The 115,343-nt window shown below is 33.3% G+C and carries 90 protein-coding genes and 1 pseudogene (1 of these 91 running past the window's edge); 54 read left to right on the top strand and 37 right to left on the bottom strand.

Features of this window, described 5'->3' with window-relative positions; translation table 11 throughout:
* Positions 1 to 3,068, top strand: partial view of a nitrate reductase gene (locus J8M14_RS13435; protein ID WP_211075259.1) — the 3' portion only. 454 nt of this gene lie to the left of the window's left edge; 3,068 of the gene's 3,522 nt are visible here — the last part of the coding sequence; its start codon lies off the left edge, out of view; it ends in the stop codon at positions 3,066 to 3,068.
* A complete protein-coding gene (locus tag J8M14_RS13430; protein ID WP_348772847.1) occupies positions 3,069 to 4,511 on the top strand; it encodes a rubredoxin in 1,443 nt (480 codons plus the stop codon).
* Between the two features lie 50 nt (positions 4,512 to 4,561).
* Here J8M14_RS13430 and J8M14_RS23300 read toward each other — a convergent pair whose 3' ends face one another.
* Positions 4,562 to 4,690, bottom strand: a complete 129-nt coding sequence (locus J8M14_RS23300) for a hypothetical protein (RefSeq protein WP_282100260.1) — start codon at positions 4,688 to 4,690, stop codon at positions 4,562 to 4,564.
* A 515-nt stretch (positions 4,691 to 5,205) separates the two neighbouring features.
* Here J8M14_RS23300 and J8M14_RS13425 point away from each other — a divergent pair.
* On the top strand, positions 5,206 to 5,529 hold the full coding sequence (locus J8M14_RS13425) for a hypothetical protein (protein ID WP_211075258.1): 324 nt from the start codon (positions 5,206 to 5,208) through the stop codon (positions 5,527 to 5,529).
* A gap of 338 nt (positions 5,530 to 5,867) precedes the next feature.
* On the opposite strand, the gene J8M14_RS13420 is transcribed toward J8M14_RS13425, so the two are convergent.
* Positions 5,868 to 6,383 (bottom strand): lipocalin family protein, encoded by a 516-nt coding sequence (locus J8M14_RS13420; protein WP_211075257.1) that lies wholly within the window; start codon positions 6,381 to 6,383, stop codon positions 5,868 to 5,870.
* Positions 6,384 to 6,563: 180 nt separating this feature from the next.
* Between J8M14_RS13420 and J8M14_RS13415 the strand changes: the two genes are divergently transcribed.
* Both J8M14_RS13415 and J8M14_RS13410 read left to right on the top strand, forming a co-directional pair.
* Positions 6,564 to 6,758 carry a hypothetical protein gene (locus J8M14_RS13415; protein WP_211075256.1) on the top strand — a complete coding sequence of 65 codons (195 nt, stop codon included), beginning with the start codon at positions 6,564 to 6,566 and terminating at the stop codon, positions 6,756 to 6,758.
* Between the two features lie 27 nt (positions 6,759 to 6,785).
* Positions 6,786 to 7,226 carry a hypothetical protein gene (locus tag J8M14_RS13410; RefSeq protein WP_211075255.1) on the top strand — a complete coding sequence of 147 codons (441 nt, stop codon included), beginning with the start codon at positions 6,786 to 6,788 and terminating at the stop codon, positions 7,224 to 7,226.
* Between the two features lie 67 nt (positions 7,227 to 7,293).
* On the opposite strand, the gene J8M14_RS13405 is transcribed toward J8M14_RS13410, so the two are convergent.
* From J8M14_RS13405 to J8M14_RS13350, 12 genes are all read right to left on the bottom strand, one after another.
* The gene (locus J8M14_RS13405; RefSeq protein ID WP_211075254.1) at positions 7,294 to 8,775 is read right to left on the bottom strand and encodes a S41 family peptidase; all 1,482 of its coding nucleotides are present in this window, start codon (positions 8,773 to 8,775) and stop codon (positions 7,294 to 7,296) included.
* 176 nt (positions 8,776 to 8,951) lie between these two features.
* Positions 8,952 to 10,232 (bottom strand): carboxypeptidase-like regulatory domain-containing protein, encoded by a 1,281-nt coding sequence (locus J8M14_RS13400; protein ID WP_211075253.1) that lies wholly within the window; start codon positions 10,230 to 10,232, stop codon positions 8,952 to 8,954.
* A gap of 138 nt (positions 10,233 to 10,370) precedes the next feature.
* Positions 10,371 to 11,771, bottom strand: a complete 1,401-nt coding sequence (locus tag J8M14_RS13395; RefSeq protein ID WP_211075251.1) for a response regulator — start codon at positions 11,769 to 11,771, stop codon at positions 10,371 to 10,373.
* A 120-nt stretch (positions 11,772 to 11,891) separates the two neighbouring features.
* The gene (gene moaA, locus J8M14_RS13390) at positions 11,892 to 12,896 is read right to left on the bottom strand and encodes a GTP 3',8-cyclase MoaA (RefSeq protein WP_211075248.1); all 1,005 of its coding nucleotides are present in this window, start codon (positions 12,894 to 12,896) and stop codon (positions 11,892 to 11,894) included.
* Positions 12,897 to 12,911: 15 nt separating this feature from the next.
* On the bottom strand, positions 12,912 to 13,826 hold the full coding sequence (gene moaCB / locus J8M14_RS13385) for a bifunctional molybdenum cofactor biosynthesis protein MoaC/MoaB (RefSeq protein WP_211075247.1): 915 nt from the start codon (positions 13,824 to 13,826) through the stop codon (positions 12,912 to 12,914).
* Positions 13,827 to 13,865: 39 nt separating this feature from the next.
* The gene (locus J8M14_RS13380) at positions 13,866 to 14,228 is read right to left on the bottom strand and encodes a four helix bundle protein (RefSeq protein ID WP_211075245.1); all 363 of its coding nucleotides are present in this window, start codon (positions 14,226 to 14,228) and stop codon (positions 13,866 to 13,868) included.
* A gap of 48 nt (positions 14,229 to 14,276) precedes the next feature.
* Positions 14,277 to 14,720, bottom strand: coding sequence for a molybdenum cofactor biosynthesis protein MoaE (locus J8M14_RS13375; RefSeq protein WP_211075244.1), 444 nt, complete (start codon positions 14,718 to 14,720; stop codon positions 14,277 to 14,279).
* 16 nt (positions 14,721 to 14,736) lie between these two features.
* Positions 14,737 to 14,976: a MoaD/ThiS family protein gene (locus tag J8M14_RS13370; protein ID WP_211075243.1), complete on the bottom strand. Its 240-nt coding sequence runs from the start codon at positions 14,974 to 14,976 to the stop codon at positions 14,737 to 14,739.
* Positions 14,967 to 15,539 (bottom strand): molybdenum cofactor guanylyltransferase, encoded by a 573-nt coding sequence (locus tag J8M14_RS13365; protein ID WP_211075242.1) that lies wholly within the window; start codon positions 15,537 to 15,539, stop codon positions 14,967 to 14,969. Before J8M14_RS13365 ends, J8M14_RS13370 begins: the two co-directional genes overlap by 10 nt.
* Before the next feature lie 15 nt (positions 15,540 to 15,554).
* Positions 15,555 to 15,887 (bottom strand): LysR family transcriptional regulator, encoded by a 333-nt coding sequence (locus tag J8M14_RS13360; RefSeq protein WP_211075241.1) that lies wholly within the window; start codon positions 15,885 to 15,887, stop codon positions 15,555 to 15,557.
* 140 nt (positions 15,888 to 16,027) lie between these two features.
* Positions 16,028 to 17,203 (bottom strand): gephyrin-like molybdotransferase Glp, encoded by a 1,176-nt coding sequence (glp, locus tag J8M14_RS13355; protein WP_211075240.1) that lies wholly within the window; start codon positions 17,201 to 17,203, stop codon positions 16,028 to 16,030.
* Between the two features lie 91 nt (positions 17,204 to 17,294).
* Entirely contained in the window at positions 17,295 to 17,828 is a 534-nt protein-coding gene (locus tag J8M14_RS13350; protein WP_211075233.1) for a hypothetical protein, read from the bottom strand.
* A gap of 361 nt (positions 17,829 to 18,189) precedes the next feature.
* Here J8M14_RS13350 and J8M14_RS13345 point away from each other — a divergent pair, with 361 nt between their 5' ends.
* The 5 genes from J8M14_RS13345 (at position 18,190) to J8M14_RS13325 (ending at position 30,820) form a co-directional block, all read left to right on the top strand.
* On the top strand, positions 18,190 to 20,505 hold the full coding sequence (locus J8M14_RS13345) for a hypothetical protein (RefSeq protein WP_211075232.1): 2,316 nt from the start codon (positions 18,190 to 18,192) through the stop codon (positions 20,503 to 20,505).
* 55 nt (positions 20,506 to 20,560) lie between these two features.
* Positions 20,561 to 21,013, top strand: a complete 453-nt coding sequence (locus J8M14_RS13340; protein ID WP_211075230.1) for an antitoxin Xre/MbcA/ParS toxin-binding domain-containing protein — start codon at positions 20,561 to 20,563, stop codon at positions 21,011 to 21,013.
* Positions 21,010 to 21,468: an RES family NAD+ phosphorylase gene (locus J8M14_RS13335; RefSeq protein WP_211075228.1), complete on the top strand. Its 459-nt coding sequence runs from the start codon at positions 21,010 to 21,012 to the stop codon at positions 21,466 to 21,468. Before J8M14_RS13340 ends, J8M14_RS13335 begins: the two co-directional genes overlap by 4 nt.
* A 211-nt stretch (positions 21,469 to 21,679) precedes the next feature.
* The gene (locus J8M14_RS13330) at positions 21,680 to 23,758 is read left to right on the top strand and encodes a M13 family metallopeptidase (protein WP_211075226.1); all 2,079 of its coding nucleotides are present in this window, start codon (positions 21,680 to 21,682) and stop codon (positions 23,756 to 23,758) included.
* A gap of 327 nt (positions 23,759 to 24,085) precedes the next feature.
* Positions 24,086 to 30,820 (top strand): reprolysin-like metallopeptidase, encoded by a 6,735-nt coding sequence (locus tag J8M14_RS13325; protein WP_211075225.1) that lies wholly within the window; start codon positions 24,086 to 24,088, stop codon positions 30,818 to 30,820.
* A 56-nt stretch (positions 30,821 to 30,876) separates the two neighbouring features.
* Here the strand turns inward: J8M14_RS13325 and J8M14_RS13320 are convergent, their stop codons facing one another.
* The gene (locus J8M14_RS13320; RefSeq protein ID WP_211075224.1) at positions 30,877 to 31,521 is read right to left on the bottom strand and encodes a hypothetical protein; all 645 of its coding nucleotides are present in this window, start codon (positions 31,519 to 31,521) and stop codon (positions 30,877 to 30,879) included.
* Between the two features lie 102 nt (positions 31,522 to 31,623).
* Between J8M14_RS13320 and J8M14_RS13315 the strand changes: the two genes are divergently transcribed.
* The 6 genes from J8M14_RS13315 to J8M14_RS13290 all read left to right on the top strand — a co-directional run bounded on the left by J8M14_RS13315 (position 31,624) and on the right by J8M14_RS13290 (position 41,518).
* Positions 31,624 to 32,958 (top strand): aspartate kinase, encoded by a 1,335-nt coding sequence (locus J8M14_RS13315; protein ID WP_211075222.1) that lies wholly within the window; start codon positions 31,624 to 31,626, stop codon positions 32,956 to 32,958.
* A 354-nt stretch (positions 32,959 to 33,312) separates the two neighbouring features.
* Positions 33,313 to 34,089 (top strand): hypothetical protein, encoded by a 777-nt coding sequence (locus tag J8M14_RS13310; RefSeq protein ID WP_211075220.1) that lies wholly within the window; start codon positions 33,313 to 33,315, stop codon positions 34,087 to 34,089.
* A gap of 6 nt (positions 34,090 to 34,095) precedes the next feature.
* Positions 34,096 to 36,858, top strand: coding sequence for a carboxypeptidase-like regulatory domain-containing protein (locus tag J8M14_RS13305; RefSeq protein ID WP_211075219.1), 2,763 nt, complete (start codon positions 34,096 to 34,098; stop codon positions 36,856 to 36,858).
* A gap of 30 nt (positions 36,859 to 36,888) precedes the next feature.
* Complete coding sequence (locus J8M14_RS13300; protein WP_211075218.1) at positions 36,889 to 38,076, top strand: DUF4249 domain-containing protein; 1,188 nt, start codon at positions 36,889 to 36,891, stop codon at positions 38,074 to 38,076.
* Positions 38,077 to 38,086: 10 nt separating this feature from the next.
* Positions 38,087 to 39,874: a hypothetical protein gene (locus J8M14_RS13295; protein ID WP_211075217.1), complete on the top strand. Its 1,788-nt coding sequence runs from the start codon at positions 38,087 to 38,089 to the stop codon at positions 39,872 to 39,874.
* Positions 39,875 to 39,979: 105 nt separating this feature from the next.
* Positions 39,980 to 41,518 (top strand): YifB family Mg chelatase-like AAA ATPase, encoded by a 1,539-nt coding sequence (locus J8M14_RS13290; protein ID WP_211075216.1) that lies wholly within the window; start codon positions 39,980 to 39,982, stop codon positions 41,516 to 41,518.
* A gap of 16 nt (positions 41,519 to 41,534) precedes the next feature.
* On the opposite strand, the gene J8M14_RS13285 is transcribed toward J8M14_RS13290, so the two are convergent.
* Together J8M14_RS13285 and J8M14_RS13280 are read right to left on the bottom strand one after the other, a co-directional pair.
* The gene (locus J8M14_RS13285) at positions 41,535 to 42,740 is read right to left on the bottom strand and encodes a succinylglutamate desuccinylase/aspartoacylase family protein (RefSeq protein ID WP_211075215.1); all 1,206 of its coding nucleotides are present in this window, start codon (positions 42,738 to 42,740) and stop codon (positions 41,535 to 41,537) included.
* Entirely contained in the window at positions 42,724 to 44,601 is a 1,878-nt protein-coding gene (locus tag J8M14_RS13280) for a CBS domain-containing protein (protein ID WP_211075214.1), read from the bottom strand. The genes J8M14_RS13285 and J8M14_RS13280 overlap by 17 nt, the downstream gene beginning before the upstream one ends.
* 235 nt (positions 44,602 to 44,836) lie before the next feature.
* On the opposite strand from J8M14_RS13280, the gene J8M14_RS13275 reads away from it, so the two are divergent.
* The 6 genes from J8M14_RS13275 to J8M14_RS13250 all read left to right on the top strand — a co-directional run bounded on the left by J8M14_RS13275 (position 44,837) and on the right by J8M14_RS13250 (position 52,354).
* Positions 44,837 to 47,710 carry a pitrilysin family protein gene (locus J8M14_RS13275; protein ID WP_211075212.1) on the top strand — a complete coding sequence of 958 codons (2,874 nt, stop codon included), beginning with the start codon at positions 44,837 to 44,839 and terminating at the stop codon, positions 47,708 to 47,710.
* Between the two features lie 152 nt (positions 47,711 to 47,862).
* Positions 47,863 to 48,681 carry a peptidoglycan-binding domain-containing protein gene (locus J8M14_RS13270; RefSeq protein ID WP_211075210.1) on the top strand — a complete coding sequence of 273 codons (819 nt, stop codon included), beginning with the start codon at positions 47,863 to 47,865 and terminating at the stop codon, positions 48,679 to 48,681.
* 112 nt (positions 48,682 to 48,793) lie between these two features.
* A complete protein-coding gene (locus tag J8M14_RS13265; RefSeq protein WP_211075207.1) occupies positions 48,794 to 50,014 on the top strand; it encodes an Nramp family divalent metal transporter in 1,221 nt (406 codons plus the stop codon).
* 26 nt (positions 50,015 to 50,040) lie between these two features.
* Positions 50,041 to 50,769: a 5-oxoprolinase subunit PxpA gene (pxpA, locus tag J8M14_RS13260; protein WP_211075205.1), complete on the top strand. Its 729-nt coding sequence runs from the start codon at positions 50,041 to 50,043 to the stop codon at positions 50,767 to 50,769.
* Between the two features lie 5 nt (positions 50,770 to 50,774).
* Positions 50,775 to 51,497, top strand: coding sequence for a 5-oxoprolinase subunit PxpB (gene pxpB, locus J8M14_RS13255; RefSeq protein ID WP_211075203.1), 723 nt, complete (start codon positions 50,775 to 50,777; stop codon positions 51,495 to 51,497).
* Between the two features lie 8 nt (positions 51,498 to 51,505).
* Positions 51,506 to 52,354, top strand: coding sequence for a biotin-dependent carboxyltransferase family protein (locus J8M14_RS13250; RefSeq protein WP_211075200.1), 849 nt, complete (start codon positions 51,506 to 51,508; stop codon positions 52,352 to 52,354).
* A gap of 37 nt (positions 52,355 to 52,391) precedes the next feature.
* On the opposite strand, the gene J8M14_RS13245 is transcribed toward J8M14_RS13250, so the two are convergent.
* Positions 52,392 to 53,213, bottom strand: coding sequence for an N-acetylmuramidase family protein (locus tag J8M14_RS13245; protein ID WP_211075198.1), 822 nt, complete (start codon positions 53,211 to 53,213; stop codon positions 52,392 to 52,394).
* Positions 53,214 to 53,493: 280 nt separating this feature from the next.
* Between J8M14_RS13245 and J8M14_RS13240 the strand changes: the two genes are divergently transcribed.
* The 8 genes from J8M14_RS13240 (at position 53,494) to ilvA (ending at position 63,786) form a co-directional block, all read left to right on the top strand.
* Positions 53,494 to 53,892 (top strand): hypothetical protein, encoded by a 399-nt coding sequence (locus tag J8M14_RS13240; RefSeq protein ID WP_211075196.1) that lies wholly within the window; start codon positions 53,494 to 53,496, stop codon positions 53,890 to 53,892.
* A gap of 681 nt (positions 53,893 to 54,573) precedes the next feature.
* Positions 54,574 to 55,359, top strand: coding sequence for a sensor histidine kinase (locus tag J8M14_RS13235; protein WP_211075194.1), 786 nt, complete (start codon positions 54,574 to 54,576; stop codon positions 55,357 to 55,359).
* A 17-nt stretch (positions 55,360 to 55,376) separates the two neighbouring features.
* Positions 55,377 to 56,033, top strand: a complete 657-nt coding sequence (locus tag J8M14_RS13230) for a response regulator transcription factor (protein ID WP_211075192.1) — start codon at positions 55,377 to 55,379, stop codon at positions 56,031 to 56,033.
* Between the two features lie 640 nt (positions 56,034 to 56,673).
* Complete coding sequence (gene ilvD / locus J8M14_RS13225; RefSeq protein WP_211075189.1) at positions 56,674 to 58,350, top strand: dihydroxy-acid dehydratase; 1,677 nt, start codon at positions 56,674 to 56,676, stop codon at positions 58,348 to 58,350.
* Between the two features lie 78 nt (positions 58,351 to 58,428).
* Positions 58,429 to 60,162, top strand: coding sequence for a biosynthetic-type acetolactate synthase large subunit (ilvB, locus tag J8M14_RS13220; protein ID WP_211075187.1), 1,734 nt, complete (start codon positions 58,429 to 58,431; stop codon positions 60,160 to 60,162).
* Between the two features lie 50 nt (positions 60,163 to 60,212).
* On the top strand, positions 60,213 to 60,746 hold the full coding sequence (gene ilvN / locus J8M14_RS13215; protein ID WP_211075186.1) for an acetolactate synthase small subunit: 534 nt from the start codon (positions 60,213 to 60,215) through the stop codon (positions 60,744 to 60,746).
* 206 nt (positions 60,747 to 60,952) lie between these two features.
* The gene (gene ilvC / locus J8M14_RS13210; RefSeq protein ID WP_211075185.1) at positions 60,953 to 62,425 is read left to right on the top strand and encodes a ketol-acid reductoisomerase; all 1,473 of its coding nucleotides are present in this window, start codon (positions 60,953 to 60,955) and stop codon (positions 62,423 to 62,425) included.
* Between the two features lie 95 nt (positions 62,426 to 62,520).
* Positions 62,521 to 63,786, top strand: coding sequence for a threonine ammonia-lyase (gene ilvA, locus J8M14_RS13205; RefSeq protein WP_211075183.1), 1,266 nt, complete (start codon positions 62,521 to 62,523; stop codon positions 63,784 to 63,786).
* 8 nt (positions 63,787 to 63,794) lie between these two features.
* Here the strand turns inward: ilvA and J8M14_RS13200 are convergent, their stop codons facing one another.
* Both J8M14_RS13200 and J8M14_RS13195 read right to left on the bottom strand, forming a co-directional pair.
* Entirely contained in the window at positions 63,795 to 64,880 is a 1,086-nt protein-coding gene (locus J8M14_RS13200; protein WP_211075182.1) for a T9SS type A sorting domain-containing protein, read from the bottom strand.
* 432 nt (positions 64,881 to 65,312) lie between these two features.
* Positions 65,313 to 66,284: a lamin tail domain-containing protein gene (locus J8M14_RS13195; RefSeq protein WP_211075179.1), complete on the bottom strand. Its 972-nt coding sequence runs from the start codon at positions 66,282 to 66,284 to the stop codon at positions 65,313 to 65,315.
* A 402-nt stretch (positions 66,285 to 66,686) separates the two neighbouring features.
* On the opposite strand from J8M14_RS13195, the gene J8M14_RS13190 reads away from it, so the two are divergent.
* Entirely contained in the window at positions 66,687 to 67,250 is a 564-nt protein-coding gene (locus J8M14_RS13190) for a DUF3575 domain-containing protein (RefSeq protein ID WP_211075176.1), read from the top strand.
* 219 nt (positions 67,251 to 67,469) lie between these two features.
* Here J8M14_RS13190 and J8M14_RS13185 read toward each other — a convergent pair whose 3' ends face one another.
* The 13 genes from J8M14_RS13185 to J8M14_RS13125 all read right to left on the bottom strand — a co-directional run bounded on the left by J8M14_RS13185 (position 67,470) and on the right by J8M14_RS13125 (position 85,181).
* Complete coding sequence (locus J8M14_RS13185) at positions 67,470 to 68,153, bottom strand: bifunctional 4-hydroxy-2-oxoglutarate aldolase/2-dehydro-3-deoxy-phosphogluconate aldolase (RefSeq protein ID WP_211075174.1); 684 nt, start codon at positions 68,151 to 68,153, stop codon at positions 67,470 to 67,472.
* A 1-nt stretch (position 68,154) separates the two neighbouring features.
* A complete protein-coding gene (locus J8M14_RS13180; RefSeq protein ID WP_211075173.1) occupies positions 68,155 to 69,159 on the bottom strand; it encodes a sugar kinase in 1,005 nt (334 codons plus the stop codon).
* Between the two features lie 150 nt (positions 69,160 to 69,309).
* Positions 69,310 to 70,071: an SDR family NAD(P)-dependent oxidoreductase gene (locus tag J8M14_RS13175; RefSeq protein WP_211075171.1), complete on the bottom strand. Its 762-nt coding sequence runs from the start codon at positions 70,069 to 70,071 to the stop codon at positions 69,310 to 69,312.
* Between the two features lie 27 nt (positions 70,072 to 70,098).
* Positions 70,099 to 71,400: an MFS transporter gene (locus J8M14_RS13170; RefSeq protein WP_211075169.1), complete on the bottom strand. Its 1,302-nt coding sequence runs from the start codon at positions 71,398 to 71,400 to the stop codon at positions 70,099 to 70,101.
* A 185-nt stretch (positions 71,401 to 71,585) separates the two neighbouring features.
* Positions 71,586 to 72,293, bottom strand: a complete 708-nt coding sequence (locus J8M14_RS13165) for a FadR/GntR family transcriptional regulator (protein WP_211075167.1) — start codon at positions 72,291 to 72,293, stop codon at positions 71,586 to 71,588.
* A 126-nt stretch (positions 72,294 to 72,419) separates the two neighbouring features.
* Entirely contained in the window at positions 72,420 to 73,313 is an 894-nt protein-coding gene (locus J8M14_RS13160; RefSeq protein ID WP_211075165.1) for a polysaccharide lyase family 7 protein, read from the bottom strand.
* Positions 73,314 to 73,320: 7 nt separating this feature from the next.
* Entirely contained in the window at positions 73,321 to 74,325 is a 1,005-nt protein-coding gene (locus J8M14_RS13155; protein WP_211075163.1) for a PKD domain-containing protein, read from the bottom strand.
* Positions 74,326 to 74,344: 19 nt separating this feature from the next.
* The gene (locus J8M14_RS13150; RefSeq protein ID WP_211075161.1) at positions 74,345 to 75,751 is read right to left on the bottom strand and encodes a RagB/SusD family nutrient uptake outer membrane protein; all 1,407 of its coding nucleotides are present in this window, start codon (positions 75,749 to 75,751) and stop codon (positions 74,345 to 74,347) included.
* 22 nt (positions 75,752 to 75,773) lie between these two features.
* Positions 75,774 to 78,836, bottom strand: coding sequence for a TonB-dependent receptor (locus tag J8M14_RS13145; RefSeq protein WP_211075159.1), 3,063 nt, complete (start codon positions 78,834 to 78,836; stop codon positions 75,774 to 75,776).
* A gap of 475 nt (positions 78,837 to 79,311) precedes the next feature.
* Positions 79,312 to 79,659 (bottom strand): cupin domain-containing protein, encoded by a 348-nt coding sequence (locus J8M14_RS13140; RefSeq protein WP_211075157.1) that lies wholly within the window; start codon positions 79,657 to 79,659, stop codon positions 79,312 to 79,314.
* 17 nt (positions 79,660 to 79,676) lie between these two features.
* The gene (locus J8M14_RS13135) at positions 79,677 to 81,959 is read right to left on the bottom strand and encodes an alginate lyase family protein (protein WP_211075155.1); all 2,283 of its coding nucleotides are present in this window, start codon (positions 81,957 to 81,959) and stop codon (positions 79,677 to 79,679) included.
* A gap of 2 nt (positions 81,960 to 81,961) precedes the next feature.
* A complete protein-coding gene (locus tag J8M14_RS13130) occupies positions 81,962 to 84,301 on the bottom strand; it encodes a chondroitinase-B domain-containing protein (RefSeq protein ID WP_211075154.1) in 2,340 nt (779 codons plus the stop codon).
* Between the two features lie 181 nt (positions 84,302 to 84,482).
* Positions 84,483 to 85,181 (bottom strand): FadR/GntR family transcriptional regulator, encoded by a 699-nt coding sequence (locus tag J8M14_RS13125; protein WP_211075153.1) that lies wholly within the window; start codon positions 85,179 to 85,181, stop codon positions 84,483 to 84,485.
* Positions 85,182 to 85,587: 406 nt separating this feature from the next.
* On the opposite strand from J8M14_RS13125, the gene J8M14_RS13120 reads away from it, so the two are divergent.
* The 13 genes from J8M14_RS13120 (at position 85,588) to J8M14_RS13060 (ending at position 99,639) form a co-directional block, all read left to right on the top strand.
* A complete protein-coding gene (locus J8M14_RS13120) occupies positions 85,588 to 86,901 on the top strand; it encodes a polysaccharide lyase family 7 protein (protein ID WP_211075152.1) in 1,314 nt (437 codons plus the stop codon).
* Between the two features lie 526 nt (positions 86,902 to 87,427).
* The gene (locus tag J8M14_RS13115; RefSeq protein ID WP_211075149.1) at positions 87,428 to 88,069 is read left to right on the top strand and encodes a GNAT family N-acetyltransferase; all 642 of its coding nucleotides are present in this window, start codon (positions 87,428 to 87,430) and stop codon (positions 88,067 to 88,069) included.
* On the top strand, positions 88,057 to 89,247 hold the full coding sequence (locus J8M14_RS13110; RefSeq protein WP_211075147.1) for an argininosuccinate synthase domain-containing protein: 1,191 nt from the start codon (positions 88,057 to 88,059) through the stop codon (positions 89,245 to 89,247). The genes J8M14_RS13115 and J8M14_RS13110 overlap by 13 nt, the downstream gene beginning before the upstream one ends.
* Positions 89,244 to 90,221 (top strand): N-acetyl-gamma-glutamyl-phosphate reductase, encoded by a 978-nt coding sequence (gene argC / locus J8M14_RS13105; RefSeq protein WP_211075145.1) that lies wholly within the window; start codon positions 89,244 to 89,246, stop codon positions 90,219 to 90,221. Before J8M14_RS13110 ends, argC begins: the two co-directional genes overlap by 4 nt.
* A 1-nt stretch (position 90,222) precedes the next feature.
* Positions 90,223 to 91,017: a pyrroline-5-carboxylate reductase gene (gene proC / locus J8M14_RS13100; protein WP_211075144.1), complete on the top strand. Its 795-nt coding sequence runs from the start codon at positions 90,223 to 90,225 to the stop codon at positions 91,015 to 91,017.
* A gap of 71 nt (positions 91,018 to 91,088) precedes the next feature.
* Complete coding sequence (locus tag J8M14_RS13095) at positions 91,089 to 92,228, top strand: aminotransferase class III-fold pyridoxal phosphate-dependent enzyme (RefSeq protein ID WP_211075142.1); 1,140 nt, start codon at positions 91,089 to 91,091, stop codon at positions 92,226 to 92,228.
* A 2-nt stretch (positions 92,229 to 92,230) separates the two neighbouring features.
* The gene (locus J8M14_RS13090) at positions 92,231 to 93,427 is read left to right on the top strand and encodes a glutamate-5-semialdehyde dehydrogenase (protein WP_211075140.1); all 1,197 of its coding nucleotides are present in this window, start codon (positions 92,231 to 92,233) and stop codon (positions 93,425 to 93,427) included.
* Positions 93,405 to 94,211, top strand: a complete 807-nt coding sequence (proB, locus tag J8M14_RS13085) for a glutamate 5-kinase (RefSeq protein WP_211075138.1) — start codon at positions 93,405 to 93,407, stop codon at positions 94,209 to 94,211. The genes J8M14_RS13090 and proB overlap by 23 nt, the downstream gene beginning before the upstream one ends.
* A gap of 40 nt (positions 94,212 to 94,251) precedes the next feature.
* Entirely contained in the window at positions 94,252 to 95,196 is a 945-nt protein-coding gene (locus tag J8M14_RS13080) for an N-acetylornithine carbamoyltransferase (RefSeq protein ID WP_211075136.1), read from the top strand.
* A gap of 54 nt (positions 95,197 to 95,250) precedes the next feature.
* Complete coding sequence (gene argB / locus J8M14_RS13075; RefSeq protein WP_211075127.1) at positions 95,251 to 96,033, top strand: acetylglutamate kinase; 783 nt, start codon at positions 95,251 to 95,253, stop codon at positions 96,031 to 96,033.
* A 38-nt stretch (positions 96,034 to 96,071) separates the two neighbouring features.
* The gene (locus J8M14_RS13070; RefSeq protein ID WP_211075118.1) at positions 96,072 to 97,175 is read left to right on the top strand and encodes a M20 family metallo-hydrolase; all 1,104 of its coding nucleotides are present in this window, start codon (positions 96,072 to 96,074) and stop codon (positions 97,173 to 97,175) included.
* An 80-nt stretch (positions 97,176 to 97,255) separates the two neighbouring features.
* The gene (argH, locus tag J8M14_RS13065; RefSeq protein ID WP_211075111.1) at positions 97,256 to 98,533 is read left to right on the top strand and encodes an argininosuccinate lyase; all 1,278 of its coding nucleotides are present in this window, start codon (positions 97,256 to 97,258) and stop codon (positions 98,531 to 98,533) included.
* Positions 98,534 to 98,754: 221 nt separating this feature from the next.
* Positions 98,755 to 99,639 carry a carbohydrate kinase gene (locus J8M14_RS13060; protein WP_211075109.1) on the top strand — a complete coding sequence of 295 codons (885 nt, stop codon included), beginning with the start codon at positions 98,755 to 98,757 and terminating at the stop codon, positions 99,637 to 99,639.
* Here J8M14_RS13060 and J8M14_RS13055 read toward each other — a convergent pair.
* On the bottom strand, positions 99,634 to 99,996 hold the full coding sequence (locus J8M14_RS13055) for a hypothetical protein (RefSeq protein ID WP_211075108.1): 363 nt from the start codon (positions 99,994 to 99,996) through the stop codon (positions 99,634 to 99,636). The two genes, J8M14_RS13060 and J8M14_RS13055, sit on opposite strands and share 6 nt — an antisense overlap.
* Positions 99,997 to 100,182: 186 nt before the next feature.
* Between J8M14_RS13055 and J8M14_RS13050 the strand changes: the two genes are divergently transcribed.
* The 9 genes from J8M14_RS13050 (at position 100,183) to acs (ending at position 109,712) form a co-directional block, all read left to right on the top strand.
* Complete coding sequence (locus tag J8M14_RS13050; protein WP_211075107.1) at positions 100,183 to 100,602, top strand: helix-turn-helix domain-containing protein; 420 nt, start codon at positions 100,183 to 100,185, stop codon at positions 100,600 to 100,602.
* Positions 100,603 to 100,713: 111 nt separating this feature from the next.
* Positions 100,714 to 101,946 (top strand): hypothetical protein, encoded by a 1,233-nt coding sequence (locus tag J8M14_RS13045; protein WP_211075106.1) that lies wholly within the window; start codon positions 100,714 to 100,716, stop codon positions 101,944 to 101,946.
* Between the two features lie 13 nt (positions 101,947 to 101,959).
* Positions 101,960 to 102,217: a DUF4212 domain-containing protein gene (locus J8M14_RS13040; RefSeq protein ID WP_211075105.1), complete on the top strand. Its 258-nt coding sequence runs from the start codon at positions 101,960 to 101,962 to the stop codon at positions 102,215 to 102,217.
* 30 nt (positions 102,218 to 102,247) lie between these two features.
* Positions 102,248 to 104,020, top strand: coding sequence for a sodium:solute symporter family protein (locus tag J8M14_RS13035; RefSeq protein WP_211075103.1), 1,773 nt, complete (start codon positions 102,248 to 102,250; stop codon positions 104,018 to 104,020).
* Positions 104,021 to 104,185: 165 nt separating this feature from the next.
* Entirely contained in the window at positions 104,186 to 104,380 is a 195-nt protein-coding gene (locus J8M14_RS13030; RefSeq protein WP_211075102.1) for a hypothetical protein, read from the top strand.
* Complete coding sequence (locus J8M14_RS13025; protein WP_211075100.1) at positions 104,373 to 107,063, top strand: sensor histidine kinase; 2,691 nt, start codon at positions 104,373 to 104,375, stop codon at positions 107,061 to 107,063. The genes J8M14_RS13030 and J8M14_RS13025 overlap by 8 nt, the downstream gene beginning before the upstream one ends.
* A gap of 30 nt (positions 107,064 to 107,093) precedes the next feature.
* A complete protein-coding gene (locus J8M14_RS13020) occupies positions 107,094 to 107,456 on the top strand; it encodes a response regulator (RefSeq protein WP_211075092.1) in 363 nt (120 codons plus the stop codon).
* A gap of 54 nt (positions 107,457 to 107,510) precedes the next feature.
* Entirely contained in the window at positions 107,511 to 107,735 is a 225-nt protein-coding gene (locus J8M14_RS13015; RefSeq protein ID WP_211075090.1) for a hypothetical protein, read from the top strand.
* A gap of 69 nt (positions 107,736 to 107,804) precedes the next feature.
* Positions 107,805 to 109,712 (top strand): acetate--CoA ligase, encoded by a 1,908-nt coding sequence (gene acs / locus J8M14_RS13010; protein ID WP_211075088.1) that lies wholly within the window; start codon positions 107,805 to 107,807, stop codon positions 109,710 to 109,712.
* 68 nt (positions 109,713 to 109,780) lie between these two features.
* Here acs and J8M14_RS13005 read toward each other — a convergent pair whose 3' ends face one another.
* From J8M14_RS13005 to J8M14_RS12995, 3 genes are all read right to left on the bottom strand, one after another.
* Positions 109,781 to 111,322: an acyl-CoA carboxylase subunit beta gene (locus J8M14_RS13005; RefSeq protein ID WP_211075086.1), complete on the bottom strand. Its 1,542-nt coding sequence runs from the start codon at positions 111,320 to 111,322 to the stop codon at positions 109,781 to 109,783.
* A gap of 76 nt (positions 111,323 to 111,398) precedes the next feature.
* Complete coding sequence (gene accC, locus J8M14_RS13000; RefSeq protein ID WP_211075084.1) at positions 111,399 to 112,841, bottom strand: acetyl-CoA carboxylase biotin carboxylase subunit; 1,443 nt, start codon at positions 112,839 to 112,841, stop codon at positions 111,399 to 111,401.
* Between the two features lie 8 nt (positions 112,842 to 112,849).
* A complete protein-coding gene (locus tag J8M14_RS12995; protein WP_211075082.1) occupies positions 112,850 to 113,335 on the bottom strand; it encodes an acetyl-CoA carboxylase biotin carboxyl carrier protein subunit in 486 nt (161 codons plus the stop codon).
* A gap of 400 nt (positions 113,336 to 113,735) precedes the next feature.
* Here J8M14_RS12995 and J8M14_RS12990 point away from each other — a divergent pair.
* Positions 113,736 to 115,343, top strand: a pseudogene (locus J8M14_RS12990) (hypothetical protein); the annotation flags it as partial.

Genomic DNA, 115,343 nt, shown 5'->3' with positions numbered 1-115,343 from the left:
TGGGTGAAGATAGCGTTCCTATTGCTTATGAAGATATTGAGCTTGCTGATTGCTTTATGATAGCGGGTGCAAATCCAGCCTGGTGTCACCCTATCTTGTTCAGAAGGATTGAAGCACATAAAGAGAAAAACCCTAATACTAAAATTATAGTTGTAGATCCTCGCAGAACACAATCTTGTGATATTGCAGATTTGCATCTGCAAATTATTCCCGGGACAGATGTGATATTATATAATGCGATTGCAAAAAGACTAATTGATCGAAAGAAAATAGATAAGAGTTTTATTGCTAAACATACTGATAATTTTGAATCACTTAAAGAATCATTGAAGTCTACTTCTATAACTGATGCGGCTAAGATTTGTGGAGTTACAGTTGCTGAGATAAAAAAAGCAGCATCATATATAGCAGATGCCAAAGGGTTTATTACACTTTGGGCAATGGGGTTAAATCAAAGCTCTATCGGTGTTAATAAGAATAATGCTTTACTAAACCTTTCATTACTTACAGGGCATATTGGTAAGCCAGGGTCTGGACCATTTTCCTTAACAGGGCAGCCTAATGCTATGGGAGGTAGAGAAGTAGGAGGTATGGCTAATCTTTTAGCAGTACATAAAGATTTATCGAATGATGAACATAGAAGAGAAGTTGCAAATTTTTGGGGAGGAAAAGAGATTTCTCCAAAACCCGGCCTTACGGCTACGGAGATGTTCGATGCACTGGAAAGTGGGAAACTAAAAGCCGTTTGGATTATATGTACCAACCCATTGGTTAGTCTACCTAATGCTAATAAAGTTGAGAAAGCATTGCAAAATGCCAAGTTTGTGGTAGTTCAGGATATATCACATAATTCCGAGACCACAGAATATGCAGATTTATTGTTGCCAGCAGCAGGATGGGCAGAAAAAGAAGGTACGATGACTAATAGTGAACGTCGTATAACATATCTAAATAAAGTGATTGATCCTCCTGGAGAAGCTTTGCCGGATGCAGAGATTCTATGGACATTTGCAAGAAAAATGGGCTATAGGGGGTTTGATTATAACGACACCGAAGAAGTTTATAAAGAACATTGCAGACTAACTAAAGGAACCAGTATAGATATTTCCGGACTCAGTTATGATCGCCTCAAAGAAGAAGGAAGTTTTCAATGGCCGGTTCCAGAGAATAATCACATTGGGACTCCTCGCTTATTCGAGGATAAAAAATTCTATACAGATACCGGAAACGCCAAATTTGTAGTACCAAGGTTTACTAAACCAACTTCAGAATTGATTACAGAGCAACATCCTTTTATTTTAACCACAGGTAGAGTTCGTGATCAATGGCATACAAGAACAAAAACGGGTAAAGTGAATAGATTGCTAACGCATATTCCTCATCCCTTTTTAGAAATAAATCAAGTAGATGCCTATTTACGTAAGTTGAAGGATGGAGATGTTGCGGTGGTAAAAAGTAAGCGAGGTAAAGTTCAGGTAAAAATAAAGGTTAGCGACACTATAGGAAAAGGAGTGGTTTTTTTACCTATGCACTGGGGAAAAGTATTAGGTAATGATTATGGAAGGGCTAATAACCTAACCACAAGTATCGTTGATCCAATATCAAAAGAACCGGATTTTAAGTTTTCTGCAGTACAGGTTTCTAAGTTTGTAAAGCCAAAACAAAAGATTTGTATCATTGGGGCTGGAACCGCTGCTTATCGTTTTATACAAACGTATCGTGAGTATAATCAAGAGGATGAGATAGTAGTATTTTCAAAAGAGCCATATCCGTTTTATAATCGAGTGTTATTACCAGAATATGTAAGTGAAGAATTAAAATGGGAACAGTTGCAGAAGATGCGTGAGGGTAGTATGGAATCTCTAAATGTTACATTGTCTACAAGTAACCCTATTGTAGAAATTGATAGAGAGGACCAATTAATAATTGATAGCAAAGGAGAAAAGCATACTTATGATGTGATATTAATGGCTACCGGAAGTCGTGCTTTTGTACCAAAAGAAGTTCCTGTTCACCTTCCAGGGAGGTTTACTATGCGTGACAGAGGAGATGCAGATAAGCTAAAAACGTACTTAGATGAAACAGGGTTACCAGAAAATGAACAACACGTAACTATAGTAGGAGGAGGGTTATTAGGACTTGAATTAGCTGCTGCACTTCGTAAAAAAGGAGTAAAAATTACTATTGTTCAACGTGGCAATAGACTAATGGAACGACAGCTTGATATTATAGCGAGCCGTTTATTAGCTGAAGATGTTCAGGAAAAAGGAATCCAGATTCATTTTGATAATGAGGTAGATACTGTGTTTAATCAAGAATCAGGAGATTTATTGGTTAATCTGAAATCAGGAAAATCGTTTAATTGTAATGCAGTAGTATATTCCATTGGGACTATTCCTAATATAGATTTGGCTAAAAAAAATGAATTAGATTGTCGTCGTGGAATTCTAGTGAATCAATATCTGCAATCCAGCGACCCTAAGATTTTTGCAGTAGGAGAAATTGCAGAATTCGAAGGTAGTTTGTATGGTATTACTGCAGCTGCAGAACAACAGGCAGATATCGTTGCAAAATATTTGTTAGGAGACTACAGTGCAATATATAAAGGGTCTGTTTTTATGAATATTCTTAAGTTTGAGGATTTAGATCTTTGTAGTGTGGGTAATATTGATATCCCTAAAAATGATTCTTCTTTTGAGGAAGTAATATTCATGGATGTTAGAAAGCGCTTTTATAAGAAGTGTATTGTAAAAGATGATCGATTAGTTGGAGCAATTCTGATGGGCGACAAGAATGAATTTGCGGATTTTAAGCGGCTGATTGAAGAAAAAATTGAATTATCAGATAAGAGAGAGGAGCTTCTTAGGTCATCTCAACCAGATGAACCAATTATCGGAAAATTAATTTGTTCGTGTAGTCAGGTTGGCGAAGGAAACCTGGAAAAAGCTATTAAGTCCGGATGCGAAGATTTCTCAGATCTTTGTACTAAAACAGGGGCTGGTTTAGGCTGTGGTAGCTGTAAACCTGAAGTAAAAGAAGTACTGAATAACATGTTACAATTAGCTTAAATGATGAACGAAGAGCAGTTTTTACACAGAATTGATGTCAAAGGAGGTATATTATCACCTGTTGAACTACAGCGGATTATTGAATATGCTCAGGAGTTAGGACTAGAGTATTTTCATTTTGGATCAAGACAAGATATTGTTTTTCCAATTAAAAATAATCAAGGTGGTTTACTTACTGAATTGGACGCTTTTGATTCCTCCTTTTTTACTTCTGAAAAGCAACAAAACATTAGTTGTTCCTACGTTTCAATAGATATCTTTGATTCTACGGTGTGGCTAAGAGGAACGACATACTTATATATTCTTGAAGAATTTAGATATCAGCCTAAACTAAAGATTAATATTACTGACCCAAAACAGCAGATAGTTCCTTTGTTTTCAGGTGATCTAAATTTTATTGCCTCTTCTCATGAGGACTATTGGTATTTGTTTTTAAAGCTACCAGGATGGAGTGAGGTTTATTATCCTGTGTTAATTCATACTTGGGATATTGCTAAAGTCGCTGAAGCTATAGAGGGTATTTATGAAAAGGTACTTGATGTAGAGGAGCTTTTTCAATTTTTGAATGAAAAAATAGATACTAACAATAGAACGATAGAAAAACCTTTAAGAGTATCTTTTAAGCCATTTCCTTATTACGAAGGAATGAATAAAATGGGAGGTAACCAATATTGGTTAGGTTTGTATTGGAGAAATAACCAGTATGATCTTAGTTTTCTTAAAGTACTATGTGAATTCTGTATAGAACATCGTATTGGTAAAATATGTTTAACCGCATGGAAATCGTTTATCATAAAAGGGATTCCTAAAGAAAGCAAATTAGCTTTAGAAAAATTATTAGGCCAATTTGGTATTAACGTTCGCCATTCTGCTTTAGAGTTAAACTGGCATTTGCCGGTCAATAATAAACGAGCGTTAGATCTTAAGAAGTTTTTGGTAATGAACTTTGATCAGAATGATATCAGTACCTATGGTCTTACATTCGGAATTACCTCAAGTCGAAACCTAAAAAGATATTTCACTTCGATTGTAATAGAAGAAAATCAAACTCCTAAAGCTATAGAGGATTTTGTAGTAAGACCTACATATAATATTTTACATGCTAATAATTTTAATCCTAGTTCGCGAAATTATATAGTGTATGCACAAGATGTTGATCAAATGGACTTACCTGGTTTGTTGTTAGAATTAACAAAAACATACTTTCTGAACTTGGGGAAAGAAGAAGACTACTCTTCCAGTTTTAAAGCTAAAAAAGAAGTCATAGAGATCGAGGTATATCAGTGTAATGATTGTCAGACTGTTTATGATCCTTCTGTTGGAGATGTGGTCTCTAATATTCCTTTTGGTACTGAGTTTAGAGAATTACCTGAAGACTACAACTGTTCTTTATGTGAAGCTCCTAAAAGTAATTTCGAAAAAATTGTCCTGGAGATAATTTAAACACTTCAAAAGACGTGTTATTCATGGTTTATTCTTCTATTAAATCTTGATTAAGTTTTAATTCTAAAAATAACATTGGCAATTTTGGTAAAAGATTTGAATACTAAAGTACCATTCATAGAAATGCTGTAGACAGGAGTATTATCATCCTCGTCTTTTTTAATATCTTCAAGTAACATATCTAATGGTTGACAATAGTATCAAAAATTACCTTCGCCAAATTTACTTCCTTCTTTAACAAAAGAAAGATAAAGCATTTGTTATAGTTGCTATGTTAGGTTTTTCAAATAATGATTATTATGAAGGCAATTAATACATATTGTAATTAACTACTTATTCTGTGAGTATTGAAGGAATAAATACTATAAAATTTTAATATATGACCTTATTCTTATTAAGGTTTACTGGAGTTGTATTTGGTATTATCTCAGATTCCTCGTTTTAAAAAAGTAGATTATTTAGCATTGAATTATTAAATAATCAATTTAAGGAATCATTTTTTTTGGGAATTATAAATATTCGTTGTTACTATGGTTTTTTTAGGGGTGTAAAGTACTTTTTTAATATTTTTGAAATTCAAACACTATATTTTATAGGGTATAATTTTTTTAATTGTGTTATTTTTTGATTTTAACCCTATTTTTTTGACGGTGTATTTTATATTAAGGAAAATTGTAACCAAAAACTTATGCGTATGAATTTAGAAGAGATTATTATGGCCTCAATTGCAGAATTTCTGGATGTAGAAGTACATAGAGATACTGAAAGCTTAGATCTTGGATCTAAGGTAGAGATTGTTCAAAAAAGGATAACTGATAAACTTAAAAATGGTAGAAATCGGTCTCATAATAGTTTGGGAGATTATGAGTATGAAATGTTTTTTAGTAGTAATCCTAATGATATGATCAAGATTGATGGATGGGTACCTATACAAACTGATAAAATAGGTACAATGGATAAAATATCTGAATATATTGAGATTGGACTATTAAGAAAAATAGAGCCAGTTTATAGCTAACAAACATTAGTTCTTAAATTTTTGCTAAAAAAAATATTCTTTATACCGGAAGGTATAAAGAATATTGGTATATTTATTTAGTAAACTTTTTGGGGCTTATCTACAATCTATAAAACCTACTAGAATCTACTAGTAATTATTTTTTTTGGTTTTAAAATAATAGAATCATTCCCCATACGTTTATTAATTTCTTAAAAGAGGTTTTTAATAATTAGTTATTAGTTCTAATTGTTAGAATTTATATACAATTTAGTGTTGAAACCTTAAAGAACTAAAGTAGCTTTAAGTGTTTCTTGTGTTGCCGGTTACAACTTGTTGTAACCGGTTTTTTTATGTCTTTACCAATGAAAATCTCTGTCTTTAACTTCTATATCCTCGGATACATAGGTGTCCACGATAGTAGTTTTTGTATTATTAAACTGTTTATGTCTAAACTGTAGTTTTAGAGTATCTTTATTTAATTGAAGTATTTTAAGGTATTTATAGTTTCGATCCATATTCATAAGTTCTGGAATTTGATCACTTATAATTTTAATGTAAGAGTTCATTTCTTTGTCCTTTATAATTTCCCAACTCCCAATCATTGAAACTCCACAGTTTTCATATTCTCCATTATTATCTCTGAATTTGGTATCAGGATTATAAGTGATTCTGTAGGATAAGAAACAATCTCCCATATTCATTCTCGTGCCATTATTATATCTTTTGGCAATTTTCCAGGTTTTTCCTGTTATACCTGATATAAGTTCTTTTGAGTTTTCTGGTATGCGATATTGATCTTTATCGGCTTTTGTGCAAGAAATATTGCTTATTAGTATAAAAACCAATAGAATGTGTAGAGCTTGTTGTTTCATAATTTTCTAGTTGAGCGTATTTATCATCAAAAAATATACCTTAAAATGTTTCATGAAATTGTTAATACTTCTGTGAAAAAGTATTAGGTTTTTCATATTATTGAATAGGTTTAATCATCTATTTTTACTTTGAAATTTATTAGAGCTTTTGATTTGTAAAAGCTTAAATATCTCTATTATATGACTGAAACTGAATATGTGCTTTTAACGGACGATCAGAACTACTTTGTGGAATATCTTATTGGTGAGCTAGTATTATCTAATAGTATTAGCGAAGCAATGAAGTTTAATGATGAAACTTTAGCTTTGAGGTTTAAGCAAATGTTGCACAATTCTTGCCAACTCATTACCAGTGTAAACACTTATATAGGTTAGTTTCTCATATACTTCTAAATAAATTATATGTTTAAAAAAGTTGATAAAGTCCTAGCTGCTTTAGGTAATATTAAGGCAATGGAACGGCTGCATGTAGATACATTCACCGAAAATAAAATTAGTGATATAGATGGAGATAAAATAGCTGAATCCAAGGAAGGTCAACTTTATGTAGTTGTGGAAGAATTAAATGGGTATCTATTTTTAGAAACTGTTATTCTAAGCAGAATTAATATTAAAACTTTTAAAGGGACCACCTTGACTTTTTATGGAGTTGAAGATGATTTTATTCTCAATTCTGATACTAAAGAAATTGAATCCGATTACTCAAATGTTTCGAATAGATTTATGACAAGAATAACTTTTGACATAACTAAAGAAGAGATTGATCGAATTAAGAATAGAGATTATAAACAAGTTCGGTTTAGTTTTAAGAAAAAGTCGTTAACCTTAAATAAAGTGTCATAAATAAAATGAGGAAATCAATTAATTGATTCTATCGTATTTGTTTTGTTCCAATTCTAAGCGAATAAATTTATTTCCTGCTTATTAATCTTAAAACATAATCCAGTTGCGGATCTTTGCCTTCAATTAAGTCCTTTTGGGATAGTACAATATGTTTATCCGGAGGTATACCTGACCCTTTTGGGATTGATTTTTCTTTTACATAATGTGTGACTTTTACCATGGACATTACCATTTGAGTCTTAGAATTTGGAAATTCATAGTATACCGGGAATTCTCCAGTATGAAAATAGTAGCCACCACCAGTATCTTCACCTATAATAGTTATATCAGGATCATTTTTTGCATTTAATACAAACGTGGCACCGGCAGAAAAAGTAGTACCTCCTGCCAAAATATATACACTGCCATTATATCTGTTTTGATCCGGAACCATTAAGGGTTCCTGATCATCAAAAGGTAGTCTCCAGCCATCAAATACAGCATGGTTTTTGAATTTATCTTTTAGGAACTCTTTTTCGCTTAAAAACGTTTGAGTTTTATATTTTCGTTCCAGAACTGAAAGTGAAATAACAAATTCATTGACCGTTTGTTTAAAAGCTTTTTTGGTTATAAAAGAGTATAGATTTACAGCATTTGATCTAAAACCACCATCATTATTGCGTACATCGATTATAAGGTGTGCTATCTTTTTCTTATTAATTTCTTTAAAAATTTTTGTCAGGTTAGACTTAAAAATCCTAATATCTCCTGCAAAAGAATTAATCACTAAGACGGCGGCATTTAATTCTTCTTTATAATAAACAAAAGGTTCTCTGTTACTGATGTATTTGTCAAAGAAGTTGGGATTATTTTTTTGGTAATGATATTTTGAAAAGTAAGAGCTTCTTTTGGTATTTCTCAGTTTTACCTTTACAAAAGATTCCGCAGGTAAAGAAATGGTCTTTTCTAATCCATCGGGTTCTATGTATTCTATAGTATATTGCTTAACTATTCCGTATTCATAAGCAAAGAACAAACCGAATTTCAGTTCAATGTCCCTATATTTACGGGTTAGATTATAACCATCCGTAGGAGAGTACTTTTTTAATTTTTCTAAGACTCTAGGCATTCTTTCTCCATTGATGCTATTAATTTTTGACCCGATTGGAATCCCAAAATCATCGGTATCAGTATAAAATTCGGTATTAATTATTTTTAGAATTAAAGGAAAATAATATTGGTCAGTTTTAATTGTATTTGGAGCAAATAATAAGAGATGCCCATCTTTAATTGCATCGGTAATTTTTAGCATGTTTTTGTATAACTCTATATCAGTAAGTCCATCTCTAGAAGATGCTTCTATATTATCAAAAAGATAATCCAAAGAATCCTTTGAGATATATTCATAAAGACTAGGGTGTCCTTGTTGAAGAATATTTTTAAAAATCTTTAAATCCTCTATTAAGCCAACTGAATCTATGTCTTTTTGTGCAGAAAGGCTATATGTAAAAATGCAAAAAACAACAATGAATAATTTATAATTCATTCTATAATCATATATTTTTTTCAAAAATGAGGTTTGATACTAGTAAGACATATATTGATTGCTTAATGTTACAATCTTTTTGTTTTCTAATCAGGTAAAAATAATCAAATTGAGTTTTGAATAATAATGAAACCCAAAATTTTATGAATAAAAAAAGAGTACATTGCTTATGTACTCTTTTATAAAATGACTTTACATCTTTAATTTAACTTTCGTAGTTGTTTTTGTATTTTTTTAATTGCAGATTCTATCGATTTTTCGGGTTCAATTACGTTGTATTCACCCCAGAATTTAGGGTCTGAAAACCCAGATGCTTCATCACTAATTACAACTGAGGATTTTAATCGGTCTCTAAATTTTATAGACTCGTTATCAATATTTTTTCTCCAATCGGTAACAGCCATTTCTACATTAAGTTTGTATTTAGAGTTAAATAGCTTTCTCTTCCAATTGACTTTTACCTCAAGATCAATTCTTCCATAACTGTAATACCATCTTCCATCCTTTTGTCTGTAGTCAATATCATAACTAGCTTCATTGATATGTACTTTTGCATTGCCAGGTTTTTTTCTTACAAACATTTTGCTCACTTTGTTTTTATCCTCGACATTAAGGCTAAAAACAGCTTTATTTAGAGCTAGTGTTTTAGCATCAATATAAAGCTTACCATGATATAAAGGATCTAAAACTGAAGGCTTTTGCTTAAAATTTAATACATATATATATCTGTCACCAATTTTGGTAGATTTATCAAAACTAAAGTTATAGAATTCTAACATTTCTTGTGTTAAAATATTATCCGGGTTTTTCATTAAGTCGATATACAAAGTACTGGTCGGACCACCTTGGAGTTTAACGGCTACAGTGTCCAGTTTTTTATAATCGGCACTTTTTCTTGCTTTATAAAGTTTTATAATATCTGCCTTGTTCGATAGGTATGGGTTTTTATATACATCCACTACAGCTTCAGAAAGAGAAACATAAGATCTTCGTTTTTTAATAGTTTCTCTGTAAAATGCAGTCATTATAGTGTGATCATTTAGATAATTATCACCTTTTTTCTTCATAACTGCTCTAATTAGAGCTTCCGGATCCCTGGGATCTATATTCACTTCTGATAATTCGGTAACAGATAGAGTAAGTCCTATTTTTAATTCATCATTATCAAATTCCGAAAGATTAAGAGTTTTGTCCTTATAACCTAAATAGGTAACGGTTATTCTACCATCAGACATAGTCTTAGGAACTTTAAGTAAAAACTCTCCTTCATCATTAGTAACTGTGGAAATATTTGTTCCGTTTACAGAAATTGAAGAAGATACAAGAGGTTTATTGTTTTCACTATTAACAATTTTCCCTTTGTATTCGTTATAACTAGTGTCGTCTTGCGCCTGCGAATTGATTGAATATCCAATAATCAAAAAAAACAGCAGTAATGAGGTCAGGTGGTTTTTGTAAAAGAATATACTTTTTTTGTCCATGGCTCAAATTTTTTAGTTTTATTCTCAAAAATAACAGAGAAATCACATTATACAAGATAGTAAATTTTACTGAAGTAAATAATTATGAATTCGTTAAAACATTAGTGTTTCCGGGTATATTTATCAATAAACAAGAAGTTAATGATACCCAAGATGATCTCCAAACCAGTTTTTTAGCTTAATATTTAGAATTTCTGTGGTAAATGGTTTGGTTATATAATCGTCAAGTCCTTTGGCGATGAATCGTTCTGCATCTCCCGGTAGTGCATTAGAAGTTAGTGCGATGACCGGAGGGACTTTTTTATTGTTTTTACGAATCAGGTCACAAGTTTGTACTCCATCCAGCTCTGGTAAATTGATATCCATCAAAATTAAATCGTATCGATCTTCTTCAAACATATCCAAAGCTTTTCTACCATTTTTTGCCACATCTGCAGTACATCCTAGATATTTTAGAATTTGCTTTGATACTAAAATATTGGTTTCGGAATCTTCTACTAATAATACGTGTAGGTTATATTTGTGATCTTTAGTATTAGTGGTTTTAACTTTTTGAACAGTAGTAACATTAGAGGTTTTTGCTTCAAATGTAAACCAAAAATTACTACCTTTTCCTACCTCGCTTTTTACTCCAAATTTTCCATCCATAAGATTTACGAGTTTTTTGCAAATGGTAAGTCCTAATCCGCTCCCTTCTCCAGCCATAATACTTTCATCATGAAATTGACTAAACCGGTTGAATAATTCTTCCTGATCTTTTTTGCTAATACCTATTCCCGAATCGATTACCTCAATTTTTATGGATAACAAATCTTTTTTTTGTGAAACCAACGAAGTTTTTAAAGTAATTATTCCTTGATTAGTAAACTTGATGGCATTAGCAATAAGATTAGAAATAATCTGAGTAAGACGATGACCATCGGCAATTATGTTTTCTGCTAAAGCTTCATCATATTCTGATTGAATTTGGATACCCTTAGATTTTGCAATGGCTAAGAATAAATCGGTATTTTGATTTATAAGCTCTTTTATATTAATATCTGTAGGAGATAATTCAAATTTTCCTGCCTCTATTTTAGATAAATCCAAAATTTGATTTAGAATGTCTAGTAAATTATATGAAGATTGGTGAATGGTAGAGACATACTCTTTTTGTAAGTCGTCGAGTTTTGTATTCTTAAAAAGTAAATCTATCATTCCTATAACTCCAACCATAGGGGTTCTGATTTCATGACTCATATTTGCCAAAAAATCATGCTTAAACTTAGAGGCTTTAAGAATTTGTTTGTTCTTTTCCCTAAGTTTATCTAGGTTACGGCCACCGAAGAATGCAAATAACCCCAAAAAAAACGGAGCTGTATCTATAATATAGTGGATTGGATAATTTTTTTGTACAAATCGAATGGACTCCCATGAATATTCCAGCCCTAGTTTATTTATATCCATACTAGTTGCCAAAATAGGAAAGATACATCCGAACAAAACTCCGTACGTAGCGTATTTTGCAGCTTCAGTTCTAAACCATGATATTTTACTCATAGTTAAGGTTTTTCATTGATAAATTGTAATCTGTGCACAGATTTCTAGGGGTATATTGGGAATATTTTTATTAAATATAAGGTTTTTTTGGAAATGAAAAAATGTATAAAGCTGTTGAAACTAACCACCAATAGTAATCATGCTTCGATTTTGTGAATGTAATTCGGGGTTTTCTAATTTTTCTGAAGTGTCCATTCCACCTCTAGTTGCAAATTTGTTTTTCATTGCTTTTTCTACCATAGGAAGTATGGATTGATTTGTTCTAAGAGGTTGTAATAAGGAAACTTCATCCTGAGAAAATAAACAATTTTTTAGTTTACCATCTGCTGTAAGACGAATACGATTACAAGTGTCGCAAAACGGATTGGTTACTGAGCTTATGATAGCAAAACTACCTTTATAACCTTTAATAGCATAGTTTCTGGCCGTATCATTAGGAGCATCCTTTAATCGCTTAAGTTGCAAAGGGAAAGTATAGTGTACCTGGTCAATAATTTCCTGATGACATACAAGTTTGTCTTTATTCCATTGATTACCATCAAAAGGCATGAATTCAATAAATCTAATAATCAGGTTTTGACTTTTGGTCAAATTAATGAAATCAATAATTTCATTATCATTAAAACCCTTGATCAAAACTATGTTCAGTTTTACTTTAATTCCTTCCGAAATCAATAATTGAATAGTTTTCCATACTTTTTCATATTCATCACGACGTGTTATCTTATGGAATTTTTCTTTTTCTAAAGAATCTAGACTTATTGTGATAACTTTTATACCATGTTTTTTTAGTAAAGGTAGAAAGCGTTTAACCAAAACTCCGTTGGTGGTTATAGAAATTTCTACGGGAAGACTAGCTAGTTTTTCTAGTATTATCGGGAAATCTTTTCTGACTAAAGGTTCTCCACCAGTTAATCTGATTTTAGTAACTCCTAATCGAACAAATTCACTGGCAATTACAAATATCTCATCTGCCGTCATCAGGTGTTCTTTTGGACTCAAAGAGATTCCGTCTGCCGGCATACAATATGTACAACGAAGATTACACCTTTCGGTTAAGGAAATCCGAAGATAGGTATGTTTACGTCCAAAGGTGTCAGTCAATATATTATGGTTATTCTTCAAAATACTAGTTTGGTTTTAATTACCATCGTGTTTTGCTCCTTTTAGAATCCTAAAAACGTGCAATACTGAAGGGAAAATAGCTTCCATAGATTCCTTAGCACCATTTGTTGATCCAGGTAATGCTAATACAACAGATTCACCAATTACTCCTGCAATGCTTCTGGATAACATAGCGTATGGCATACGATCTTGCCCATAACTTCTAATAGCTTCTTCAATCCCAGGAATTTGTCTGTCTAAAAGTGGCTTTAATGCCTCTGGGGTAACATCTCTGGGTGATAAACCAGTTCCGCCTGTAAAAATAATAAGATCACTGCCTGCTTGCTGAGCTTGTTTTACCTGTTCTTGAATTTGATCTTTTTCATCAGGGATAATTATATAGTTATCTACATTTACCTTACATTCTTCTAGTTTAGTAATGATTGCTTTACCTGCTCTATCTTCTTTATGTCCGGCAGAAATAGAATCGGAGCATACAATAACAGTTGCAGAATATAATTTTCCATTATCTCTGTAGCTTGATTTTCCGCCTTTTTTATTGAGAAGTTTAATGTTATTGATTTCTATATTTTTATCAACTGGCTTTAGCATATCATACATAGTCAATGCTACAACAGAAACTCCATGCATTGCTTCAACTTCTACACCCGTTTTATAAATTGTTTTCACTGTCATTTCGATAGTAATATCCAGATTATTGATCTTATAATCCACAGCAGTATATTCAATTGGAAGAGGATGACAATCCGGAATCATATCACTTGTTCGTTTAACAGCAAATAGCCCGGCAGTTTTAGCCATCTCAAAAACATCACCTTTTGGAATTTTTTTTGCAATAATAGCTTCTATAGTTTCTATAGTTCCCAGTTTTACCACGGCCTGAGCAGTAGCAGTACGAAGCGTGTTGTTTTTATGTGTAATATCAACCATTTATTGTAAGTATAATTGTTTTTTTGTTTAATCGTGTATTTAGTCTTTTAATTGAAAGTTTCTTAATGCATTTAACATGTTTGAAAGTTTTTCAATTTGTTTTCTTATTTCTAAGTATTTAGCTTTATCAATAAAATCTAATTCTTTAGCAATTATGACTTGATTTAAAACTTCCATTAATGATGAATAGGCAATAGTTGTAAAATGGGCTTTATCTTTGTTTGTTGACCTTGAAGTTCCTTCGGCAAGATTAGAAGAAATAGAAATTGAAGCCCTTCTTAATTGACTTACCAAACCAAACTTCTCTTCTGAAGGAAAATCATCACTAACCTTATATATTAACTTTACCAACATTATTGATTCTTTACAACTATTGAGTTTTTCAAATGAGAATAGGTGCATTTTTTATTTTTCGATTTAACAACTTAAACAAATCACCTTTTAAACAACTCAAGGTTGGTTTACTTTCCACTGATGAGTTTGATTATCAAATATTTCTTTGCCAAAAACCGGAGCATCTTTTTTTATTCTTTCTACAAGATATTCTAATGCTTCAAAAGTTACTCTACGATGTGGAGCAGAAACAAAAACAAACAAACAGATTTCTCCGGATTTAACCGTTCCTATGCTATGATAGATATGCATACAGGTAAGGTCAAACTTACTAAATGTCTCCTCTCTTATCTGATGAAAAGTGTTTTCTGCCATCTCCTCATAAGCAGAATATTCTATAGCGCTAACAATTTTTCCATCAATCTGATCAGCTCTGACTTGTCCTAAAAAGATGTCATGAGCTCCTATACTTGTTTTGGTCTGATGTTTTTCTATAGAATTAGCTATAAACGAAGGACTAATAGGGCCTTCTACAAAAACTGTTTTTTTCTTTTTTGTCATTTTAATTTTATTTTATTCACCCACCCGAAAAAGGAGGTAATAATGCAATTTCGTTATCTTGTTTTAGTTTGATGTTTGTATCGGCAATGATTTGATTAATAGCTATTTTAAATGAGATATCTTTTAATCGTCGGTACTTTTCCTCCAATAAAGCTTCAAGTTGAGTAGTATTACAATCTTTAAACACAGAAATCACTTCTTCACTGCAATTAGTTATTTCTGCAATCATCCCAAAATATAAAATTTTTAACTCCATTGTATAGCTTCTTTATATTGTTGGTGCGTATTAATATTTTGAATAAAAGGCATCAGATGTGTTTCGATTGGAATATGCTTTACCTTTAATAATGAAAGCGTTTTTCTTAGGCTCAATCTTTTTTCCTCTATACTGTTAAGGAATTGTTTTATAACAGATCTGTGATACATAGTCACTAAAGGAGTAGATTCGTAAGTTGTAACATCATAATTAGCATCGTATTGATTAATTAGATTCACTAATACTTCAGCTGTAATAAAAGGAATATCACAGCTCAAAACTATATTGTTTTTGGTTTCAGAATGTGATAATCCAGTATAAATACCACCAACGGGGCCTTGATCAGGTATGATATCAGAAAAGCAAGGGTAACCAAATTTTTGATACTCCTTTTGACTAGTCACAATCAAGATGTTTTTCGTGATTGAGCTAAGTGCATCGATGATATGTTGCATAAAAGGCTTGTTTTGATGAAGTTTTAACCCTTTATCTTGTCCCATTCTACTGCTTTTTCCTCCTGCAAGTATAATTCCCGTGATATGTTTATTTTTTGAGATATTCATAAACCTATTGCACTATTATAATTGATGTTCTTTTAGCTGTTGATCAAGAAAATTCCAACAATTCTTATTGATTTCTTCAAACTTTAGAATCATTTCTTTACCATAAGGTGTAATAATGGCACCACCACCACCGCTACCTCCGGTATTAGTAATAACAATAGGTTCTGAAGCATTTTTATTAATAGAATCAATTAGGTTCCAGGCTTTTTTATATGACATGCCCAGGAATTTAGCTGCTTTGGATAATGAACCTTCTTTTATGATAGCTTTGAGGATTTTGATCCTTCCTTCACCGAGAAAAACACCATCCTCACCTTCAATCCAAATTCTACTTTTTATTGCATACATTTTTTCGTTATTTCCTGAAAGATATAACGAAAAAATGAAAAGAGAATTAAACGAAGTGTTTTTTATGATTTATTTAGAATATATAGGCGTTAGAATTTTAAAATGATAATTGAAAGCCGTTTTATTGAGATTCTTCTATATTAAACTGGGAGTAAAATAGTTTCCACAGTATTACCTTTCGAAATTTCATTTTGATCTTCTGAAAGATAAACTAAAGCATTTGCAATAGCAAAAGTATGTAACATTGCGGAACTCTGTCCTTCTAGAATTTCAACTTGTTCTCCGTCAATTTTTGCTTTAAGGAATTGAGCTCGATTTCCTTTTTTATTAAAATTCGAAGAACACTTTTTTTGAGTCCTGATTAAACCGGAATTAGCTATACCCATCATTTTCTGAATGATCGGTAAGACGTAAATATAAAAACAGGTTAGGGAAGAGGCAGGGTTACCTGGTAAAGCAAAAACTAAAGTCTGATCATTTTTGCCATAGAATAGTGGTTTTCCTGGTTTTTGTTTAATCTTATAAAATAATTCTTCAGTTTTAAGTTCAGATAATGCTTCTTTTACAAAATCATAATCCCCAACTGATATTCCACCACTAATAAGAACCAAATCATTATTTTGCAAAGCATTAGCAATTGTATTGAGAGTATTTTGATATTCATCTTCAACAACATATTTTGTAATCTCTTTTACTCCTTGTTGATTCAATACTGCTTCTAACTGTATGGAGTTACTTTCATAAATTTTTCCTTCGGTCAATTTTTTTCCGGGTTGCACTAATTCGTTTCCGGTAACTATGATTCCAACTTTTGGGGTTGAATATACATCTACACGATCGATTCCTAAACCTGCCAGAAAACCAATTGCCGCCGGAGTAAGTTTTGTGCCTTTTTTTAGAGCAATATCTCCTTTTTTTATTTGCTCACCAGCGAGTCGGATATTTTGTCCTTTTTGTACAGTAGTTTCTATGGTAATGTTATTATTAATTCTGGTCACATTTTCTTGGATAATAATGGTGTCTGCAAAATCTGGTACTCTAGCGCCAGTAAAAATTCGGATAGCTTGCCCTGGTTTTAATCGATAATCATCGGAATCACCAGCTTTTACCTCTCCAATCACTTTATAATTTAGATCTTTATGAGTTAATAATGCATAACCATCCATAGCAGACTGCCTGAAAGGAGGCATGTGAATTGAAGAAACAACATCTGAAGCCAATGTTAACTCATAAGCATTTTGTAATGCTACTGTTTTGGAAAGTGGAGTGTAAGATGTATTGTTAATTATTGATAAAGCATCGGATACCGAAATCATATGATAGATATTTTCTTTCAAAAATAAACAAAAAAATCCGCGGTAAACGAATACCGCGGACTACTAAATGACCTTACTTTTTAGTATTTAATTAATTTTTAAAAACTATTTTCTTTAATTTGTATCCATCTACTTTTATCAAATATGTTTTTGGATCCATATAGTTGTGAATATAGTCATCTACTTGTCCTTTATCCAGAAGTCTTCCTTGTAAGGTATACAGGCTGTAATTAAGACCTTTAGGAACTTCTCTTATGTGTTTAAATATTTTTTGATCTGTATTTTGCTGGCAAGTTGCATCTGCAAGGAATCTATTAGGAAAAGTTATTCTTCCTGATTCTTCACCTTCCAAAGTAATAGTAGCTGATTCATCTATATCGAGAATACCATTTCCTGTTAGGTCTCCAAGGATAATTAAACAGGCGTTCCTTATCTTTATTCGTACACCATTTTCTATATGTAGGCTTTCTGTAATGAAAATAACACCTTCTTCAGTATTTTCATCTAAACCATCAACAACAGTATTTTCTGTAACAGACATTAATTTACTGGAAATGTCAATTTTTACATTAGCAAACGCCATACTTGTAAAAATTAATAATAGTAGGGGTAGAAATTTTTTCATAAGCTCAGATTTAGGGTTAAACCGTAATTAAAAAAGTAAGAAATAACTTACTTAAAATGAGTTTTTATCGTTGTAAAACACATATATAACGACAAGATACATAAAAATTATCAAAAAACCATATTTATATAAAGTGAAATACTGATTTTACATTTAGTTTTATTAATAAATACTTGGCTTTGCCTTTTATTACTAGGCTTTTCAGAAATGTTAAAATTTATAATTTCATTAACAAAAAAAGATTAATTTATTGATTTATAGTGTTCAAGGGATAAATCGATAGTAATAGGAGGGGGTAGATTCTTTATTTTCCTTAATTTATTATAATTTCAACATTTAAAACCTATTAATTTGACTAAGAATGTTTAAAATCTTGTTGTTTTTTCAGCGATTTAGTGTTTGGTTTAAAGTTCTACTTAGAGAATTGTTTAATAATGTTATTAGTCTTTTTTTTATTCTAGCTTTATATCTTTCGTTGTGGCATTTTCCTCAGACCATAGACCTTTTATTGATTCTTAACCAGGCAGATGCATTTTTATTAGAGGTTCCTTTATATTTTAGTCTTCTTGTAGCCTCTGCTTTCTTAATATGGAATATCCCCAAGTATTTTTATTATCATAACTATAAAGATATCACTCTCTCTAATTTTATTGGTTTTGAACCCAATCAACATTATAAATTCCAGAAGAAGAAAGAGGATGTGGCATATGTTTATTTGGCACAGATTCATATGCGTAAAACTGTTCCGAGAATGTTGGCTACTTTGATACTTATGATTTCGGCGCTGGGAATTCTTAATGCCATGGAGTTATTTGAGTTAAGTAACATATATACAGATTGGCTAGATCCTGATAATACTCTGATTGCTTGTATTATTTTTTTATTGTTATTATGTGAGCCAAAGTTATATGGAACTTTACAACTTGTGTTTTATAGAACTCCTAAAATCAGAGCTTTGGTTTTATTAGTGTCTATAGGGTTAATCATATTTATTATTTCTCTGGGAACATTAAACACCCAGACTGAGAAAGATCTTGGAAATCTTTTTCTAGCCAATTGTGCTTTAGGGTTATTATTTCTCACATTGGCATTTAATAGTTATAGCTTTTTGAAGAAGGTTTCCAGAAAATGGTTTTATGGCACTATATTGATATCCGGTTTTACAATTTTAGTTTCATTTTTGATTCTCAATTTGGCCCCAAAATTATCAAGTAAGATCAATCCGCTTTCAATATTAGTTTTGTCATTGCTTAGCCTTTTTATGATAAGTTTTATACTTATTCTTCTAGGTAAAAAAATTAAACTACCCTTATTTTCTATTTTTTTTATAATTGGTTTTTTTTCTACCCGGTTTTTTTCTGTGAATTCAGAGCATTATCATCTAGATTTAAAAAATACTGAAGTATCCAGGTTAACAATGGATAGTTATTTATACAATTGGATAAAAAACAGAGAATCTCTTATAGAAAATAGACAAAGTACTTTTCCTGTGATATTAGTATCGGCAGAAGGAGGTGGTTCTAGGGCAGGATTATGGTCGTTCTTGGTTCATAGTTATTTATATGAAAAATCTGAAGGAAGGTATTTTGAAGAAAATTTATTATCTCTCACAGGTGCATCTGGTGGTAGTGTTGGAAATGCAATGTTTTTTGCAGAGGTTCAGGATGCTTTTATAAAAAGCCGAAAAACAGATTTTAAACTGGGATCATATTCTAAATTTCAAGGTTTAAAATACAAAGCCAGTGCAATATATAAAGAGAATTATCTATCTGAAGCTATATTATCATTATTAGGGCGTGATCTATTTAAAGACATAACGAATTTATTTGATTTTAAAAATAGAGGTCAATTGCTAGAAGAACAGTGGAGTAGTGCTCATAAAAGGTATTTCTCTAAAAGAGAAGAAGAAAATCTTCTTGGTAGAGAATTTTTGTCATTCTATAAAAATGTTTCTAATATGCCGAGTATTACGGATGATAGTTTTGTTCCTCCTTTATTATTAATAAATACTACACATACTCAAACCGGACATTATAATATTATTAGTCCCGTAAGTTATGCTAATGTGTCAGAATTGGATGGTATAGATGATTTCTTAGGAGGTTTACGATCTCGTCATCCTGATAAATCGATAGCTTTATCAACCGCTATGAGAATCAATGCTAGTTTTCCATATATCACACCAGTTGGAGAGATAAAAAACATTGATAATTCAGGAGAAATAAGATCAGATCAATATGCAGATGCGGGGTATTATGATAATATAGGAGGAAGGGTGTCCAAAGGTGTGGAAGAAGAATTCTTAAGAGTATTAAAAAAACATTTTCCATCATTAGTGGATAAAGTGACTATAAGGCATTTGATTATTGCAAATGCCAAAGAACAGGAGATTTCTAAAACCCAAACTCAACTAGCAGCACCTTTGGCTACATTGCAGAACGTGCGGTATGGTCATACTCAAGAAATTGTCGAAAAATTGGGAGAACAATATGCTGTTAAATTGAAGCCTACCGCAATTAATCCACCATCTTCTTCGTTATCTTCTAAGAAGTCTGACAAAGAATTACTTATTAAACCTATTTTGCCATTAGGTAGATACCTTTCTACTGTGGCGATTATGTCTACAGAGGCAAGATTAGAAGAAATAAGTGTTAAATTGGATTTAATTTTAAAATAGGGTAAGACAATTGTCGTTATTTTTTGTATTTTTGTCGTATTAAATAGTCAGTGTTATGAGTGCAGTATCTCCGTTAGATTTTGATGGGTTAGAAAACAAAGGATTGTTACGATACCTAAATATAGATATTCCATTGAGGAATATGTATGATTTTATTGAGCTTTCGCGAAATGGAATAAATAAAAAAGCGTTATTACATCTTGCTAAAACTATAGATTTCGATCTTAAAGAATTAGCACATGTGCTTCACATGTCAGAGCGTACGATACAACGATACAATTTAAATAAAAAACTAGGAGTCGAACCAAGTGCTAAGGCATTGCAATTAGCTAAATTATATGCAAAAGGGGAAAATATTTTTGGTGATCTTACTCGTTTTAAACGGTGGATGGAACATCCTAATGTTGCATTAGCTATGAAAAAGCCTAAAGAACTTTTGGACACTACTTTTGGTTTTCAATTACTTAATGAAGAGTTAATTCGTATAGAGCACGGAGTTTTTGCATGATACAAGTATATAGAATAGCCAAACAAAAATATATTGAAGATCTTACAGGCATTGGGGCCAAAACCGTTGGTGGTAGATGGAATCCAAAAGGAGTAGCAGTATTATATACAAGCACTAGTGCAGCCCTCTCCGCACTAGAGGTATTGGCTCATTTACCAGCTGCATATTTTCCTGATGATATGTCAATTGCTACGATCGAACTCCCAGAAGAACCTGTCTCAGAAATCCCTTTTGATAAACTACCAGATAACTGGAATAAAACACCACCACCCAATGATATTCAAAATTTTGCAATGCGTTGGATATCAGAAAATAAATATCTAGGACTTAAAGTTCCAAGCATTATAATACCTAAAGAAAGAAATTTACTAATAAACCCGTTACATCCAGAGTTTGATAGTGTGAAGTTGGTAAATGTAGAACCCTTTAGTTTTGATACCAGATTATTTAAATAAACAATTTTTATTTTTTTTGAAAAACTTTGATTGTCAAAAAAAGTGTAAATTACTTTTTTGGTAAAGTGTAATAAAGTCTTATACTTTTGTTAAATTATTATAAAATCTAAGACAGATACACCTTTTTATATAAATTACTTCGCTTATATGAGTAACGAATTCATAATTTTTACGTCATATTTCAAATAACTAATCTTAACATTTTAATAAAATGAATAAAAAAGTGAGAAATGTGTATTTTTTAGCTGCACTCACCATCGCTTTTGTAAGTTGTAAAAACGATACAAAAAAAGACAGTGGTGAAGATGCAGTAGCACAGGTTAAAAAGATCCCCGGAATTGTATTGGAAAACATGGATACTACTATCAGCCCCAAGGAGGATTTTTATAATTATGTAAATGGTAGTTGGATGAAGAATACTGAAATCCCTGAAGATAGGACAACTTGGGGAGGTTTTGGAGTACTTCGTAAGTCTACAGATAATGATGTACTGGAGATTCTTGCAAAAGCAAAAGAAAGTGGTAAGTATAGTGCTGATACAGATCAGGCAAAAGCACTGGCTATTTTTGACACTAAGTTAGACACAGTGACTAGAAACAAGGCAGGTATTGAACCATTAAAACCTGCTCTTGATGATATTGCATCCATCAAAAATTTAGCAGATTTACAAACAGTACTTGCTAAGAACCCTTCGGTTTCATCTCCATTTATAGGAATTGGTGTACAAGCAGATTTGAGCAATAGTGCTATGAATGCAGTGTATTTAGGTCAAAACGGATTAGGTTTACCTGAACGTGATTATTATTTAGAGCAAGATGCTAAATCAAAGGAAATTCGCGAAGAGTATAAAAAGTATATTGTAAAAATGTTACAAATGCTTGGCGATTCTGAAGACGATGCAACTACAGCAGCAAATAAAATATTAGAACTAGAAACTCAACTTGCAGAACCTAGGCTTAATAAAGTTGAAAGAAGAGATGCTCGTAACTATAATAATCCAAGAACGATAAGTGAGGCTGATGAAATGTTAGCTTCAGTTGATTTAAGAAAAATGATTTCCGATCTTGGAGTAACTAAAGAATTTGATACTATTATAGTAGCTCATTTACGTTATACTGAGAAGTTAAGTAGCTTTCTCCAGAACACCTCAATAGATGATCTTAAAACATTGGTTAGATGGGATACTTTTAATAATGCTACAGGTAGATTGACTACAGATACAGAAAGAGCTAGCTGGGAGTTTTATAGCAAGTATTTAAGAGGTCAAAAAGAACAACGTCCAGCTGATGAAAGGGCTCTTGCTACTGTCAATGGAACAGTAGGAGAAGCTTTAGGACAATTATATGTGGATGAAAAATTTCCTCCTGAAGCTAAGGAAAAGGCTGAAAAAATGATTGCTAATGTGATCAGTGCGTATAAAAAGCGTATCCAAAACTTAGATTGGATGAGTGATGAAACAAAAAATAAAGCTATTGAGAAATTAGATAAATTTACCGTTAAAATTGGTTATCCTGATAAATGGGAAGATTATTCAAAAATGGAGGTATCCGCAGATAAAACTTATTTTGAAAATATGGCAGCGGTAGATAAATGGGCTAGAGATAAGAATTATGAAGATATAGGAGAACCTGTAGATAAAACCAAATGGGGTATGTCACCACAAACGGTTAATGCATATTTCAACCCTCTTAATAATGAGATCGTATTTCCAGCGGCTATTTTACAACCACCTTTTTACAATTATACAGCTGATGAAGCAGTGAATTATGGAGGAATTGGAGCAGTAATAGGTCACGAGATCTCACACGCTTTTGATGACTCCGGAGCTCGTTTTGATGCTGATGGTAATCTGAACAACTGGTGGACAGATGAGGACCTTAAACAATTTACAGCCAGAGGAGAGGCTTTAGCAGAACAGTATAGTGCTATTGAGGTCTTAGATAGTGTGTTTATTAATGGAAAATTTACTTTAGGAGAAAATATAGGAGACTTAGGAGGTGTATTAGGCGCTTATGATGGTTTACAAATGCATTTAGCAGAAAATGGAAGACCTGAGGATATAGATGGATTTAATCCAGAGCAAAGATTTTTTATGTCTTGGGCTACCGTATGGAGAACAAAATCGCGTGAAGATGCATTGAGAACTCAGATTAAGACTGATCCTCATTCGCCTGGACAAACTAGAGCGATCCAACCTTTATTAAATGTAGATGCTTTTTATGATGCTTTTGATATCAAACAAGGAGATCAAATGTATTTAGAACCAGAAAAGAGAGTTAAAATTTGGTAGAAGAAACATAACACTTGAATACTTAGAAACCCTGTTTGTTTATTGAACAGGGTTTTTTTATTATCTCGAAGCAATTTGTCTATTGTTAATGTTAAAATTTTAAGGAATTTATAAAAATTGATTCATAAGTATTTTTTTTGATGCGCTAAGAAAAAAAACCAGTAGTTTTGTTACGCCTTACCCCTATAAAAATAATCATAATAATCATTTAGCTGAAATTCATTTTTTTGATAGTCTAGTAAATAATTCAATTTACGTGGATAAATCAATTGCAATGGATTTTGTCAATTAACATTTTATTGGTTTTAAACCAACAATATCTTATTTATGGGAAAAATTACTACTATTAAGTTTTTTTTATTATTATTTTGTTTACCTATTATTACAATGGGGCAATCAGTTTGGTGGAGTTCTGAGTCTTATGACGCTTCAGTCTCATTATATCAAAAAAAGGAAACGTCTGATTTTTCGTTTTCTATAAATTCTACGAAATTGTATGAAGAATTGCAAAGAATTCCTTCACGTTTCAAAAATGAACAGTCTGTTCTTTTAAGGTTTCCATCTCAAAATGGAGGCGTTAATTATTATAAAATTTACAAGGCAGAAGTTTTACATCCGGAGCTTCAAAAAAAATATCCCAAATTACAAAGTTTTGTTGGGCAATCAACTTATAATCCTTTAGAAAAAATTAGGTTTACATATCATCCGTTATATGGTTTAAATGGAATATTGACAACCAAGGATTCAGAAGTTTTACATATTAAAAGAATAAATAAGTCTTCAAGTAAAATAATTGCTTCTAAAAGTGAAGAGTTTTCCAATTTTGATTGTGAAACAGACGCTTTAATAAAAAAGTTAAAACCAACAAGCAAGTCTTTTTCTAAGAATGCAAATGATGGTAATTTAAGAAGATATCGACTAGCATTAGCTGCGAGTGGTCAATACTCCCAGTTTTTTCTGGATGGAACCGAAGTTGACGATACTGAGAGAAAAGTAAAAGTACTGGCCGCAATGGTATCTTCAATTAATAGAGTTAATGGTATTTTTGAAAGAGATTTTTCTGTTACTATGCAAATCATACCAGATAATGATAGTTTAATTTATTTAGATGGTAATACAGATCCTTTTTCTACAAATTTAAATAGTGAGTTACAAAACGCTATTGATTCTAATTCTCTCATTGGTAGCTCTGGATATGATGTGGGACATCTTTTTCATGTTGAAGGATCGATATATGGTAATGCTGGTTGTATAGCCTGTGTATGTACAGACGGTTCAAAAGGAAGTGCATTTACTGTACATAATGATCCTTCTTCAGACAACTTTAATTTAATTGTAGCACATGAATTTGGCCATCAATTTGGGGGATATCACGTGCAAAGTAGCAGTAATTGCAGAAGTGGCTTTAACAGTGAAGTAGAACCAGGAAGTGGGAGTACTATTATGGGGTATGCAGGTATTTGCTCTCCTGATGTACAGGAGGGGCCTGATGATTACTTTAATTATGTAGATATCCGTGATGTAGCTGTATGGACTATTAGTAATAGTAATTGTGCAGAAATAATCGATATTTCTAATACAGCTCCTATGGTAAATGCTGGGTCAGACCATACTATTCCTAGATCAACACCATTTGTATTAGAAGGAGATGCATCGGATATTAATAATGGAGATTTGTTAACTTACTGTTGGGAACAAAACAATCCCGAAGACCCTTTCTCATCAAATACTCCTCAATCAAATTGGGTAAATGGACCTTTATTCAGATCTTGGCTTCCTAGTGAGTCAAATAAAAGATATTTTCCCAGATTGGATGATCTGATATCGGGAAACCTTTCTCCAACATGGGAGGTATTGCCGTCTGTTGCTCGTACAATGCGTTTTGAATTGACAGTGAGAGATAATGTATTAGGTGGAGGTCAAACCAATACAGATGGATTAACTCTAACAGTTGATGATACTTCTGGTCCCTTTCTGGTGACATCTCAATCTATTGCAGAAACTTGGAATGTTGGAGATCAGGTTACCATAACCTGGGATGTTGCTAATACTAATATTCAGCCGGTTAATGCGGCAAACGTTGATATTTATTTATCTGTCGATGGAGGTAATACATACCCTTATTTATTACAAAATAATATAGCTAATGATGGTTCTGAAACTTTTATTTTGCCAAATGTTGAGAGTACTTCTCAAGCAAGAGTTATGGTAAAAGCTTCAGAAAATGTGTTTTTTGCAATTAATAATACTGACATTACTGTTCAAGCCTCTGAATTTATAGTTACCTCAGATAATAATTCAGTTTCAATCTGCCAATCAGAAAATGCAGTTTTCGATTTTCAATATCGTACTTTTCTAGATTTTGATGAAGAAACCACTTTTTCTACAGAAAATTTGCCTTTAGGTATTACTTCAAATTTTACACCCTTAATGATTTCAGGGCAACAGGTTAATGGTGCGTTTATAGGTCTTACCATTTCAAATACAGCAACAACCCCTGTTGGATCTTATCCTTTTAACATAATTGGTACTAGTACTTCTGGGATAGTAAAAACTTTAGAAGCGACCCTGAATATTTATGAGACGGGAATTGCCCCGGTTAATCTCTTGAGCCCTGAAAATAATTCTGTTGCTGTAAATATTGAAAATGATTTTGAATGGGATGGAAATGAAAATATAGAGGAATATGAGTTACAAATTGCTACGGATGATCAATTTCTTTCTATTATAGAAACAACAAATACTTCAGAAGTAATATATCGCCCTCAATCGTTATCCTATGATAATACATATTATTGGCGAGTTATTTCTAGAAATCCTTGTGGAGATGATGTGTCTTCTTCTGTTAATACTTTTACCACCCAATGTGCTAATCCTGAAAATTTTACCTATAATGGTGTAGGAGCAACTTATGTGAATTTAATATGGGAAGATTTAAATTCTACTAATTGGGACGTACAATATGGTACCTCAGGTTTTATAATAGAAAACGGGACTATTGTAAATTCTGATGTTAATTCTATTGAAATAAATAATTTAGAATCATTAACATCCTACGACTTTTATTTGCGTTCTACTTGTTCTGTTGGTGGATTAGCTCCTTGGATAGGACCAATAACAATAAGTACTACAGCTAATTATTGTGCGGGAGATCGTTTTTATGATTCTGGAGGGCCTAATGGCACATACCAAAATGGAGAGTTTGAAACAACTGTAATTTCTCCTGAATCTAACAATGATCGTGTAAGAGTAAAATTTGATGCTTTTGAATTAGAAAGTTGCTGTGATTTTTTAACAATTTACGATGGTCCTAATACATCAGCTTCGTTAATTGGTTCTTATAGTGGAATTAGTTCTCCAGGGGTATTGATTTCCAGCCATGAGACTGGCTCATTAACATTTGTGTTCTCATCAGATGGAAGTGTAACCGCCTCTGGTTGGGATGTAGAGGTAATTTGCGAACCTAAACCTAACTGTAGTCAACCTACCAACTTTACTATTGATTCAGTTACTGCTAAGAATGCTACACTAGTTTGGGAGACAGATGGCAATTCATCATCGTGGGATGTAGAATATGGATTTTCAGGATTTCAAGAAGGTACAGGTACGATTATAAATACTTCGCAAACAACATATGTTTTAGATGGACTAGATCCTATCACTCAGTATGATGTTTATATAAGAGGAAATTGTTCGGTAGGAGGAGTAAGTGATGTCGTCGGGCCCATTTCTTTTGAAACATTATGTGATGTTGTTAGTGCACCATTTGTAGAAAGTTTTGAGTTATTTAATTTACCTCAATGCTGGAATCAATTTGGGTCAGAAACCTGGATGTTTAATAGAAATGCAAGTTATGATGCTGCTAACGCCGGCGATAGAAATACTTCAGGAAATACGAACTATGCCTGGGTAGATGGTTCTTCTCCTAGTGGGAGTAATCAAATTTCAACAATGACGTTGCCTTTAGTAGATATTTCAGGTTTATTAATACCTTCAATTCAATTTTCGGTTTTTAGTAAAAACACTATAGATAACACTTATAATACATTTCGAGCAGAGTTTTATGATGGATCGGTCTGGAATGATATCATAGAACTTCAGGAAAATACGAATGGTTGGAGAGATGTTGCTTTTGATTTAAGCTCATATACTATAACTGGGCCAATTCAATTAAGATTTACAGTTATTAAAAATAGTCCGGGTAACTCAGAGTATAATGATATATTGGTAGATGAGATCAAAATTGATGAATTGCCAAGTTGTTTAAACCCTCACAGCTTGTTAGTTTCAAATCAGAGGTCTAGATCCGTTGATGTTTCTTGGTCAACGTCAGGATTAGAATCTAATTGGGAATTGTTATACGGGCCAAGAGGCTTTTCTCCATCTAATGCAACAAATCAGGTGGTTAATACCAATCCTTATGAAATTACTACGCTAGAACCTCAAACAGAATATGAGCTTTATATAAGGTCCATATGTGCTATAGGAGATACTAGTGAATACATTGGGCCGATCTTTTTTACAACTCCATGTGATGCATATAGTGCTCCATTTGAGGAAGTATTTGCTAACTACAGCAGACCGTCTTGTTGGAGTGAAGAGGGTAATAGTAATTGGTCCTTTGGTAGATACTACGACTCCCAATTGGGAAGAGAAGTTGAAGATAGAACCGAAGGTAACCAGACAAACTATACCTGGAAGAATAACAATTCTTCTGATCCTACAGTTCCTTCTTATCTAATTACACCCTTTATAGATGTTTCATCTTTAGTTACACCATCAGTTGAGTTTTCTATTAATAGCAACGAGATATTTAATAATGAGTATAATACATTGACGGTTGAGTTTTATGATGGTGCTAGTTGGAATACTCTTCAAAATGTTCAAGGTTCTACTAATGGTTGGAGAGATTTTTATCTGGATTTATCATCTTATAATATAACCGATGATGTCCAAATTAGATTTAGTATCATTCAGAATACAAACTCTTCAGAATACAATTATATATTAATAGATGATGTTCGAATAGGAGAGCTCCCTTCTTGTTTTAATCCATATTCACTAGATGTGTCCTCTGTATCGTTTAACTCTGCTACAGTTAACTGGGTAGATGATACAAATACAAATTGGCAGATTGAATACGGGGTAAGCGGCTTTGCATTAGGAACAGGGGCAGTAATAGATGCTAATACAAACGAGGGTGTTATTGAGAATCTTACTAGTGGTACAGATCATCAGTTTTATATACGTGCTAATTGTGGTGCAGGAGATTTTAGTGAATGGATTGGACCAGCTGATTTTAAAACTCTTTCAAATTTTTGTCAAGGGGATCGTTTTTATGATTCTGGAGGCCCTACCGGTAATTACCAAAATGGAGAATTAGAAACAACCCATATTGCTCCTGAGTCTAGTGATGACCGTGTTAGAGTAAGTTTTGATGCTTTTCTGTTAGAAGGATGTTGTGATTATTTAAGAATTTATGACGGTCCTGATACATCGGCTCCTTTAATAGGATCTTATAACGGATCTAATTCGCCAGGAGAAATTGTGTCTAGTCATGATACAGGATCGTTAACATTTGTGTTCGCATCAGATGGAAGTGTAACTTATTTGGGTTGGGATGCAGAAGTAATTTGTGAACCAAAACCTAATTGTAGTATTCCATCTAATTTTATGTTGGTAGATGCACTCGCTCATGAAGCTTTACTTTCTTGGGATAGTTCTACAGAAAGTAATAGTTGGGAAATTGAATATGGATTAAATGGTTTTATACTTGGCAATGGGACTATAGTTACCGCAGATACAAATTCAATTCTTATTACTGAACTTTCTGCAAATACTTCATATGAGGTTTATTTAAAAGCTTCTTGTGTAGCAGGAGGTTTTAGTGATTCTACCAAAATTTCGTTTACAACAGAAGTAGGATGCCCTGATCCATCAGGAGTTATTTTATCAAATGCACAGTCAAATAGTTTATCATTAAACTGGGATATCAATAGTGGAAATGAGCAAACTTGGGATTTAGAATATGGTGAGTCTGGTTTTTTATTAGGTTCAGGTATTTCGGAACAAACTAATACTAATAATATTGAACTTAATAGTTTGATTGCTAATACATTTTATGATGTTTATTTACGAGCAAATTGTAATAACAACGATCAAAGCGCTTGGTCTGGACCTTACACGTTTAGAACTAGTTGTGAATCTGCCCCTAATAACCCTAATGAATTTATTAGCAATGGTAGTTTTGAGTGTGGAGACTTTGGTTCCTGGAGATCTTTTGGTCCAGGAAGTAGTTCCGGATGTAGAATGAACTTTACCGTTTTAGAAAATTCACTAAATGTTTGTGTAATTGTACCAGAGATCTATCCAGTGGATGGGCAATTCGCAGCTTTTACTTCATTTGATGGAGAGGCAGGAGATACCTATGTACTAGAACAAACAATATCTTTGCCTAATGATCTTACTTCTGCTTCAACAGCTATATTATCTTATAATTTTTTAGCAGAGTATGATGTTAGCTATGCTACTCCATCAGGAGAAAGAAGATTGACCGTATCTTTTCATGATCAAAATAATAATTTGATTTTTGATGTAAATCAAATAACTTTTGGAGTAAATCCATTAACCGGAAGTATAGATAGAACGATGGAGGAGCAAGTTCTAGATCAATTGGTTGCATATGAAGGTCAGAATGTTATACTTAGATTTAGTGCATATATTCCTGATTCTAATTCAGGTCCGGCAAAAGCTATGATTGATGATGTTTCTTTACAAATTGAGTCACCTCTTTCGGTTGAAGAAGAGGTAGCTGAAGACAATTTATTACGATTATTACCTAACCCCTCAAATGGAATCTTTAATATTTATTATTCTGGAATAAACATTTTGGAACAAATACAAGTATTCAATCTAGTAGGTAAGTTGATTTATGACCAAAAAATCAATAATTTTAAAGTTAACAAAGAAATACAATTACCAATTGTGGAATCAGGAGTTTATTTAGTTAGGATAGTCTCAAATAAAACTACAATAACAAAAAGAATAGTAGTCAAAAAGTAATTAGGTTTTTTTATATTTTATAACCCAGCTTTATATTAAAAAGCTGGGTTATTTTATTACCCATCCTTTATTTCGTTTAAAAGTAAAAAAGCATCATTTACAAATTCCTTTTCTAAAAATAGAGTAAAGTAGTTAGAGGTAGATATAATTTCGAAAATAGGAATTCCTTCATATGCTAATAACTTAAAAATATAAAAATATAAACCTATGGTCTTGGAGCTATCATCTGGTAAAGCTATAGACATTGAAGAAAGGTTATCGGTAACCGATATGCATGTTTCATTCTTGAAATGTAATTCTACGACCTCTTTTAAAGAAGAAGAAACTAATATATTACTTTCTTGAAAATTACTTGAATATGTAAAATAAGTTTTGCTTTTATCTTTTACACTATTAAGTAAGTTTGATTGACTGGTAAGAATAGAATTAGAATTTAAAAAAGCATATTCTGTTATTCCAGATCGCACAACAATATCTCCTAAACTACGTAGATTATCTGTATGTTTTATTCGTTTGGGATTATACCTTCTTAAGGCCATTATAATTGAACCTGGCTTTATAGGTTTTCTCATTATTTTTTCTACCTGCGGCCTCATATCGAGAGCCAAAGAACTAAAGTTTATGATATCTCTTGATAACGCATCTTCCAGAAATGGTTGATGCCTTAGTATATCGTGTACACAATCTGTTATGGTTTTCATTGTTATATATTTAACATATTGTACAAATATATATAATTTATATCAAAATATTTATTTTTTGTGCTAGGTTAATTAATTATGCATTATAAAATGTATGAATAGATGAAAGTTTTAAAGTTTGGAGGTACTTCTGTAGGATCAGTCGAAAATTTACAAAAAGTAAAAAATATACTTATTAGTGATGATGAGCAAAAGATTGTTGTGTGTTCAGCTATGTCAGGAGTTACTGATCAATTGGTTCGTTTGGTAGAAAATATTAGATTCGGGGATACAGAAGCTATTACAAGGAATTTACATAGATTAGAGACTAAGCATTGCGATGTAATTGATCAACTGATTGAGGATAAAGAATTAAGAAGCGAATTGAAAGATAGTATTTCATTCTTAATTACTGAGATGTTTGAGTTGACGAGTCAAAAATATTCAGAAGCTATCAACTCTAAAGTTATTACCTATGGTGAAACATTACTAACATTTATATTCTCCAAGTTTTTAAACTCTATAGGTGTTAACAATGTTTTGCTGGATGCTAAGGATTTCATGTTCGTGGATTCAGTAGAAAACCCAAATATAGATAAGGTTTCTAAAAAACTTCATAAAGTATTAGAAGCAGAAATTAAATCACAGATATATATTACTCAAGGTTTTGTCTGTAAAGATGAAAACGGAGAGATAAATCACTTAAAAAGAGGCGGAAGTGATTATACCGCTACTATAATTGGAGCAGCATTGCAAGCCAATGAGGTACAGATATGGACTGATATTGATGGCTTGCATAATAATGATCCACGATATGTAGAAGAAACACATCCTATTTCACATCTAACCTATAATGAAGCTGCTGAGTTAGCTTATTTTGGAGCTAAAATTTTACATCCTCAAACGGTTTCACCAGTGGTGGATAAGGATATTCCGGTTTTATTAAAAAACACTTTTGATCCTCAGGCGGCTGGTACTATTATCTCTAATAGAACCTATAAAAAAGGATTGAAGGCTATCTCTGCAAAAGATGATATTACAGCGATTAAGATTAAGTCTAACCGAATGCTTATGGCACATGGGTACTTAAGAAGAATTTTTGAAGTTTTTGATAACTTTCATACTTCGATTGATATGATAACAACTTCTGAGATTGCAATTTCTCTTACTATTGATGATACAAGTAACCTTGATGAAATTGTAAAGGAAATCGAAAATTACGCAGAAGTTACAATTGAACAAAATCATAGTATTATATGTATTGTTGGAGAATCAGTTATTAATGACAGAAATTCATACAAACTTTTTGAGGTTTTAAATTATATTCCTGTAAGGATGATTTCTTATGGGGGAAGTAATAATAACATTTCGATTTTAGTAGACACCAAGGATAAAATACCAACTTTGAGATTCTTAAATGAGAAACTATTTAATACTCATCATGAAGCATTAGTATAAGCCAATTTGTTATGTTGTTAAGATGAGCAGAAAGTAGGGTTGTATTTAATTGATCTTTATAGATTAACCACCACTTAAGTACAAACCCTACTTTTGATGTTATGGGTTTTACAGCCTAACAAAACTGGGGTAGATTTATTTTTGAATTCTAAAAATGACCTACTTTTCTTCACCTATTCTCAGACCATTGAAAAAGTTAAGTTTATGTTATTTAACAATAGAATGTTTCATGGTTGTTTTTAAAAAGGTCTATATTTAAAATGTCTGTAGAGTAACACAGTCAAGGGAAACACTAATTTCATTTTCATTCTTAAACGATTTTTGATTCTTTTTACGAGGGTCAAACTATAAATATTGAAGGAATATTATAATAATTTTATGGTTATAAATTACAAAAAGGTATTGTTTGTATTCTTACCCTTTTTGCTATCTAAATTCTTCTTAAATGCTCAGATAGGAAAAAGTGATCAATCTAGTATATATTATAATTGGTTTGATAGTTCTGTGAATTTTGAAAATACAAGTTTGTTTAATGGTGTCTTTTTTAATGATAGATATTTAACAATTAATGAAAAACATAGGTTTTTTGAGGTTCCTGATTTTTTGAGAGGTTCAATAGATTATGATGGACAAGAATATTTTGATTTATCAATGAAATATGATGTGCATGGTGACGAAGTTTTGGTAAAATTAAAAAGAGGATATGGAGAAATTACTTTACAACTTATAAAAAGTAATGTTCATTCTTTTACTATTGATAATCATAGGTTTATTAATATAAATAAAAAGGATGATAATAATACCAGTAGTATACATGGATTTCACGAATCACTACTTGAGACTTCCATTTTTATACTTCTAAAGAAACATAAGAAGAATGTTAAAAGAAGAGAAAGAAATAAAGTAGTGTACTATGAGTTTTTAAGCAAAAATGAATATGTACTTTATTATAATGATTCGTATCATTATGTAAACAATAAAAGTGATTTTATAAAGGTGTTTCCTAAATTCAAAAAAGATATTGATTCTTATTATAATGCTTCAAGAGCATTAAAAAGATCAAATAAAGATTTATTCAATCAAACATTATTAAGACGAATATTTACACTGCTTTCTAAAGAAGATAATTGATTTTATATGCGGAAAATTTTAATAATTAGTTTTTTGTTCAATATCAGTTTAATGGTTTCTCAGGATGATAAATCTAAAATATCCATAACATTTGATGATTTTAATATTCAGGAAGCTATAAATAGTATTGAAAAGATTACGGATTATCATTTTTACTATAATCAAAATTGGTTTACAGATAAGATAATTTCTAAGTCATATCAAAATGTAGATTTGGAAATAATATTAGATGATATTTTTAAAGATACTGTAATCAATTATTATCTTCTTAATGAAAATGAAGTTGTTCTCATACAAAACAATATTATTTACGATAATCTTCCTAAAGGTTTTTTTGGAAAGAAAAATGAAACGAATACAGAAAAATTAAAAAACAAAGGAACCGAGGTAAAACCAATTTTTTATAGAAATAATAAGCCTTCTAAAAAAAGTGAAATTATTCGAATAGGAAAAGAAAGTAAAGGCAATCCAGAGAAAAATGTTGTACTTAGTGGTTATGCTATAAACATTAGAACAGGAGAACCAATTGCCAATTTAGCTATTAAAATAAAGGAAAATGATATCACTATACAGAGTGATCAAAACGGGTATTATCAAGTAGAGTTGCCTATAGGTAAGTATACTATTGAAACCAGGTCTTTAGGTATAGAAGACTCAAGGAAAATAGTAGTTTTATATAATAGTGGAGAATTAAATTTTAATTTAAACGAAAGTCTAGAGTTATTAGATGAAGTAATTTTAGAAGCTGAGATAGATAAAAATGTAACAGAAACTATTACAGGTACTGAACAGATAGATGTAGAAGAATCAAAAAACATACCTTTAGTTTTGGGAGAAAGAGATGTTCTTAAAGTAGCTACTACATTACCAGGTATTACTACTGCTGGTGAAGGATCTGCAGGGTTTAATGTCAGAGGAGGTAAATCTGATCAGAATTTAATACTTCTGGATGATGGGGTTGTATATAACCCACAGCATTTTTTTGGTATTTTTTCAGCATTAAATCCATTTGCTTTGGGTGAGGTAAATATTTATAAAGGAACTATACCTGCAGAATATGGAGGAAGATTGTCCTCAGTATTCGATCTAAAAACAAAAGAAGGAAATGTATCAAAATTTGGAGGTGAAGCTTCAATTGGACCTGTAACCGGTAATTTGGTTTTAGAAACGCCAATTGTAAAAGAAAAGTCATCACTTTTGGTCGGAGGAAGAGGGGCTTATGCAAATTGGATATTAAGATCTTTGGATGATGAATCTTTAAATAATAGTGAAGCATCATTCTATGATGTAATAGGAAATTATAGTCATAAGATTAATGAAAATAATAATATAAAAACTACCGCATATCTTAGCAGAGATGATTTTAGTATAACTTCTGATTCCCTTTATATCTATAGTAATAGGTTATTATCTTTAAAATGGGACCATAGATTTGATGATAAAAATAATGGAAGTTTACTATTAGCTAATAGCCAATATAAATTTAATATTGAATTTGATGGAGATTCTAGTAATGACTTTGACTTAGGTTATAGTATTGAAGAAACAGAAGTGAAATTAAAAATGAACTATTTATATAGTCAAAAATATAAATTTAGTTATGGCATTAATAGTAAATTATACACAGTAAGGCCAGGTAGTATAGAACCCTTAGAATCTGGTTCTATAATTAAACCACTCAGAATACCTAAAGAAAGAGGTTTAGAATCTGCTGCATTCATATCAGGAAAATTAGATTTAACAGAAAAGTTTTCGATAAACGCCGGATTAAGATACTCCATATATAATGCTTTGGGGGAAAGAACACAAAGAATATTTGAAAATGGTCGACCTAGAAACGAAACAACAGTGATAGATACATTGAGCTTTGGTAAAAATGAGGTTATAAAAAAGTATGGAGGTCCTGAAGTTCGAGTGTCGGCTAGGTATTTGTTGGGTGATGATTTTTCTATAAAAGGAAGTTATAATAATACGTTTCAATACATTCATAGATTATCTAATAATACCACAGTATCTCCTGTGGATATATGGAAGCTTTCAGATTTAAATATTGAACCACAAAGAGCAAATCAATATTCATTAGGGCTTTATAAGAATTTAAAAAATAACTCTTATGAGATTAGCTTAGAAGGTTTTTATAAAAGGTCAAAGAATATATTGGATTTCAAAACAGGAGCTCAAATATTACTTAATGAAAGTATTGAAACAGAAGTTTTGCAAGGAGAAGGTAAAGCTTATGGTATTGAGTTTTTGTTAAGAAAGAATAAAGGTAAATTCAATGGTTGGTTAGGATATACATATTCTCGTTCGTTAATAAAATTAGATAGTGATTTTCCTGAAGAAAGAGTAAATAACGGAGATTTTTTTCCTTCAAATTTTGATAAACCACATGATATAAGTTTGGTTACTAATTATAAGTTAACTAATCGTTTTAGTCTTTCAACTAATTTTGTTTATCAAACAGGAAGACCAGTGACCTTCCCTGTTGGTAGGTTTAATTTTAATGGTTCTGATTTTGTTGTATTTAGTGATCGTAATAAATTTAGAATTCCGGATTTTTATAGGTTGGATATTGGTTTTAATATTGAAGGAAATCATAAAATCAAAAAATTTGCGCATAGTTTTTGGACGATATCGATATATAATGTCTTAGGACGTAATAATCCTTTTTCAGTGTTTTTTGTTACAGATAATGGAGAGATAAAAGCTTTAAAAAGTTCAATTTTTTCAGTTCCAATCCCTTCAATTACATATAATTTTAGATTTTAATTTAATATAACATGTTTAGATTTTAAAAGTATGGCATTTAGGAAACCATATATGATCTTTTTGTACGTTATTATCAATTTTTGTACAATTGGTTGTACAGAACCATTTGATATAGGTACTGAGACTTTTGAAGATATTTTAGTAATAGAAGCTGTTTTAACCGATGAATTAAAACAACACGAAATTCAATTATCAAGAACATTTCGTTTAGAAGAAGAAAGTTTTTTTGGAGAAAGTAATGCAGATGTTAGGGTGATTGATAATTTACAAAATGAATATGTTTTTGAGGAAGCTGATATGGGTAAATATGTTTCTGTTTCTCCTTTTATGATACAATCAGATAGAAATTATCAACTTACAATTAGAACTGAAAATGGAGAAACATATGTTTCTGAATCTGTTACATTACCTCAAAAAACACAAATAGATGATTTATATGCAGAGAAAACTGTAAATGAATCGGGAGATGAAGGTATTGCAGTTTTTGTTGATAGTTTTGATGCCACTGGAAATGCAATATTTTATCGTTATGAATATGAGGAGACATATCAAATAATAGCTCCTTTTTGGTCAGAGTTTGAGGTAGAGATTTTGTCAAGAAACCCTCCTTCATTTTCTGTTGTTCCCAGAACAACAGAAGAAAGAATATGTTATAAGACTGATTTATCTAATACTATAAATATTACGAATACTGTTAATTTAAGTGAAAATAGAATTACTAAATTTCCGGTTTTGTTTATCGATAAGAATAACACAGTATTAAGAAATCGATATAGTATTTTGGTTCGTCAATTTATTCAATCCAGAAAGGCTCAAACATTTTATGAAACACTTAAAGAGTTTTCTGATCCTGAAAGTTTGTTTTCACAAGTACAACCGGGGTTTATAAATGGTAATATCTCTTCAATAAGTAATGATCAAGAAAAAGTATTAGGCTTTTTTGATGTGTCTTCAGTATCTTCAAGAAGAATATTTTTTGAGTTTAAGGACTTTTTCCCAAATGAAACTCGACCACCTTTTTTTATTGACTGTGAAGTATTAGATTTTTCTCCGTCTACTCCTCAAGGAGCATCTAATTTATTAAATTTCATAAGTATAGGTTATGATAATTTATCTGGTTATGATTCATTTACTGATACATATTTTATGACTTTGACAGGTTGTGGTGATTGTAATGAGTTTGGTAGTAATGTAACTCCTGATTTTTGGGAAAACTAATTATATGGTTATGAATACAAAGATCTATTTAGCTATTATTAATTTTCTTCTTTTAGGTGGAATTCATAATCAATCTTTTAGTCAAACCAATAATAGTATTGTAAACAAAGTAGGAGTTGAGATCCCTTCTGAAAGTGTTTTTGTACATTATAATACATCATTACTATTTTCAGGAGAATATCTATACTATAAAATATACTGCATTAATGATGAGAATGAAAATTTAAGCGAATTAAGTAAGATAGCTTATTTAGAGTTAGTAGGAGAAGATAAAAAGACCATTGCCAAACAAAAGATAAAACTAGAAGAAGGACAAGGACAGGGAGACTTTTTTGTTTCAGTTTCATTACCCTCTGGTAATTATAAGATAATAGCATATACACAATGGATGAAGAATAAAGGGAGTGATAATTTTTTTCAAGGTGATCTTGCAATAATTAATCCATATCAAGGGAATCAAACAAAGCTTTTAGAAAAATCAAATGGGGACAATAATAATTTCGGTGTAAAGGAGCAAACTCAGATGTCCAAAAGTGGTGGAGTTAAACTGAGTAATGCAAAAAATATTTCTCTGCTTTTAAATAAAGATAATTTCAAAAAAAGGGATGAGGTTTCTCTTAAAATAAAAAGCTCATTAGAATCTTATAGACAAGGAGATTATTCCATTTCTGTTAGAAAAATAGACACCATAGATATTCCTTTAAAGGAGACAGCTATTAAATTTAAATCTTTAAATAAAAAGAACATATCTAAAAAAATAAATTCGATTGAAGAATTGGCAGTACTTCCTGAGTTTAGAGGAGAATTAGTATCTGGGAAATTAATTTCTAATTCTTCAGACATAGATCTTCTAAATAAAAAAGTAGCTCTTTCTATTCCAGGAAAAGAATATGAAGTAAAAATTGCTACAACAGATAAAAATGGTGATTTCTACTTTAATTTGGATAAAGAATATCAAGAAGATAATGCTTATTTACAAGTTCTAGGTTATAAGGACAGGTTTAAAATTGAACTACAGGAAAAAACCTCATTGAGTTATAAAAGCTTGTTATTCAATCAATTTGAAATAACACAAGAAATGGAAAAAATGATTCTAGATAGAAGTGTCTATAATCAGATAAGGAATGGATATTTTAGTTTAAAGCCTGATACATTAGTTTCAGCTGATAGGATAAAACCTTTTTATGGAGATCAAGTTGAGATTTATGATTTAGATAATTACACAAGATTCTCGACGGTAAAAGAAACGTTAGTAGAGGTCATTGACAATGCTTGGATTAAGAAAACACAAAATGGAAGCTCTGTTTTTCAGGTTAGGTATAAACATCCACCATATAATGAACCTGATTACTTGCCTCTTGTTATTGTTGATGGACTTATTATTCAAGATCACGATGATTTAGTTGAGTATGATTCAAGAAAAATCAAAAGAATAACCCTGTCAAGAGATAAACATTATCTGGGATCACATGTTTTTCAAGGAATTTTAGATATAGAAACTAAGGAAGGTGATTATTATTCTACAATAAATAAGAATTATATTAATAAGGTTGAATTATTAAAGCCGGTACCTCATAAAAAATATTTTCATCAATCCTATAATGGTAATGGTAATAAAAATCGAATTCCGGATTTTCGTAATCAATTGTTATGGAACCCAAACATTAAAATAGAAAAAGAGGAAATTCAAATAAGCTTTTTCACTTCTGATAATATCGGGAGTTATGAGATTTGTTTGGAGGGGTTTGCAAAGAACGGAGCGCCAGTTTCTTTAAGAAAAATTATAACTGTAGAATAAACACTTCTTTAACTTTGCTATAAGTTACAGTATGACTAATACTTTTTCTTCAATATTAGATTCCAATTTTAACATATTTTTTTACATTTAGGGAAAATATAGAATATGCTCATTAAAGTCTTCGGAAGCGCCGTTTTTGGTGTTGAGGCTACTACCATCACTGTAGAGGTTAATATTGATAAAGGAATAGGGTATCATTTAGTTGGATTACCAGATAATGCTATAAAAGAAAGTAGTTTTCGTATAGCTGCAGCATTACAGAATAATGGGTATAAATTACCAGGGAAAAAGATCACTATCAACATGGCTCCTGCAGATCTTAGAAAAGAGGGGTCTGCATATGATCTAACCTTAGCTTTAGGGATATTAGCGGCAAGTTCCCAGATAAAAGGAGAGAATATAGGTGATTATTTAATTATGGGTGAGCTTTCACTTGATGGGAGTTTACAACCTATAAAAGGAGCTTTGCCAATTGCTATCAAAGCTAGGGAGGAAGGCTTTAAAGGTTTTATTCTACCTAAACAAAATGCCAAAGAAGCGGCAATTGTAGATAATCTCGAAGTTTATGGAGTAGAAAACATTAAGGAAGTTATCGATTTCTTTGATGGAAAAGGAGACTTAGAAAGAACAATTGTAAATACCAGAGAGGAGTTCTATAAGGAATTAGATAATCCTGAGTTTGATTTCGCAGATGTAAAAGGTCAGGAGAGTATCAAAAGGTGTATGGAGATAGCTGCAGCTGGTGGTCACAATATTATACTAGTAGGTCCTCCAGGAAGTGGTAAAACGATGTTGAGTAAAAGATTACCAAGTATTCTTCCTCCAATGTCTTTACAAGAAGCTTTAGAAACTACAAAAATTCATAGCGTAGTAGGGCGTATAAAAGAAAATGTTGGATTAATGGCTCAACGGCCATTTCGAAGTCCACATCATACTATATCAGATGTGGCATTAGTAGGAGGAGGAGCATATCCGCAACCAGGTGAAATCTCATTGTCTCATAATGGAGTGTTGTTTTTAGATGAGCTTCCGGAGTTTAAAAGAAGTGTTCTGGAAGTCATGCGGCAGCCATTAGAGGATAGAGAGGTAACAATTTCCAGAGCAAAATTCACTGTAACTTACCCTTCTAGTTTTATGTTGGTTGCAAGTATGAACCCAAGTCCTGGTGGATATTTTAATGATCCCGATGCACCGGTAACTTCTTCTCCGGCAGAAATGCAGCGATATCTTAGTAAGATTTCGGGACCTTTATTGGATCGTATTGATATTCATATAGAAGTAACTCCTGTTCCATTTGATAAATTAAGTGAGGAAAGAAGAGGAGAATCAAGTGTGGATATCAGAAATCGTGTTATTAAAGCAAGAGACATACAAACTAAAAGATTTTCAGAATTACAAAACATCCATTATAATGCTCAAATGGGTGTAAAACAAATTCGTGAATATTGCCAATTAGATGATGCTTCAAAAGAATTGCTAAAAACGGCAATGGAGCGGTTAAATTTGTCTGCCAGAGCATATGACAGAATTTTGAAGGTTTCAAGAACGATTGCGGATCTTGAAGGATCAGAACACATTCAAGGCAATCACATTTCTGAAGCGATACAATATCGCAGTTTAGATCGTGATGGGTGGTTGGGGTAATGAAGTGTTGATAAACTTATTTTACATTCCAAACTGCATTTTTATATTCTTTTTTTCTTGATGCAGTTTCCCTGTTTTTTACTATAAGATGGGTTTTGTCAATTTGTTTACTTCTATAACCTATCAAATGAAAGAACTGTTTTGTGAAAAACCTTGCAACTTTTAGGTTTACTCTTAAAGCATCTTTTTTATTTGAAATCCATCGTATACCTGGGAATATTGGAAGAATATGATCGAATCGGATTTTTCGTAATAAAGAAGATAAGTGCAGGAATAACGGTAGAACTTCCTTTATAACAAAAAATCCATCATCTCCTTGATTTTGATATAGAGGCATGAATACCCTTCCGGATTTAGGAGCAAAAATTGTTTGAGCGTTGTGCGTTGCTAATTTCTGATTCTTATTCACCTTTTGAAAATTAATAAAGCCAGGTTCCATGCTGAAGTTTTCTTCGGATTGGACATTATGTCTGTAAAAGATCTCGAAGATTTGATTGGGGTTTTCGCAGGAATTGGCCAGTTGTTTATAATAATAATGGTAGTTAATCTGACTTTTATCAATACATCCGGTAAAAATCATAGAGAGATAGATAAAAGCTACGTGATTTTTAATAGATAAAGGATCATTGTGTTGTCCACCCTCAAAACCAAAAGAAATGTATCCCAACTCATTGATATAACTAAGTAGAGGACCATTCAAATATTCTTCGATACCTAGTATCATAGGAACGGGATATTGCATAGTAAACTTTCTGTTTAGTAAACTATCATTTACAGTAAGAAAGGGAGTCGTTTTACTCGAAGTAGTATGAAGGTCAAAAAAATAAAAAGGACCCTTTTCTGTTTCAAGAATTTTAATAATGGTTTTGTAAATACCAATCTGTTCATAAACGTCCTCATTAATAGCCTGTATAGTTCCAGAGCATAATCCATTCATTCGATCCGAAGTCCACACTCGATTCAAGTCCTCTTTATAATAACGTTTTCCGCTCTCCAGCGCTTGGAGATTGCCACTTATAGCATAAATATTTCCAATACATGATAATTCTTGTTTTTCTAATTCTTTAAGCACTTGATCTAATGCAAAGACTCCAGCTGGTTCATTTCCATGAATACCACCTATAAAAATAAGAGTAGGCCCTTGTATACTTCCTTTAAAACTCCCAATTATACGATCGATCTTTATAGATTCTTTTAGCGCCTTACTATACACTTTTACCATTATCAAATTCAATTACATCTTTAATTGTTATGATTCCTACCAAGTCATCACTTTGAGTCACAGGAAGACAACCTATTTCATGTTTTTTCATAATGCTTATGGCAGCTTTTATTGTAGTTCCTGGTTGAACAGTGATTACCTCTTTTACCATAATATCCGCTACAATTTTTTCGTTACCGTTATGTGATAGTTTTTGTTGCCTTTCTACATGTGTCCAAGTCAACAATCCACATAGCTCTCCCGAATTATTCTCCACAGGTACGTGATGTATATTTTTCCATTTCATAATACTTGTAGCAAGATTGGCAATATCATTTTTGTTTACGGTAAATAACCTAGTAGACATTATGTGACCTACTAGGTGCGAAGCTTCATTAATTTCAGGTTTTGTTTTTAAGTCTGGCCATTCAGGTATAGTGAACTCATTTTGCTGATTTTGATACATGGCTTTTGTTAACGCTCGTAGAGCATCATCTTGCTTCATAGTGTTACGAAGCCATCGATAATTTTTTATTTGCCATTGGGAACCCGAAGTGCCTTTAGTCCTATTTTCTATAATTTTTAGTAGACGCTCTATATCTTCTTTGTCAATTTGCATTCTTTTTAATCCAGAATAAGCTATAGGTAATAGTTCTTTAATTATCAAATCCTGAACAGAAATATGGTTACCCATCCAGCTTAAGATAGTATCCTTTCCCATTCGTGCGGTCTTAACAAAATTGGATTTGGCATCCTTAAAATCCATACAAATTGATAAGTCGTCATATTTTGAAGGGCGTCCCATCATTATTCCTGCCCATAATGCAAAGTTGGCTATTTCGTCTTGTATAGTGGGTCCTGAAGGTATGTATCGGTTTTCTATTCTAATGTGTGGTTTTCCTCCTCCAACTCCATAACACGGACGATTCCATCTATATATAGTTCCATTATGAAGAGCAAGTGCAGAAAGTTTTGGAATAACTCCTTCTTTTAGTTCGTCTAATGAGTTGGCTTTAATGTCCTTGGCAATGATTATTTTATGATTTACTATATCATTTTTATAAACATCTACTATAGACTCAGAGGACCAATTATCCCCAAAAGATACCCTTGCCTGTTGATCTTTTAGCGCATAGGAAGAACTTCGTGTATCCAAACTTTGACGAAATAATGCAATACGGGTTTCATTCCAAAGTTCTCTACCGAGAAGTAATGGAGAATTTGTACTAATTCCTAAAATGGGTGCAGAAATAGCTTGCGCCCAGTTATAGCTGGAAATAAAATCTTTCGGGGGGACCTGCAGATGCATTTGAAAACTGGTGTTACATCCTTCAAAAAGTACGGAGTCATGATATATGGTTAGTTCGTCAACTCCTCGAAGATGAAGTTTGAAATCAGTACCTCTAATTTCTTTGAGTTTTTCATTAAGTGCCCAATATCTTGGACTTGGAGTCATGTACTCAAAACTCAATTCATTCTTGGTAATGGTTGGTAGAATGCCTGTTAGTAATACTTTGGTATCATATTTATCCGCTGTAATTGCAGCTTTTTTAAGCAAAGTTTTTAATTGGGATTCAACTTCCGTAAAACAGTTACCTTCTAATTTTAAAGGATCCAGGTTAATCTCTAAATTATATTTGGCTAGTTCTGTGGTGAAATGTGGATCATTAATAGCATTAAGGATTTTCTCTGCATTTTTGGCAGGGCGCCAACTATCCGTAATCAGACAAAACTCTTGCTCAGCACCAATCCTAATGATATCATCTTCGATTAAATTTTGTTTAAGCATAAGCTCTAGCGCTTTTACATCGTCTAGTAAATGCTTAATAAATTCAGCTCTATTTTCCTTATTATTAATTTTTTTAACTAAGTGTTCGCCCATTTTTTCGAAATAAGAATTATTCGAAGTTCGGTAAATATGAAGAGATAAAAAGTGATTTTTATCAGCTCTACCTTTATATTTCTTACACTTTTGTTTGAGTAAGTGATAATTATTTCCTTAATTAAGTGGTGTTTGTGAGGAAATCCTAATGATTTTAACGTTTTTTTAGTAATCTTTCAATCTACATACTCAATAGCTTGTCATATTTTTAGGCTTTTAATCAAAAAAACAAAATATGAAAACTCGAGTTTCCCGGATGCTAGTGATTATGGTATCCTTTTTATTTTTAGGGTTTGTTTCTTGCAAAAAGGAGGCGGCTTCCGATTCACAGACTGAAGAGGTCGGAAAACTATCTATAGATTTCGAAAAGTACGAATTAGAAAATGGCCTTGAAGTAGTATTACATCAGGATAAATCAGACCCTATAGTTTCTTTAGCGATTCAGTATGGGGTAGGTTCTAATAGAGAAAAAACAGGAAGAACAGGATTTGCTCACCTATTTGAACACATGTTGTTTCAAGAATCCGAAAATGTAGGACAAGATCAGTTTTTCAAGAAGATTCAGGATGCTGGAGGTACATTAAATGGTGGAACCTGGCAAGATGGAACAATTTACTACGAAGTAGTTCCTAAAAATGCTATGGAAACTGTTATGTGGTTAGAGTCTGATAGAATGGGGTTCTTAATTAATACAGTTACCAAAAGTGCTTTTAAAAATCAACAGGAAGTTGTTCAGAATGAAAAAAGACAACGTGTAGATAATAATCCTTACGGACATACAAATTGGGTAATAGATAAAAATATCTTTCCTGAAGGGCATCCTTATAATTGGCAAGTGATTGGAGAACTAGTGGACCTTCAGAATGCAACTGTAGAGGATGTAAAAGAGTTTTATGATAAGTTCTATGGTCCAAATAATGCAACATTAGTTTTAGCAGGAGATTTTGAAACAAATGAGGCTAAAGCAATGATTGAAAAATACTTTGGAGAAATAAAAAAGCGTCAGGAAGTAGAAAAAATGCCAATTCAAAATGTAACTTTATCAGAAACCAAAAGGTTTTTTCATGAAGATAACTTTGCTACAACAGCTCAGTTAAATATGGTTTGGCCAACAGTAGAACAATACACCAAAGACGCTTATGCTTTAGATTTTTTAGCAGAATTGCTTTCCGAAGGAAAAAAAGCACCACTATATAAGGTATTGGTAAAGGATAAAGAGCTTACTTCTGATACTAATGCTTGGAATCGATCTATGGAGTTGGCAGGTAAATTTAGAATTAATATTACTGCGAATGATGGGAAGAGCTTAGCCGATATTGAAGCCGCAGTTTTTGAAGCATTCAAGAAATTTGAAGAAGAAGGAATTACAGATACTGACATCGAACGTATCAAAGCTGGTCTAGAGACTAATTTTTACAATGGAATTAGTAGTGTGTTAGGAAAATCATTTCAGCTTGCACAATACAATGTGTTTGCAGGCGATCCAGGATTTATTACTCAGGATATAGAGAATATTAAAGCAGTAACCAAGGACGATGTGCTTAGAGTGTACAATACGTATGTTAAAGATAAGCCATATGTAATTACTAGTTTTGTTCCAAAGGGTAAAGTAGATTTAGTTGCTAAAGATTCACAGTTAGCAGCAGTTGTAGAAGAAGAGATTAAAGAAAATGTTGAGTCAGCGGTTGCCGATGCAGGAGAGGAAATTGAGAAAACACCTTCTGCTTTTGATCGTTCTATTGAACCTGCTCAAGGAGAATCCCCTAAGTTAAATATTCCAAAATCTTGGAATGCTACACTTGCTAATGGTATCAAAGTATATGGTATTCAGCAAAGTGAACTTCCATTGGTAAACTTTAGTTTAGTGATTTCTGGAGGTCATCTGTTAGATTCTTTTGATAAAGTAGGAGTAGCTAACCTAATGACAGATATTATGATGGAAGGTACAGCAACTAAAACTCCAGAACAGTTAGAAGAAGAAATAGAACTATTAGGAGCTAATATTAATATGTTTACCACGAGAGAATCAATTATTATTCGCGGTAACACTCTAGTCCGTAATTTTGACAAGACAATGGATATTGTAGAAGAAATTCTTATGGAGCCTCGTTGGGATGAAGAAGAGTTTGGTAGAATTAAGACTAAAACTATCAATGATATCAAAAGATCTAATGCAAATCCCAATGTAGTAGCCAGAAATGTGTATAATAAAGTTTTGTATGGTGAAAACCATATGTTCGCTTACCCAACTTCAGGAACTGTAGCATCGGTAGAGTCAATAACGATTGATGATTTAAAGAAGTTTTATCAAGATAATTTTTCACCTTCAGTGAGTAAATTCCAAATCGTAGGCGATATTGATCAAAGTAAAACTATTGAGGTTTTAAGTGATTTAGAAAGTAAATGGGCTGGTAAAGAAGTTACTATTCCAGAATATGAAATTGTGAATAATAGGGATAAGTCTTCATTGTATTTTGTAGATATTCCTAATGCTAAACAATCGGTGATTAATATTGGTTACCTTTCTATGGCTCGTACTGATGAAGATTATTATCCAGCAACAGTTATGAATTATAAACTTGGAGGTTCTTTTTCTGGTAATGTGAATTTAATTCTAAGAGAGGAAAAAGGATATACCTATGGGGCAAGGTCAAGATTTAGTGGTAGTAAAATACCTGGTACTTTTACCGCCTCATCCAGTGTGCGTACCAATACTACTTTTGAATCAGTAAAAATCTTCAAGGATGAAATTACAAAGTATAAAGAAGGTGTATTAGAAGAAGATTTGGCGTTTACTAAGAATGCAATGATAAAGTCGAATGCTCGTAGATTCGAAACGCAAAGAGCGCTGCTGGGTATGTTACAGGAAATAGGCAGATATGACTTAGAACCGGATTATATTGCAAAAGAGGAAGATGTAATCCGTAACATGACTTTGGAGCAACATAAAGAATTAGCTAATAAATATCTTGATGAGACCAAAATGGCTTATTTGGTAGTTGGTGATGCAGCAACGCAGTTTAAGCAATTCAGAAATGCAGGTTTTGATGAAGTACTTTTATTGGATAAAGAAGCAAAAGAGGTTAAGCTTTCTGAAGTAAAACCATAAAAAAATAAATTTAGTTTTTAAGGGATATGGCTTGTTCATATCCCTTTTTTTATGCCTATGCGAAAAAAACCTATACTAATAAAGGGTTTTTACCTATTTGAAAATCAGTTTAATAAAGGTACATTGAAGATGTCAAAATTAAACACTAAATCATGAAAAAAACAGCTTATCAAAAAGAACTCACAATAAAAGCGATTCAAAAGAAAAAAGGGAGTTCTAATAACCGAAAAAATGTAATGAAAATTCAATCCTGGTTGTCATTATTTTCTATTTGGAATCCTAGTAGTGGTACGGCTACAAGTATAGATGGAGATTTTGGTTCAGCAACAGAAAGGGCAGTGAAGAACTTTCAAAGAATTAATGGGATGACTGAAAATGGAACTGTCGACCAAAATGTTTTTGATAAACTTTGTAAAAACCTAAAAGACGCTTTCGAGGGGCCTCTACATAGCAGTAACTTAAGAGATTTAGTGGTTGAAGTTGCCGAAAATCACCTCAAGAATCATCCTTTTGAGTTAGATATCAAAGGACAATCAAATAGCGGCCCGTGGGTCCGTAGTTATATGGATGGAAATGACGGATCACCTTGGTTTTGGTGCATGGGTTTTGTGCAAGCTATCCTTGATCAGGCTGCCAGTCAAATGGGTGAAAACTTTAAAACCTTAATGCCTCTTTCGTATAGCTGCGATACGATAGGTAATAAGGGGTTAGAAAAAGGATTACTGATCAGAAATCAAAAGATAAGGACAGATCCTTCTTTAGTAAAGCTAGGAGATGTATTTCTTATCAGAAAATCTACCTTTGATTGGACACATACGGGTATTATAACTGCAATTTCAGGTAATGTTATAGAAACTATAGAAGGCAATACTAATTTTCAAGGTTCCAGAAATGGTATTGCAGTTATGAAGAGAACTCGAAACTTAAGAAAATCCAAGATAGATGTCTTCTCCATAGCACCATTAGTATAATTGATTGGAAAATTTGTATTTCAAGAGTTTATGAACTTTTGAGATGTGTTATTAACAATCTCATGGATATCCATGCTGAATTCAATATTTTTAAAAGTATTGAATTCAACTTATGAAAAAATGGTTATCTAACATCGGTCCAGGAACCTTAGTAACAGCTGCTTTTATTGGCCCGGGAACGGTTACTGTCTGTACATTGGCAGGAGTGAAGTTCGGATATACGCTGTTATGGGCTTTGGTACTGTCTATCATTGCATGTGTTGTTCTGCAAGAAATGGCAGCAAGATTAGGGGTTGTCACTCAAAATGGTCTTAGTGAAGTATTAAAATCTCAGTTTGAAAATAGATTTGTTAAATGGATGTTGATTATCATTATCCTATCCGCTATCTTCATAGGAAATGCTGCTTACGAGGCTGGGAACATAAGTGGAGGAGTACTTGGGTTGGCTACAATAGTTGGATCTCCAAATATTGAAATCAATGATATTTCCATAAATTATATTAGCATCCTGATTGGGGTTATAGCATTCATACTTCTATATATAGGTAATTATAAGGTGTTGGAACGTAGTTTAATCGCTTTAGTACTTTTTATGAGCTTATCCTTTATACTAGCTGCTATAGTCACCAAACCAGACATTTCATTGCTGTTTAAAGGCTTCGTGCCAAATGTTAATTCAGAGAAATTACTAACTATTATTGGATTGATTGGGACTACAGTGGTTCCTTATAATTTGTTTCTTCATGCTTCTTTGGTAAAGGAAAAATGGAAATCTCCGGAGGAACTACCATTAGTGCGAAAAGATACAATAATAGCTATTGTACTTGGTGGATTAGTATCCATGGCTATTGTTATTGCAGGAGCGTCTATTCGAGGTACAGAGGTTAGCAATGCCGCAGACCTAGCAAAGAGTTTAGAACCTGTTTTTGGTATTTCTGCAAAATATGTGTTGTCATTAGGTCTTTTTGCAGCGGGAATTACTTCAGCAATTACTGCGCCTTTAGCAGCTGCATATGTAGTAAAAGGTTGCTTAGGGTGGGATAGTGATTTAAAAAGTAGAAGGTTCAGAGCAGTATGGATATTCATTTTGGGACTAGGGGTTCTGTTTTCTTCAATAGGATTAAAGTCAATCGAGATCATACAATTTGCCCAAGTGGCTAACGGGATATTATTACCTATTATAGCAGGCTTTTTATTATGGGTGATGAATAGGGGAATTTTACTAGGAAAATATACCAATTCAAGAAAGCAAAACATAATTGGTTTTCTCATTCTTGGAGTTACTGTTTTTCTTGGGTTAAGAAGTGCTTGGAAAGTGCTATCTAATTTGTAGGTAAAAATTATACATTTTGTAAGAAAATGAAACGAATTATTTTAAATGCAGATGTTGGAGAAGAGATAGGTTTTGATGCTGAAATCATGCCATTTATCTCATGGTGTAATATTGCTTGTGGGAGCCATGCTGGTAATGAAGAAGTAATTCAGAAAACTATCAACCTGGCAATCGAAAACAATGTAAAAATCGGAGCACACCCTTCGTATCCGGATAGAGAGAATTTTGGTAGAAAGGTTATGTCTATAAGTTATGAAGATTTGGTTCAAAGTATTACAGGGCAGATTCGACTAGTAAAGTTTTATGTAGAACAAAAAGGAGAAACGTTACATCATGTAAAACCTCATGGAGCATTATATAACCACGCTGTTAAAAACAGGGAGGTAGCAAAAGCAATAATTGAATCTGTAAAAAATATCGATAAAGATTTGTATCTTATTACTCCAAAAGATTCAGAAATATCGTATCTTTCAAAAGGTGTTTTGAATATTAAATTTGAAGCTTTTGCAGATCGAAATTATAATGAAGATTTAACTCTGGTTTCTCGCTCAGAAAATGAATCAGTAATAACTGATCCAGAGCATGTTTTTGATCATGTGTTTAAGATGGTTTCTCAAGGTAAAATTAAAACTAAAAGAGGAGAGGAGCTTCCGATTTTTTTCGATACAATTTGTATACATGGAGATACTCAAAACGTGGTTGAAATTTTAAAGTTTTTACGTGCTGAATTTACTAATAGAAATTTTATGATTTGATTAGTATGAGGTATGATTTACAATATAAAAGATATGCTGAGAATGCAATTTTAATCGAGTGGCCTTCAGAAATTGACGAGATTCTACTTCAGGATTTGCTTTTTTACAAAAAATCGATTGAAAAATATTGTGATGAAGTAATTCTTGAGGTAATTTCATCATATAACTCATTATTAATTTTATATGTATCTACTATAGAGGATTTCTATGGTGAGGTTTTTATGCTAAAATCGTTATATGTTACCAACAACTCTAAAGAGAATAAAAATAAGCTTTGGAGGTTACCTGTTTGTTACGACAAAAAATTTGCTCCGGACTTAGAAGATTTTGCTATGAGTAAATCTCTTTCTGTTGAGGATGTGATTGTTTTGCATACCTCTCCTATTTATACAGTTTATTTTATAGGTTTTTTACCGGGATTTTTATACTTAGGCGGATTGAATGATAAGTTGATTTTACCTCGTAAATCTACACCTGCAAGAATGGTTAAAAGAGGATCCGTTGCTTTAGGTGGAAATCAAACCGGAGTATATCCTATGGATAGCCCTGGCGGTTGGCATGTTATTGGTAATTGCCCTTTGAGTTTTTTCGATATTAAAAGCGCGGTACCTTGTTTTGTGTCACCAGGTGATAAAATTCAGTTTATATCGATAGAAGAAAAAGAATATAACGAGATAAGTACTTCAGTTTCAAAAGGATTTTTTCTTCCAGATAGCATTGCAATATGATAGGGAATGTGAAAGTTATACATCCAGGTTTGTTTACTACTATTCAAGATAAGGGGAGGGTAGGTTTTTCTAAGTTTGGAATTTCTCAAAGTGGAGCTATGGATCAAAAATCATTTAAATTAGCAAATGCTCTTTTAGGAAACGAAGAAAATTGTGCTGTTATAGAATGGGTGTTGCAACCTCCCAAATTGCAATTTACTGAACCAGCAATTATTTGTTTAACAGGAGCAAATATTGATGCATGTATTAATGAGAAATCTGTTAGGTTAAATCATCAAATTCAAGTTTGTAAAGGAGATATTTTAAGTTTTAATATTTGTAAGAATAAGGTTTATGGGTATGTAGGAATAAAGAATGGGTTTTTATCTGAAGTTGTTTTCAAAAGTAGATCTTTTTTTAAGGGAATAACTAAAAGGGAATGTTTTCATAAAGATGATCTAATTCTATATAAAAGTTATACTAATTTTGAAGATCATTTTTCGTCAATTTCTAAAACAGTTTTGAATACAAATTATGACGTATTACATGTATTTCTTGGACCTGAATTTGAAAGGTTATCTTTATCTCAAAAAGAATTATTATTAGGTTCAGAATTTACAGTTTCTAACATAAGAAGTAGGATGGCAATCCAATTAGAAGAAAATTTGAATAATGATTTACCTTCTATGTTAACTTCACCTGTTCTGCCGGGAACGATTCAATTGACACCATCAGGAAAACTTATGGTGTTAATGAGAGATTGTCAAGTTACTGGTGGATATCCAAGAGTATTGCAATTAAGATTGGAAGATATTGATATTTTAGCCCAGATGCGAACTGGAGCTAAGTTAAGATTTCACTTTTTGCAGTTTACTTAGAACAATTGGTGATTGAACTTTTTATTGGTTTTATTAGCTATTTATATTTTTTATAGGCTTTCTCTAGTTTTTCATCATATTTATTCTGTTTATACCCTGGGCCATTATATCCCTTGGCAAAAGCCGCCCAGTTTTTAGATTTCAAATGTCTGATAAGATTATTTTTTTCTAGAAATAGTCCGAATGCTTCCAAGTGTTTTCCTTCGTTTTCATACATTTTGGATACGAATGAATCGATGGAGGAGTATCCCAGGTTTTTAAAGTGATATCCCATAATCTGAAATGCTCCCCAGGATGCAGATGAATAAGCTGCATCGTGTACTCCTTGCAGATCGCTCATACCTGCAGCCTTTTCTAGTCTGGAATACTCCCCAGAACCTCCACTGTAGTGTTTCTTGGTCCATTTCTTATATAACACATTATCGGTAAAATCATTTACAAAGTCTACTGGATTAATCTTTCTTTTTTCTAATTCTCTCCAAAAGACATGTCCTTCAAACAAAATTCTTGGCCTTCCATCAATAAGAAACCCTTTTCCATTACTTTCTACCTCATTTACTGCTTTGACTACTGCCAATTCCAAGTCATATTGTTTAGCAAAGTCTACAAGATCTTTTTCAGAAAGTAGTTTGTCTAGATAATCTAAAGTCGCTTTTTCGGCATTAATTAGTTTTGTCCAGGTTTTGAGACCAACAACTCCATCAACTACTAAGTTGTTTTTTCTTTGGAAATCTTTGACGGCCAGATCTGTATCTTTGCCAAAGAAGTTAGATACAAATACATTGTAACCTAGTTTGTTTAATATTTGTTCCAGGAAATTAACTTCTTCTCCTCTTGATCGATATCGTATTGTTTTCATATGTTATTAAGTTGGTCTTATAAATGTACAAATAAAAAGATGTACCTAAAAAGTGTGTGTGGATATTATTTTCGGGGTGATTCACCCATAGGTTGTAGGGGGAAAACACCCTAAGACTAAAAAATTATAGTTTTTTTATGATTATTTAATATTCTGTAAATCAGCTATTTATGTTTACGGTTTTGCCGTAAAAAAGATGTGAAAAGGGAGGGAGTTCTTGTGAAATAAGATGTTTTTCAGGTATATTAGCATAAGTTTAACCTAAAAGAGTATTTGTGTTATGGGAAAGAAAAAACCTAAAAAATGTATTAGTATTGAAGAAGCTAAAGAGTTACAAAAATCATGGTGTGATACCAGAACTCCGGAAATTGATAAATGTATAGGGTTTGAAGATACTAGGGAATTCTGGTGGAGTGTAGAAGATTTACAAGATTATCTTAAATATGTAAAGAAGATGTCTAGAAAACAAGGGATAGAAAATCCTGGGATTAGAATGTATTATGGAGCGTATCCTAAAGAAAAATGCAAAATGAATAGAGGGTATGCAACACTATTTTTGGCACCTACGGGAGCACCGGTTGGAGGAGTTGGTAAAGATGGAATTGATGATGCTCCAAATAACTATGATATTGAACCCTTAAATTTTGGAACTAGTGGGCGACCACCAAGAAACTATTGATAATTTGGATTATAGCATATTACTTGATTATTCAGAAATTATCTTTTTGTTTGAGTTTTTAGCAGCTTTAACAGGAATATTATCATTAAAAAAATGCCGAGAAAAACCTACTCGGTATTTTGTGTTTTTTTTATGTTTAATTTTTGCAGTAGAATTAGTTGGGCATTATAGTCTATTTTTAGATCACCAAGCTTTTGCTTTTTTGAAAGAAACACGTTTTGTTAAAAATCATTGGTTGTTTAACCCTTATATAATTATCAATTTCTTTTTTTACACCTTGTTTTTTGTCTTTTATATTAGATCAAAAAGAATAAAAAAGTTAATTAAAAGTTTGCTGATATTTTATTTGGTTTCATCTATTGCTAATATCTTTATTGCAGATATTCTTTTTAGTAAGTTGTCAACTTACTCTTTTGTTTCAGGGTCTATTTTGTTGTTGTTTACTGTGTTGTATTACTTCTATGAGATTATTCAGGACGATCAAATCTTAACATTTAAAACATCATTTACTTTTTATGTGGCAATAGGAGCGTTAGTTTTTCATCTCTGTGTTACTCCCCTTTTTATTTATAGTATTTATTTTGATGAGAAACATAATCCTCTATTTGTAAAGATTTATTTGACTACGTTGACCTTGACCAATATTTTTATGTATACTTGCTATATATTTGGTTTTATAGTATGCTTGAAAAAGAACAAATCTTACTCATAATATACTTCACCGTTATTATTTTATTCTTTATAATATTTGGTATTATCTTTTTTGTAGCTTTTCAACGTCGAAAAAATAAGTTACTTTTTGAAAAATTAAAAGCACAGCAACGGTTTGATGAAGAGTTGCAAAACTCTAAAATAGAAATTCAGGAACAAACCCTTAAACATGTAAGTTGGGAGCTTCACGATAATATAGGTCAGCTACTTTCAACAGCTGTGATGCAGATTAATATTCTTAGTACATCAATAGATGATAAAACATCAGAATCTTTACAAGATGTAAGGAGTTTGGTTGGAGATAGTCTTCAAGAGATTAGAAACCTTTCTAAGACTTTAAATCACGAAGTAATTGAAAACATTGGATTAGAGAAATCTATTAATGTAGAATTAACTAGATTTGAAAAATTAAATTTCCTAAAAACTAAACTAGAAGTTACTGGAGAGACGGTTTATATTAACCCCAAAGATGAAATTATTATCTATAGAATTATTCAAGAATTTTTTTCCAATACCATAAAACATGCTGAGGCTTCAAATCTTTTTGTAAATTTAGACTATAAAGATCAGTATCTAAATATTGTGATTAAAGACGATGGACTGGGGTATGATATGGATTCTGTTCAGGCAAATTCCGGATTGTTAAATATGAAAAGTAGAGCAGCTCTGGTTAATGCAACTTTAGATGTAGAAACAGCTCCCGGGAAAGGGGTTTTGCTTAAATTACAATACCCTTTTAAAAATGATAGTGAATAAAGAAACAAGTTTTTAATATGAAGAAAAAAACTGTTGTTATTGTCGATGATCATTTGCTCTTTGCGCAATCTCTAGAGAGTTTGATAACCAAACTAGAGGGGTATGAAGTGTTGGCAATATTAAAGAACGGAAAAGAACTTACCCAGTATTACCTTCATAAAAGAAAAAAACCTGAGCTCGTATTATTGGATGTAAAGATGCCTGTAATGGATGGTGTGCAAACTATGGAATGGCTTAAGGATAATAGGCCTGAGCAAAAGGTGTTAGCATTAACCATGGAAGATGATGAAGAAACCATTATTAAAATGCTTAGGGCAGGTGCAAGAGGATATTTGCTTAAGGATATTCATCCGGAAAATTTCGAATTCGCAATGAAGATGGTTATTGAACAAGGTTTTTATTACTCTTCTAAAATAGAAAATGCCCTTAAAAACTCCGGACAAGTTGAGTTTGAAGATGCTAGTAGTCTAGTGGATAAATTGACCGATAGAGAGTGGGCTTTTCTTAAGCATGCATGCTCAGAATTGACTTATAAGGATATTGCTCAGGAAATGGAACTGAGCCCTAAGACTATTGAAAACTATAGAGAGTCTGTTTTTAAAAAATTGCAAGTAAAAACTAGAGTAGGTGTAGTAATCTATTGTATGAAAAATAATCTTTTTAAGGTTGAGTAGTTTGATTTTAATCAAATAATTCTTTTATTTAATCATTGAAATGCGAAATAAAGATATCAATATTAACAGTGTCATTATAGTCAATGTAATTATTTCACCTTGATAAAGGGATGCTTATTTGATATATTAAAATATTTTAAAGATCCCTTTGCGCAAGTAGAGGGATCTTTTTTAATTAAAAATATTATTTTGGAAATTTAAGAGTGATTAAAGTATAAGTAAAATTAATCTTGTTGTGAATTAGGATATTAACCAGGTAAATTTGCATAAAATGAAAAAAATTAACAATATAATTGTCAATATTTTTATTATTAAGGTGATCTGTTCACCTTAGTGAGGGATATTGATTTGATAAATAAATGATATAATCCCTTCAAGTTTTTGAAGGGATTTTTTTATAAAAAATAATGTTTAATAAAAATTAACACATAGTGATTGTAAATAAAATGTTTGTAAGTATCTGTAAATCAATAATTAGCATTGTTTTAGCCTCTCTTGGATGTTGTAAGGGAGATGAATAAAGTATAATGGTTTAAGCTCAACAAAATAATTTTATACCGTAGATTATTTATGTTGTATTGATGTCTCAAAAATTTTGTTAAAATTTTATATAATTCTTAAAAAGTAACATTCAGAAAGAATGAGTTTGAATAAATATAGTAAACAAGTTACCCAAGATGACACACAACCAGCTGCACAGGCTATGCTTCATGCAATTGGTTTAACTGATGAAGATTTTAATAAACCATTGGTTGGTATAGCAAGTACAGGTTATGAAGGTAACCCTTGTAATATGCACCTTAATGATCTGGCCAAGTTGGTAAAAGAAGGAACACAGCAAGAAGATGTGGTCGGGTTAATATTTAATACAATTGGGGTAAGTGATGGAATTTCTATGGGTACTCCGGGAATGCGTTTTTCACTACCATCCAGAGATGTTATAGCAGATTCTATGGAAACTGTTGTGCAGGCTATGTCCTATGATGGAATGGTAACTGTAGTTGGGTGTGATAAAAATATGCCCGGTGCTTTGATGGCGATGCTTCGATTAAATCGCCCTTCAATTTTGGTATATGGAGGAACAATTGCTTCTGGATATCATGCAGGAAAAAAGTTGGATGTAGTTTCGGCTTTTGAGGCTTGGGGAGAAAAAGTAGCCGGTACTATTAATCAAACTGAGTACAAAAGTGTTATTGAAAAAGCTTGCCCGGGAGCTGGAGCTTGTGGTGGAATGTATACCGCAAATACTATGGCTTCTGCAATTGAAGCTTTAGGTATGTCTCTACCTTATAATTCTTCTAACCCTGCAATAAGTAATAATAAGGAAGAGGAAAGTATTGCAGCAGGTCGTGCGATGCGTTTACTTCTAGAAAAAGATATTAAACCTAAAGATATAGTTACCAAAAAATCTTTAGAAAATGCAATACGTTTAGTTACTGTGCTTGGTGGTTCTACCAATGCAGTGCTGCACTTCTTAGCAATTGCAAGAGCAGCAGATGTAGAATTTACTTTAGCAGATTTTCAAAGAATTAGTGATGAAACCCCATTCTTGGCGGATCTTAAGCCAAGTGGGAAATACCTCATGGAAGATGTACATGAGGTGGGTGGAATTCCTGCTGTATTAAAGTATTTGCTTAAGAAAGGGTTGCTACATGGAGATTGCTTAACTGTAACAGGGAGAACACTAGCAGAGAACTTATTAGATATTCCTGATCTATCAGAAGGTCAAGATGTAATTAAACCTTTAGAAAATCCAATTAAGCAAACTGGACATTTGAGAATCATGTTTGGTAACCTGTCAGAAGAAGGTTGTGTAGCTAAGATAACTGGTAAAGAAGGATTACGCTTTCGCGGAAAAGCAAAAGTTTTTGATAGCGAATATGATGCTAATGATGGAATCCGAGATGGAAAAGTAGAAAAAGGAGATGTGGTCGTCATTAGGTATGAAGGTCCAAAAGGAGGTCCTGGAATGCCTGAAATGCTAAAACCAACTGCTGCTATAATGGGAGCGGGATTAGGTAAGGATGTTGCTTTAATTACAGATGGAAGATTTTCTGGAGGAACACACGGGTTTGTTGTCGGACATATCACTCCTGAAGCTCAGGAAGGTGGTACGATTGCATTGGTCGAGGACGGTGATATTATCACCATTGATGCAGAGACCAATTCGATCACTGTGGATATTGATAAAGCCGAGCTCGAAAAAAGAAAAGCATCCTGGGTACAACCCCCTTTAAAATTCGAGAAAGGAGTATTGTATAAGTATGCACATACAGTATCATCGGCATCCCAAGGATGTGTAACGGATGAATTTTAACAGAATACTAATGCTAATAGCATTGGTTTGAATTGAATAGTCATTCCTATGAAGATAGGAGTCCAAATAAGATAGCGTATGGAAATACAAACGCAAACCATAAAAAAAGAAACTAAAGTGGCAACAAAACGTATGACCGGAGCTGAAGCCGTAATTAGATGCTTATTAGCTGAAGGTGTAGACTTGATCTATGGATATCCAGGAGGAGCGATTATGCCGGTTTATGATGAGTTATATAAGTTTCAGGATCAATTACATCATGTATTGACTCGTCATGAACAAGGAGCAACTCATGCAGCTCAGGGGTATGCCCGAGCTAGCGGAAAAGTAGGGGTTGCAGTAGCAACATCGGGTCCTGGAGCAACAAATTTTGTCACAGGGATTGCGGATGCACAGATCGATTCCACTCCAATGGTATGCATAACAGGTCAAGTAGGATCTCATCTATTGGGATCTGATGCTTTTCAGGAAACAGATATCATAGGTATTTCGACTCCAATTACAAAATGGAATCATCAAGTTACTAAAGCAGAGGATATTCCAACCGTTTTGGCAAAAGCGTTTTATATTGCCAAATCTGGTCGTCCGGGACCGGTATTAATTGATATCACCAAAGATGCTCAGTTTGGCGAATTGGATTTTGCTTATGAAAAGTGTAAAGGAATAAGAAGTTACTTACCAGTACCGGAAACAAATCCAGAAAGCATAAAAGAAGCTGCTGAGCTAATTAATAATGCAAAAAAACCTATGATCGTTTTTGGTCAAGGTGTAATACTTGGTGAGGCGGAAGAAGAGTTAAAAAGCTTTATTGAAAAGTCAGGAATTCCTTCGGCCTGGACAATTTTAGGACTTTCAGCATTACCAACAGCGCATCCTTTAAACGTGGGGATGGTGGGGATGCATGGTAATTATGGTCCAAACAAATTAACTAATGAATGTGACGTACTTCTTGCGATAGGAATGCGTTTTGATGATCGTGTTACCGGTAACCTTGAAACCTATGCAAAACAGGCAAAGGTGGTTCATTTTGAGATTGACCCTGCAGAAGTCGATAAAAATGTAAAAGCTGATGTAGCTGTAATGGGTAATGTGAAAAATACACTTGCTCAGATGCTTCCTTTGATTCAACCAAATTCATATGATGCTTGGTTACAAGAGTTCAAAGATTATGACAAAATCGAATTCGAAAAGGTAATCAAGGAAGAATTGTATCCTTCTAAAGAGGGACTTTCTATGGGGGAAGTACTCAGAGGAATTAATGAAGAGACTAAGGGTGATGCTATCATTGTATCTGATGTAGGGCAGCACCAAATGATTGCTTGCCGATATGCGGAGTTTAACAAAACTAAAAGTAATGTGACTTCTGGTGGATTAGGGACTATGGGATTTGCTTTACCAGCTGCGATTGGAGCCAAAATGGGAGCTCCTGAAAGAGAAGTTGTCACAATTATTGGTGATGGTGGATATCAAATGACCATACAGGAATTAGGGACTATTTTTCAAACCAGAGTACCGGTTAAGATTGTTGTGCTGAATAATGATTTCTTAGGAATGGTGCGTCAATGGCAACAGTTGTTTTTTGATAAAAGATATGCTTCTACAGAAATGGTGAATCCTGATTTTATAACTATTGCAAAAGGATATCATATTAAAGCTAAAAGAGTAACTAAAAGAGAGGATTTACAAGAGGCTATTTCAGAAATGATTGCTAGTGATCAGCCATACTTTTTAGAAGTATGTGTAGAAAAGGAGAATAATGTATTTCCAATGATCCCTACGGGAGCTTCGGTTTCAGATATCAGACTTGAATAATATGATTTTGTGATTCCTGAGAGAGTTGGAATCTACATAATAATATAATTATGGAAAAAGAAAATTTTACAATATCGGTATATACCGAAAATAATATAGGATTGCTGAATAGAATATCGGCTATCTTCCTGAAGCGTCATATCAATTTAGATAGTATGACAGCTTCTCAATCTGAGATTAAAGATGTATTTCGGTTTACAATTGCTGTAAAGGTTACTGAAGAACAAGTAAAAAAGATTGTTGGGCAAATAGAGAAGCAAATCGAGGTAATTAAAGCGTTTTACCATAAGGAAGAAGATATTATTTATCAAGAAACAGCTTTGTTCAAAGTGGATTCAAAATTGTTATTCGAAGAACGTCAAATTCAAAATGTTATCAAGAATAGTAATGCTAATATTGTTACTGTTACTCCAGAATTTTTTGTAATTGAGAAAACAGGAAGAAGAAGAGAAGTAGAGGCATTATATTGTAAGTTAGAACCTTATGGGTTGATGCAATTTGTACGTTCTGGAAGAATTGCAGTTACCAAAGATAAAATGGATATATCTAAAATATTAGAAAGTTTTGGAGAAGAAGCTGTGTAAGGGATAGTAGCGATATACTTTTTGGCAGCCATCTTCAATTGTTACATTGAGCTTGTCGAAGTGTTATGAAAGGAGGCAGATCAAAAAGTATATCGCGAATAGCCCGGTTTCGAATTTATTTCGGGATACACCCCAAGAAAATAAAACAACTATAATTAAAATTAAATCAATATTCCGAAAGGAAAAGACAACAAATTAATAAGGAAATGGCAAATTATTTCAATACGCTATCATTAAGAGATCAATTAACACAATTAGGGAAATGTAGATTTATGGATGCCTCTGAATTTTCAGAAGGTGTTGATGCATTAAAGGGAAAAAAAATTGTGATTATAGGTTGTGGTGCCCAGGGATTGAACCAAGGGTTAAATATGAGAGATTCAGGCTTGGATATCTCATACGCACTTCGTGAAGCTGCAATCAAAGAGAAAAGACAATCTTTTTATAATGCTTCTGATAATGGGTTCAATGTTGGGACATATGAAGAGTTAATACCTAACGCTGACGTAGTAATTAACCTTACACCAGATAAACAGCATACCCAAGTTGTTAATACTGTAATGCCCTTGATGAAAAAAGGAGCTACGCTTTCTTATTCTCATGGTTTTAATATCGTAGAAGAAGGCATGCAGATTCGTAAAGACCTTACTGTAATTATGGTAGCACCAAAATGTCCGGGATCGGAGGTTAGAGAAGAGTATAAGAGAGGGTTTGGTGTACCTACATTAATAGCAGTACACCCTGAGAATGATCCTCAAGGTCATGGATTGGCGCAAGCTAAAGCTTATGCAGTAGGAACTGGTGGAGATAGAGCAGGTGTTCTAGAGTCGTCTTTTGTGGCAGAAGTAAAATCAGACCTTATGGGAGAGCAAACCATACTTTGTGGATTGCTACAGACAGGATCTATCTTGTGTTTTGATAAAATGATTGAGAAAGGGATTGATGCTGGATACGCTTCTAAATTAATCCAATATGGATGGGAGACCATTACTGAAGGGATGAAGTATGGTGGAATTACCAATATGATGGATAGACTGTCTAATGTATCTAAAATCAAAGCTTTTGAATTATCAGAGGAATTAAAAGATATCATGCGTCCATTATTCCAAAAACATATGGACGACATTATGACTGGTCATTTTTCTAAAACGATGATGGAAGATTGGGCAAATGATGATAAAAACCTATTGTCCTGGAGAGCAACAACTGGTGAAACAGCTTTTGAAAAAACACCTGCAGGAAGTGATGAAATATCCGAACAAGAATTTTATGATCACGGAGTGCTCATGGTTGCTATGGTGAGAGCTGGTGTTGAATTAGCATTCGAAGCAATGACAGAATCTGGTATTATTGAGGAATCAGCTTACTATGAATCATTACATGAGACACCACTTATAGCAAATACTATTGCTCGTAAGAAGTTGTTCGAAATGAACCGAGTGATTTCTGATACTGCAGAGTATGGATGTTATTTATTTGATCATGCTTGTAAGCCTTTGCTAACAGATTTTATGAAAGGAATTGATACGAATGTGATTGGTAAAGAATACCTGAATGGTAGTACCGGAGTTGATAATGCAAAACTAATTGAGGTAAATGCAGCGATAAGAAATCATCCTATAGAAACTGTTGGGGCTAGATTAAGAGCATCAATGACTGCTATGAAGCCAATAGTGTAAAATATTTTGTTTAGCCTGGTCCGTTGAAGTTTTTGAGATGTGTATTGTGTAATCTTTGGCGGACTTAGGTTGACAAATTGTGAGAATTAGTATTTATGGATCTAGTAACCACGACATATTTTCCAGAATTAGAGGATATCCAAAAAGCAGCTTCTATAATCAAAGAAGTTTCAATGGTTACTCCTTTGATGAATAGTATTCGCTATTCTAGAAAGTATGATGCTAATATCTTGCTAAAACGAGAAGATCTTCAGCGTGTTCGTTCTTATAAGATTAGGGGTGCATTTAACAAAATTAGTTCTCTTACCGAAGAAGAACTTAAACGAGGAGTGGTTTGTGCCAGTGCAGGTAATCATGCACAAGGTGTAGCCTTTGCATGTGATCATTTAGGCATAGAAGGAACAATCTATATGCCTTCTGTAACGCCAAAGCAAAAAGTAGAACAAACACAAATGTTTGGAGGAGATCATGTGAAAATTATTCTCGAAGGGGATACATTTGATGACTCGTCAAAAGCAGCAATGCAAGCCTGTAGATCTGAAGGAAAAACTTTTGTACATCCTTTTGAAGATCCTAAAACAATTGAAGGTCAAGGTACTATTGGTCTTGAGATATTCAAGCAAGCTGATGTGCCTATTGATTATATTTTTGTAGCGATTGGTGGCGGAGGCTTAGCTTCAGGATTATGTGGGGCAATGAAAGCCTTATCTCCTAAAACTAAGATTATTGGAATTGAACCAAAAGGAGCTCCTTCTATGTTAACTTCAATTCAGAATAATAAGAATACTGAGATTTTTAATATTGATAAATTTATTGACGGAGCTGCGGTGCAAAAAGTTGGAGATATAAACTTTAATATTTGTAAGGAATATCTTTCTGATATTTATACAGTACCTGAAGGATTGGTGTGCCAAACGATTTTAGATCTATATAATAGAGATGCTATTGTGGTAGAACCTGCAGGAGCTTTAACTTTGGCTGCTTTAGAAGCATATAAGGATAAAATCAAAGATAAGAATGTGGTTTGTATTGTTAGCGGAAGTAATAATGATATTACACGTACTGCTGAAATAAAAGAAAGAGCGTTGCTTTATGCAGATCTAAAACATTATTTTATTGTTCGATTTCCACAGAGAGCAGGGGCCTTGAAACAATTTGTGGGCGAAGTTCTAGGGCCTAACGATGATATTACCCATTTTGAATATTCTAAAAAATCAAGTAGAGAAAATGGCCCTGCTGTTGTCGGAATTGAGCTAAAAGATCAAAATGATTTACAACCTTTGATTGGTAGAATGAAACGACTTAACTTCTTTGGAGATTACTTAAATAATAAACCTGATTTGTTTCAGTTTTTGGTTTAATATACTTTTTACTTATCGATTTTCACTACTTTTTTTGTGACTAATTTATTTGATTGAGTGGTGTTAAAAGTGAATAGGTATAATCCATTGGGTAATTCTGAAATATCAATGTTTTTAGTTGAAGTTTGGATGTTTTTGATCACTTTACCTAATCTGTCTTGAATTCTTAGATTATAATGTTTGTGGCTATTAGGAAAATCAATTCGAATAGTTCCTCTTGAAGGATTAGGATATACATTTACTTCTGCTTCGTTAATTGTTCGCGAAAGTATTGATAATGTAGAGTTTTCCGTAATAGAAAAATCAGCGAATAAGACCTCTTCATCTCTTAATTGAGATGAATTATTGAGACTTCGATATATTCCCCATTTTGGTCTGATAAAATCAGCTTGAGTTTTCCACATTCTGATATTATTGTCGCTATAGTTAAGTATTTGATTTCCTGTATTGACATTGTTTATAATGATTTGATATTTTCCATTTTCACCGTAGGTTACAGTCTCGATAACCTCTACCCAGTTTCCTTTTAATAAAGATAGTTCTATGGTGGTTAGTGTAGTCTGAGAAGTGCTTTCTGCATATCTTAGTTCTAATCGATCTGGAGAAGCTTTTCTGGCTGTAAGTGTAATAAGAGGCATACTATCTTCAGTTCCGCCTACCGCTTTTAATTGATGAAGATGAGTGAAACTAGTTGAAGACTGAAAATTATTATCAATTTTAAATTTCCATTTATATTCAACTATTTCATCAGTAACTCCTAGAAGATTGTCTGGCGATTGATCATAGGTTTTTATTTCGTTTCGTTGTCTATCAAAATTTTTACATCGATCATTATCATTTGATATGTGTATACTAAACTTGAATACATTATCATTAAGATCTGCATCAAAAACTTCAGAAATATGCTCCCCAAAGGATGAATGATTATCACAACTACCATCAACTTCTCCAGGAGATTCAATAGGATTATGTCCGGGCGCTAAAACTGAAGTGATAAGTTCATACGTTTGACCGGGTCCATCTGCTTTTAAAGTAACTTGTCCCTGAAGTCCAAAACTTACCATAAGTATGAAAAGAATAGTATTTGATTTCATAGAGTTAGATAGGGTATTTTATCCTTTCAAATTAATATTGTTGTTCAAATTATGAGAAGAATAACTGAATAACAGAAAACAAGAAGGAGTAAAAAAGTAAAAGTGTAATAGTCAGTCTATTTTTTGCAATTTGCTTTTTCATTTTTAAGTTTTATTAATGAAACTTTATTGTAGGAACTACTGTTTATTTGATCAAAGTGTTTAGTGTTGTGAATGGTTAAAACTTTGTTATCGTCAATAATGTTTAGTTTTTTACCCGCATTGCATATACCAAAAGAAAAATATGTTATATAAAACAGGGTCTAAAAAGTAACTTTACAATGTCAAATTGAGCCTGTCGAAGTTGTTAACTTATTAACTTTAAAAATGTCTTCGACAAGCTCTGACTGACAATTTTAGGTTTTAAAGACTTTTTAGACATCCTCTTTAGTATTATAATTTTATAAACTTTACGGTTTCGGTTATGTTATCAACTAATTCGACTTGAAGAATATATATACCATTAGTCAAACCGGCGATATCAACATCATTTACTTTTGAATAAAGTGATAATTGTCCGGCAATATTGAAAATATTAATATTTTTTAATGCAAAATCATTTGTTCGAACAGAAAGTGAATTACCAGACTGATAGATATTAATTTTGGTATTTTTACCTGAAGTAAAATTAGAAACACTTAAAATATTAACGTTGTTTGCCACACCTGGACTACCTTTTTGATTTGTATCAGTTTCGTATTCAGTTATAGAATAGCTCCAGTTAGCTGCTATGTCGTTATCAGTTGCGGTAAGTTCAGTAGGTGACAATATAAAACTAGTTCTAGAACTGCCACCCTGAGGTGGAAAATCATGATCTGTGTCCTGAGCTTCTACACAGGTAGATATATTGTATCCGTAATCATACTCTACTGTGTCTACTAGAGTAGTTCCATCTGCCTTAAAGATTGAAACACCATCCGGACAAGCTGAATCACCAACATCACTATAACTTGACTCATTATTAAAGCTTGGTTTTTTATAATCATATACATAATCCGGAATAATTCCTCCGTGCGCATCTGGAATATAAAATCCAGTAAACATTGCATACTCACCAGCTCCTAAGGTAAAAGATCCTATTACTGTAGATGCACTACTTGAAGATTCATCTTGTATAACCCAACCGGTCATATCTATACTAGAAGCGGTAGTATTATATATTTCAAACCATTCTGTGTGCCCCTCATTTGGAGTCATATCACCGGAGAAACCTGCGTTTTCCGGAAGTAGTAATGCAGCATCTAGTTGCATTTGAGAAGGTTTTTGAGGTCTATTGTGTATTTCTGTTATGATAACTTCACCTGTGCCCTGAGCAAAGATCGAACAACTAGCTAATAGACTAATTGAAAGTAGTAATTTTTTCATAATTAGTTTTTAGATTTCTATATTTTAAAATTTTGGTCAACCAAATTGGTTAACCAAATATAATAAATTATTTCTATAAAACATAAATTGTTTTTAATCAGATGATTGCTTGCTAAAAAGATGTTTTAGAGAAGTATAAGGTTATTAGATATTTAGTTTTTATACAGTAGGGTCGCAGTAAAAGAGAAGCCCTCATATTTGTTTAAGACAAGGGTTTCATCATTTCTAATTCAAAACTAAATAAACAATAATATGATTTCTTTATGTAACGTTGGTATTATTTATTTTTCTTGTTTTTTCTTTAAAAATTATCATTGTCATAGGGTAACATTTTTGTGGTATAAGACATTAAGAGTATTAAATTAGAAACTATAGAAACCAAAAAGATAAGCTACATAAGTTATGAAGAAAATATTGTTAGTAATCACCCTTAGTGTTTTTTCCGTTTTGGGTATTCATTCACAAGAAACATCAAACTCAATTAAAGTTAATCCTGCGGCATTATGGGATGGCTCTGATTTATTATCTTATGAAAGGGCAATTACAAAACATTCTTCATTATTATTAGGTGCCGGAATAGGTGGATTTAAAATTGGTGGTTTAAAATATAAATCCAAAGGAGCCTCTTTACAATATCGATACTACTTTACAAAGTCTATGAATAAATTCTATTTTGGAGGACTAATCCATTATCAAAACGGAATAGTTGAAACGGGAGAGGCGGAAGTTATCAATTTTTTTTTAACACTCTTACCCATCAATCAAGACATTAACTTTGATTCGCTAGGTACCGGTCTTAAAACAGGTTATCAACTAGTAAATAAAGATGGTTTAACATTAGATCTCAATTTAGGAATTAGTTATATGTCCTTCGATTACAAGGAAAAGTCAGGATTGTATACTGTAGAATTACAAGAAAATGGTATCATCCCAACCTTTGGATTAGGTATTGGGTATTTATGGTAATCGTTAATGAAATGTGTTTTTAATCAGATTATTACTTGTTGAAAAGTGTTTAGAGAAACATAAGGTTATTATGAATATTTAGTTTTGATACCAGTATAATCGTAGTAAAAGAGAAGCCCTCATATTTATTTTATACAAGGGCTTCATCATTTCTAATTCAAAACTAAATAAACAATAATATGATTTCTTTATATTGGCTTTATGTATTGTTGGTATTATCTATTTTCTTTTTTGTACTCTTAAGTTTTTTACAATTGTGATTGATTTTTGGGTAAGTTTAGTAATGCTATTATGATCAAAATTACCTTCCTTATTTTTAACAATGAGTTTAGACCCCATACCAACACAGTATGCACCTGCTTTAAACCAGGTACTTAAGTTTTCTTCTTCCGGACTGACACCTCCACTCGGCATAATACTAGACCAGGGACAGGGAGCTTTAATACTTTTAATAAAATTAGGGCCACCAACTTCAGCTGCCGGAAAAATTTTCACAATTTCTGCTCCTAATTCTTCGGCATAGCTAATTTCGGATAGTGTTCCACAACCAGGCAGCCAAGCTATTTTTCTACGATTACAGACTTTAGCAATATCTGGATTGAGAACTGGGGAGACAATAAAATTAGCTCCGTTCTGAATATATAGAGAAGCTGTTCCTGCATCTACAATAGAACCTACTCCTAAAATCATTCCAGGTAATTCAGTAATAATCCATTTAGAAAGCTCTGAAAAAATGTCCTGAGCATGGTCACCTCTGTTGGTAAATTCGAACACTCTTGCGCCACCATCATAACATGATTTTATAACTTTCTTTACAATATTCAAATCTTGATGATAGAACAAAGGAACTATTCCTGTGGATCCCATGACTTGTGCGACTTCAATTCTGGTATATTGTGCCATATTATCTTACAATTCTTCCGGTTAAGTTTCCTTGAATAATTTGTAGTACCTCTTTTTCGGTAACAAGATTTGCATCTCCTTCTATAGTATGTTTAATTGCGCATGCAGCATTAGCAAACTCGAGCGCCATAATATCATCGTAGTGCAGTAAACCATGTATTAACCCTGCAGCATAAGCATCACCTGTGCCAATTCTATCGATCACATGGGTGATTTCTAATTCGTCAGTTTCTGCATATTCATTACCGTTCCACATTCGGGCTCTTATTTTATGCCAATTTGCATTAAGAGATGTTCTGGTTTTATCAAATACTTTTTTGATGTTTTGATGTTCATTGATTAATAATTTACTACCAGCAACAAAGCCTTCTTTAGTATGAGAAAATGTGGTAGTGAATAATTCATTAATTTCATTTGGTCCTCCAATAAAAATAGTAGACATACCAACAAGCTCATTAAGGGTATCAATTGCATTTTTTTCGTAATTCCATAAATTACTTCTATATGCAGGATCTGCTGAAATGGTTATTCCTTTGTCATTAGCTACCTTAAGACCATCTTTAAGTGCTTGATATGCATTATAAGATAGGGCAGGAGTGATACCTGTCCAATGAAACCAATTACAATCTTCAAGAATTGTATGCCAGTCTATCTGTTTTGGATCAATATTGCTAAATGCTGTATTAGACCTATTATAAGATATAGTACTAGACCTCATTACAGCTCCGACTTCTAGAAAATATAATCCCAAGGGATGATTTGAATCAATAATTGCACTAATGTCTACACCAAATTTTTGGAGAAAGCTTTTTACAGCGTCCCCTACAAAATCATTAGATACAGCAGTTATATGCTGCGTTTTATTACCTAATTGTGAAAGTGAAATAGCCACATTAGCCTCTGTCCCGCCAAAGTAGTACTCTAGTTGATTAGATTGTTTTAATTTTTTATTTCCCAGTGGAGCTATTCTCATTAAAACTTCTCCAAAGGTTACTACTTTACTCATTTTAGTTTTAATTTATGGTCATTAAGAATGAAACATTAGCTAATAAGTTCATCTTTCATTTATACTAGCATCGGTTCTTATTAATGAAGAGGATGAAATACTAGTTTGATAAGCCATTACTTAAATATATGTATAATTCTTTATTTTTACTTAAATACCCAAAGCTTGTCCTCCACCAATTTGAATAGTTTCTGCTGTTATAAAAGCAGCGTCATTGCTTGCTAAGAAAGAAACAACAGAAGCTACATCTTCTGGTTGACCTAATCTTCCTAATAGAATATTATTTTTCCAGGAAGCAAAAACTTCTGGCTTTGTTGATTTAATTTGGGCATGGAATGGAGTATCAATCGTACCAGGTGATACTGCATTTACTCTAATACCGTATTCTGCCAGGTCTTTAGCTAATGCTCTGGTTATTGCATTAACAGCTGCTTTAGAAGTTCCATATATTCCTGCTCCAGGTCCTCCTGCAGTCCATCCGGCATTAGATGTATAATTAATAATAGAAGCATTTTCTCCTTTTTTAAGAAATGGAATAGCAGCTCTTGAGGCAAAAAATGTTGAGTCTAAGTTTAACGCCATTACAGATCTGTAAAATTCTGTAGTCATTTCTTCAAATCTGGATCTTCCACCTAATCCTCCGGCATTATTCACCAGTACATCAATTTTGCCATACTTTTCTCCAATTGCATTTATGTTAGAAGTTACAGCTTCTTCATTTGTAACGTCAAATCCATAATACTCAGCAGTTATTCCTTGGGCAGTAAGTTCTTCAACTCTTTGGGCTCCTTTATCATCTTCTATACCGTTTAAAATTACAATATATCCATCGTTGCCTAATCTTTTTGCAACTTCAAAACCAATACCACCGGTAGCTCCAGTTACAATGGCAACTTTTCCTTTTACATTCATTTTTTAAATAATTATTAAGTTAGTTTTTTAATTTTTCTCTTTTAATGGTTGAATATTACGGCATAAAATCCATACGCTCGCCAAAACTATTAAAGTCAAAACGGCTCCAACTATAAATGCCGGGGTGTAATTCCCTCCAGCTGTTAAAGTGGATACTAATGCGGTAAGACCTACCCCGGCAAATTTTGCCGACATTCCAGATAAACCAGATAGAGTTCCAACTGTCTTTTTGCCAAATAAATCACTTGGTAATGTTTGTATATTGCCAATAGCCGTTTGGAATCCGAAAAGAATAACTGCCATAATTAATACGGCATTGACTGGGCTTCCGGGATCGGACAATAAGTAAAAACACGGTAACATAATTAAACAACCTAAGGTGATAACAGACTTTCTGGTTTTATTGATATTCCAACCTGATTTAATACGATTTTGAGCCAACAATCCTCCAAACCATGCGCCAATCATTGCTCCAACGTATGGGACCCAGCCATAGATTCCAACTGCTTTAACATCCATACCATATACTTCTGATAGATAGATAGGAATCCAGAATACAAACAGCCACCAAATAGGATCGATTGCTGCTGATGCAAAAATTACACCCCAACTTTCTTTATGGGATAACATTTTTCCGGTTTCTGGATTATATTCATCAGGTTGATTATTATCTTCAACTTGGCCTATATTTTTTGATTTGTCAAGAATATAATTCCGTTCTTTTTCTGTAAGCCAAGGGTGTTTTCCTGGTGGGGCTTTCATTATTAGCATCCAAGGAATTAACCATAGTAATCCCATAAGTCCTATGATTACAAATATCATTTGCCAGCTAAAATGAATGGTCATAAAAGCGATTGCAGGAATTGATATAATACCTCCAATAGCGGCACCCGAGTTGAAAATTCCTTGGGCAAAAGCACGTTCTTTGGATGGAAACCACTCTGCATTTCCTTTTGCAGCACCTGGCCAATTTCCAGCTTCAGCAACACCAAGAATAGACCTAAAGATTGAAAAGCTTAGAAAACCTTTTGCTAATGCGTGTAGTGCGGTAGCTAGGGACCAAAAACCTATTGACAGTGCAAAACCTAAACGGGTTCCTATTTTATCAAAAATCTTTCCGAAAATTGCTTGACCAAAAGCATAGGAGAATAAGAAAATTGAGGAGATCCAACCGTAGATATCTTTTCTTTCGTCTGTGGACTTGTCAGGGTATAAATCTTCAGCAATATCTGGCCACAAAACACTAAGTGATTGCCTGTCAATGTAGTTTATAATGGTTGCTAACGCTATTAAACCAATAATCCACCATCTTAATCCTTTTATTTTCATATATTTTTTTATTGAGAATGTTTTTTGAAAAAGTGCTAAGAACTTTTACTCAAAATAGTAGCAAAGCTCATCAACTCCTATTTTATTTTATGATTCTATTTAACCTTTCGGGCGTTTTAAATACGAATTATTAACTTGAAGATTAAAATGATTAGAATTTGAATTTTGTTTACAATGTTTCTTTTTTAACTTTTTTGGTTATAGCAATATTGATATAATATCTTGAAGTGTTTTTTCATTTTCTCCTTGGCTAATTTTGGATCTTGATTTTTAATTGCTTCATAAATGTCATTATGTTCTTGAATGCCTAAAAAAGCTTGATTATTATTACATACATGGTATTTTTCGAAGTTGGTTATGATCTCCGGAGTGATGATTAACATAAAAGTATTCATGGTGCTGTTTCCACTTGCTTTTGCAATAGCTAAATGAAATAATAAATCTTCTTGTACTGCGTCCTGTCCGGCTACAACCTTATTAGAATATGCATCAAGTGCCTCTTTCATAAGCCGTAGATCGTCTTCTGTTCTTCTTAAAGCAGCTAGTCGAGCGGTTTTCAATTCTAATAGTATACGAGTTTCTACTAAAGATTTAAAATCAGGATCATCCAATCTGAGAATATCTTCTATCATACCATTCATAGCGGTTACACCAATATTAGCTACAAAAGTTCCGCTTTGTGGCATTGACTTTAGTAAACCATAAAACTCTAATTTTTGAATTGCATCTCTGATGTTACTTCTGCTAACCCCAAACTTTTCTGATAAAGTTCTTTCCGAAGGAAGTTTGTCACCAGGTTCTAAATTTTTATAATTAATCAAATCTCTTATTTCAGAAATGATTTTTTTTTGAATTTCCTGATTCTCAGTTTTCGTAAGGATTTCTAATTTCATAGCTGAAATATATGTTAATAAAAATTGGTTAACCAGATTGGTATACCAAATTTATAAAATTATTATCTATAATAAAAATATTAAGTGGGCTATATGAATTAATTTATAGCCAATTGTAATTATTAATTAATGTGATACCTCAAGTTGATAGTATTTGACTTTTGCATAAGCTCCTTTATCTTTAGTTCCTAGGTAGTTACCCGCTTTAAAGTAATTTTCAAAAACTCCCCATCTTTTAATGTTAAAATCTTTATACACAGCAAATTCATTATCATTTAACGAAACCACCATTTTTCCCTTGGATACTTTTACTTCTAAAATGAACTTTTTAAATCCTACTTTTTCCTTAAAAGTATATCCTTCATCATCTGTCCAGGCATCGGTTTTTAAAATCTCTGTTGGCGAAGCACTTGGGTTTTTTAATACTTTCGTTTTAACTCTAATTTTGCCATCTTTCCAATAAATTTTTAATATCGGAGGAGCATTATTATCCTTTTGTCCTATCAAATCACGTTGTTCATTGGTTAATCTACCATGGATTTGCATTATAATAGTTTTGTGATATTTTCCTTTTTTGTCTTTAGATATATCTCCCATTCTGAGTTTTCCCCTCATTTTTCCACCTTGCTCAAAAGTCCAGTTTACGTTATTATCTCCAGGAACCATTTGTTCTCTAAGTTCGGACCGGGAATATTTGGTATTCGCAGTTTTGGAGCTGGGAAAGGCGTAAAATACAAGTGATCCATCAGTAGAATCATTATACATGTATTTCTTAAGCGATTCATTATTAGCATAATCCAAAATTTCTGGAGGTTCTACTTCATCTGGTTTCCCAATCGGTAAGGTTACTTTCCAATGACTCAAGTCTATTTTAGGTAAACGGTATTTCTTTTTCTTTTTTCTTTTTTCCTTTTTAACATTCGAATCTGTAACGCTACTTGTCTGGGCATGACAAGTAGTGTTAACAGATAGAAATACTATTACTAAAAATGGTAATATATTTTTTTGAATGTTTTTCATTTGATACTTATTCATTAATAGCTGTAATGGTTATAGAATCTGCACGTATTTCTTCATCTCCACTGTTATAACCAAAGTCACCACCGCCACCACCAGTAGCTGGGCCTCCGATACCTCTTATGAAGAGAGCAACACTATCATTAGCTCCTGCATTAAATATATAGGTGTAAGTAATATAGCTATCATCGCTTGGATTAGCTTGTGTCTCAACTAAAAGATTATTTGCAGGATCTTCGACTTGTGAAATTGAAGCATAACCAAAACCATCTTGAGGAAAAGCGGCAGTATCAGTATAATAGGTTGGAGTATAACCGCTCGTATAGCCTGAGCCTGCTAAAACTCTTAATTCTAGCATACTTGGAAACGAACCACCTTCTGGACTTTTAAAAGATGTCACTATTTGTATTGTATAATCCGCGTTAGGTACAACTTCAAATTCTTGATAAATATGATCAGGTTCATTATTGTCAAATTTAAGAACATTATCAGAACCTCCATTGCCTGAACTAGATTCTCCTTGATCCCCAATACTCTTATTAATCCATCCTGAACAAGTACAATCAGAACCTGAAGATTTAGGAAGTTTGTCAAAATCAGCGTTAACTAAAATAGGGTCAGGAACATCTGGTTCTTCCGGCTCTATAACCTCAATATCTAGTGAGAATGTGCTTGTCACACCCAGAGCATCTGATGCTGTTAGTGTTACTGTATATGTGCCTTCTGCTGGATACATATTTACCCCGTCCTTTTCTGTAGAAGTATTTCCATCACCAAAATCCCATGCAAATGTCGTTGCACTAGTAGAAAGGTTGGCGAAATCATATCTTAGAAAATCCAAAGCGCTTTGGGTTGCCGTAAAATTAGCAGCAGGAGGGGTTTCATCCGGAATTGAACCTGCTTCGGGTAAATCAAATTCATAATCACACGATGTCATAAAAGTGGATGTGACAACAGCTAAAATCAACAATACTGCTGTATTGAATGATTTTCTTAATATTTTAGAATTAATCATAATGACTGTTTTTTAATTTTTAATAACCAGGATTTTGACGTAATGCACCGTTACTTAATCCTATTTCTCTTTGAGGAATAGGAAGTAATAAATCAGTTGAACTATACCCGTGTCCATTAGCTGCAGAAAAAGCAGATAATACATCTTGAGCCATATTGAAACGGATTAAGTCAAATAAACGATGATTTTCGAATGCTAATTCTACACGTCTTTCATCTAATAATTCTTCTTTACTAATACTTGTTACTATATCTGTTAACCCAGCTCGGTTGCGAACTAATTGAAAAGAATCTAATGCAGCCTGAACAGAGGTTGAATTTCCTCCAGCCATAATAGCTTCAACGTGCATTAGCAATACATCTGCATATCGTAAGACTATCCAATCGTTTCCTGCTTGTGTTCTATTACTTGAATCTGGATCACCATTAGGGAAATATTTAGCTACTTGATATTGAGTGGGTTGTTCAGGATCTTGTCTGTAAGAAAATGCAGTTCTATTGCCTCCTAAAGCATCTAGGGCTGCTCTACCTTCTGTAGTTACATAATTGACACCACTGGTTCTACCTACAGCATTTAACCACTCCGCAGAAAAGTTTTGGCTATCATCAGCAGTACCTGGAAAGTATCCGATAGCGAAAATAATCTCATTATTTCCTTCGGAATAAAAAACATCATTAAAATTTGCCTCTAAAGAAAATCCACCTTCATTTATAACACTTTCTAGAAGCTGCTGAGCTTCAACATAGTTAGTATTTTGTGTAAGGTATACTTTTGCCAATAAGGCTTGTGCAGCAGCTTTGGAAGCTCTATTTTTATAGGTGTTATCTAAACCTGCCACAGCTGTTTGAAGGTCAGCAATTATTAGGTCATAGATAGTAGCAGAAGAAACTCTGGTAAATTGAATATCTCTATCAGATGGTTTGATTAAGCGGTCTACTAGCGGAATATCACCAAATAAGCGTACTAAATTGAAATATGCATAGGCTCTTACAAATTTAGCTTCACCCTCTATCTGGGCTCTGTTCTCATTTGAAGCAACCCCTAAGTTCTCCAGTACTACGTTAGCTCGGAATATGATATTGTAAAAACTTCTGTAATAGTCATCTACAATACCATTGTTTGACTCTATAGTGAAACTCTCAAATTGAGCAGCTTCTCCTTCACTACTTTTTGTTCGGGTATTATCACTACGCATTTCAGTTACATAAAATTCAACTTGAATTGCATGATTCGAATCTGATCTAGTGTCGTTTACACCTTGTATACCATCATACATGTTAAGTACACCGGATAAAAGTTCTTCTTCGTTTGAATAGAAAGTAGGTTCACTAATTGCTGCTGTTGGAACAGGCTCTAGAAAATCTCCTTCGCAAGAAGAAATGCCAGTTACCAAAATCAGTAATATTATATATTTTAGTCGTTTCATAATACTGTTTATTTTTTACCAATTAAAATTCTAAATTCACTCCCAGTGTCATGGTTCTAAATATTGGCGAACCAGCTCTTTGATATCCATAAGTCAATGCGGCAGGCCTTGTGTTTTCTACAAATTCTGGGTTGAAACCAGTATAACCATCTGCTGTAAAATATAATAGATTCTGCGCAGTACCATAAATCCTTACTCTGGTGAAAAGATTTATTTTTTCTAGTAAATCTTTTGATATTGTATAACCAATATTTACGTTACGCAATGCTATATAGGAAGCATCTTGGATAATATCATTTGTGAATATTTTTTGTTTGATGAATCCCTGATTGGGTGTATCAGCAGTAAAATCCTGAGAACTATTGAATTGATTAAATAAATATTGGTCTCCCATATTTCTTACTTCTGCTCCGTGACTACCTTGAAACTGAAAACTCAGGTCGACATTACCGTATTGGAATTCGTTAGAGATACTCCAAATTATATCTGGATAAGGATTTCCTAAAATAGTTTTATCATCATCATCAATTAGTCCATCACCATTAAGATCTTTTACATATACATCTTGTGCTTCTCCTCCTACTGGATGGTATGGATCATTAATGAACTCTAAAGGAATATCACGATCAACCACCCAACCATAAAAAGATGATATAGGATTACCTTCTAAGTTGATCCATTCTGCAGCTCTTTTACTATCGACATTTAATATTTGACCATTAGAATCAGCAAAATTAACTAGCTCATTTTCATTTCTTGAAGCTATAAAAGTTGTAGACCATTTAAATTTTTCTGTAGATATATTTCTTGTTCGTAATTCTGCTTCGAAACCTTTGTTTTCAACTTCTCCTATATTTACTAACGCTTTTGTAAAACCTGTAGTTGATGAAATAGGATTATCTAATAACAGTTGATCACTTGTTCTGGTATAATAATCTACGGATCCCGTAATTCTATTATTAAAGAAGCCAAAATCTATACCATAGTTAATTTCTTGGGATCTTTCCCATTTCAATTCAGGGTTTGCAATATTTAATGCGTTAACTGCAGATATAACTTCGTTGTTTACTACTGCGGTGCTTGACCCCAATAATGATATTGATGGGTAATTATCAATGATTACATCACCTGTATCCAATCTGTTATTACCTGTAAAACCGTAACTAAACCTCAATTTTAGATTGTTTAGAAAATCACTGTTTTCTAAAAATTTTTCATTGGTCACTATCCATCCAGCTGACACTGCAGGGAAATCCCCGAACTTATTATCTTTTCCAAAAATTGAACTCCCATCTCGTCTATAACTAAATGAAAATAAATACTTGTCATCAAATGCATAGTTTAAACGACCGAAAAAAGACATGAAACTGTTTTCTATTTCAAAAGAATCTGCATCTGCAATGGTTGGCGCTGCAGCTATAGTTCTTATAAGGTCTGATTCATAATCTATACCTAATACGCTCTCGTTTGCTGTATCAAATTTTTCAGCTGAAAAACCTGCAACAGCATTTATATTATGTCTCTCTAGTATCTTGTTGTAAGTTAGATAGTTGTCAGTTACTAAATGTATTCTGTTTTGATTAGAAATTTCTAAAGAAGCATCTCCATTTCTATTAGATTTTTTTCCTTGCCATCTGGAACGGTTTGTATTCTGATAATCACCGGATAATGCTGTTCTAAAATTAAGATCTTCTGTAATATCATATGCTGCATAAACACTACCTAGAATTTTAAATCTACGTTCTTTTCGATCTTTTTCCAGTACTTTTGCAGCTGGATTTGTATTAGAAGTATTACTAATATCAGTTCCACCAGATGCAATGGGTAGACCCGTTGCTAAATCGAAATCATCAAAATGACGCTGAGTGGCATAATCTCCTATTTGTACATCAGGAAATTTAAAACTGTTAACAAAACGAATTGTATTGGCATCGTGATATACAGGTAGCCAAGGTGTTTGTCTTAATATATCGTGTACGGATCCGTCAAACCTTCTTCTGTTAGTATAGGAAGGGGTAAAGCTTGCTCCAAATTTAAATTTATCATTAGCTTTGGTGTCAACTTTTACTTTGAACGAATATCTTTTAAAATCATCTGTTAGTAATACACCCTCGTCATGCAGGTAGTTAAAGGCAGTGCTAAACTTTGTTTTTTTGCTTCCACCTCTAGCGCCAAAAGAATGGCTGCTTATAGTACCTCCATCAAATATAATATCTTGCCAGTCTCGATCAATTCCAATTAACTGCTTATATCTTGTGCGATCTGAGAGTGCTCCTGTTGCAGCTAACTCTGCTTGAGCAGTTTCTGCTACAGAAAAGTAGTAATCGTCACTTTGGCGAGCTTCTTTTAATCCGGTATAAGTACTATATGTAAATTTAGTTTTTCCTTCTTTTCCCTGTTTAGTAGTTATTATAATTACACCGTTACCACCTCGAGAACCATAAATAGCAGCTGATGCTGCATCTTTTAAGACACTAAAAGATTCCACATCGTTCATGTCTAATGATCCTAAAAAATCATTATCAACAATGAGCCCATCAACGACAATAGTGGGATTAGAATCACCTGTTATAGATCCAGTACCACGAATACGAATGGTTGGGGCAGAACCTGCTTCTCCTTCTGTAGCTTGTATGTTAACACCGGACACCTGTCCTACCAGAGCGTCATCAACCCTGGATACTGGAAGTTGTTCGAGGTCTTCATTTACTATTTTAGAAATAGCACCAGTTAGACTTGATTTTCTTTGTGTACCATATCCAATTACTACAATTTCATCTAGTGTATTTGCATCTTCTTTAAATGTAATGTTTAAGGTTTGTTGATTAGTAATTATTACTGTTTGCGTAACGTATCCTACATATGAAAATTGAAGTACATCTTTAGGTTTTACCTGAATCTGAAATAATCCATCAAAGTCAGTAGAAGTACCATTAGTTGTGTTGGTGACTATTACGTTTACTCCTGGAATAGGCATGGTTTTTTCATCTGTGACCTTACCCGTAAGTAAATAGCTATCCTGTGCCAACAAAGTGGTTTGAAATAAAATCAGGATAGTAAAAAATAATTTATAGCTAAAATTCATTTTAATAATGTTATGTTCCTACAATTAATTTGATATTGTATAAAGTTTAGTGTTAAGAAAGTAAGAAGAGCAACTCCTCGATTCTTTCGTTTTAACTAATTACATAACCGCTTTTGTTAACAAAAATCCGTATTTTTGCAAAGCATGTAATTAATAAAGGTTCATGCATATTTGATGTTACTTCGATCCGAAAAGAAGTAATTTTAAAAAAGGATAGGCGCACACCTGTCCTTTTTTTTATTCCCTAATTATTAAGTAATTCCATTTTTTGTTTTTTAAATTATTTGAGTGACTGATTTTTCTGGTAAACCAAATTGGATAACCAAATTGGTTTACCAAATATATGTTATTTTATTGTTAAACAAAAAAATATAACAACTTTAAATGTTAAAATTTTAAAGAATGGATCTCGTTTCTAATAAAAATTGAGAAATTCTCTTAATAAATTATGGTATTGTGAAGTTGCAAAGAAAATTTATTCCATAAAATCTTCTCGAATTGGACTGAATGTGTCTATCAAAAAACCGGATTCTAAACACACTGCTCCGTGCATTACATTAGGTGGGATATAAAATGAATCTCCACCTTTTAAAATTTTTGTTTCATCACCTATAGTAACTTTAAACTCTCCACTCACGACGTAAGTTACTTGAGAATGATAGTGCTTATGCATTACTCCAATTCCTCCTTTGTCAAATTCTACATTTACTAGCATTAGCTTATCATCATATCCCATAATTTGACGTTTCACTCCTTCGCCTACAGTTTCCCATTGGATTTCATCTCCTTTTATAAATTCTTTGCTTGATCCAAAACTTTTCATATGATTCTGATTAAAAATTAAAATTTGTTTGTTTTATTGTGGTAAAAAGGGCCAGACCATTGGTAGTTTTTCCCTTGTAAATTGATTATGTGCTTTTTTGAATCCTGTGTTGTAGATACGCAAAGGATGAATGTGTGCAATTTGTTTTTTTTGGTTGTGATTGACCAGGCCAAATAGTTTTTGTTATTATTAGGAATTTTTTTGATTTCCTGAATATTGCTGTAAGTATTATTTGCAATTTCTGTAACTGCATTATATGAGCCGTGTGTTTCAATTGCGCTTATGAATGCTCCATTCTCAACCTTTGGTTTTCTGAGAATAAATGCCGGGTCTCTTCTTAAGTTAAATTTCGGGTCATTAGCGCCAATTCGAGCGAACAAAAATTCATCTTGATTTTTGGTCAGAGTTGATAGTGTATGAAATATATTATTTGACAACCAGGTAGATTGAATGGTTTTGTCATTTTGTATGACTTTTTTTCCTTCTAACCAAAGGTGTTGATAACCGTTTTTGGTACCAAGTTTAGCCAGGTTGTCATAGTTATCATATTTAATATTGGTATTTATAATTTGTCCGTGGTAGTAAAATGGCAAGTCGAACTGATGAATACTATCAGAATTAAAATGCATAACATCAATCAATAATGGATTTTCAAAACCTTCATCATCAAGAATAAGCATTGTTCTATGAAGCTTTGTGCCTGGGTATGCATTATTTTCCTTCGCGCTTACTATTTGTAATTTAGGGTTTGACGTATCAAAAAGGTATTTTTCTGAGTGATGTTTGCTACCTATTTCATACTTCCCATTAAAATGAGAGGCTTCATCCTGAACAATAGTATTATGTGCTATAGTTTGTTTAGCCCACGTCTTATTTTCTTTGAGATAACCACCACCATTTTTTTGCTCAATGTTCACGAACCTTGCCAAACCGTAATCTTGAAATATTTCGGTTCCATTATGATAGTAGGAAAAGGATAATTTATCATAATGACCATGACTTAAACCTTGGGCAGAATATTTCATGACCAATCCAAACTCTTGATCTACTGATCGTAAAATGCCTATTGCACCTTCGGAACCATCAGCTCCATCTCTTAGTTCAACTGATTTTTTTATAAAAGGAGTTGTTTTTTGTTGTTGTATTCCCAAAGCAATGGCTAAGCCGGAATCATCTAATTGCACTCTGTTTTGCAGTTTGGCAATACTTAATAAAGAGGTGTCATTTCCACCAAAATGATAAGCTATATCTACAGCAGATACCAACTCTCTGGAGTAGTATGACATTCCTTTTTGTCCATCATTAAGCGGAAAGAATTCACCATCATTATCCGTCAGATTTAATAGCGCATATACTGATTTAATTAAGACTCCTTCTTTGTGCTCAAAGATTTTTAATTCTGGTTTTGTGTTTTGTAATGCTTCTGCGAAAATCATAAAAGGATACATTGCGTATCGTTGATAATAAGGCCCTTCGGTATAATATCCATCTGGGGAAAATGGTTCGTTTAGATTTGCCAAAAAACCTGTGCTTTGTCCTTTTGACTTAATAAAACCACCATCATTATCTTTTAGATTCAAATCTATATTGTCATTTTTTAACCCGTATAATGCTTTATTTATTAATTTTTTATTATTCATTACCAAACCAATCATACCTACTGCTACATTACCCCAGGTACTATGATTGTGAATGCGATTAAAGAATTGAGGACTTTCTTCAGAAAGAAATTTCGCGTATGGAATGAATAGGTTTTCTTCTAGATGATTTCGTTCTTCTTTAGACAAATATTCATAGATACAATCATAGGCCTGACTTACATATACTAACCAATTTGCATCGTTTAAACATTGCCAGAATATTTTTCCTCTTGCGTAAGATCTGGTTTGAGGATGTAACGCGAGTTTTGGATACATTTCTGCGTATTCCTTAAGGACATTATGTACATAATTTGCATACTTTTCATCCTCCAAAAGTTGATATAGTACCCCAGCTTTTTGGAGTGTGAACCAGTTTTTTTTATGCCTATCGTGAGTATACCCTCCAGCCATGTCTTTAGGGGTAGGTACGTGAATTCCGGTCTTGATTTCTATGTCAACTTCTTTTTTTACCTCAGCCAGAGTTTCATCAAAAATAGGAATAGTTCCCAAGTGCTTTCGAATGTTTTCTACTCCTTTTTTTGTCAAAACCAGACTAGGGTGTTCCTGAGCAGAAAGATGAAAGCAAAAGATAATCAAAGAAATAATGAAAATGTTTTGCTTAATATTTAGTAGCTGCACTTGTAATTTTGATTTTAGCATGACTATTTATTGATTATACCTAAAGCTAAACCATCATCTCCTTTGGCAAGTAGATCAGATTTTTTTCCAAGTTGGTAGGTGATAGGGCTTTTAAACCCAGGTTCTAAAGACCATTGTTTATAGATTTCATATTTTTGATCACCGGTAACTGTTACCTCTTCAGAGTTAAAAAAGTTATTATGATGTATTTTTGCAATTGGCCCGCCAACTACTAAATGCATTTGTATACCCTTACTGTTCCTAAAAATACTATTCTTAATTATTGCATTTTGAACTCCAATTAAAGAAATTGATTTTTTACTTTTATTCCTTTTGCCATGTCCTACATTGTCTACCACGTTATGATCAAATGTTAAGAATGGACCAAATGTACTTTCATCGCGACCATCTCTTACCAGATTAAGTATAGTTCCATCGATATCTGAAAAAATATTGTTTCTAAGAGTTACGAATTCTGCGTTGAAAATTCCGTTTTCACCAATCTCTTTATCCAGTGAAAGTATGTTTCCTGTTATATTTCTAAAGGATGAATTAGTAATACTAATCTTATCCGCCATAGTATTTTTGAATACCTTTATTACATCATATGAATGATTAATATCTAAATTTTTAAAATCACAATGGTCGATGAGTAGCTGGTAATTTTTATTCATGGAATACTTACTCGTCCTAATAACTGCATTACCTGAGTAATCAGGAGCTTCTTTTCCATCAAATACTAATCCGTTTAGTTGTAGGCTACCTCCATTTTGAATATCAAAAAGTGATTTTTTTTCAAATGTAATTGTTGATTTATCTATAAAAGATTTAATGGTTATTGGGTGGTTTATGTCTATTGTTTTTGTAATTAAATATCCGCTAGCAGAAGTTAGTTCGATAATATCCCCTGGAGCAGAATTTTTTACCGCATCAAATAGTGTATTGATCCCAGGTGTTACTTGAATATTCTTACCAGAATTGAACATCACAATTTTTTCTGTCTTAGGGTACCATGAAGCTCCTGAAGTGCCTTTAGTCGGAATTTCTCCTTTGATTATAGCACCTGCGTTAAGATTTATATCGGTAGGAAGTAATAACCCATTACTATTCTTTTTAAAGTTTAAATTTTTAGCAATAAATCCTTCATCTTTTATGGATTTTGTATTAGGGCTTATGATGTTATTATTAAAGTTTATTCCAGTAATGTCGTCATATACGGTAAATGAATTATCTTTTCTTCCATTATAAAAAATGTTATTTTCCATTACAGAGTTTATGGGAGTTGCGCTTCTTTCTGCATCACTGCCAGCACATAATTGGATATAATCACAATCTATAAATGTGTTATTTCTAATTTTTGCATCTGAAACTTGAAAATATCTATTTAGAGGAGAGTTAGGCACACCATTCATGACTACCAAAGCTCCGCCAAACCTATATCCTGTAAGTCCGATCGCATAGTTATTTTCTACGGTTTGTTTTCCGTTAATTACACGAATACCACCCGTACTAGGCACTCCATTGCCAATAAATATATTATTGTTTACATTGGTTTCGTTGCCGTGACGCATTGTCAGGGTACCTCGACATTCATAAAACACATTATTGCGAAATGTATTTTGACATGATTTATTTGAAATAATTTCTAGTTCTCCACCACAGCGATCAAAATAATTGTATTCTACAATCGTATTAGAATTACTCAATGAATGATGGCTTGTACCTATTCTTAATGTTTCTCCACCATTAGAGCCTAAAGTCTGTCTGGGGCCAAAATAGTTGTGATCAATTCTATGATGGTTTTCTATGAACTCTTCTGAGTTTAATCTTACAGCCATAGTAACTCCTAGATTGCTTTTTCCTTCAATATGATTATGATCAATGCGGTTATTTTTGCCATAAATACCAATCCAATAATCTTGTTCTCTGCGCTCAGGGTTACTATAATTATCAATTACACATTCAGTAAGGCGGCAATTGGATGCAAAATTGGCTTTGTCCTTTTTAAAGGAAATTACTTCAGAAGTAGGAGTGAAGCCGTTTTTAAATACCAAACCACTTATAACTAAATGCTCACCTGCAATGCGAAGGTATGAGGAACCTTCAAGAGTAGTTGCTCCTTTTTCTTCTACTGTTAATGTGATAGGTTTGTTTTCGGTTCCTTTTGCTTCGAATAATAGTTCAGCATCTCTCCAAACTCCTTTTGCTAATATTAGAGAATCTCCTGGTTGCACAATTTTAAGAGCTTCGTTGAAAGCATCAACTGAGTTAATGATGTTATTTGTTTTTTTCTCCTGATTAGAAATATTACAAGAGAACAATAATAGGGTTGTTAATGAGTAATATAAAAGTGTATTTTTCATAAAAACAAATCTGGTTTACCAATTTGGTTAACCAAAAATAAGCATATAAATCAATATTCAAAGAAAGTGAAGCTGTTTTTTTAATATTTATATAAAAAAACAGTCAGTTTCTTGATAAAACTTGAATGAAAATTTAATATGATTTTTAAATAGATAAAAAATCCTAGCGAATTTAATCTCACTACCCTTCACAATATTTATATAATTCTCTAAAATGATTTTTTAGATGATGAGCGGCTTTATCAGGATCTTTTTCTTTAACGGCGTCTATAATTGCCTGATGTTCTTTAATTAATAGGTAATTCTCTTCCTTATTACAGACTTTGTTTTTTATGAAATGGGTGATGATTTCGGGTGTAATAATTAACATTAAAGAGTTTACAACACTATTGTTGCTGGCCTCTGCTAATTTGATATGGAACATCAAATCCTCTTCTACAGCCTCAATCCCCATTATTGCTTTTTCGCTATAAGCGTCGTGTGCTTTTTGTATTTCGTTAATCTGATCTTCTGTTCTTCTAGTTGCTGCTAATCTTACAGCATTGGTTTCTAGTATTATACGAGTTTCTACTAAAGATTTAAAATCTGGCTTTTGTAATTGTAAAATGTCCGACATCATTCCATTTAAAGCAGTTACACCGATATTGGAAATTCGAGTACCACTTTGAGGGTATTTTTTTACCAATCCATAAAATTCTAATCGTTGAATTGCTTGTCGTAGCTGATTGCGACTTACACCAAATTTTTGGGCAAGATCTCTCTCAGCAGGAAGACGATCACCGGGTTCAAGGTGCTTGGAGACAATTAATTCTTTAATTTTTGAAATAATAGTTTCTTCAATGTTTTTATTGCTTTTAGGACTTTTTTCAATTTTTTCCATAGAAATCAATTTCGTATCAATATTAATTGGTTAACCATCTAAATTAATTAAAAAAAACATAATTAGGCTCAATTGGAAGAATATTTATGTTTAAAAACTAAGGAGAAAGAAAAACTTTTGGGTAAAAACTTTTCAATAGTATTCTTCTGCTTTTAAAACGGAGATAATTCTTACAAATGCAATAGATACTGGTGGCTTAAAGATTTTTTTGTATAAAACTTGATATTGTGAACTTTTCATTTTTTGAGTTAATAATTTGATTATGTGATGGTTATTTTTTGATTTTTTTACGAAATCGTTTGAGTTGTGTTATAAAATTGTTATTATTGTGTAAAATTGGTCAACCAATTTAACGTCATTTATTAAAACAGCACAAACTTTTATTAACATTCTAAATGTATATGACATGAAAAACTATTTGATAAATCGAGAAAGAATATCTTTTTCTCGTTTGCACAAACTATGCTTGTTTTCAGTTTTTTTCATAACTCTATCTTGCGAAAATGAAGGGTTCAATACTGAAATTACAGAGCTAACCGAAGAAAGTATTGGTCTCAAGGCTATAATTACACCTGCTAGCGTTTCGGCAAATGGTGATGATGGTAATGTACCTGCGAATACTTTGGATGGTAATTTAAATACTAGATGGTCTTCAAAAGGGTATTCCGGAAAGTATATTACTTATGATTTAGGGTCTCCAAAAACTATATCTAGTCTCAAAATTGCCTGGTATAAAGGAAATCAGCGTAAAGCATATTTTAAGATTAGAGTTGGTAATTCTACTTCTAGTTTGAGTACAGTTTTTGACGCTAAAAGAACAGGTAGCAGCGGGAACACTACAAATCTTGAAACTTATAGTTTTAATGAAATCAGTGCCAGATATGTAAGAATATCTTGTTTTGGTAATTCTAGTGGTGCCTGGAACAGTATTACAGAAACACAAATACACTCATCCGGAAGCACACCTCCACCACCTCCGCCACCAGGAGGAAACTCTCCCGGTGATATTTTAGGGCTTACTTCCAATACTTGGAAATTAAATTGTTTTACAGGTAGTCCTGGTTCATCAGCAACCTATCGTGATGATGTTCTGGATGCTACAGGTGAAACATTTAGTACTTATGAAGATCCTAATTATTTCTATACAGATGGAGAATGGACATATTTTAAATGTTATAGAGGATTAGGAGGTTCTGCAAATTCCCAAAACCCAAGAGTCGAATTAAGAGAGCTGAAAAATGGTAATCTTGCTAGCTGGGATGCAAAAAATGGTAATAATACTATGACTTGGACGGTTAGAGTAGATCAATTACCTAAAAGTAAAAGTGGAAAAGATGGTGTACTATGTTTTGGGCAAATACATGGTCCAGGGAATACTGTGGATGATGTTATTAGAGTTCAGTTTATTGGATCTCCAGATCAGTCTTCTGGAAATGTAAGAATCAAAATTAGTGGGTATATTACTGAAGAAGTCCTTGGAGGAAGTAGAATCTTAAGTGGTACATATAAGTTAGATACAAGTTACACTTTTAAACTAGTATATAATGATGGTTTGGTAGAACTTTTTGAAGGTGGTAATCGAATATTTAGTCAAGAAATGGACACGAGTACCGAAGGAAACTATTTTAAAGTTGGTAATTACTTACAATCCGTAAAAGGAGCTTCTTATACAGGTTCTCACGGAATAGTTAGAGTGAAAAACCTAAGTATTACTCACTAAAAAGGAATATTTGAGTATTCCTCTACATAGATATTTGAAAAACGGAAGATTGTAATCTTCCGTTTTTCTTGTTTTTGGTTACATATATCATAAATTGGAGACTACTATTTTGTGAAAATCACATTTTTTTTAAAAAAATATATGTGGTCTTGTCGTTGGTATATAGTTTTTATGTAATATTGTACCATCTAGTTAACGAAAGGGGCTACGGCCGACGATTTAGAGTTACTATTATGAAAACGGCAAAAATTATTTATTCGGAAGTTAAAGTTCAAATCATGAACAAATTAGGTAATACTGTAATACCTGTACGCCGCTTTCGTCGCCCCTTGGGGGTCTAATTTTATTCGAAGTAGGTGCGTCCTGCTTCCCCGAGAGACAATTCCATATTTTTGATTTAGTAGAATATATTTTATAACATATTGATGTATGTGTTAATAGTTATTCTTACTATTTCTGAATCCTTTCTTGGAATCCAATCCTAAATTTAAACTTAAAAAAAGCTTTTGTAAACGGAAAAACGTTTATGGATAAGGTAGAAATATATATAGCAGACAAAAGTCATTTTCATTACGCACGAGAGATTTGTGAAGTAATATCAGACTCTGCCAAAGTCAGAGGAACTGGTATTGCCAGACGTACTCCAGAGTATATAAAAACCAAAATTAGAAATGGTAATGCCATTATAGCTTTATCTGGTGATCAATTTGCAGGTTTTTGTTATATCGAGGTATGGGGACACGAAAAATATGTGGCACATTCTGGACTTATAGTGCATCCTGATTTCAGAAATCAAGGTTTAGCTAAAAAAATCAAAGAATTTACATTCAATCATTCCCTAAAAAAATATCCTACTTCTAAGGTATTTGGTATTACCACAGGATTAGCGGTTATGAAAATTAATTCTGATTTAGGATATAAACCAGTTACATTCTCAGAACTTACTGATGACCCAAAGTTTTGGGCAGGTTGTCAGACTTGTACAAATTATGACATTTTAAGTGCTAAAGAACATAAAATGTGTCTATGTACTGGAATGTTATATGATCCTGCAAAGAAGGAGAAGAAAAAAGAAAAGTGGTATAATAAAAAGGTATTAAAAAGATTAAAAAAAATAAAGCAGACAATGCTTACAACTAATACACAATTGTTGTTATGGAAAAAGTAGTGGTAGCATATAGTGGAGGTTTAGATACTTCCTATTGCGTTAAGTATCTGATTCACGAAAAAAACCTCGAGGTACATACCATATTGGTAAACACAGGAGGATTTTCTGAAGAAGAGTTAAAACAAACTGAAAAAAGGGCTTATGAGTTGGGAAGTACTTCTCACGTAAATAAAACAATATTAAATGAGTTTTATCAAAAAGCAATAAAGTATTTAATTTTTGGTAATGTTCTTAAGAATAATACATATCCTTTATCTGTAAGCGCTGAGCGAATATTTCAGGCTATTGAGGTAATCAATTATGCTAAAAAAGTAGGAGCAAAATATATTGCACACGGTAGTACTGGAGCAGGAAATGATCAAATTCGATTTGATGTGATATTCCAAACGTTGGCTCCCGAGATTGAAATTATTACTCCTATTAGAGATTTAAAGCTTTCCCGTCAAGCGGAAGTAGAGTTTCTAGAAAAGCATGGTGTGTCCTATAGCTGGGAGAAAGCACAGTATTCTATTAATAAAGGAATTTGGGGAACCAGTGTAGGAGGTAAAGAAACGTTGACTTCACATAGCGCTTTACCTGAAGATGCTTATCCAAGTCAGCTTCAAAAACAGAAAGAAGAAACAATTACCTTAAATTTTGAAAAAGGAGAGTTAGTTGGGTTGGATGGAATTAAAGATACCCCGGTAAAGAATATTCAAAAACTAGAAGAATTGGCAAGTGCTTTTGCTATAGGAAGAGATATTCATGTAGGAGATACTATTATTGGTATTAAAGGAAGAGTAGGATTTGAAGCCGCAGCACCAATGGTAATTATTAAAGCACATCATTTACTGGAAAAGCATGTATTGACCAAGTGGCAACAATATTGGAAAGAACAATTAGCAAACTGGTACGGAATGCTATTACATGAAGGTAATTACCTTGATCCTGTAATGAGAAATATTGAAGTTTTTATGGAAGATTCTCAAAAGTCGGTTACTGGTGATGTTATAGTAAAATTGAAACCATATCATTTCACTTTAGAAGGTATCGAATCAGAGTTTGATATGATGAAATCTGATTTTGGTCAGTATGGAGAAATGAACAACTCCTGGACATCTGATGATGCCAAAGGGTTTATTAAGATTTATGGTAATGCTAATAAAATATATCATAATGTAAACCCTAGTGAGTCATGATAAAAGTTGGAATTATAGGAGGGTCAGGATATACAGCAGGAGAGCTGTTAAGGTTATTAGTACATCACCCAGAAGTACAATTAGATTTTGTATTTAGTACTACCAATGCAGGTTCAGCAATTTCTAAACAGCATCAGGATTTAATCGGAGAAACTGAATTGAATTTTACTGATACTGTTAATTCAGACGTTGATGTATTATTTCTCTGTTTAGGACATGGAAGGTCAAGATCTTTCTTAGAAAACAATATATTTTCTGCAAAAACAAAAGTCATTGATTTAGGAAATGATTTTAGGCTGAATAATGATCAGAGTTTCTTAGGAAGAGATTTTATATATGGTTTACCTGAGTTACAAAAGGCAAAGATCAAATCTGCTCAGAATATTGCTAATCCTGGGTGTTTTGCAACTGCGATCCAATTAGCATTACTTCCATTGGCTTCTCAAGGAAAGATTACTGATTCTGTACATATTAATGCAACAACAGGAAGTACTGGAGCCGGCGTAATGCCAGGAAGTACCACCCATTTTAGCTGGAGAGATAATAATTTCTCTAGTTACAAAGTCTTTACTCATCAACATTTGGGAGAAATAGAAGAAAGCCTAGTACAGTTACAAAGTGACTTTCAAGCTCCACTGTTTTTTATTCCGAATAGAGGGAACTTTAGTAAAGGAATCTATGCGACGCTGTATACCAAATATGAAGGGTCAGAAGAAGAAGCAATCCAGTTGTATAAAGATTTTTATAAGGATGCAGAATTTACCATGATTTCAGATACAGAGATTCATCTGAAGCAAGTAGTAAATACGAATAAATGTATTCTTCATATTTCTAAAAAAGATGGAATGTTATTAATCACCTCAGTGATTGACAATTTGATTAAAGGGGCTTCCGGACAAGCAATTCATAATATGAATTTGATGTTTGGATTAAAAGAAAAAACAGGATTAGAATTAAAAGCAAGTGCATTTTAAGATGAATAAAATAACAATCATAGGAGGAGGAAACTTAGGTAAATCCATAATATCAGGATTAGCCAATAGTGATCTTTTTAAGGTAAAGGATATTACGGTAGTAGATAAATCAAAATATAACTTAAAAGAAGTTGAAGAAAAACTTGGTGTATCTACTTCTCAAGATATAATAAATTCAATTAAAGATGTAAAGTGGGTGATCCTTTGTGTACAGCCAAGGCAATTGGATGTTGTATTACAAGAAATCAAAGATGTGTTGACAAGTGATCAGATATTAATATCTACGGTTACAGGAACATCCATAGCAGAGATTAATGAAGTAGTTCCAAACAATAAGGTGGTACGCGTAATGCCTAATACAGGAGCAGCTAAAAAACTGTCAATGACGTGTATTTCGGCCAATGAAGATGTAAAAGAAGAATTAGCAACTGTAGAAAAAATGTTTGATACTATAGGAGAAACCTTAGTGATTGAAGAACGCTTAATGCAAGCTGCAACTGTTTTAGGAGCCAGCGGAATTGCTTTCTTTTTAAGATTTCTTAGAGCTATGATTCAAGGTGGGATCCAGATGGGGTTTCATCCTCACGAAGCACAGATCATTGCAGTACAGACAGCAATTGGTGCAGCAACATTAGTTGCTGAAAATGGAACTCATCCTGAGCGAGAAATCGACAAAGTGACTACCCCTCAAGGATGTACAATTGAAGGGCTAAATGAGATGGAACATCAGGGACTAAGTTCCTCGGTTATAAAAGGAGTAATGGCTTCTTATGAAAAGATAAATACTATAAAATAGTTAGTAGTTTTTGTTTGTCAGTGTGAGATAATTTTTTGACAACGAGTAACAATTAACCAACAATAAACATTATGAAATTATTTGATGTATACCCGTTATATGATGTTGAGCCCGTAAAGGCATATGATAGTACTGTGATTGATAAAAATGGAATTGAATACCTGGATCTCTATGGTGGTCATGCGGTGATTTCAATCGGTCATTCACATCCTCATTATGTCAAAAGATTAAAAGAACAAGTTGAGAAACTTGGTTTTTATTCTAATGCTGTTCAGAACAGTTTACAATCTAAGTTAGCAGAGAAGCTTGGTGAATTATCTGGATACGATGATTATCAATTGTTTTTGTGTAATTCTGGAGCCGAGGCTAATGAAAATGCATTGAAATTGGCTTCTTTTCAGACAGGGAAGTCCAGAGTGATAGCCTTTGATAATGGATTTCATGGTAGAACTTCAGCAGCTGTTGCAGCGACGGATAATAAGAAGATTAATTCACCTTTAAATAAGCAACAAGATGTTACTTTTTTGCCATTAAATAAACTTGAGTTAGTTCAGGCCGAATTGGTAAAAGGAGATGTTTGTTCGGTAATTGTAGAACCTATACAGGGAGTAGGCGGGTTAGATGAAGGCACAACTGAATTTTTTAAGGGTTTAGAGGTATTATGTCAAGAGTTTGGAGTAGTTCTCATTTTAGACGAAGTACAGTCAGGTTATGGTAGAACAGGTAAATTCTTTGCTCATCAATATCATGGCATCACTCCTGATATTATCTCAATTGCAAAAGGTATGGGTAATGGATTTCCAATAGGAGGAATTTTAATCGCACCTCATATCAAGCCAAGTTATGGTTTGTTAGGAACCACCTTTGGTGGAAATCATCTGGCTTGTGCAGCTGCTTTAGCAGTTCTAGAAGTAATTGAAGCAGAACATCTGATAGATAATGCTAAGTTAACAGGCGATTACTTTTTATCCAAGGCGACCCAAATCCCCGGTGTACAGAAAGTAAAAGGAAGAGGATTGATGTTAGGAGTAGAATTTGATTTTGAAGTAGGAGAACTAAGAAAGAAATTAATCTATGATCAACACATTTTTACTGGAGGAGCAATGAATAAAAAATTGTTAAGAATACTTCCTCCATTGACAATAGGTAAAAAGGAAATAGATCAATTTGTAGAAGCATTACAAAGCGTATTGGTAGCAGAAAAAGTATAATAATGAGTTTAGTACTAAACATATCACAAAGAAATTCGGTATTAGAAAAGATGGCAGCTCTGGTCGATCAGCATAGAGATGCTTTAATCAATGCCAACAAAATAGATGTAGAAAAGTATTCAGGAGATGATAAAGCAATGTATGATCGATTGAAGGTTGATCAATCTAAAATTAAAGGAATGATTGATTCGCTAAATCAGTTGGCAGCGCAAGATGATCCTGTTGGAGTTGAGAGATTTCGATTCACTCATGAAAATGGAATGCAGGTATATAATAAAACGGCATCTTTTGGTAGCGTATTAATCATTTACGAATCAAGGCCTGATGTTACTATAGAAGCAGCAGGAATTGCTTTTAAATCTGGTAATAAAATATTATTAAAAGGAGGAAAGGAATCTCTAAATTCTAATCTCGAAATCGTAAAACTTTGGCATCAAGCTTTAACAGAAAACAATATATCGACTGATTGGGTAGAGTATCTGAATTATAATAGAACCGAAACTCAAGCATTTTTAGAAAAACCAACGCAGCAAGTGGATTTAATTGTTCCCAGAGGAGGTGAGAGGTTGATTGATTTTGTAAAAACGCATGCTACTTGCCCGGTTATTGTAAGTGGTAGGGGGAATAACTTTGTATATGTGCACCGTGAGGCAGATCGAGCTTTGGCATTGGATAATATTATTAATGGTAAAACCGATAAAATTTCAGCCTGTAATGCGGTGGATAAAGTATTAATCGATAAAAACCTTCCTAATAAGGAGGACTTTGTTCGAAATCTGATTACGACCCTTAAGAACTTTAATGTTGAAATTTTAGGAGATACCTCCCTTTCAAAATATGAGGAAGTAGAATCATTAACAAATGATGATGTTTGGTCTGAAGAATTTTTGGATTATAAAATAGTCATCGGAGAAGTAGAAGACTCAAAAGAAGCAATTTCCAAAATCAACCAATATAGTGGAGGGCATTCTGCGGCAATTATATCACGAAACCAAATAGAAGCAGAAAGTTTTATGGCTTCGGTAGATTGTGCTGCGGTGTATCATAATGCATCTACCAGATTTACAGATGGGTTTCAGCTAGGACTAGGAGGAGAATTAGCAATAAGTACAGATAAATTACACCAAAGAGGTCCAATTGGACTACAACATTTGGTAACGAATAAATGGTATATACATGGCGAGGGACAAATTAGATAAGAAGAGAATTATACTTAAGATAGGTTCGAATACCTTGACCAAAGAGACTAATCAGATCTCTCGTGGTAAGATCGAAGATATCGGACGGCAAATATTGGCTTTACAAGACCAGTACGAGTTTGTAATTGTAAGCTCAGGCGCTATTGCAGTAGCAAAACAGTTTGTCCATCTGGAAACCAATGGAAAGGAAATTACAGTAAAGCAAGCATTAGCTTCAATCGGGCAACCACACTTGATGAGAATTTTTCAGGAAAGTTTCAGAGATTTGGGGTTGTTGACCTCTCAATGTCTGTTGTCATACTCAGATTTTGAAAGAACCCAATCTAAAAAGAATATTGTCAATACAATTAATGTATTGGTAGCCAATAATTACATTCCCATAATTAATGAAAATGATACTGTGGCAACAGATGAGATTCAATTTGGGGACAATGATAAGTTAGCAGCTTTAACAGCTTCTTTGCTGGAAGCTGATTTATTAGTGATAGCAACAAATACCAATGGGATATGTACGGCAGAATCAGTTAATAATCAAACCTTTGAAACGATTGTCGAAGTAGATGATATTGAACAATTAGAAAGTGAAATTGTGACTTCAATATCTACTCACGGTACTGGCGGAATGAGATCTAAAATCGAAGCAGCTCGAATTGCACAGAAATCTGGTATTGAAACGTGGATTATTAATGGATTGAAAGATGATTTTCTAGTAGATGCAATACAGGATAAGAACATATTTACAAAAATAAAGAATCAAGTTCCCTCTTCTTTGGAGGAGGGTTAAGGTGAGGGGAAATATTTCTCTCGTATTAAAATAGACAATAATGAAAAATTATTTTTCCATAAAAGACATAGATTCACTTGATAATTGGGTTAAAGAAGCTATTGAGTTAAAGAAAAATCCCTTGAGGGATGTATCCTTAGGAACGAATAAAACAATTGGTATGTTATTTTTTAATCCAAGCCTTCGTACCCGTTTAAGTACTCAGAAAGCAGCTTTGAATCTGGGGATGAATGTGATGGTAATGAATTTTACAGGAGAAGGTTGGTCATTGGAGTATGGAGATGGAACTGTAATGGATCAGGGAACTTCAGAGCACGTAAAAGAAGCTGCGCAGGTGGTTTCGCAATACTGTGATGTATTGGCTATTAGAGCCTTTGCTAAATTAGAGGACAGAGAAGAGGATTATGAAGAAAAAGTATTAAAAAGCTTTATTGAATACGCTTCCATTCCGATTGTTAATATGGAGAGTTCTGTGGGACATCCATTGCAGGCATTAACAGATGCTATTACGATAACAGAACATAAAAAAACAAATAAACCAAAGGTTGTACTATCATGGGCACCGCATCCAAAAGCCTTACCACAGGCAGTCGCAAATTCTTTCGTAGAAATGATGCAGCGTATGGACGCAGATTTTGTAATTACCCACCCTGTGGGATTTGAGTTAGCCAGTCAGATTACTAATGAGGTGCCCATTGATTACAACCAACAAAATGCATTTAAAGATGCAGACTTTGTATATGTCAAAAATTGGAGTGCATATCATGATTATGGAAAAACGTCTAAAGATAGCAGTTGGATGATCACTCAGGAAAAAATGAAGCTTACCAATAATGCAAAGTTCATGCATTGTTTACCGGTAAGAAGAAATGTTGTGGTTGAGGATACTGTTTTGGATAGTGAAAATTCAATTGTAATCGAACAAGCAAATAATAGAACCTTTGCTGCTCAATTAGTATTGAAAAAAATATTAAAAAATATATAATCCCACTGTGGTGTGGGTTAGGGGGATGTATTTTCTTTCTAAAATAATTCTAAAATGAAACAGGAAAAACTTTTAGTAGCAAAAATAGGTGGCAACATCATAGAAGATGAAAAAGCTTTATCGTCCTTTTTAGAAGATTTCTCAAAAATAGAAGGTCCTAAGGTTTTGGTACATGGTGGAGGAAAATCAGCTACCAATTTAGCTTCAAAACTAGGAGTGAAGACAGAAATGATTGATGGTAGAAGGATAACGTCTGCTAAGAATTTGGATATAGTTGTAAAAACTTATGCAGGATTATTAAATAAGAAAATAGTAGCAGGGTTGCAGAGAAACAATTGTAATGCACTTGGGTTAACAGGAGCTGATGCTAATGTAATTCAAGCAGAGAAAAGACCCGTACAGTTTATTGATTATGGATATGTGGGAGATGTTACCAAAGTAAATTCAGAAATGATCAAAGGATTTATTGAACTAGGGATTACTCCTATATTTTGTGCGGTCACTCACGATGGTAATGGGCAGTTATTTAATACTAATGCAGATACAATTGCTTCAGAAATTGCTTCAGCAATGGGATCTTTTTATGATGTGTCTTTATTTTATTGTTTTGAATTAAAAGGAGTTTTAGAAAATATTGAAGATAAAGATTCGGTAATTGAACATATTGATTTAGAAAAATATTCAGCGTTAAGAGATGCAGAGGTTATTGCAGACGGAATGTTACCAAAGCTTCAGAATTGTTTTGACGCCTTACAAAAGAACGTAAGTAAAGTGCATATCGCCAATGCAGAATTTATTAAAGATAATAATGTGAAACATACTACTTTAAGCCTTTAAGCAAGAAGTAATGTGATAGTATTCAAAAAGATAAAAGAATGAGTGATAATTTACATACTCAGAAACTCAAATACTCAAATATTGCTGAGTTAACAGATCAAGCAATTGAGCTTTTACGTCAGTTAATTGAAACCCAATCTTTTTCTTCAGAAGAAGAAGGGACGGCTCTATTGATTGAAAACTGGTTTAAGCAAAACCATATTCCTTTTGAAAGGGAGAATAATAATATTTGGGCGTACAATAAATATTTTGATGAATCCAAGCCTACGATTTTATTAAACTCTCATCATGATACGGTAAAACCAAATGGTAATTATACCAATGATCCTTTTAAAGCCTTTGTTGAAGATGGAAAGTTATATGGTCTTGGTAGTAATGATGCTGGGGGATGTTTAGTTTCATTGATGGCAACTTTTACCTATTTCTATGACAGAAAAGACCTGAATTACAATTTTGTCATTGTCGCTTCTGCGGAAGAAGAAAGTAGCGGTCCACTTGGACTTAAAAGTGTACTGAAGTATCTCAAAAATGTGGAGTTTGCCGTTGTAGGAGAACCTACATTAATGCAGCTAGCTATTGCAGAAAAAGGGTTATTAGTATTAGATGTCTCAGTTAAAGGAACAGCCAGTCATGCTGCGCATCCTAATGATGATAATTCAATTTATAACGCTTTAGAAGTGATTCAGTGGTTTAAGAATTATGAGTTTGAAAAAGAATCAGAAACACTCGGGAAGGTTAAATTAACAGTTACTCAGATCAATGCCGGAAATCAACATAATGTGGTGCCATCGCATTGTGATTTGGTAGTTGATATTAGGGTAAATGATAAATACCAAAACGAAGAAATTATGGAAATCGTGAAGCAGTCCCTGCCTAATAATGTTGAGGTAAAACCAAGATCATTGCATTTGGGATCATCTTCAATACCAAAAGATCATCCAATAGTAAAATCTGGGATTAGTTTAGGAAGAACTACCTATGGTTCACCAACCTTATCGGATCAATCTGTATTGAGTTGTCCGTCCTTAAAACTGGGTCCAGGAGACTCGACCAGATCACATTCTGCTGATGAATTTATTTATGTAGACGAAATTAAGGAAGGGGTAGCGTTGTATGTTAAAATTTTAGAAGGAATAGTGTAATTATTTGTCGCACAGAGCTTGTCGAAGTATAGGTTCAGAATAGTTCAGGCTGATAATAATAAACGATATAAATTAAGAAAATGAAACTCTGGGATAAAGGATTACCAACAGATCAGAAGATAGATATGTTTACCGTAGGTAATGATAGGCAGTTGGATTTGGTAATTGCCAAATATGATGTACAAGCTACTATGGCTCATGCTAAAATGTTACATAAAATAGGCTTGCTTTCTGAGGAAGATATTTCTGGGATAGAAAAAGAATTAAATGATCTCGCTAAAGAAGTTGAAGCAGGAACTTTCGTTATCGAAGACCAATTTGAAGATGTACATTCTAAAATTGAGTTTGAATTAACCAAGCGTATAGGTGATGCTGGAAAACGAATTCACACAGCCAGATCCAGAAATGATCAGGTGTTGGTAGCAATGCATCTGTATTTAAAAGATGAATTACTACAGATCAAATCTCAAATTAAAGAATTATCTCAATTGCTTTTAGTTTCGGCAGAAAAATATAAGGAAATCTTATTGCCTGGATATACACATTTACAGATTGCCATGCCCTCATCTTTTGGATTATGGTTTTCGGCCTATGCTGAGAGTTTTGTTGACGATCTTTATTTTGTGAATGCTGCTTTAAAAGTAGTAGATCAGAACCCCTTAGGAAGCGCAGCGGGATACGGAAGTTCATTCCCCATTGATAGAGAATTCACAACTAAAGAACTAGGTTTTGAAACCTTAAAATTTAATGTGGTAGCTGCTCAGATGAGCAGAGGTAAGTCCGAAAAATCTGCAGCTTTTGCTATGAGCAGTGTGGCAGGGACTTTGTCCAAACTTGCAATGGATGTTTGTTTGTATATGAGTCAGAATTTTGACTTTATGAGTATTCCTTCTGAGTTAACTACAGGGTCAAGCATTATGCCTCATAAAAAGAACCCTGACGTTTTCGAATTAATTAGAGGTAAGTGTAATAAGATTCAAGCTTTACCTTATGAATTAAGTTTGTTGACTAATAATTTGCCAAGTGGATATCATAGAGATTTACAATTGCTTAAAGAAGGAATTGTACCAGCAATTCAGGACTTAAAAGCGTCATTGGAAATGGCTATCTATGCCTTAAAAAGTGTAAAGGTTAATGATAACATTCTAGAAGATTCTAAATATGATTACCTGTTTAGTGTTGATACATTAAACGAATTGGTAATGCAGGGAATGTCATTTAGAGATGCGTATGTAAAGATTGGTCAGGATATCGAAAACGGAAATTATAAACCTGAAAAAAACACAAAACATAGTCATATAGGTAGTATTAATAATCTATGCCTTAAAAATATAGAAGAGAAGTTGAAGCATGTTTAATTGAGTGTAAGTTGAGTTAGTTTAATTTTTTAGCTTCAACCTAGACCCCCAGAGGAGTAGTTAACCGCTGGGGGTTGTTTTTATTAAGACTTTTTCTACTATGTATGTGCAAAAGTATAAAAGGCAAAGAAACAAATTGAACTAACCCTGCCATAGTGAAGTTTCCAAATAATAAAATATCTACTTAAAATAACTTATTTTTAGGATATAATATCAAGTCCATGAAAATCACTTGTTTCGGAGAAGTCCTTTGGGATATTTTTCCAAACCATAAAAAGATAGGAGGAGCTCCTTTAAATGTTGCATTACGACTACATACTATGGGAATAGAATCTTCCATCATTACCAGAATAGGTGATGATGATCTCGGTAATGAGATTATTTCTTATATAAAAGAACAAGAGGTGCCTTCTGAAACTGTACAAAAAGATAAAAACTATCCAACTGGAGAAGTTTTGGTTACTCTTGATAAAGAAGGGACAGCTACTTATGAGATAAGCCGTCCGGTGGCTTGGGACTTTATAGAAATTAGTGATGTTGACATCGAAGAGGTGCATCGGTCCGATGCTATTATCTTTGGAAGTTTGGCGTGTAGAAATGCAACGTCAAGAAATACATTGTTTAAGTTATTGGATCAAGCTAAATTTAAAATTCTAGATGTTAACCTTCGACCACCACATTATAGCACTGAGTTGCTTTTAGAATTAATGAATAAAGCCAATTTTATTAAGCTCAATGATGAAGAATTGAATGAAATCAGTATTTATTTTAAAATAAAAGAGACAACATTAGAAGACCAGTTAAGAGCAGTGGCCAAGTATACAAATACCGATCAAATCTGCATTACTAAAGGAGGAAAAGGCGCTACACTATTTTATAAAGGTTCCTTTTTTCATAATTCGGGTTACAAAGTAAAAGTGATTGATACCGTAGGTGCGGGAGACTCTTTTCTCGCTACTTTAATTTCTAAGTTACTTCAGGAAAGCAACCCGCAAACTGCTATAGATTATGCTTGCGCTATCGGGGCAATGGTAGCCGGTAGCGAAGGAGCAAACCCTGTTTTTTCTGAAGATGAGATCAAAACTTTTATATCTGAGCAATTATAAGTTAGGAATCAAAGCTTTTAGATCGTTAATAACACTGAGGTTATGCCTTAAATGTGCATAAAGGATAAAAAGAATAATGATAGCAATTGTAAAACCTAATCGGATGCTGTTTCTATTTCCTGTTATTTTTTTAGATGTTTTGATATATGCCGAAGAAATCTTTTTTGTGTATTTGTTTACTAAAGCAAATGCTGGTGCAAAAATTAAAACTATAATTAACATGTCTACTAATACAAGAAGGTAACCTTGCATCTCAACATGTTTTTTTACGTACTTACCAATAAATTCATTTATCAAAGCTGCACAAAGTACTGCAACTGTATAGATCGCATATTTAGTTGTTCGTCGACTGCTCATAGGGGTTAAAACTAGTATTTTTTTTCAAAAATGTGAAATGGGTTAATTATTATGTTTTTCTTAATTAAAAGTAACGTTTGCTAACGCAGTATTATTTTAAGAGGTTGTTTGTTAATTGCTTATTGAATTAAGTACGTTTTTAGAATTTTGTTGCTAAATTAGTATATTTATGCTAAAATAATATATATGAAGATTAATGCTTGTCCCAATTGTGGTTCCGACGAATATATAAAAAGCGGAATTGTGAATGATAGGCAACGATATAAGTGTAAATCCTGTAATTATTTCTTTTCGGTAAATAAGATAGGAAAGAAGATTGATGATTATTATGTGAACAAGGCACTTCAGTTATATTTAGAAGGATTAACCTATAGAGAGATTGAACGAATTTTAGGGATTTCGCACGTAAGTATTATGAATTGGGTGAAGAAATACAATGTGAAACGACCGTACAATTCTAATTACCATCCTACCTATAAAATCTTAAATGCATCTGAGTTATCTACTTATTTTCAAAATGTTAACAATTTGTCAGGAGCCGGAGTTGTAGTTACTGAACTGGGAGATAAGTTTATGCTCATAAAATGGGAGCGTTTTAGAGATTAACTATTTTAAATTACCATAAAAGTATATTAGTTTTTTATTAACCTATAGTTTTTAAGAGCTTCGTAGAGCACACAAAATCAATTTAGTAGTAATCTAATTATTGTAAACTCTATGAAAAAACAATTAATTTTACTGTTTGGTTTATGTATTTTTATCTTACAGTATTCTTACTCACAAGGATCTCCAGATTATACAGGAGGACTGAAAGTAAAACTCAACGAAGACGGATCTAAATACTTTAGGATAATTTCGTGGGCACAGTTCTGGGCACGATATCAGGATGATGTTCCAGATGAAGAAAGCAAAACTAGTCTTAGTATAAGAAGAGCACGAATCTTAATGTATGCTCAGATCAATAAAGACTTTTTGATCCTTACGCATTTTGGCTTAAACAGCCTTAATGCTAACAACCAGAGCCCTTTGGGAACGGGAGAAAGTTCTCAATTATTCTTTCACGGGGTTTGGGGACAATATAATCTGGGTAAAAATCATGCAATCGGTGGTGGTTTACATTACTGGAATGGAATTTCTCGATTAAATAATCAGAGTACGCTTAACATCATGACCTTAGATAACAATAGGCAGTCTTGGTCAACTATTGGATTGTCTGATCAGTTTGCACGTCATATAGGTATTTATGCTAAAGGCTCTTTTGGGAAATTACAGTATCGAGTTTCGATTAATGAATCCATAACTAATAACCTTCAGGATACTGCGGTTCCCGTAGCGAATGGTCCCGCCATATATGCAGGGCGACGATTATTGGGTTCTAAAGACGCAGGTAAGAATTTTGCTGGATACTTTGATTATAATTTTATGGACCAGGAGTCTAATTTTCTGCCTTACAAAGTAGGTTCGTACATCGGAGGTAAAAAAGTATTTAACGTAGGCGCAGGATTCTTTTACCATCCTGATGGTAGTGTAAGAGAAAATACAGTAGGTGATCTGGAAGGAGAAGATGTGGCGATATTTGCTATAGATGCTTTTTATGATGCTCCTTTGGGAGATAATGGTTCGGCAATCACGGCCTATGCGACATATCAGAATAATGATTATGGAGAAAATTATACTTTAGGTCAAACTTATGAAACTGGTTCTATGATTTATAGTCACGTAGGATATGTAATTCCTAATGATAATAAAAAGACCAAATTTCAGCCGTATGCTTCTTTTAACTTACGATCCATTGATGCTATTGATGATAACGCAACAACTTTTGGCGTAGGAGCAAATGCTTATTTCAGTGGACATCATTCTAAATTAACACTAGAATATTTAAATACAAAATATGGAGATAATGATGCGCAAAGCTTTATTACTCTACAGGCAATGATTTATTTATAAAATTCGGAAAATTATGACAGACAAACAGAAAGCAGTAGCATATTGGAAAGAAAACTTAAAATACCTGGTCATTCTCTTGACGATATGGTTTTTGGTTTCCTATGGTGCAGGAATAATATTTAAAGACGCATTAAATTCTATTCGATTAGGAGGTTTCAAGCTAGGGTTCTGGTTTGCACAGCAAGGTTCTATATATGTTTTTGTAATACTCATTTTCGTATATGTTCGATTGATGAATAAACTAGATAAAAAATATGGTTACGATGAGTAATCTTAATACTAACCGAAAAAATAATATAATATGAGCGTTCAAGTATGGACATGGATTTTAGTAGGGATTACTTTTTCCTTGTATTTTGGGATTGCGATATGGGCCAGAGCAGGTTCAACAAAAGAATTTTATGTTGCAGGCGGAGGTGTTTCTCCGTTAGCTAATGGTATGGCTACTGCAGCAGATTGGATGAGTGCAGCGTCATTTATTTCTATGGCGGGGTTAATCTCATTTATGGGATATGATGGATCAGTATTCTTAATGGGATGGACTGGAGGATATGTATTGTTAGCTTTACTGTTAGCACCATACCTTAGAAAATTTGGAAAGTTTACAGTTCCGGATTTTATTGGAGATCGGTACTATTCTAATACAGCAAGGACCGTAGCAGTAATCTGTGCCTTGATCGTATCGTTTACATATGTAGCAGGACAAATGCGGGGGGTAGGTATTGTGTTTTCTCAATTCCTGCAAGTAGATATTAATATTGGAGTTATTATTGGTATGGCGGTAGTATTGGTATTTGCTTTTTTAGGTGGAATGAAAGGAATCACCTATACACAGGTGGCTCAATATTGTGTGCTCATTTTTGCCTTTATGGTTCCCGCATTTTTTATTTCCATGCAAATGACAGGAAACATTATTCCACAAATTGGCATGGGAAGTACCGTAGAAGACGGAACCTACTTGTTAGAAAAATTAGATACATTGCATACTCAGCTTGGTTTTAATGAATATACTGATGGTTCTAAATCTACCTGGGATGTATTTGCCATTACATTGGCTTTGATGGTTGGTACGGCAGGATTACCTCATGTGATCGTACGTTTCTTTACAGTACCTAAGGTAAAAGATGCACGTAAATCAGCCGGATTGGCTTTACTTTTTATAGCTATTTTATACACTACTGCTCCCGCAATAGCAGTTTTTGCAAGAACTAATTTAATTGAAACAGTTAGTAATACAGAATATAAGGCAGTACCTGAATGGTTTAAAAACTGGGAGAATACAGGTTTGATTGCATGGTCAGATAAAAATGGTGATGGTAAAATCCAATACGTAAACGGTAATGCAATGAATGGGAAACCTGCTTACACCAATCAAAGAGGTGAATATGGAGAGAGACTAGTATCCAATGCCAATGATACAGCAAATGAATTGTATGTAGATAGAGATATTATGGTATTGGCGAATCCTGAAATTGCCAAATTACCAAATTGGGTAATAGCTTTAGTAGCGGCAGGTGGATTAGCAGCTGCATTATCTACTGCAGCGGGATTATTATTAGTGATTTCTACATCTATTTCTCACGATTTAATAAAGAAGCAAATCAAACCTAATATCTCAGAAAAAGGAGAATTGTGGGCAGCCCGTATCAGTATTTTATTTGCAATTATCGTTGCAGGATTATTTGGTATTTATCCGCCTGGATTTGTAGCCGCAGTCGTCGCGCTGGCTTTTGGGTTAGCCGCTGCATCGTTCTTTCCAGCGATTATCTTGGGTATTTTTGATAAACGCATGAATAGGCAAGGAGCAGTATCAGGAATGATAGTAGGAATTACTCTAATGCTCGTTTATATGGTCGTGTATAAAACAGGTTTGATTGGTGTAATGGAACCAAGACCTAAGGAAGAATGGTGGTTTGGTACTTCTCCAGAAGGCTTCGGAACTATTGCAATGATCGTTAATGTTATAGTTTCTGTGATAATATCGAGAATGACTGCAGCTCCACCAGAAGATGTACAAGAAATAGTAGAGCATATAAGAATCCCTAGTGGAGCAGGAGAGGCTTCACACCATTAATTTAGTGAAACTTAATTTTGACAACCCTATTTTCAAGGGTTGTCAAAATATAGAGTTGAACTTATTCTGCTGTAGAGATGGATCTTTAGTGGATTCTAGGAACATAAGCTTAGCGGTAATAAATAGCACCGTTTTTTCTAACTTTATAAAATGAACTCTGGAGGAATGAAAAAAAGACATCAGCAAAAGTTAATCGTGGTATCCTTACTGCTGTTTTTACTATGGAATGTTCCCTTTATACTGATTTTTGATCATTCTGGCGAAGTTTTTGGTTTCCCAATGATCTATTTCTTTATTTTCATCATTTGGATTATTGCAGTTGTAGTGTCATTCATCATTTTGCAAAGGCATCATGAATAATTATCTTCTGATATCGATTATAATCGTTTACCTGGCTTTTTTGTTTTTGGTTGCCTTTTGGGCAGAAAAAAACTCAAAAAGCAAGTGGGTAAATAATCCATATATCTATGTGCTTTCTCTGGCAGTATATTGCTCTGCCTGGACGTATTATGGAAGTGTAGGAATTGCTTCACGATCTGGGATCAATTTCTTGACCACTTATTTGGGGCCAGTGATTTCTTTACCTTTATGGATACTGGTAATGCGAAAAATTATTAGAGTATCTAAACAGCATAAGATTTCTAGTATTGCAGACTTTATATCACTGCGATACGGTAATAACCGTTTTTTAGGAGCCTTGGTCGCAATTATTTGTGTATTTGCTATAGTGCCATACATCTCTTTACAGCTCAAAGCTATTTCAGAAACCTTTGAGATTATCACAGATGAAACCAGTTATGTATCAACAACTATACTTGATGATTCTACATTTTATATAGCTGTACTTCTGGCAATTTTTGTAGCCTTTTTTGGAACTCAGGCTACAGATGCCTCGCAACGTCGAAAAGGTATTATGACAACTGTGGCGGTAGAATCTATTTTGAAACTTACTTTTTTTTTAGTAGTTGGGATATATGTTACTTTTTATTTGTTTGATGGCACTACTGATATTTATAGAAGAGCATCTCAACTAGATAATTTTAAGGAAATAACTTCTTTTAATGGGCTTGAAGCTGGTTTTAACTGGATGTTTATGATTATGCTTTCCTTTTTTGCCATTTTTCTTTTACCAAGACAATTTCATGTGGCAGTGGTAGAAAATGATAGAGAACGATACTTGAAAAAAGCAATATGGTTGTTTCCATTATATCTTTTATTATTTAATGTATTTGTGATTTTTATCGCCTGGGGAGGAAACTTATCAATGACAGGAAATGTAAATCACGACTATTATACATTGCTCTTACCACTTCAGAATAACAATTTGATACTAGCCATGTTAGTTTTTTTAGGAGGGTTTTCAGCTGTGATTTCTATGGTAGTGGTTTCTACTTTAGCATTATCAACAATGGTTAGTAATAACTTGGTAATTCCGTATGGGTTTTTAGATAAGTTTATAAAAGGAAACCCAGAGAAAAATGCTAACTATATTAAGAATATTCGTAGAATATCCATCTTTTCATTGATCATTATTGCTTACTTCTTTTATGTGAAATTTTCTTATGAACTATCACTATTTTCTATTGGTCTAATTTCTTTTGTAGTCATTGCACAGTTAGCTCCATCTTTTTTTATTGGGCTTTTCTGGAATCGTGGTTCTGCTAAAGCTGCTAAAACAGGAATGATTATAGGAGTACTCGTAGTTGTTTATACATTAATATTACCTTTTATAGTCAATGGATTAATAGGAGATTCATCATTTGTTGATGAAGGATTATTAGGGGTTGAAATGCTAAAACCTTATGCACTTTTTGGGATTGATTTCTTGAGTCTTGAAGCACACGCATTTTTCTGGAGTATGTTTCTAAATACATTTAGTTTTTTAATAGTTTCACTGCTGTCTAAAGGAAATTATAGAGAACGTAATTATGCAGAAATGTTTGTGAATAGTAGTAATTATGCAAACCTACAAGAAGGAGCCTTTGTCTGGAAAGGAGAAGCTTATGTGTCAGATATTCGTAACGTACTGACTCGTTTTTTAGGCGAAGAACGAACTGAAAGAGCACTAAATCTATTCAATATAAAATATGGAGTATCTAAAGAAGAAGAAATGGCAGATGCTAGATTGATTAATTTTTCAGAAAAATTGCTTACAGGAAGTATAGGAGGAGCTTCTGCAAAGATTTTGATTAGTAGTGTGGCAAAAGAACAACCTGTAAGTTTGATTGAAGTATTGAAGATTTTAGAAGAGTCCAAAGAAACCATAGCGGTTAATAAGGCACTTAAGGAAAAGTCTGATGAATTAACATTACTCACTGATCAGTTAAGAGAAGCTAATGAGGAATTGCTATTACAAGATCGCTTAAAAGATGAGTTTCTGGATACTGTAGCCCATGAGTTAAAAACACCAATTACCTCTATAAAAGCAGCATCAGAGGTACTAACAACAGATGGAGATGATATGCCTGATGAATTAAGAGACAGGTTTTTGGATAATATCGTTATTGATGCAGATCGTCTTACTAGATTAATACATAACATTTTAGACCTGGAAAAACTTTCTAGTGGTCGAGAACAGTTAGAAATACAACTAAATCAAATAGATAAAACCATAAAAAAATCAATAAGCGGCATACAGCAATTAGCATCTAAGAAAGGAGTCAAAGTTGTTCATCAAAACGAATCAGAGTTTAACGCTAAATATGACGAAGACCGTATGCTTCAGGTATTGACTAATCTACTTTCTAATGCTCTGAAATTTACCGAACCGGAAAAAGGAATGATTACTGTCGCTGCCGAAGAACAAGAACACTTAATTTTGGTAGTAGTCCAAGATAATGGAAAAGGCATTCCTAAGGAGGATATGAACCATATTTTTGATAAATTTTACCAATCAAAGCACCAAAATATCAAAAAACCTGTGGGAAGTGGGTTAGGGTTGGCTATTAGTAAAAAGATTATAGAAAGTCATCGAGGAGAGATTTGGGTGGATAAGAAATATAAAAAAGGAGCACGTTTTGTGTTTACAATACCTAAGAATTAGCCTCAATATCAATGAATAAAGAGTAACCATATGAAGAAGATACTGATTGTAGATGATGAACCTAACATTGTCATGTCGTTAGAATATACTTTTAAGAAAAAGAATTATGATGTGTTTATAGCTAGAGACGGAGGAGAAGCCTTGGAAATAGCAGAAGAAAATGTTCCGGATGTAGTGTTGTTAGATATTATGATGCCCAATGTAGATGGATATGAAACATTAAGGCAAATAAAACAAAATGATAAATTAAAGCATACCAAGGTAGTATTTTTATCTGCCAAGAATAAAGCTACAGATATTGAAAAAGGCTTGGAAATGGGGGCTGATAAATATCTGACTAAACCTTTTTCTGTCAAGAAACTTGTCGAAGAGATTAATGAACTTTTGGAATAACGAAAAATATTAATGTAATACATTAAAATAATAAAGATGTAAAATAGATAGAATATGAAATTAAGATTAAACCCTTTAGCATCTGATATAGTGATCGCCATATATGTGGTAGTCACTTTATATTTTCGTTTTAAATTCGAGAATGAAGCCTCTGTAGGAGTAATACATTCTGTGGTGATGGGAGCTTGCTTTATAATTATCCTTTTGGTCCTAATTAAATTAAAAGTCTTAAACCCTAATTGGTTTGGGTTGTTTAGTACTAAAAACAAATCATCATAATTATTTGAAATACTCTAGTATTAGGAACACAATATCAATAAATAATATAAAATTCTAAAACCAACAATAATGAGTAATTATCACATAAAACATCTTGAAGAATATTTTCAGGTATATCGTAAATCGGTAAGAGATCCTGAAACTTTTTGGTCCGAAGTAGCAGAGGAGCATTTCATGTGGCGAAAGAAATGGGATAATGTATTGAGCTGGGATTTTACCAAACCCGAAATTAAGTGGTTTGAAGGAGCTCAACTTAACATCACAGAAAACTGTATTGATAGACATTTAAGGAATCGCGGACATAAAACAGCTATTCTTTTTGAGCCTAACAATCCTAATGAAGATGCACAACATATTACATACAAACAATTACATGAGCGCGTATGTAAGTTTGCAAATGTTTTAAAAGAGCAAGGCATCCAAAAAGGAGATCGAGTTTGTATATATCTTCCTATGATTCCTGAATTAGCTGTCTCAGTATTGGCTTGTGCCAGGATAGGAGCAGTACATTCTGTAGTTTTTGCAGGGTTTTCAGCGACTGCTTTGTCTACTAGAGTTAATGATTGTGACGCAAAAATGGTGATTACCTCGGATGGATCATACAGAGGAGCCAAAACAATAGATTTAAAAGGTATTGTTGATGAGGCTTTAGAGAGTTGTCCTGGTGTGAAATCAGTATTGGTCGCCAAGCGTATTAATTCTGAAATTAATATGAAAAGCGGTAGAGATCATTGGTTACAACCTTTGCTTGATGATGCATATAAAGATTGTGTACCTGAAATTATGGATGCAGAAGATCCGCTGTTTATACTATATACTTCAGGATCTACTGGTATGCCTAAAGGAATGTTGCATACCACTGCAGGATATATGGTATATACCGCATATACGTTTAAAAATGTATTTCAGTATAAGGAAGATGATATTTATTGGTGTACGGCAGATATTGGTTGGATAACCGGTCACTCCTATATTGTGTATGGGCCATTAGCCAACGGAGCAACCACAGTAATGTTTGAAGGAGTACCTTCATACCCTGATTTTGGTCGTTTCTGGGATATTGTAGAGAAACATAAGATTACACAGTTTTATACTGCTCCGACGGCTATTAGAGCATTAGCTAAAGAAAATTTGGATCATGTAACTAATAGAGATTTATCAAGTTTAAAGGTTTTGGGAACAGTAGGAGAACCTATTAATGAAGAAGCCTGGCATTGGTATAATGACCATGTAGGTGAAAAGAAATGTCCGATTGTAGATACCTGGTGGCAAACCGAAACCGGAGGTGTAATGATTTCGCCGATTCCATTTTCGACTCCAACTAAGCCAACGTATGCAACATTACCTATGCCCGGAATTCAACCTGCGCTAATGGATGAGAATGGTCAAGAAATAAAAGGAAATCAGGTAGATGGCCGATTGTGTGTCAAATTTCCTTGGCCATCTATGGCTAGAACTATTTGGGGAAATCACCAACGGTTTAAAGAAACATATTTCTCAGCTTTCGAAAACAAGTATTTTACTGGGGATGGAGCCTTACGTGATGAGGTAGGGTATTATCGAATTACCGGTAGGGTAGATGATGTGATTATTGTATCAGGTCATAACCTAGGTACTGCGCCTATTGAAGATGCAATCAATGAACATCCTGCGGTTGCTGAATCCGCTATTGTAGGTTTTCCTCACGATATTAAAGGGAATGCATTATATGGGTTTGTTATTTTAAAGGAAACTGGTGAATATCGCGACCGTAATAACTTAAGTAAAGAGGTGAATCAACAGATTACGGAGCGTATTGGACCAATTGCTAAATTGGATAAAATACAATTTGTGCCGGGTCTTCCTAAAACACGAAGTGGTAAAATTATGAGACGAATTTTACGTAAAATAGCTTCTAAAGACACTAGTAATCTTGGAGATATAAGTACATTACTTAATCCTGAAGTTGTAGAAAAGATTATGGATGAGGCATTATAGCTATATTTAGATAGCGAATTCAGAAAGTTAAACCCCAAGGAATTAAAATCTTTGGGGTTTATAACAAATTACAAAGGAATATTACCGTGTTTTCTATATGGTCTTTCTACTACTTTATTTTCAAGCATACTGAAGGCTTTGATTAGTTTTCTTCTCGTATTTTTTGGTAAGATCACTTCATCAATAAAACCTCGTTGCGCTGCTCGATAGGGATTTGCAAACTTATCAGCATATTCTGCTTCTTTTTCGGCTAATTTGGCTTCTGGATTGTCAGCTTCTTTAATTTCTTTTCTAAAGATAATCTCGCTGGCTCCTTTGGCACCCATTACCGCAATTTCGGCCGTAGGCCAGGCAAAATTCATGTCAGCTCCAATGTGCTTAGAGTTCATTACATCATAAGCTCCTCCATAAGCTTTACGGGTAATCACGGTTACTCGCGGTACTGTTGCTTCACTCAACGCGTACAACAGTTTGGCTCCGTGTACAATAATCCCATTCCATTCTTGATCAGTACCAGGTAAAAATCCAGGTACATCTACCAATACCAACAAAGGGATATTAAAGCAATCACAAAAACGTGTAAAACGTGCTGCTTTTTTAGAACTGTTTACATCCAATACTCCTGCTAAAAACATGGGTTGATTAGCTACAATACCAATGCTGCGTCCACCGATTCTGGCAAACCCAACAATGATATTTTCTGCGTAATCTTTATGTATTTCGAAAAAAGAATCTTCATCAATAATACCACTAATTACCTCATGCATATCATAAGGTTTATTAGGGTTGTCTGGTACAATATCGGATAGCGATGCTCTTACCTCGTCTGTTAACCTATATTCCAGATTTCTAGTAGTCTCAGTATTGTTTTGTGGTAAGTAACTTAATAGTTTTTTTACATCCTCCAAACATTCAATGTCGTTCGAAGAGGTTACATGGGCAACTCCCGATTTGGTCGAGTGTGTGCTAGCTCCACCCAGTTCTTCAGAAGTTACTTCTTCGTTGGTTACGGTTTTTACTACGTTAGGTCCTGTTACAAACATATAGCTGGTGTCTTCAACCATCATCGTAAAATCGGTCATCGCAGGAGAGTATACTGCTCCTCCCGCACAAGGACCCATAATCGCAGAGATTTGCGGGATCACTCCGGATGCTTGTACGTTTCTATAAAAAATATCTGCGTAGCCTCCTAGTGATCGTACTCCTTCTTGTATACGTGCACCTCCCGAATCATTTAACCCAATAATCGGAGCCCCCATTTTAACCGCCATATCCATAATCTTACAGATCTTTTCGGCATGGGTTTCTGATAAAGAACCTCCAAATACTGTAAAATCCTGGGCATATACATAAACGAGTCTGCCGTTTACAGTACCATAGCCAGTTACCACACCATCTCCATAAATAACCTGCTTATCCATACCAAAATCGGTAGTTCGATGAGTTACCAAAATACCAATCTCTTCAAAAGACCCTTCATCCATTAGGTATTCAATACGTTCACGAGCGGTTAACTTTTTTTTGTTATGTTGCGCTTCGATACGTTTTTCGCCTCCGCCCAACTTGGCTTGTTGTACTTTATCTTGTAATGTTTTTATTTTGGAATCCATTCTTTTCTAGATTTTAGGTAATAAGTTTAAGATCTTAGGAATATCTATTTCAATTCCCTCATACCTCACTTCATCCCTAATTTAACGGTAGTCTTACTATTTTTTGATCTTCAAAGTATTGTTTCATCGCAATCATTGCTGCTACTTTGGCTTCTTCTGTGGTAGCAGCTTCAATCTTTTCGGCTGCGTAATATTTTTTTACAAAATGTGTGTTAAAATTACCAGACCTGAACGCCTCGTGCTCACATACGAACTTTCCGAAAGGAAGGGTAGTAGCAACTCCTTTTACTTCGTAATCACCAATAGCTTTGATCATCAATTCGATAGCTTCTTCGCGTGTATTACCATAAGTAATCAATTTGGCCAGCATAGGATCGTAGTAAATAGGAATATCCATACCTTCTTCAAAACCGTTGTCAACACGGATACCTTCACCAACCGGTAATTGGTATGTTTCTAAGTTTCCTACACTTGGTAAGAAATCATTTAGAGGATCTTCGGCATATACACGGAGTTCCAACGCATGTCCTTTAATCGTTAGGTCATCCTGAGTAATAGGAAGTTTTTCACCTCTGGCTACTTTGATCTGTAACTCAACAAGATCAATACCTGTGATTAATTCAGTTACAGGATGTTCTACCTGTAAACGTGTATTCATTTCAAGGAAGTAAAAGTTATGATTTTCATCTAATAGAAACTCTACAGTTCCTGCACCCAGGTAGTCACAAGCTTTCGCTACTCGTACTGCAGCTTCTCCCATATTTTTTCTAATTTCAGGAGTAAGAACGGATGATGGAGCTTCTTCTACTACCTTTTGGTGTCTGCGCTGTACGCTACATTCTCTTTCGAATAAGTGAACCACATTTCCATGACTATCCGCCATGACTTGTATCTCAATATGGCGTGGCGAGCCTACATACTTTTCAATAAAAACAGATCCATCTCCAAAGGCAGAGGTAGCTTCGCTAATAGCTCGTTGCATTTGTGATTCGAGATCTTCTTCTTTCTCTACGACACGCATTCCTTTTCCACCACCACCAGCAGAGGCTTTGATAAGGATGGGAAACCCTATTTCGTTACCAATTTCTTTGGCTTTATTTACATCGGTAATGGCTTTGTCAATACCTGCCACCATTGGGATGTCGTATGCTTTTACAGCTTCTTTGGCGGCCAATTTACTCCCCATAACTTTGATAGCTTTGGATTTAGGGCCGATAAATATGAGTCCGTTCTTTTCGACGGCTTCAGCAAAATCTGCATTTTCACTTAAAAACCCATATCCGGGATGTATGCCGTCTGCGTTCAATTGTTTGGCAACTTCAATGATTTTGGAACCTAACAAATAGGATTGGTTAGAAGGCGCTTCCCCAATACAAACGGCTTCATCTGCAAACTGCACATGTGGAGCATTTCTATCAATCGTAGAATATACAGCTACCGTTTTAATACCCATTTTTTTGGCTGTTGTCATCACTCGGATAGCAATCTCACCTCTATTGGCTACTAATATCTTTTTCATTGTAAATTTTATTCGAATTCTATTAACAATTGACCTTTATCTACTGCATCGCCTTTAGAGGCGCCAATGGATTTGATAATGCCATCTCTTGGGGAGAGAATAACATTTTCCATTTTCATAGCTTCCAGGATTAATAAAGGTTCATCCTCTTTGACTTCTTGATTGACAGCAACGTGAATATCCAATAGCAAACCTGGCATTGGTGCTTTTACAGAATTTACATTTTTTGAAGATCCTAAAGAGAATCCCATGGCAGCAATCTGTTGATCTAAAGTATCCGCAATAGTAACTTCGTAAGCTGTATTATTAACCGAAACGGTATATTTTTTAGCATTAAAATCAGAAGAGGTTACTTCGGTGTGATAAGAAGTACTGTCTTGAAGTATGTGATATTTTGAAGGATTTGTACTTTGTACGGCATTTATTGCTGAAATATCATCTTTGGTAAATTCAAACTCCAGGGTTTCGTTTACCCGAACTTTGTAAGTTCCCATATAGTCTGTATTGTGTTAATTAAGATGTGATAAATATAGGTATTTATATTTACCATCAGTATTTCTTGTGAAATTTTTAAAAAATGTTTCATAAATGGAGTTTTCCTGAGAAAATGAAAAAAAACGGAGGTGCAAAATGTTTTAGAAAAGGGAGATTAAAAGGGTCTTATTATAACATTGTATTAAAGTTTTATAATAAGATCTTTTATTTCATTGGTCATTTACCTCTTTTTTGAAAATTATAATTATTAGTTTGATTATTTTTCATTTTGATTTTATCCTTGATCTCCAGACATCATCTCAAAAAAATAATGGTTGAAACCCTTTTGCAACCCCCTTTTATTCGATTTTCCTTAACTACTATTGTACTTTTGTTGCCTTAATTGAAAAAGCCCCTTATATGAAAAAACAACTACTTTATTTAGCAATTATTTTTTTAATATCACTTACCAAATCACAAGCACAATCGTATAACCAAATCACAGGCTCGAGTATTTTGGGTTTAAATGAAGATGGAGCTGCTACTGGTACACCAGCGCCTTACAATGGTGATAATTATGAGCCTGGTGCTAATCTTAATACAGGAGATTGGAATCTTGTTTTAGGACCAGGAGCAGGATCTTCAATAACACGTTCTAGGTATAATATATTTATTGGTGGTATGGCAGGTACTCAGATTACTTCAGGTTCTTACAATACTATTTTAGGAGCTTTTGCAGGAGATCAAACTATAAGTAATACAACTGATAATGTTTATATAGGTAGTTTTGTGGCACGTTTTAATGAAGGAGGTGATAATGTCGTTATCGGAAAAGAAGCGGGCAAAAGTTTGACAGGTGGTAATGATAATACGATTATAGGAGAGGAAGCGGGAGAAGAATTAACCACAGGAGATCGTAATGTATTTGTAGGAGAAGATACAGGAAAAAATACCACTACGGGATCTGATAATGTATTTATAGGAAGGTCTGCAGGTATTGATAATACTACAGCTAGAGGAAATACTTTTATAGGGGGATCGTCTGCTTTAAGTGTGCATACTGCACTCCAAAGTATCGATGCTTCTTATGACATTTCTTCTCAAGGAGAGGCTAGTGGATCTGATAATACTACAGGATTAGGAAATACATTTCTTGGAGCAGGTTCTGGACAAGATAATACTATTGGTGGAGCAAATACTTTTTTGGGGTACGATGCAGGAGCTAATAGTACAAATTCTACTGGGAATACGTTTGTAGGTTATGGTGCAGGTTATGGTAATAATATATCTAGAGGCACCAACGATTCCAACAGGAATACATATCTGGGTGCTACTGCGGGTGGATCCAATCGATTTGGTTCAGACAATGTAGGCATAGGTTGGAATGCAGATTTTGTGGAAGTTGGGTCATCGGGAAGTATAAGAAATGAACGGAATGTGTTTATGGGGAGTGCTGTTAAGATACAAGGGACTGAAAAAGTAGTTATCGGGCATAATGCAGAAGCAAGAGGAAGAAATATAGGTGCCATAGTTATAGGGGCATTGAGTAAAGTAAACCAACCCTATTCTATAGCATTAGGGCATAATGTTAACATCACAACTCCAAATACAATGGCCCTGGGTGGTAATACCACAACCAATAGGGTAAGTGTAGGTATTGGTACGGTTGCAGCAAATCAAAATGCATCTTTGGAGTTAGCAGATACGGATAAAGGGTTTTTAATGAACAGACTTACTACCGCTCAACGTACTGCTATGGTAACAACAGCAGCTAGCGGAAATGCATTGACCACTACAGATGCGGGATTATTGGTATATGATACAGACGTAAGCTCACTTTTTGTTTGGAACGGAACGGCTTGGGTGAATACGGTTGCTGTAAATACTGATAATCAGGATCTAACGCTAACAGATAATACATTGGGTTTAACGAATGATGGAACTGATGTAGATTTATCGGGATATTTGGACAACACGGATGCACAAGAACTGTCATTAGCAACTAATACCTTAAGTATTTCAGGGAAT

The sequence above is a fragment of the Aquimarina sp. MMG016 genome (assembly GCF_018100805.1).
In the GTDB taxonomy this organism is placed as follows: domain Bacteria; phylum Bacteroidota; class Bacteroidia; order Flavobacteriales; family Flavobacteriaceae; genus Aquimarina.
This window is presented reverse-complemented; position numbering and strand designations above follow the sequence as displayed.

Bases quoted from the DNA above. Each gene is read 5' to 3' on its own strand.
- J8M14_RS13430 (WP_348772847.1), top strand. From the start codon at position 3,069: ATGATGAACGAAGAGCAGTTTTTACACAGAATTGATGTCAAAGGAGGT.
- J8M14_RS23300 (WP_282100260.1), bottom strand. From the start codon at position 4,690: ATGTTACTTGAAGATATTAAAAAAGACGAGGATGATAATACTCCTGTC.
- J8M14_RS13425 (WP_211075258.1), top strand. From the start codon at position 5,206: ATGAATTTAGAAGAGATTATTATGGCCTCAATTGCAGAATTTCTGGAT.
- J8M14_RS13420 (WP_211075257.1), bottom strand. From the start codon at position 6,383: ATGAAACAACAAGCTCTACACATTCTATTGGTTTTTATACTAATAAGC.
- J8M14_RS13415 (WP_211075256.1), top strand. From the start codon at position 6,564: ATGACTGAAACTGAATATGTGCTTTTAACGGACGATCAGAACTACTTT.
- J8M14_RS13410 (WP_211075255.1), top strand. From the start codon at position 6,786: ATGTTTAAAAAAGTTGATAAAGTCCTAGCTGCTTTAGGTAATATTAAG.
- J8M14_RS13400 (WP_211075253.1), bottom strand. From the start codon at position 10,232: ATGGACAAAAAAAGTATATTCTTTTACAAAAACCACCTGACCTCATTA.
- J8M14_RS13395 (WP_211075251.1), bottom strand. From the start codon at position 11,771: ATGAGTAAAATATCATGGTTTAGAACTGAAGCTGCAAAATACGCTACG.
- moaCB (WP_211075247.1), bottom strand. From the start codon at position 13,826: ATGGTTGATATTACACATAAAAACAACACGCTTCGTACTGCTACTGCT.
- J8M14_RS13380 (WP_211075245.1), bottom strand. From the start codon at position 14,228: ATGCACCTATTCTCATTTGAAAAACTCAATAGTTGTAAAGAATCAATA.
- J8M14_RS13375 (WP_211075244.1), bottom strand. From the start codon at position 14,720: ATGACAAAAAAGAAAAAAACAGTTTTTGTAGAAGGCCCTATTAGTCCT.
- J8M14_RS13370 (WP_211075243.1), bottom strand. From the start codon at position 14,976: ATGGAGTTAAAAATTTTATATTTTGGGATGATTGCAGAAATAACTAAT.
- J8M14_RS13365 (WP_211075242.1), bottom strand. From the start codon at position 15,539: ATGAATATCTCAAAAAATAAACATATCACGGGAATTATACTTGCAGGA.
- J8M14_RS13360 (WP_211075241.1), bottom strand. From the start codon at position 15,887: ATGTATGCAATAAAAAGTAGAATTTGGATTGAAGGTGAGGATGGTGTT.
- glp (WP_211075240.1), bottom strand. From the start codon at position 17,203: ATGATTTCGGTATCCGATGCTTTATCAATAATTAACAATACATCTTAC.
- J8M14_RS13350 (WP_211075233.1), bottom strand. From the start codon at position 17,828: ATGAAAAAATTTCTACCCCTACTATTATTAATTTTTACAAGTATGGCG.
- J8M14_RS13345 (WP_211075232.1), top strand. From the start codon at position 18,190: ATGTTTAAAATCTTGTTGTTTTTTCAGCGATTTAGTGTTTGGTTTAAA.
- J8M14_RS13340 (WP_211075230.1), top strand. From the start codon at position 20,561: ATGAGTGCAGTATCTCCGTTAGATTTTGATGGGTTAGAAAACAAAGGA.
- J8M14_RS13335 (WP_211075228.1), top strand. From the start codon at position 21,010: ATGATACAAGTATATAGAATAGCCAAACAAAAATATATTGAAGATCTT.
- J8M14_RS13330 (WP_211075226.1), top strand. From the start codon at position 21,680: ATGAATAAAAAAGTGAGAAATGTGTATTTTTTAGCTGCACTCACCATC.
- J8M14_RS13325 (WP_211075225.1), top strand. From the start codon at position 24,086: ATGGGAAAAATTACTACTATTAAGTTTTTTTTATTATTATTTTGTTTA.
- J8M14_RS13320 (WP_211075224.1), bottom strand. From the start codon at position 31,521: ATGAAAACCATAACAGATTGTGTACACGATATACTAAGGCATCAACCA.
- J8M14_RS13315 (WP_211075222.1), top strand. From the start codon at position 31,624: ATGAAAGTTTTAAAGTTTGGAGGTACTTCTGTAGGATCAGTCGAAAAT.
- J8M14_RS13305 (WP_211075219.1), top strand. From the start codon at position 34,096: ATGCGGAAAATTTTAATAATTAGTTTTTTGTTCAATATCAGTTTAATG.
- J8M14_RS13300 (WP_211075218.1), top strand. From the start codon at position 36,889: ATGGCATTTAGGAAACCATATATGATCTTTTTGTACGTTATTATCAAT.
- J8M14_RS13295 (WP_211075217.1), top strand. From the start codon at position 38,087: ATGAATACAAAGATCTATTTAGCTATTATTAATTTTCTTCTTTTAGGT.
- J8M14_RS13290 (WP_211075216.1), top strand. From the start codon at position 39,980: ATGCTCATTAAAGTCTTCGGAAGCGCCGTTTTTGGTGTTGAGGCTACT.
- J8M14_RS13285 (WP_211075215.1), bottom strand. From the start codon at position 42,740: ATGGTAAAAGTGTATAGTAAGGCGCTAAAAGAATCTATAAAGATCGAT.
- J8M14_RS13280 (WP_211075214.1), bottom strand. From the start codon at position 44,601: ATGGGCGAACACTTAGTTAAAAAAATTAATAATAAGGAAAATAGAGCT.
- J8M14_RS13275 (WP_211075212.1), top strand. From the start codon at position 44,837: ATGAAAACTCGAGTTTCCCGGATGCTAGTGATTATGGTATCCTTTTTA.
- J8M14_RS13270 (WP_211075210.1), top strand. From the start codon at position 47,863: ATGAAAAAAACAGCTTATCAAAAAGAACTCACAATAAAAGCGATTCAA.
- J8M14_RS13265 (WP_211075207.1), top strand. From the start codon at position 48,794: ATGAAAAAATGGTTATCTAACATCGGTCCAGGAACCTTAGTAACAGCT.
- pxpA (WP_211075205.1), top strand. From the start codon at position 50,041: ATGAAACGAATTATTTTAAATGCAGATGTTGGAGAAGAGATAGGTTTT.
- pxpB (WP_211075203.1), top strand. From the start codon at position 50,775: ATGAGGTATGATTTACAATATAAAAGATATGCTGAGAATGCAATTTTA.
- J8M14_RS13245 (WP_211075198.1), bottom strand. From the start codon at position 53,213: ATGAAAACAATACGATATCGATCAAGAGGAGAAGAAGTTAATTTCCTG.
- J8M14_RS13240 (WP_211075196.1), top strand. From the start codon at position 53,494: ATGGGAAAGAAAAAACCTAAAAAATGTATTAGTATTGAAGAAGCTAAA.
- J8M14_RS13235 (WP_211075194.1), top strand. From the start codon at position 54,574: ATGCTTGAAAAAGAACAAATCTTACTCATAATATACTTCACCGTTATT.
- J8M14_RS13230 (WP_211075192.1), top strand. From the start codon at position 55,377: ATGAAGAAAAAAACTGTTGTTATTGTCGATGATCATTTGCTCTTTGCG.
- ilvD (WP_211075189.1), top strand. From the start codon at position 56,674: ATGAGTTTGAATAAATATAGTAAACAAGTTACCCAAGATGACACACAA.
- ilvB (WP_211075187.1), top strand. From the start codon at position 58,429: ATGGAAATACAAACGCAAACCATAAAAAAAGAAACTAAAGTGGCAACA.
- ilvN (WP_211075186.1), top strand. From the start codon at position 60,213: ATGGAAAAAGAAAATTTTACAATATCGGTATATACCGAAAATAATATA.
- ilvC (WP_211075185.1), top strand. From the start codon at position 60,953: ATGGCAAATTATTTCAATACGCTATCATTAAGAGATCAATTAACACAA.
- ilvA (WP_211075183.1), top strand. From the start codon at position 62,521: ATGGATCTAGTAACCACGACATATTTTCCAGAATTAGAGGATATCCAA.
- J8M14_RS13200 (WP_211075182.1), bottom strand. From the start codon at position 64,880: ATGAAATCAAATACTATTCTTTTCATACTTATGGTAAGTTTTGGACTT.
- J8M14_RS13195 (WP_211075179.1), bottom strand. From the start codon at position 66,284: ATGAAAAAATTACTACTTTCAATTAGTCTATTAGCTAGTTGTTCGATC.
- J8M14_RS13190 (WP_211075176.1), top strand. From the start codon at position 66,687: ATGAAGAAAATATTGTTAGTAATCACCCTTAGTGTTTTTTCCGTTTTG.
- J8M14_RS13185 (WP_211075174.1), bottom strand. From the start codon at position 68,153: ATGGCACAATATACCAGAATTGAAGTCGCACAAGTCATGGGATCCACA.
- J8M14_RS13180 (WP_211075173.1), bottom strand. From the start codon at position 69,159: ATGAGTAAAGTAGTAACCTTTGGAGAAGTTTTAATGAGAATAGCTCCA.
- J8M14_RS13175 (WP_211075171.1), bottom strand. From the start codon at position 70,071: ATGAATGTAAAAGGAAAAGTTGCCATTGTAACTGGAGCTACCGGTGGT.
- J8M14_RS13170 (WP_211075169.1), bottom strand. From the start codon at position 71,400: ATGAAAATAAAAGGATTAAGATGGTGGATTATTGGTTTAATAGCGTTA.
- J8M14_RS13165 (WP_211075167.1), bottom strand. From the start codon at position 72,293: ATGAAATTAGAAATCCTTACGAAAACTGAGAATCAGGAAATTCAAAAA.
- J8M14_RS13160 (WP_211075165.1), bottom strand. From the start codon at position 73,313: ATGAAAAACATTCAAAAAAATATATTACCATTTTTAGTAATAGTATTT.
- J8M14_RS13155 (WP_211075163.1), bottom strand. From the start codon at position 74,325: ATGATTAATTCTAAAATATTAAGAAAATCATTCAATACAGCAGTATTG.
- J8M14_RS13150 (WP_211075161.1), bottom strand. From the start codon at position 75,751: ATGAAACGACTAAAATATATAATATTACTGATTTTGGTAACTGGCATT.
- J8M14_RS13145 (WP_211075159.1), bottom strand. From the start codon at position 78,836: ATGAATTTTAGCTATAAATTATTTTTTACTATCCTGATTTTATTTCAA.
- J8M14_RS13140 (WP_211075157.1), bottom strand. From the start codon at position 79,659: ATGAAAAGTTTTGGATCAAGCAAAGAATTTATAAAAGGAGATGAAATC.
- J8M14_RS13135 (WP_211075155.1), bottom strand. From the start codon at position 81,959: ATGCTAAAATCAAAATTACAAGTGCAGCTACTAAATATTAAGCAAAAC.
- J8M14_RS13130 (WP_211075154.1), bottom strand. From the start codon at position 84,301: ATGAAAAATACACTTTTATATTACTCATTAACAACCCTATTATTGTTC.
- J8M14_RS13125 (WP_211075153.1), bottom strand. From the start codon at position 85,181: ATGGAAAAAATTGAAAAAAGTCCTAAAAGCAATAAAAACATTGAAGAA.
- J8M14_RS13120 (WP_211075152.1), top strand. From the start codon at position 85,588: ATGAAAAACTATTTGATAAATCGAGAAAGAATATCTTTTTCTCGTTTG.
- J8M14_RS13115 (WP_211075149.1), top strand. From the start codon at position 87,428: ATGGATAAGGTAGAAATATATATAGCAGACAAAAGTCATTTTCATTAC.
- J8M14_RS13110 (WP_211075147.1), top strand. From the start codon at position 88,057: ATGGAAAAAGTAGTGGTAGCATATAGTGGAGGTTTAGATACTTCCTAT.
- argC (WP_211075145.1), top strand. From the start codon at position 89,244: ATGATAAAAGTTGGAATTATAGGAGGGTCAGGATATACAGCAGGAGAG.
- proC (WP_211075144.1), top strand. From the start codon at position 90,223: ATGAATAAAATAACAATCATAGGAGGAGGAAACTTAGGTAAATCCATA.
- J8M14_RS13095 (WP_211075142.1), top strand. From the start codon at position 91,089: ATGAAATTATTTGATGTATACCCGTTATATGATGTTGAGCCCGTAAAG.
- J8M14_RS13090 (WP_211075140.1), top strand. From the start codon at position 92,231: ATGAGTTTAGTACTAAACATATCACAAAGAAATTCGGTATTAGAAAAG.
- proB (WP_211075138.1), top strand. From the start codon at position 93,405: ATGGCGAGGGACAAATTAGATAAGAAGAGAATTATACTTAAGATAGGT.
- J8M14_RS13080 (WP_211075136.1), top strand. From the start codon at position 94,252: ATGAAAAATTATTTTTCCATAAAAGACATAGATTCACTTGATAATTGG.
- argB (WP_211075127.1), top strand. From the start codon at position 95,251: ATGAAACAGGAAAAACTTTTAGTAGCAAAAATAGGTGGCAACATCATA.
- J8M14_RS13070 (WP_211075118.1), top strand. From the start codon at position 96,072: ATGAGTGATAATTTACATACTCAGAAACTCAAATACTCAAATATTGCT.
- argH (WP_211075111.1), top strand. From the start codon at position 97,256: ATGAAACTCTGGGATAAAGGATTACCAACAGATCAGAAGATAGATATG.
- J8M14_RS13060 (WP_211075109.1), top strand. From the start codon at position 98,755: ATGAAAATCACTTGTTTCGGAGAAGTCCTTTGGGATATTTTTCCAAAC.
- J8M14_RS13055 (WP_211075108.1), bottom strand. From the start codon at position 99,996: ATGAGCAGTCGACGAACAACTAAATATGCGATCTATACAGTTGCAGTA.
- J8M14_RS13050 (WP_211075107.1), top strand. From the start codon at position 100,183: ATGAAGATTAATGCTTGTCCCAATTGTGGTTCCGACGAATATATAAAA.
- J8M14_RS13045 (WP_211075106.1), top strand. From the start codon at position 100,714: ATGAAAAAACAATTAATTTTACTGTTTGGTTTATGTATTTTTATCTTA.
- J8M14_RS13040 (WP_211075105.1), top strand. From the start codon at position 101,960: ATGACAGACAAACAGAAAGCAGTAGCATATTGGAAAGAAAACTTAAAA.
- J8M14_RS13035 (WP_211075103.1), top strand. From the start codon at position 102,248: ATGAGCGTTCAAGTATGGACATGGATTTTAGTAGGGATTACTTTTTCC.
- J8M14_RS13030 (WP_211075102.1), top strand. From the start codon at position 104,186: ATGAAAAAAAGACATCAGCAAAAGTTAATCGTGGTATCCTTACTGCTG.
- J8M14_RS13025 (WP_211075100.1), top strand. From the start codon at position 104,373: ATGAATAATTATCTTCTGATATCGATTATAATCGTTTACCTGGCTTTT.
- J8M14_RS13020 (WP_211075092.1), top strand. From the start codon at position 107,094: ATGAAGAAGATACTGATTGTAGATGATGAACCTAACATTGTCATGTCG.
- J8M14_RS13015 (WP_211075090.1), top strand. From the start codon at position 107,511: ATGAAATTAAGATTAAACCCTTTAGCATCTGATATAGTGATCGCCATA.
- acs (WP_211075088.1), top strand. From the start codon at position 107,805: ATGAGTAATTATCACATAAAACATCTTGAAGAATATTTTCAGGTATAT.
- J8M14_RS13005 (WP_211075086.1), bottom strand. From the start codon at position 111,322: ATGGATTCCAAAATAAAAACATTACAAGATAAAGTACAACAAGCCAAG.
- accC (WP_211075084.1), bottom strand. From the start codon at position 112,841: ATGAAAAAGATATTAGTAGCCAATAGAGGTGAGATTGCTATCCGAGTG.
- J8M14_RS12995 (WP_211075082.1), bottom strand. From the start codon at position 113,335: ATGGGAACTTACAAAGTTCGGGTAAACGAAACCCTGGAGTTTGAATTT.